This window comes from Haloarcula sp. Atlit-7R (assembly GCF_003666065.1).
Taxonomy (GTDB): domain Archaea; phylum Halobacteriota; class Halobacteria; order Halobacteriales; family Haloarculaceae; genus Haloarcula; species Haloarcula taiwanensis.
Genome location: NZ_QXIK01000005.1, coordinates 54,034 through 163,586, shown reverse-complemented (window position 1 = coordinate 163,586; position 109,553 = coordinate 54,034). Strand labels below are relative to the sequence as shown.

General features: G+C 63.2%; 117 protein-coding genes, 2 tRNA genes and 1 pseudogene (2 of these 120 only partly in view). 57 read left to right on the top strand and 63 right to left on the bottom strand.

Features of this window, described 5'->3' with window-relative positions; genetic code table 11:
• The 3 genes in view from D3D01_RS12645 to D3D01_RS12635 are tightly spaced (at most 9 nt apart) and all read right to left on the bottom strand, a layout consistent with a single transcriptional unit that may run on beyond the window.
• Positions 1-1,041 carry the 5' portion of a branched-chain amino acid ABC transporter permease gene (locus tag D3D01_RS12645; protein ID WP_121512422.1) on the bottom strand. Its footprint begins 108 nt before the window's first position, so only the first 1,041 of its 1,149 coding nucleotides appear in the window; its start codon is at positions 1,039-1,041; the stop codon falls past the left edge of the window.
• Positions 1,041-1,985 (bottom strand): branched-chain amino acid ABC transporter permease, encoded by a 945-nt coding sequence (locus D3D01_RS12640; RefSeq protein WP_121512421.1) that lies wholly within the window; start codon positions 1,983-1,985, stop codon positions 1,041-1,043. The genes D3D01_RS12645 and D3D01_RS12640 overlap by 1 nt, the downstream gene beginning before the upstream one ends.
• Positions 1,986-1,994: 9 nt before the next feature.
• Positions 1,995-3,344 carry an ABC transporter substrate-binding protein gene (locus D3D01_RS12635; protein ID WP_121512420.1) on the bottom strand — a complete coding sequence of 450 codons (1,350 nt, stop codon included), beginning with the start codon at positions 3,342-3,344 and terminating at the stop codon, positions 1,995-1,997.
• A 247-nt stretch (positions 3,345-3,591) separates the two neighbouring features.
• Between D3D01_RS12635 and D3D01_RS12630 the strand changes: the two genes are divergently transcribed.
• Together D3D01_RS12630 and D3D01_RS12625 are read left to right on the top strand one after the other, a co-directional pair.
• Positions 3,592-4,461: an SDR family oxidoreductase gene (locus D3D01_RS12630; RefSeq protein WP_121512419.1), complete on the top strand. Its 870-nt coding sequence runs from the start codon at positions 3,592-3,594 to the stop codon at positions 4,459-4,461.
• Between the two features lie 139 nt (positions 4,462-4,600).
• Positions 4,601-6,622 carry an AMP-binding protein gene (locus tag D3D01_RS12625; RefSeq protein ID WP_121512418.1) on the top strand — a complete coding sequence of 674 codons (2,022 nt, stop codon included), beginning with the start codon at positions 4,601-4,603 and terminating at the stop codon, positions 6,620-6,622.
• Here D3D01_RS12625 and D3D01_RS12620 read toward each other — a convergent pair whose 3' ends face one another.
• Positions 6,623-7,813, bottom strand: coding sequence for an MFS transporter (locus D3D01_RS12620; RefSeq protein WP_121512417.1), 1,191 nt, complete (start codon positions 7,811-7,813; stop codon positions 6,623-6,625).
• 708 nt (positions 7,814-8,521) lie between these two features.
• A complete protein-coding gene (locus D3D01_RS12615) occupies positions 8,522-9,499 on the bottom strand; it encodes a phosphoadenosine phosphosulfate reductase family protein (protein ID WP_121512416.1) in 978 nt (325 codons plus the stop codon).
• A 133-nt stretch (positions 9,500-9,632) separates the two neighbouring features.
• Between D3D01_RS12615 and D3D01_RS12610 the strand changes: the two genes are divergently transcribed.
• Positions 9,633-10,250 carry a stage II sporulation protein M gene (locus D3D01_RS12610; protein ID WP_101349903.1) on the top strand — a complete coding sequence of 206 codons (618 nt, stop codon included), beginning with the start codon at positions 9,633-9,635 and terminating at the stop codon, positions 10,248-10,250.
• 74 nt (positions 10,251-10,324) lie between these two features.
• Here the strand turns inward: D3D01_RS12610 and D3D01_RS12605 are convergent, their stop codons facing one another.
• Both D3D01_RS12605 and D3D01_RS12600 read right to left on the bottom strand, forming a co-directional pair.
• Complete coding sequence (locus D3D01_RS12605; protein WP_053968013.1) at positions 10,325-10,927, bottom strand: hypothetical protein; 603 nt, start codon at positions 10,925-10,927, stop codon at positions 10,325-10,327.
• Between the two features lie 195 nt (positions 10,928-11,122).
• Entirely contained in the window at positions 11,123-11,455 is a 333-nt protein-coding gene (locus D3D01_RS12600; protein ID WP_121512415.1) for a 2Fe-2S iron-sulfur cluster-binding protein, read from the bottom strand.
• Between the two features lie 183 nt (positions 11,456-11,638).
• Here D3D01_RS12600 and D3D01_RS12595 point away from each other — a divergent pair, with 183 nt between their 5' ends.
• Both D3D01_RS12595 and D3D01_RS12590 read left to right on the top strand, forming a co-directional pair.
• Positions 11,639-13,057: a geranylgeranyl reductase family protein gene (locus D3D01_RS12595; RefSeq protein WP_121512414.1), complete on the top strand. Its 1,419-nt coding sequence runs from the start codon at positions 11,639-11,641 to the stop codon at positions 13,055-13,057.
• A gap of 241 nt (positions 13,058-13,298) precedes the next feature.
• On the top strand, positions 13,299-13,751 hold the full coding sequence (locus tag D3D01_RS12590) for a type IV pilin (protein WP_121512492.1): 453 nt from the start codon (positions 13,299-13,301) through the stop codon (positions 13,749-13,751).
• Between the two features lie 5 nt (positions 13,752-13,756).
• Here the strand turns inward: D3D01_RS12590 and D3D01_RS12585 are convergent, their stop codons facing one another.
• Entirely contained in the window at positions 13,757-15,028 is a 1,272-nt protein-coding gene (locus tag D3D01_RS12585; RefSeq protein ID WP_121512413.1) for an amidohydrolase, read from the bottom strand.
• 54 nt (positions 15,029-15,082) lie between these two features.
• Positions 15,083-15,415, bottom strand: a complete 333-nt coding sequence (locus tag D3D01_RS12580) for an uS10/mL48 family ribosomal protein (RefSeq protein WP_101349907.1) — start codon at positions 15,413-15,415, stop codon at positions 15,083-15,085.
• Between the two features lie 95 nt (positions 15,416-15,510).
• On the opposite strand from D3D01_RS12580, the gene D3D01_RS12575 reads away from it, so the two are divergent.
• The gene (locus D3D01_RS12575; RefSeq protein WP_121512412.1) at positions 15,511-15,942 is read left to right on the top strand and encodes a bis(5'-nucleosyl)-tetraphosphatase; all 432 of its coding nucleotides are present in this window, start codon (positions 15,511-15,513) and stop codon (positions 15,940-15,942) included.
• Between the two features lie 22 nt (positions 15,943-15,964).
• Here the strand turns inward: D3D01_RS12575 and D3D01_RS12570 are convergent, their stop codons facing one another.
• Positions 15,965-16,333 carry a hypothetical protein gene (locus tag D3D01_RS12570; RefSeq protein WP_121512411.1) on the bottom strand — a complete coding sequence of 123 codons (369 nt, stop codon included), beginning with the start codon at positions 16,331-16,333 and terminating at the stop codon, positions 15,965-15,967.
• Between the two features lie 247 nt (positions 16,334-16,580).
• On the opposite strand from D3D01_RS12570, the gene D3D01_RS12565 reads away from it, so the two are divergent.
• The gene (locus tag D3D01_RS12565) at positions 16,581-17,609 is read left to right on the top strand and encodes a DUF5787 family protein (protein ID WP_121512410.1); all 1,029 of its coding nucleotides are present in this window, start codon (positions 16,581-16,583) and stop codon (positions 17,607-17,609) included.
• A 23-nt stretch (positions 17,610-17,632) separates the two neighbouring features.
• On the opposite strand, the gene D3D01_RS12560 is transcribed toward D3D01_RS12565, so the two are convergent.
• Genes D3D01_RS12560 through D3D01_RS12550 form a run of 3 tightly spaced genes read right to left on the bottom strand, consistent with a single transcriptional unit; the run spans position 17,633 to position 20,107 of the window.
• A complete protein-coding gene (locus tag D3D01_RS12560) occupies positions 17,633-18,112 on the bottom strand; it encodes a DUF5797 family protein (protein ID WP_101349911.1) in 480 nt (159 codons plus the stop codon).
• A gap of 52 nt (positions 18,113-18,164) precedes the next feature.
• Entirely contained in the window at positions 18,165-19,400 is a 1,236-nt protein-coding gene (locus D3D01_RS12555) for an ABC transporter permease (protein WP_121512409.1), read from the bottom strand.
• Positions 19,400-20,107, bottom strand: coding sequence for an ABC transporter ATP-binding protein (locus D3D01_RS12550; RefSeq protein ID WP_101349913.1), 708 nt, complete (start codon positions 20,105-20,107; stop codon positions 19,400-19,402). Before D3D01_RS12550 ends, D3D01_RS12555 begins: the two co-directional genes overlap by 1 nt.
• A 115-nt stretch (positions 20,108-20,222) precedes the next feature.
• Here D3D01_RS12550 and D3D01_RS12545 point away from each other — a divergent pair, with 115 nt between their 5' ends.
• On the top strand, positions 20,223-21,242 hold the full coding sequence (locus D3D01_RS12545; protein WP_121512408.1) for an outer membrane lipoprotein carrier protein LolA: 1,020 nt from the start codon (positions 20,223-20,225) through the stop codon (positions 21,240-21,242).
• A gap of 24 nt (positions 21,243-21,266) precedes the next feature.
• Here the strand turns inward: D3D01_RS12545 and D3D01_RS12540 are convergent, their stop codons facing one another.
• From D3D01_RS12540 to D3D01_RS12530, 3 genes are read right to left on the bottom strand one after another with little or no spacing between them, the layout of a single operon-like run.
• A complete protein-coding gene (locus D3D01_RS12540) occupies positions 21,267-21,731 on the bottom strand; it encodes a Mut7-C RNAse domain-containing protein (RefSeq protein ID WP_121512407.1) in 465 nt (154 codons plus the stop codon).
• Positions 21,724-23,460, bottom strand: a complete 1,737-nt coding sequence (gene polX, locus D3D01_RS12535) for a DNA polymerase/3'-5' exonuclease PolX (RefSeq protein ID WP_121512406.1) — start codon at positions 23,458-23,460, stop codon at positions 21,724-21,726. The genes D3D01_RS12540 and polX overlap by 8 nt, the downstream gene beginning before the upstream one ends.
• 1 nt (position 23,461) lies before the next feature.
• Complete coding sequence (locus D3D01_RS12530) at positions 23,462-23,914, bottom strand: DUF5788 family protein (RefSeq protein WP_101349917.1); 453 nt, start codon at positions 23,912-23,914, stop codon at positions 23,462-23,464.
• Between the two features lie 214 nt (positions 23,915-24,128).
• Between D3D01_RS12530 and D3D01_RS12525 the strand changes: the two genes are divergently transcribed.
• A complete protein-coding gene (locus tag D3D01_RS12525) occupies positions 24,129-26,213 on the top strand; it encodes a caspase family protein (protein ID WP_121512405.1) in 2,085 nt (694 codons plus the stop codon).
• An 80-nt stretch (positions 26,214-26,293) separates the two neighbouring features.
• Here the strand turns inward: D3D01_RS12525 and D3D01_RS24845 are convergent, their stop codons facing one another.
• Complete coding sequence (locus D3D01_RS24845; RefSeq protein WP_255410435.1) at positions 26,294-26,428, bottom strand: hypothetical protein; 135 nt, start codon at positions 26,426-26,428, stop codon at positions 26,294-26,296.
• A gap of 405 nt (positions 26,429-26,833) precedes the next feature.
• Between D3D01_RS24845 and D3D01_RS12520 the strand changes: the two genes are divergently transcribed.
• From D3D01_RS12520 to D3D01_RS12505, 4 genes are all read left to right on the top strand, one after another.
• On the top strand, positions 26,834-27,778 hold the full coding sequence (locus D3D01_RS12520) for a response regulator (protein WP_121512404.1): 945 nt from the start codon (positions 26,834-26,836) through the stop codon (positions 27,776-27,778).
• Between the two features lie 130 nt (positions 27,779-27,908).
• The gene (locus D3D01_RS12515) at positions 27,909-28,829 is read left to right on the top strand and encodes a rhomboid family intramembrane serine protease (RefSeq protein WP_121512403.1); all 921 of its coding nucleotides are present in this window, start codon (positions 27,909-27,911) and stop codon (positions 28,827-28,829) included.
• 2 nt (positions 28,830-28,831) lie between these two features.
• Positions 28,832-29,638 (top strand): endonuclease V, encoded by an 807-nt coding sequence (locus D3D01_RS12510; RefSeq protein ID WP_199725392.1) that lies wholly within the window; start codon positions 28,832-28,834, stop codon positions 29,636-29,638.
• A 66-nt stretch (positions 29,639-29,704) separates the two neighbouring features.
• Entirely contained in the window at positions 29,705-30,529 is an 825-nt protein-coding gene (locus D3D01_RS12505) for an SDR family NAD(P)-dependent oxidoreductase (RefSeq protein WP_121512401.1), read from the top strand.
• A gap of 19 nt (positions 30,530-30,548) precedes the next feature.
• Here the strand turns inward: D3D01_RS12505 and D3D01_RS12500 are convergent, their stop codons facing one another.
• The 6 genes from D3D01_RS12500 to mct form a co-directional block, all read right to left on the bottom strand.
• The gene (locus D3D01_RS12500; RefSeq protein ID WP_121512400.1) at positions 30,549-31,640 is read right to left on the bottom strand and encodes a TRC40/GET3/ArsA family transport-energizing ATPase; all 1,092 of its coding nucleotides are present in this window, start codon (positions 31,638-31,640) and stop codon (positions 30,549-30,551) included.
• A gap of 51 nt (positions 31,641-31,691) precedes the next feature.
• Complete coding sequence (locus D3D01_RS24095; protein WP_004516852.1) at positions 31,692-31,853, bottom strand: hypothetical protein; 162 nt, start codon at positions 31,851-31,853, stop codon at positions 31,692-31,694.
• A 75-nt stretch (positions 31,854-31,928) separates the two neighbouring features.
• Positions 31,929-34,376, bottom strand: a complete 2,448-nt coding sequence (locus D3D01_RS12495) for an ATP-dependent DNA helicase (RefSeq protein ID WP_121512399.1) — start codon at positions 34,374-34,376, stop codon at positions 31,929-31,931.
• Between the two features lie 140 nt (positions 34,377-34,516).
• Positions 34,517-35,077: a TATA-box-binding protein gene (locus D3D01_RS12490; RefSeq protein ID WP_004516850.1), complete on the bottom strand. Its 561-nt coding sequence runs from the start codon at positions 35,075-35,077 to the stop codon at positions 34,517-34,519.
• 202 nt (positions 35,078-35,279) lie between these two features.
• Entirely contained in the window at positions 35,280-35,720 is a 441-nt protein-coding gene (locus tag D3D01_RS12485; RefSeq protein WP_121512398.1) for a TRAM domain-containing protein, read from the bottom strand.
• A gap of 70 nt (positions 35,721-35,790) precedes the next feature.
• Positions 35,791-36,981, bottom strand: coding sequence for a succinyl-CoA:mesaconate CoA-transferase (mct, locus tag D3D01_RS12480; RefSeq protein WP_121512397.1), 1,191 nt, complete (start codon positions 36,979-36,981; stop codon positions 35,791-35,793).
• Positions 36,982-37,102: 121 nt separating this feature from the next.
• Between mct and glmS the strand changes: the two genes are divergently transcribed.
• The 5 genes from glmS to citE are packed head-to-tail and all read left to right on the top strand — an operon-like array spanning position 37,103 to position 42,373.
• Positions 37,103-37,543 (top strand): methylaspartate mutase subunit S, encoded by a 441-nt coding sequence (gene glmS / locus D3D01_RS12475; RefSeq protein ID WP_121512396.1) that lies wholly within the window; start codon positions 37,103-37,105, stop codon positions 37,541-37,543.
• 2 nt (positions 37,544-37,545) lie between these two features.
• Positions 37,546-39,009, top strand: coding sequence for a methylaspartate mutase subunit E (locus D3D01_RS12470; RefSeq protein ID WP_101349928.1), 1,464 nt, complete (start codon positions 37,546-37,548; stop codon positions 39,007-39,009).
• Positions 38,999-40,267: a methylaspartate ammonia-lyase gene (locus D3D01_RS12465; protein WP_121512395.1), complete on the top strand. Its 1,269-nt coding sequence runs from the start codon at positions 38,999-39,001 to the stop codon at positions 40,265-40,267. The genes D3D01_RS12470 and D3D01_RS12465 overlap by 11 nt, the downstream gene beginning before the upstream one ends.
• On the top strand, positions 40,260-41,336 hold the full coding sequence (gene mch / locus D3D01_RS12460; RefSeq protein ID WP_121512394.1) for a 2-methylfumaryl-CoA hydratase: 1,077 nt from the start codon (positions 40,260-40,262) through the stop codon (positions 41,334-41,336). The genes D3D01_RS12465 and mch overlap by 8 nt, the downstream gene beginning before the upstream one ends.
• Positions 41,333-42,373: an L-malyl-CoA/beta-methylmalyl-CoA lyase gene (gene citE / locus D3D01_RS12455; protein WP_121512393.1), complete on the top strand. Its 1,041-nt coding sequence runs from the start codon at positions 41,333-41,335 to the stop codon at positions 42,371-42,373. Before mch ends, citE begins: the two co-directional genes overlap by 4 nt.
• Before the next feature lie 15 nt (positions 42,374-42,388).
• On the opposite strand, the gene D3D01_RS12450 is transcribed toward citE, so the two are convergent.
• Together D3D01_RS12450 and D3D01_RS24090 are read right to left on the bottom strand one after the other, a co-directional pair.
• On the bottom strand, positions 42,389-43,507 hold the full coding sequence (locus D3D01_RS12450; protein ID WP_121512392.1) for a pyridoxal phosphate-dependent aminotransferase: 1,119 nt from the start codon (positions 43,505-43,507) through the stop codon (positions 42,389-42,391).
• A 38-nt stretch (positions 43,508-43,545) separates the two neighbouring features.
• On the bottom strand, positions 43,546-43,689 hold the full coding sequence (locus D3D01_RS24090) for a hypothetical protein (RefSeq protein ID WP_198560230.1): 144 nt from the start codon (positions 43,687-43,689) through the stop codon (positions 43,546-43,548).
• Between the two features lie 78 nt (positions 43,690-43,767).
• On the opposite strand from D3D01_RS24090, the gene D3D01_RS12445 reads away from it, so the two are divergent.
• Together D3D01_RS12445 and D3D01_RS12440 are read left to right on the top strand one after the other, a co-directional pair.
• The gene (locus D3D01_RS12445) at positions 43,768-44,277 is read left to right on the top strand and encodes a CinA family protein (RefSeq protein WP_101349933.1); all 510 of its coding nucleotides are present in this window, start codon (positions 43,768-43,770) and stop codon (positions 44,275-44,277) included.
• Positions 44,278-44,313: 36 nt separating this feature from the next.
• The gene (locus tag D3D01_RS12440) at positions 44,314-44,820 is read left to right on the top strand and encodes a metal-dependent hydrolase (RefSeq protein WP_101349934.1); all 507 of its coding nucleotides are present in this window, start codon (positions 44,314-44,316) and stop codon (positions 44,818-44,820) included.
• On the opposite strand, the gene D3D01_RS12435 is transcribed toward D3D01_RS12440, so the two are convergent.
• Positions 44,817-45,578: a PHP-associated domain-containing protein gene (locus tag D3D01_RS12435; RefSeq protein WP_121512391.1), complete on the bottom strand. Its 762-nt coding sequence runs from the start codon at positions 45,576-45,578 to the stop codon at positions 44,817-44,819. The genes D3D01_RS12440 and D3D01_RS12435 overlap by 4 nt on opposite strands.
• A 115-nt stretch (positions 45,579-45,693) precedes the next feature.
• Between D3D01_RS12435 and D3D01_RS12430 the strand changes: the two genes are divergently transcribed.
• Entirely contained in the window at positions 45,694-45,993 is a 300-nt protein-coding gene (locus D3D01_RS12430) for a hypothetical protein (RefSeq protein WP_121512390.1), read from the top strand.
• 120 nt (positions 45,994-46,113) lie between these two features.
• Here D3D01_RS12430 and D3D01_RS12425 read toward each other — a convergent pair whose 3' ends face one another.
• From D3D01_RS12425 to D3D01_RS12395, 7 genes are all read right to left on the bottom strand, one after another.
• Positions 46,114-46,551, bottom strand: coding sequence for a transcription elongation factor Spt5 (locus D3D01_RS12425; RefSeq protein ID WP_053968046.1), 438 nt, complete (start codon positions 46,549-46,551; stop codon positions 46,114-46,116).
• A gap of 4 nt (positions 46,552-46,555) precedes the next feature.
• Positions 46,556-46,735 (bottom strand): protein translocase SEC61 complex subunit gamma, encoded by a 180-nt coding sequence (locus D3D01_RS12420; RefSeq protein ID WP_004516835.1) that lies wholly within the window; start codon positions 46,733-46,735, stop codon positions 46,556-46,558.
• Positions 46,736-46,875: 140 nt separating this feature from the next.
• Positions 46,876-49,329 (bottom strand): methyl-accepting chemotaxis protein, encoded by a 2,454-nt coding sequence (locus D3D01_RS12415; RefSeq protein ID WP_121512389.1) that lies wholly within the window; start codon positions 49,327-49,329, stop codon positions 46,876-46,878.
• On the bottom strand, positions 49,326-50,564 hold the full coding sequence (locus D3D01_RS12410) for an ABC transporter substrate-binding protein (RefSeq protein WP_233563345.1): 1,239 nt from the start codon (positions 50,562-50,564) through the stop codon (positions 49,326-49,328). The genes D3D01_RS12415 and D3D01_RS12410 overlap by 4 nt, the downstream gene beginning before the upstream one ends.
• 126 nt (positions 50,565-50,690) lie before the next feature.
• Positions 50,691-51,851 (bottom strand): cell division protein FtsZ, encoded by a 1,161-nt coding sequence (ftsZ, locus tag D3D01_RS12405; RefSeq protein WP_121512387.1) that lies wholly within the window; start codon positions 51,849-51,851, stop codon positions 50,691-50,693.
• 103 nt (positions 51,852-51,954) lie between these two features.
• The gene (locus D3D01_RS12400) at positions 51,955-53,310 is read right to left on the bottom strand and encodes a D-aminoacyl-tRNA deacylase (RefSeq protein ID WP_121512386.1); all 1,356 of its coding nucleotides are present in this window, start codon (positions 53,308-53,310) and stop codon (positions 51,955-51,957) included.
• Complete coding sequence (locus tag D3D01_RS12395; RefSeq protein ID WP_121512491.1) at positions 53,310-54,671, bottom strand: sodium:calcium antiporter; 1,362 nt, start codon at positions 54,669-54,671, stop codon at positions 53,310-53,312. Before D3D01_RS12395 ends, D3D01_RS12400 begins: the two co-directional genes overlap by 1 nt.
• A 131-nt stretch (positions 54,672-54,802) precedes the next feature.
• On the opposite strand from D3D01_RS12395, the gene D3D01_RS12390 reads away from it, so the two are divergent.
• The 6 genes from D3D01_RS12390 to D3D01_RS12365 all read left to right on the top strand — a co-directional run bounded on the left by D3D01_RS12390 (position 54,803) and on the right by D3D01_RS12365 (position 59,901).
• Positions 54,803-55,600 carry a shikimate dehydrogenase gene (locus D3D01_RS12390; protein ID WP_101349939.1) on the top strand — a complete coding sequence of 266 codons (798 nt, stop codon included), beginning with the start codon at positions 54,803-54,805 and terminating at the stop codon, positions 55,598-55,600.
• 50 nt (positions 55,601-55,650) lie between these two features.
• The gene (locus D3D01_RS12385) at positions 55,651-56,250 is read left to right on the top strand and encodes a helix-hairpin-helix domain-containing protein (RefSeq protein ID WP_121512385.1); all 600 of its coding nucleotides are present in this window, start codon (positions 55,651-55,653) and stop codon (positions 56,248-56,250) included.
• 63 nt (positions 56,251-56,313) lie between these two features.
• Positions 56,314-57,783, top strand: a complete 1,470-nt coding sequence (gene pabB, locus D3D01_RS12380; RefSeq protein WP_121512384.1) for an aminodeoxychorismate synthase, component I — start codon at positions 56,314-56,316, stop codon at positions 57,781-57,783.
• Entirely contained in the window at positions 57,780-58,535 is a 756-nt protein-coding gene (locus D3D01_RS12375) for an aminodeoxychorismate/anthranilate synthase component II (RefSeq protein ID WP_121512383.1), read from the top strand. Before pabB ends, D3D01_RS12375 begins: the two co-directional genes overlap by 4 nt.
• Entirely contained in the window at positions 58,520-59,392 is an 873-nt protein-coding gene (locus D3D01_RS12370; RefSeq protein WP_121512382.1) for an aminotransferase class IV, read from the top strand. Before D3D01_RS12375 ends, D3D01_RS12370 begins: the two co-directional genes overlap by 16 nt.
• 92 nt (positions 59,393-59,484) lie before the next feature.
• Positions 59,485-59,901: a Rieske 2Fe-2S domain-containing protein gene (locus D3D01_RS12365; protein ID WP_101349944.1), complete on the top strand. Its 417-nt coding sequence runs from the start codon at positions 59,485-59,487 to the stop codon at positions 59,899-59,901.
• 36 nt (positions 59,902-59,937) lie between these two features.
• Here D3D01_RS12365 and D3D01_RS12360 read toward each other — a convergent pair whose 3' ends face one another.
• Entirely contained in the window at positions 59,938-60,228 is a 291-nt protein-coding gene (locus tag D3D01_RS12360; protein ID WP_004592932.1) for a transcriptional regulator, read from the bottom strand.
• 124 nt (positions 60,229-60,352) lie between these two features.
• Between D3D01_RS12360 and D3D01_RS12355 the strand changes: the two genes are divergently transcribed.
• Complete coding sequence (locus D3D01_RS12355; RefSeq protein WP_121512381.1) at positions 60,353-61,222, top strand: universal stress protein; 870 nt, start codon at positions 60,353-60,355, stop codon at positions 61,220-61,222.
• Positions 61,223-61,288: 66 nt separating this feature from the next.
• On the opposite strand, the gene D3D01_RS12350 is transcribed toward D3D01_RS12355, so the two are convergent.
• Positions 61,289-61,924, bottom strand: coding sequence for an FAD-dependent oxidoreductase (locus D3D01_RS12350; protein WP_121512380.1), 636 nt, complete (start codon positions 61,922-61,924; stop codon positions 61,289-61,291).
• Positions 61,925-62,129: 205 nt separating this feature from the next.
• Between D3D01_RS12350 and D3D01_RS12345 the strand changes: the two genes are divergently transcribed.
• The 4 genes from D3D01_RS12345 to D3D01_RS12330 all read left to right on the top strand — a co-directional run bounded on the left by D3D01_RS12345 (position 62,130) and on the right by D3D01_RS12330 (position 67,268).
• Positions 62,130-63,890, top strand: coding sequence for a 2-oxoacid:acceptor oxidoreductase subunit alpha (locus tag D3D01_RS12345; protein ID WP_101349947.1), 1,761 nt, complete (start codon positions 62,130-62,132; stop codon positions 63,888-63,890).
• Positions 63,887-64,750 (top strand): 2-oxoacid:ferredoxin oxidoreductase subunit beta, encoded by an 864-nt coding sequence (locus tag D3D01_RS12340; RefSeq protein ID WP_004517803.1) that lies wholly within the window; start codon positions 63,887-63,889, stop codon positions 64,748-64,750. The genes D3D01_RS12345 and D3D01_RS12340 overlap by 4 nt, the downstream gene beginning before the upstream one ends.
• 249 nt (positions 64,751-64,999) lie before the next feature.
• Entirely contained in the window at positions 65,000-65,794 is a 795-nt protein-coding gene (locus D3D01_RS12335) for a class I SAM-dependent methyltransferase (protein WP_121512379.1), read from the top strand.
• A gap of 103 nt (positions 65,795-65,897) precedes the next feature.
• Positions 65,898-67,268 carry a deoxyribodipyrimidine photo-lyase gene (locus tag D3D01_RS12330; protein WP_121512378.1) on the top strand — a complete coding sequence of 457 codons (1,371 nt, stop codon included), beginning with the start codon at positions 65,898-65,900 and terminating at the stop codon, positions 67,266-67,268.
• A gap of 21 nt (positions 67,269-67,289) precedes the next feature.
• On the opposite strand, the gene D3D01_RS12325 is transcribed toward D3D01_RS12330, so the two are convergent.
• From D3D01_RS12325 to D3D01_RS12315, 3 genes are all read right to left on the bottom strand, one after another.
• Positions 67,290-67,775, bottom strand: coding sequence for a metal-dependent hydrolase (locus tag D3D01_RS12325; RefSeq protein ID WP_101349949.1), 486 nt, complete (start codon positions 67,773-67,775; stop codon positions 67,290-67,292).
• Positions 67,775-68,323 carry a hypothetical protein gene (locus tag D3D01_RS12320; protein ID WP_121512377.1) on the bottom strand — a complete coding sequence of 183 codons (549 nt, stop codon included), beginning with the start codon at positions 68,321-68,323 and terminating at the stop codon, positions 67,775-67,777. Before D3D01_RS12320 ends, D3D01_RS12325 begins: the two co-directional genes overlap by 1 nt.
• 68 nt (positions 68,324-68,391) lie before the next feature.
• Positions 68,392-69,561: a hypothetical protein gene (locus tag D3D01_RS12315; protein ID WP_101349951.1), complete on the bottom strand. Its 1,170-nt coding sequence runs from the start codon at positions 69,559-69,561 to the stop codon at positions 68,392-68,394.
• A gap of 111 nt (positions 69,562-69,672) precedes the next feature.
• Between D3D01_RS12315 and D3D01_RS12310 the strand changes: the two genes are divergently transcribed.
• The 4 genes from D3D01_RS12310 (at position 69,673) to D3D01_RS12295 (ending at position 72,588) form a co-directional block, all read left to right on the top strand.
• The gene (locus D3D01_RS12310; RefSeq protein ID WP_121512376.1) at positions 69,673-70,908 is read left to right on the top strand and encodes a digeranylgeranylglycerophospholipid reductase; all 1,236 of its coding nucleotides are present in this window, start codon (positions 69,673-69,675) and stop codon (positions 70,906-70,908) included.
• A gap of 54 nt (positions 70,909-70,962) precedes the next feature.
• Positions 70,963-71,676, top strand: coding sequence for an NAD(+)/NADH kinase (locus D3D01_RS12305; RefSeq protein WP_101349953.1), 714 nt, complete (start codon positions 70,963-70,965; stop codon positions 71,674-71,676).
• A gap of 41 nt (positions 71,677-71,717) precedes the next feature.
• The gene (locus D3D01_RS12300; RefSeq protein WP_101349954.1) at positions 71,718-72,179 is read left to right on the top strand and encodes a hypothetical protein; all 462 of its coding nucleotides are present in this window, start codon (positions 71,718-71,720) and stop codon (positions 72,177-72,179) included.
• A 232-nt stretch (positions 72,180-72,411) separates the two neighbouring features.
• Complete coding sequence (locus D3D01_RS12295; protein ID WP_077067787.1) at positions 72,412-72,588, top strand: UPF0175 family protein; 177 nt, start codon at positions 72,412-72,414, stop codon at positions 72,586-72,588.
• 45 nt (positions 72,589-72,633) lie between these two features.
• Here D3D01_RS12295 and D3D01_RS12290 read toward each other — a convergent pair whose 3' ends face one another.
• The 8 genes from D3D01_RS12290 to D3D01_RS12255 all read right to left on the bottom strand — a co-directional run bounded on the left by D3D01_RS12290 (position 72,634) and on the right by D3D01_RS12255 (position 77,832).
• On the bottom strand, positions 72,634-72,903 hold the full coding sequence (locus tag D3D01_RS12290) for a hypothetical protein (protein WP_004517812.1): 270 nt from the start codon (positions 72,901-72,903) through the stop codon (positions 72,634-72,636).
• A gap of 10 nt (positions 72,904-72,913) precedes the next feature.
• The gene (locus D3D01_RS12285; RefSeq protein ID WP_101349955.1) at positions 72,914-73,213 is read right to left on the bottom strand and encodes a hypothetical protein; all 300 of its coding nucleotides are present in this window, start codon (positions 73,211-73,213) and stop codon (positions 72,914-72,916) included.
• Between the two features lie 111 nt (positions 73,214-73,324).
• Entirely contained in the window at positions 73,325-74,089 is a 765-nt protein-coding gene (locus D3D01_RS12280) for a cytochrome bc complex cytochrome b subunit (RefSeq protein ID WP_053968070.1), read from the bottom strand.
• 4 nt (positions 74,090-74,093) lie between these two features.
• Positions 74,094-74,897, bottom strand: coding sequence for a cytochrome bc complex cytochrome b subunit (locus D3D01_RS12275; RefSeq protein WP_058996093.1), 804 nt, complete (start codon positions 74,895-74,897; stop codon positions 74,094-74,096).
• A gap of 3 nt (positions 74,898-74,900) precedes the next feature.
• Positions 74,901-75,767 carry a ubiquinol-cytochrome c reductase iron-sulfur subunit gene (locus D3D01_RS12270; RefSeq protein WP_121512375.1) on the bottom strand — a complete coding sequence of 289 codons (867 nt, stop codon included), beginning with the start codon at positions 75,765-75,767 and terminating at the stop codon, positions 74,901-74,903.
• Between the two features lies 1 nt (position 75,768).
• Entirely contained in the window at positions 75,769-76,188 is a 420-nt protein-coding gene (locus D3D01_RS12265) for a hypothetical protein (RefSeq protein ID WP_101349957.1), read from the bottom strand.
• Positions 76,188-76,844 carry a halocyanin domain-containing protein gene (locus tag D3D01_RS12260; RefSeq protein WP_101349958.1) on the bottom strand — a complete coding sequence of 219 codons (657 nt, stop codon included), beginning with the start codon at positions 76,842-76,844 and terminating at the stop codon, positions 76,188-76,190. Before D3D01_RS12260 ends, D3D01_RS12265 begins: the two co-directional genes overlap by 1 nt.
• A 64-nt stretch (positions 76,845-76,908) precedes the next feature.
• Positions 76,909-77,832: a hypothetical protein gene (locus D3D01_RS12255; RefSeq protein WP_121512374.1), complete on the bottom strand. Its 924-nt coding sequence runs from the start codon at positions 77,830-77,832 to the stop codon at positions 76,909-76,911.
• Positions 77,833-77,919: 87 nt separating this feature from the next.
• Between D3D01_RS12255 and D3D01_RS12250 the strand changes: the two genes are divergently transcribed.
• The gene (locus tag D3D01_RS12250) at positions 77,920-78,402 is read left to right on the top strand and encodes a hypothetical protein (protein WP_121512373.1); all 483 of its coding nucleotides are present in this window, start codon (positions 77,920-77,922) and stop codon (positions 78,400-78,402) included.
• A 90-nt stretch (positions 78,403-78,492) separates the two neighbouring features.
• Positions 78,493-78,999: a universal stress protein gene (locus tag D3D01_RS12245; protein WP_121512372.1), complete on the top strand. Its 507-nt coding sequence runs from the start codon at positions 78,493-78,495 to the stop codon at positions 78,997-78,999.
• Positions 79,000-79,015: 16 nt separating this feature from the next.
• Here D3D01_RS12245 and nth read toward each other — a convergent pair whose 3' ends face one another.
• Entirely contained in the window at positions 79,016-79,699 is a 684-nt protein-coding gene (gene nth / locus D3D01_RS12240; RefSeq protein ID WP_121512371.1) for an endonuclease III, read from the bottom strand.
• 117 nt (positions 79,700-79,816) lie between these two features.
• Here nth and D3D01_RS12235 point away from each other — a divergent pair, with 117 nt between their 5' ends.
• Together D3D01_RS12235 and D3D01_RS12230 are read left to right on the top strand one after the other, a co-directional pair.
• Positions 79,817-80,335: a GNAT family N-acetyltransferase gene (locus D3D01_RS12235; RefSeq protein ID WP_101351429.1), complete on the top strand. Its 519-nt coding sequence runs from the start codon at positions 79,817-79,819 to the stop codon at positions 80,333-80,335.
• A gap of 55 nt (positions 80,336-80,390) precedes the next feature.
• Positions 80,391-80,930 carry a GNAT family N-acetyltransferase gene (locus D3D01_RS12230; protein ID WP_121512370.1) on the top strand — a complete coding sequence of 180 codons (540 nt, stop codon included), beginning with the start codon at positions 80,391-80,393 and terminating at the stop codon, positions 80,928-80,930.
• Here D3D01_RS12230 and D3D01_RS12225 read toward each other — a convergent pair whose 3' ends face one another.
• Positions 80,931-81,386: a redoxin domain-containing protein gene (locus tag D3D01_RS12225; RefSeq protein WP_121512369.1), complete on the bottom strand. Its 456-nt coding sequence runs from the start codon at positions 81,384-81,386 to the stop codon at positions 80,931-80,933. It lies immediately after the preceding gene.
• A 204-nt stretch (positions 81,387-81,590) separates the two neighbouring features.
• Here D3D01_RS12225 and D3D01_RS12220 point away from each other — a divergent pair, with 204 nt between their 5' ends.
• On the top strand, positions 81,591-81,890 hold the full coding sequence (locus D3D01_RS12220; protein WP_101351430.1) for a PRC-barrel domain-containing protein: 300 nt from the start codon (positions 81,591-81,593) through the stop codon (positions 81,888-81,890).
• Here the strand turns inward: D3D01_RS12220 and D3D01_RS12215 are convergent.
• A complete protein-coding gene (locus D3D01_RS12215; protein WP_101349965.1) occupies positions 81,887-83,353 on the bottom strand; it encodes a DHH family phosphoesterase in 1,467 nt (488 codons plus the stop codon). The two genes, D3D01_RS12220 and D3D01_RS12215, sit on opposite strands and share 4 nt — an antisense overlap.
• 251 nt (positions 83,354-83,604) lie before the next feature.
• Between D3D01_RS12215 and D3D01_RS12210 the strand changes: the two genes are divergently transcribed.
• A tRNA-Lys gene (locus tag D3D01_RS12210) sits at positions 83,605-83,678 on the top strand.
• Positions 83,679-83,800: 122 nt separating this feature from the next.
• Here D3D01_RS12210 and D3D01_RS12205 read toward each other — a convergent pair.
• The gene (locus D3D01_RS12205) at positions 83,801-84,241 is read right to left on the bottom strand and encodes a GNAT family N-acetyltransferase (RefSeq protein ID WP_121512368.1); all 441 of its coding nucleotides are present in this window, start codon (positions 84,239-84,241) and stop codon (positions 83,801-83,803) included.
• Between the two features lie 87 nt (positions 84,242-84,328).
• On the opposite strand from D3D01_RS12205, the gene D3D01_RS12200 reads away from it, so the two are divergent.
• The gene (locus D3D01_RS12200) at positions 84,329-84,553 is read left to right on the top strand and encodes a hypothetical protein (RefSeq protein WP_101349967.1); all 225 of its coding nucleotides are present in this window, start codon (positions 84,329-84,331) and stop codon (positions 84,551-84,553) included.
• A gap of 185 nt (positions 84,554-84,738) precedes the next feature.
• On the opposite strand, the gene guaB is transcribed toward D3D01_RS12200, so the two are convergent.
• Positions 84,739-86,223 carry an IMP dehydrogenase gene (gene guaB, locus D3D01_RS12195; RefSeq protein ID WP_101349968.1) on the bottom strand — a complete coding sequence of 495 codons (1,485 nt, stop codon included), beginning with the start codon at positions 86,221-86,223 and terminating at the stop codon, positions 84,739-84,741.
• Positions 86,224-86,635: 412 nt separating this feature from the next.
• Between guaB and D3D01_RS12190 the strand changes: the two genes are divergently transcribed.
• The 4 genes from D3D01_RS12190 (at position 86,636) to D3D01_RS12180 (ending at position 88,900) form a co-directional block, all read left to right on the top strand.
• A complete protein-coding gene (locus tag D3D01_RS12190) occupies positions 86,636-87,523 on the top strand; it encodes a DUF5794 domain-containing protein (RefSeq protein ID WP_121512367.1) in 888 nt (295 codons plus the stop codon).
• A 41-nt stretch (positions 87,524-87,564) separates the two neighbouring features.
• The gene (locus tag D3D01_RS12185; protein ID WP_121512366.1) at positions 87,565-87,792 is read left to right on the top strand and encodes a DUF5795 family protein; all 228 of its coding nucleotides are present in this window, start codon (positions 87,565-87,567) and stop codon (positions 87,790-87,792) included.
• A 54-nt stretch (positions 87,793-87,846) separates the two neighbouring features.
• Positions 87,847-88,027: transfer RNA gene (locus D3D01_RS23695), tRNA-Trp, on the top strand.
• Positions 88,028-88,219: 192 nt separating this feature from the next.
• Positions 88,220-88,900, top strand: coding sequence for a carbonic anhydrase (locus D3D01_RS12180; RefSeq protein ID WP_121512365.1), 681 nt, complete (start codon positions 88,220-88,222; stop codon positions 88,898-88,900).
• Positions 88,901-88,905: 5 nt separating this feature from the next.
• On the opposite strand, the gene D3D01_RS12175 is transcribed toward D3D01_RS12180, so the two are convergent.
• Together D3D01_RS12175 and D3D01_RS12170 are read right to left on the bottom strand one after the other, a co-directional pair.
• Positions 88,906-89,199, bottom strand: coding sequence for a chorismate mutase (locus D3D01_RS12175; RefSeq protein ID WP_004592890.1), 294 nt, complete (start codon positions 89,197-89,199; stop codon positions 88,906-88,908).
• Positions 89,196-90,074 (bottom strand): shikimate kinase, encoded by an 879-nt coding sequence (locus D3D01_RS12170; RefSeq protein ID WP_121512364.1) that lies wholly within the window; start codon positions 90,072-90,074, stop codon positions 89,196-89,198. The genes D3D01_RS12175 and D3D01_RS12170 overlap by 4 nt, the downstream gene beginning before the upstream one ends.
• 140 nt (positions 90,075-90,214) lie before the next feature.
• Here D3D01_RS12170 and D3D01_RS12165 point away from each other — a divergent pair, with 140 nt between their 5' ends.
• The gene (locus tag D3D01_RS12165; protein ID WP_121512363.1) at positions 90,215-90,652 is read left to right on the top strand and encodes a hypothetical protein; all 438 of its coding nucleotides are present in this window, start codon (positions 90,215-90,217) and stop codon (positions 90,650-90,652) included.
• A gap of 22 nt (positions 90,653-90,674) precedes the next feature.
• On the opposite strand, the gene D3D01_RS24840 is transcribed toward D3D01_RS12165, so the two are convergent.
• Positions 90,675-90,809: a hypothetical protein gene (locus D3D01_RS24840; protein ID WP_255410434.1), complete on the bottom strand. Its 135-nt coding sequence runs from the start codon at positions 90,807-90,809 to the stop codon at positions 90,675-90,677.
• A 124-nt stretch (positions 90,810-90,933) separates the two neighbouring features.
• On the opposite strand from D3D01_RS24840, the gene D3D01_RS12160 reads away from it, so the two are divergent.
• The gene (locus D3D01_RS12160; protein WP_121512362.1) at positions 90,934-91,617 is read left to right on the top strand and encodes a TrkA family potassium uptake protein; all 684 of its coding nucleotides are present in this window, start codon (positions 90,934-90,936) and stop codon (positions 91,615-91,617) included.
• Between the two features lies 1 nt (position 91,618).
• Positions 91,619-93,313: pseudogene (locus tag D3D01_RS12155) on the top strand (potassium transporter TrkG).
• A 27-nt stretch (positions 93,314-93,340) separates the two neighbouring features.
• On the opposite strand, the gene D3D01_RS24525 reads toward D3D01_RS12155, so the two are convergent.
• The 6 genes from D3D01_RS24525 to D3D01_RS12125 form a co-directional block, all read right to left on the bottom strand.
• Positions 93,341-93,484 (bottom strand): hypothetical protein, encoded by a 144-nt coding sequence (locus D3D01_RS24525; RefSeq protein WP_233563343.1) that lies wholly within the window; start codon positions 93,482-93,484, stop codon positions 93,341-93,343.
• Between the two features lie 198 nt (positions 93,485-93,682).
• Positions 93,683-95,218 carry a TrkH family potassium uptake protein gene (locus tag D3D01_RS12145; RefSeq protein ID WP_121512361.1) on the bottom strand — a complete coding sequence of 512 codons (1,536 nt, stop codon included), beginning with the start codon at positions 95,216-95,218 and terminating at the stop codon, positions 93,683-93,685.
• Between the two features lie 208 nt (positions 95,219-95,426).
• The gene (locus D3D01_RS12140) at positions 95,427-95,849 is read right to left on the bottom strand and encodes a hypothetical protein (protein ID WP_121512360.1); all 423 of its coding nucleotides are present in this window, start codon (positions 95,847-95,849) and stop codon (positions 95,427-95,429) included.
• Between the two features lie 18 nt (positions 95,850-95,867).
• Positions 95,868-96,608: a cell surface protein gene (locus D3D01_RS12135; protein WP_121512359.1), complete on the bottom strand. Its 741-nt coding sequence runs from the start codon at positions 96,606-96,608 to the stop codon at positions 95,868-95,870.
• A 43-nt stretch (positions 96,609-96,651) separates the two neighbouring features.
• The gene (locus D3D01_RS12130; RefSeq protein WP_121512358.1) at positions 96,652-99,318 is read right to left on the bottom strand and encodes an alkaline phosphatase PhoX; all 2,667 of its coding nucleotides are present in this window, start codon (positions 99,316-99,318) and stop codon (positions 96,652-96,654) included.
• Between the two features lie 291 nt (positions 99,319-99,609).
• On the bottom strand, positions 99,610-99,897 hold the full coding sequence (locus tag D3D01_RS12125) for a hypothetical protein (protein WP_101349980.1): 288 nt from the start codon (positions 99,895-99,897) through the stop codon (positions 99,610-99,612).
• 87 nt (positions 99,898-99,984) lie between these two features.
• Between D3D01_RS12125 and D3D01_RS12120 the strand changes: the two genes are divergently transcribed.
• Both D3D01_RS12120 and D3D01_RS12115 read left to right on the top strand, forming a co-directional pair.
• Positions 99,985-100,275 carry a PadR family transcriptional regulator gene (locus D3D01_RS12120; RefSeq protein ID WP_121512357.1) on the top strand — a complete coding sequence of 97 codons (291 nt, stop codon included), beginning with the start codon at positions 99,985-99,987 and terminating at the stop codon, positions 100,273-100,275.
• Between the two features lie 90 nt (positions 100,276-100,365).
• Positions 100,366-100,620, top strand: coding sequence for a hypothetical protein (locus D3D01_RS12115; RefSeq protein WP_121512356.1), 255 nt, complete (start codon positions 100,366-100,368; stop codon positions 100,618-100,620).
• Here the strand turns inward: D3D01_RS12115 and D3D01_RS12110 are convergent.
• Both D3D01_RS12110 and D3D01_RS12105 read right to left on the bottom strand, forming a co-directional pair.
• The gene (locus D3D01_RS12110) at positions 100,617-101,765 is read right to left on the bottom strand and encodes an acyl-CoA dehydrogenase (protein ID WP_101349983.1); all 1,149 of its coding nucleotides are present in this window, start codon (positions 101,763-101,765) and stop codon (positions 100,617-100,619) included. The genes D3D01_RS12115 and D3D01_RS12110 overlap by 4 nt on opposite strands.
• A 95-nt stretch (positions 101,766-101,860) precedes the next feature.
• Positions 101,861-102,718 (bottom strand): 3-hydroxyacyl-CoA dehydrogenase family protein, encoded by an 858-nt coding sequence (locus D3D01_RS12105; RefSeq protein WP_101349984.1) that lies wholly within the window; start codon positions 102,716-102,718, stop codon positions 101,861-101,863.
• A 269-nt stretch (positions 102,719-102,987) separates the two neighbouring features.
• On the opposite strand from D3D01_RS12105, the gene D3D01_RS12100 reads away from it, so the two are divergent.
• Positions 102,988-103,863, top strand: a complete 876-nt coding sequence (locus D3D01_RS12100; protein WP_121512355.1) for a class 1 fructose-bisphosphatase — start codon at positions 102,988-102,990, stop codon at positions 103,861-103,863.
• A gap of 11 nt (positions 103,864-103,874) precedes the next feature.
• Here D3D01_RS12100 and D3D01_RS12095 read toward each other — a convergent pair whose 3' ends face one another.
• Positions 103,875-105,893 (bottom strand): PKD domain-containing protein, encoded by a 2,019-nt coding sequence (locus tag D3D01_RS12095; RefSeq protein ID WP_121512354.1) that lies wholly within the window; start codon positions 105,891-105,893, stop codon positions 103,875-103,877.
• A 234-nt stretch (positions 105,894-106,127) separates the two neighbouring features.
• Here D3D01_RS12095 and D3D01_RS12090 point away from each other — a divergent pair, with 234 nt between their 5' ends.
• From D3D01_RS12090 to D3D01_RS12075, 4 genes are all read left to right on the top strand, one after another.
• Positions 106,128-106,511 (top strand): DUF5658 family protein, encoded by a 384-nt coding sequence (locus D3D01_RS12090; RefSeq protein ID WP_121512353.1) that lies wholly within the window; start codon positions 106,128-106,130, stop codon positions 106,509-106,511.
• A 190-nt stretch (positions 106,512-106,701) separates the two neighbouring features.
• A complete protein-coding gene (locus D3D01_RS12085) occupies positions 106,702-107,958 on the top strand; it encodes a Glu/Leu/Phe/Val dehydrogenase (RefSeq protein ID WP_121512352.1) in 1,257 nt (418 codons plus the stop codon).
• 63 nt (positions 107,959-108,021) lie between these two features.
• A complete protein-coding gene (locus D3D01_RS12080; RefSeq protein WP_121512351.1) occupies positions 108,022-108,507 on the top strand; it encodes an SRPBCC family protein in 486 nt (161 codons plus the stop codon).
• 144 nt (positions 108,508-108,651) lie between these two features.
• Positions 108,652-109,553: the 5' portion of a DMT family transporter gene (locus D3D01_RS12075; protein ID WP_101349990.1), read on the top strand. It continues 7 nt past the right edge of the window; the window shows 902 of its 909 coding nt (coding positions 1-902); the start codon lies at positions 108,652-108,654; the stop codon falls past the right edge of the window.

Below are 109,553 nucleotides of genomic sequence, written 5' to 3'. Positions count from 1 at the left end.
CCGGCGCAGTTCACTGAGCCGCGCGTTGACGACACCGCCGGACCGGAGGGACCCGACGATGCCCCGCGGGAACCCATACACCAGTATCAGGAGCACCACGCCGGTCAGGAACTCGTAGTACTGGGTGATGTCCTGCCCCACGTCCTGCAGGAATATGAGGACAACACCACCGATGAGCGGGCCGACGAGTGTCCGGAACCCGCCCAGTATCGCCATGAACAGGATGTCACCCGACCGGAGGAAAAACAGCGTCCCCTCCGGGCGAACGTACTGGCGGACGACGGCGTACAGCCCGCCCGCGACGCCGCCGTAGATACCCGAGATGACAAAGGCGGCCCAGACGTACCGCCGAACCGGGAGGCCGATGAACCGCGCCCGGGTCCGTTCCTGCCCGATGGCGTCGAGGGCGTTGCGGAACGGCGACTGGGTGATGCGGTACATCACGAACAGGCCGATGAGGATGACGACCACTGTCAGGTAGTACGTCAAGATCTGGTACACGTCGGGGCTAAACGCGGTCCCGAACAGAAGCGGCTGGTTCGCCGGCCCCGGCCGGATCGGGAGCCCGTCGCTCCCCCCGAGTGCGCTCTGGCCGAGCGCGATGGCGTACAGGAGCTGGCCGAAGGCCAGCGTCAGGAGGGCGAAGTACAGCCCGGTGTGTCGCAGGGATAGCACTCCGATGATGGCTGCCATCACCGTCGCGGCCGCGATGGCCCCGAGCAACAGCAGACCGACGCTCTGGACCCCGGCATAGCGTGCGAGGACTGCGGTCGCGTACGCGCCGGTGCCGAAGAAGGCCGCGTGGCCGAACGATGTAAGCTTCGTGTGGCGAAGCAGGAGATTCAGCCCGACTGCCGCGAAGCCGAACAACAGCCCCTGATGGATGACGCTGAGCTGGAGGCTATCTGAGAGGCTCGCGATGTCGGGGATAAGGAACAGGAACACGACCCCGAGGACGAGAAAGGCTCCTTCCCGACGGGTCAGCTCAACCCCGAGGAAGCGGTACGCTGGCGTTCCGTCGCGGTCGATGCGCTCAGGCATCACGCTGTCTCACCCCACGTTCCGAACAGGCCCTCTGGCTTGACCAGCAGGATGAGCGCCATGATTGCGAACGGGGCCGCGATTTCGCCGGGCGGGTACAGCGTAATCATCCAGCTCCGGATGACACCGACGAGGAGTGCGCCGACGAACGCGCCGCGGAGGCTTCCGAGGCCGCCGATGACGATGACGACGAAGGAAAGCACGAGCGGATTGGTGCCCATCTCAAGCGTCGCCGCCGTCGGCGGGACGGCCACCGCGCCAGCGAACCCCGCGAGGAAGGCGCCGAGAGCGAACACGAGCGTGAACACGCGGTCGGTGCTGACGCCGATGGCAGTCGCCATCTCGCGGTCGATGGCCGTTGCTCTGATGATGCGCCCGGTCTTCGTGCGTTCGAAGAACCAGAACAGTCCCGCAACGACGGCCGTGCCGACGAAGATGACGAACACGTTGTAGGTCGGGTAGTTCAGCCCGACGAGTTCGCTCGTCGAGATTGTGTTGATAGCGCTGTAGACGGCGTCGGTCCGTATCGAGCTGTCCCCCCAGATGAACTTCTTCACGTCGAGGAGGATGAGCAAGAGAGCGAAGGTCAGAACCAGCTGGTACACCTGGTCGCGGTCGTAGATCTGGCGCAGGAACACCGCTTCAAAGAGGGTGCCGACGGGGAGGAGGATGGCCGCCGTCACCAGCACGGCGGCGAGGACCACGAGTATGAACACGGCGGTGCCGACGACGCCACCGCCCGGCGGGCCGACGATACCGATAAGAAACCCGAACACGCCGATGGCGGTGTACGCGCCCAGCGAGAACAGTTCCCCGTGGGCGAGGTTCAGGACATCCAGAATCCCCAGGATGACGGTCAGTCCCGAGGCGATCATGAACAGGATGAACCCGAACTGGATGCCGTTGAGCGTCTGGACGAGCGCGGCTGTGGGTGTTACGGCCATGGCTCGGTATCAGGCGCTCCAGCCGTCCAGCCAGTCGCTCCCGGTAACGCCCGGCGGCGGCGCTGTCTCGGTAGCGGCGTAAGTGTTCACGTCTTCGAGCCTGGCCGCGCCGAGGTCGTCGTCGTACACCATCTGCCCGGCGAAGGAGTTCGACGCGCCCTGATGGTCCTCGGCGATGTTGTGGTAGCCGGCCGGTGTGAAGAAGCCGTGGCCCTCCAGAACCTGCGCGATCTGCTCCTGACTCGGGTAGGTGCCTAGCAGGTCGATGGCCTTCTCGACGGCCGTCGCCCAGGCGGTGACCGCCCCGTACCCGCTCATGTAGTGAGCCGTCGGGACCGTCACGCCATCCTGCTGTGTCGCGGCGTCGAACAGTTCGCGGCCGGGCTGCCAGTTCCCGAGCGCCGGCAGGCCCCAGTAGTAGTTGCGCGACCCGGAGTAGATGTCCGTCCCGGCCAGTGCATCGCCCGGCACGTCGCCGGCCGCGCTGTACAGCGTCGTGCCGAACACCGTCGTGTTCTCGAACATGTCGTTGGCGTTGGCCTGCCGGACGAACGTCGTCACGTCGCCGCCCCAGAGGCTAGAGAAGGTCACGTCCGGCTCTTCGTTGTTGATCGAGGTGATGTGATTCGACATGTCACTGGCCCCGAGTTCCGGGAATCCCTCGTAGACGATTTCGGCGTCAGTGAGTTTCTGAATGGCCTGTGTGAACACCCGCATCTCGTCCTCGCCGAAGGAGTAACCGGGGTTGACACCGGCGACGGTCGAGATGTTGTCAGCGCCGATGCGCTCGACGGCCTCGCGGGCCATCGTCACCACCTCCATGATGTCGTAGTTCTGGAAGCGGAAGGAGTAGGTCGGGTCGGTGACCGTCTCCTCGTAGAGCGTCGTCACCGTCCCGTCGGTCCCGACGTTGATGACTTCGTTTTTCTCGACTTCGGGGGCGATCTGACTGTGCGTGCCACTGGAGATGGGACCGAAGGTGACCTCTTTCCCTTCCTCGATGAACTGGTTGTAGCTGTCAAGGGGATTTGACCCCTCGTTGACCACGTCCAGTTCGATTTCTCGTTGCCCGCCGATGCCGCCCGCCTCGTTGATGCGCTGGACTGCGAGCTCGGCCCCGCGCTGGGCCTGAATCCCGAGGACGCCCGGTGCGCCACGGGTGAACGTCAACAGCCCGGCCTGTATCGGTTCCGCGGAGATGCCGCCGCCGGACTGCCCGCCCTGGTCCGCCGTGTCGCTGTCGCTCAGCAACGTCGAGCAGCCAGCGAGCGCTGCGGCGACGGCCGAGCCGCCAATCGCGGAGAGCAGTTGTCGCCTGCCGATACCTTCGTTGTCATGGTCCGTTGTCGTTCGTTTCATAGGTGTGTCCCAATACGCCCCGGACGAGTCCGGGGAAGCTGGTCACGCAGTGTGTGCCACGCTCACAGGGATAGCTGTTGATTCCGACGTAACCCCCGAATAACGAGAGGTTTACACGTAAACCACGGTAGCCGGCGAGACAGCGGCACGGCGTTCTCGCGCCGGACTGCGGGTCCCCCACAGCAGCCAGTCGGGTATACATGTCAACCCGCCCCTATTCGGACGTGTCTGGAGAACGTGTGACCGAATGGCATCCAGCACCTCTCACGAACGGCTCGAAGTCGAGCCGATCGACGAGTCCTCGATCCTGTTCGTCGACGACGACCACTACACGAGCGACACCGTCTGTCTGGTGACCGGCGGCGGGTCGGGCATCGGCCGGGCGACGGCGCTGGCGATGGCCGCCAACGGGGTGACCGCCGTCGCGACGGACATCGACGTGGACGGCCTCGGCGAAGTCGCGGACACAGCGGCGGCCCTCGACCTCGATGGGACCGTCGAGACAGTGACCGGCGACCTCGCGAATGATGCGGACATTGAGGCCATCGTCGAGACTGCGGCTTCTCACGGCACGGTTCGCTACCTCGCCAATATCGCCGGCCTCCAGCATATCGACGCCATCGAGGACTTCCCGATGGAGAAGTACGACCAGATGCACGACGTGATGTTGCGCGCCCCGCTCGCGCTGTCGAAACGCGTCATCCCTCACATCCGCCGGACCGACGACGGCGTCGGTGCCATCGGGAACATGGCGTCTGTTCACGGACACTACGTGACCTCGGATAAGGTGGCCTACAACGTCTCGAAGTTCGGCCTGCGGGGACTGACACAGTCAATCGCCGCCGAGGGCGGTGACGGGCTCCGCGGGTTCTCTATCAGCACCGGCTACGTCAAGACGCCGCTGGTCGTCGACCAGATCCCCGACACTGCCGAGCAACGAGGAATCAGCGTCGACGAGGTCATCGACGACGTGATGCTGGGACAGGCCCGGGTCAAGGAGATGATGGACCCCATCGACGTGGCGAACCTCTTCGTGTTTGGCTTCTCGGCCCACGCCGACCATCTCAACGGCGGGGACCTGCTGTTCGACGGCGGCATGACAAAGACGTACGAGTGAGACAATGACGTGAGTAGCTGACCGGCCCCTGTGTCACACGGGCGGTGCGGAACCGGACTACCCGACCGGCCCAGTAACGCGTGCCGGGCGGCGGTACCAGTTTATACCAGACGACCAAACACTACGGAATACTGACGCAATGAGCGAACAAAACCACGTCGACTCCATCGTCCACGAACCGAGCCACGCGTTCGTCGAATCGACGAACGTCTGGAAATTCATGCAGGCGTACGACATCGACAACTACGACGAACTCATCGAGCGAACGACCACAGACCTACCCGAGGAACCCGACTCGGGCGTCGAGTGGTTCTGGGACCTGCTCCCGGAGTACCTCGACATCGAGTTCTTCGAAGACTACGATCAGGTCCGGGACAATAGTGCGGGGCCACAGTTCACCGACTGGTACACCGGCGGGACAATCAACGCCGCCCACAACGTCTTGGACCGCCACGCAGCGCGGGACAGCCCGACCCGAAACACAGTCGCGCTCATCTGGGAGGGCGAACCCGGCGACGTGCGGGAAGTCACGTACCACGAACTGAATCGGCAGGCCAGTAAAGTAGCGAACTACCTGGAGTCCGTCGGCGTCGGCACCGGCGACACCGTCGGCCTGTATATGCCGATGATTCCCGAAGTCGCGTCGATACTGTACGGCTGTCTCAAGGTCGGCGCAATCGCCGTCCCCATATTCTCTGGGTTCGGCGTCGACGCGACGGCGACCCGTATCGCCGACGCCGAGTGTTCCGTCCTGTTCACCGGCGACGGCTTCTACCGCCGCGGTTCCGGTGTCCACCTCAAGGGCAGCGCGGGCGAGGCCATCAAGCAGGCCGGCGAAGAACTGGGGACGACGCCGGTCGAACACACTGTCGTCTACGACCGCCTCGGCGTCGCGGACGACCCCGACGAGACGATCCGCTGGACCCGCCGCGATGAGTGGTGGGACGAGGCTATCGAGACCGCCGACGACGAGTACGCGGCCACAGAGCTTCCGAGCAATCAGGAGTCGATGCTGCTGTACTCCTCTGGAACGACCGGCAAGCCGAAGGGTATCGTCCACACGCACGCCGGCGCGCTCATGCAGGCGGCCAAAGAGATATACTTCGGCTTCGACCACAAGCCCAGCGACCGCTTCTTCTGGGTGAGCGACATCGGCTGGATGATGGGGCCATGGACGCTGCTGGGGAACCACGCCTTCGGCGGGACTGTCTTCATGTACGAGGGCGCGCCGGACCACCCGGAACCGGACCGCTTCTGGGAGATGATCGACCGGCACGACATCACCACCTTCGGTGTCTCGCCGACCGCGATTCGGGCGCTCCGCAAGAAGGGCGACGAGTGGCTGGACGGGCACGACCTCTCAAGCTTGCGGCTGTTGGGGTCGACCGGCGAACCCTGGGACCCCGAGAGCTGGCAGTGGTTCTACGAGAACGTGGGCAACGAGGACTGTCCAATCATCAATATCTCCGGCGGGACCGAGATCATGGGGTGTTTCCTGATGCCGATGCCGATTCAGTCGCTCAAGCCCTGCACGCTGGGCGGTCCGGGGCTGGGGATGAACATCGACATCGTCGACTCCGCCGGCGAATCCATCGCTGACACGCACGAGCGCGGCTATCTGGTCGCTCGGGACTCCTGTCCGTCGATGACGAGGTCGCTGTGGAGCGGCGACGAACGCTACCTGAACGAGTACTGGTCGACGTGGGACGACGTCTGGGACCACGGTGACTGGGCACAGAAGGACGAGGACAGCCTCTGGTTCCTCCACGGCCGGGCCGACGACGTGCTCAACGTCGCTGGACGGAAGGTCGGCCCGGCGGAAGTCGAAGGCGCGGCGATGGAACACGACGCCGTTAATCAGGCTGCCGCCGTCGGTGCCCCGGACGACACCACCGGCACTGCCGTCGTTCTCTACACCGTGCTCGAGCCCGGCTACGAACCCTCGGCCGACCTCCGCGACGATATTCGCGCCGCCGTCGGCGAGGAACTCGGTAAGCCGTTCCGGCCCCGCGAGGTACTGTTTGTCGACGAGTTCCCCAAGACGCAGAGCGGGAAAATAATCCGCCGAGCAATTGCTGGCGTCTACCGCGGGGAGGACCTGGGTGATATGTCCAGCATCGAGAACCCAGAGGCGCTTGACGAGGTCCGCGACGCGTCGTAATCAGCCCCTGACGGCATCCTCGGTCGGCCGCTCCAGCCGTAGCAGTCCGGGCAGTGCGAGCACCGCGAGGACGACTTCCATCCCGCCGGCGACGAGGAACGCGGCGGGGTAGCCGAAAGCGCCAGCGACGGTGCCACCGACGAGGATGCCAGCGAGGAAGCCAACGCTGCCGAAAATGTTGAACCCGGCCATAGCGGTGCCGCGCTCCGTTTCGCTGGCGAGGTCCGACACGAGCGCCATCGTCGCCGGGGCCATCAGCGCGCCGATAACGCCGGTCAGTACCATCCCTGCGCCGGCGATGGTGACCGTCGGCGCTTGCCCGACGCCGACAACAGTGAGTCCGTACAGCACCGACCCGACAACAATCGGACCAGTTCGGCCGATGCGGTCAGAGAGGATGCCGAAGGGATACTGCAAGAGGGCGAACGGGGCGAAAAAAAGCGCCAGCATGACGCCGGTTTCGCCGGGTCCAAGCTCGAACGTCTCTCTGAAATACAGGGTGCCGACGAGCGCGAAAAAGCCCGCTGTGAGGCGGTCAATGAACCCGAAGGCGTACGGCACGCCGAGCGTCGGCCGCTGCTTGAGCCCGGACACGGTCGCAGAAAGGCCCGACCGCCCGTCCGACGGTGCGCGGTCGGTGACAAGCAAGGCAGCCACTGCGACGACGAGTGACAGCGTGCTCGCCACGTACAGCGGAAGCGTCGTCTGAATTTCGTACAGTTGGCCGCCGAGTGGCGCTCCGAGCGCTGTGCCACTGCCGATCGCAATGCCTGCCGCACCCATATTCTTGCCGTGGCCGCCGCCGAGGTCCATCAGCATCGTCATCGCCAGGGAGAACGCGGCGATCGTCGCTCCACCCTGCAGCACCCGCAAGACCAGCACGCCGACAAATGGAAGCGAGACTGCCTCGGGAAGCCACGCGATGAGGGCGTACAGCACTGCGCCCGCGCCTGCCCCGCCGGCGATGTATGGCGTTCGCCGTCCGGTGGCGTCGCTGAGCATGCCCCACACGCCGGCAAAAACGACGAACGCCCCGAACTCGGCCGCAAGGAACCACATACTTGCGTTCAGGTCTGTCGTCGCACCCAGCGACTGGACAAGTCTGTCGACGCCCGGATACAGCAGGACCTGCGCCAGCAACACAGCAAAGATAACGCCCGCGAGAACGCCCCGGTCTGTGCGGTCGGTCACAGACAACGGATACAGCGAGCCGAGAAAAATAGATGTCGGACCCGAGTATGGGACTCTCCTCGTGGAACTCGATAACCACCGACGACAGAACAGCACGTCCGGTTACTCGTCCCAATCCGCGTTACTCGGCACTGTGGGGCGGAACGAAACCGCAGTTCGAACAGCCGTTGTGCTTCGTCGTCTGGTAGCTCAATTCCGCCCCGCAGTTCGGACAGTTGTACTGGTCTGAACTCATTCGCTTACCTGTAGTGTTCGACAGTACCTAAACCTTTTCTCGACAATTGTACATAACTCATCTTACGCATGATTTCAGGGAGCAGACGCCCTCAAATCCGAGGCGGCCTGCTGGTATGGCGGATATTCACACTGTTCAATTACAGTGAACAAGTCACAACATAGAATCGCTGCTCGACATGTATGGCTGTTCCTCTGTAGAAACTGGAAGAAACGCACACTCTGTTGGAGTGAACTGCGCAGTTCCACATGTCCTGAGACCTGGACAGGCGCGGACGACATCGACTCGCGTCGAAGTACTATCACGCCACCATTCAGTGCCGGCTGTCGGCTCCGAGTTCAACAACCACCTTACCGATTGATACGTCACCCCGTGGGGGTGTGGGGACAGATGTGAACGACTCATCGAGGGCAGTGACATAGGTGTTCCTACCAAAAAAAGAACGACGCAGAAACGGCGAGGCTTGCGCCCGTTTACATGTAGCCGAGGTCGCGCAGGCGCTCCATCAGGTCTTCCTTGTCCTGGGCGCGGCCGGCGCGCTCGGTCGTGTTCGCCATGTCCTGCAGCCAGGCAGGCTCTTCCGCGGACTTGTCGGTGCTGACCTCGCTCCCGAGCGAACGGAATCCAGCGAAGTACTTCGGCGAGACCGGCACGTCTTCCTTCTCGATGCCCTCGGGCAGGTCGTCTTGGCCCTGCGGGACGTAGCCGTCGTCCGGGTACCCCTCGACTGTGTCTGGGACGACGAAGTTCCAGAAGGCTTCCCACACGTCAGCCTCCGCGAACTGGAGAATCGACTGGATGCGGTCGTGCGGCGGGTAGATGTCCGGGTCGTGACGCGGCGAGAAGAACGTCTCGTCGGCGCGAGACTCCTGCTCGTCCCAGCGGATGCCCGACAGGATGCCGTCGACGTCGTGTTCCTCGATAGTGTCGTTGAGCGCCACCGTCTTCAGGAGGTGGTTGCCGACGTAGGTGTCGAGCAGGAACGGGAACGTGTCCTCCTCGTATTCGAGGATGTTCCGGATGTGGTGCTGGTTGTGCTCAGAGAGTTCGTCGACAGGGATGTTGTCACCCGGTTCAAGACCGTTCTCGTCGACGTAGTTGCCCACGTCCTCGTTGCGCGCCCAGATGACGTCGAGGTCCCACTCGTCAGCCCAGTGCTCGACGAAGTCGATGAGCTCGTCGAAGTGCTGGTAGTGGTCGATGAAGACGACTGGTGGGACTTCGAGGTCGAACCGCTCGGCGACTTCCTTGACGAAGTACAGCGTCAGCGTCGAGTCCTTGCCGCCGGTCCACATCACGACAGGGTTCTTGTACTCTTCGAGGCCAGTCTTCGTAACCTCGATAGCCTTCTCGATCTTGTGGTTGACAGTCGGGTACTCTTCGGGGTCTTCGCCTTCCCCGTCAGTGTAATCAACGTCCAGATAGTCCGGGAACTCTGCTGATTCGGACATAGTGTAATGAGATATAATTACGAATGCCAAGTACTTTTTGGATGACCGACAGGTGTGTGAGACAGTGGCAAATGGCTGACGGTCGCGTGCACACGGTCACTCGGTTTTTTGCGGCCCGCGCAAAAGACGTGATATGGACGACCGCCCAAGCCTCCCGGCCCGTCTCTTCCACCGCTGGCTGTTACGCTACGTCCCCGCCGCCGCGCTGATACTGTTTGCCAGCGCGCTGGTCGGGTACGGACTCGGCAGCCAGGTCCCCACCGAATGGCTTCAGACCCCCGGAACGGCCGGCGAAAACCCCTTTATGCCGGCTGAGTTAACGACCCTCTCGCTGACGGTCAACAACCTCGGTGCGTTGCTCGTGATGTTGCTCGGCGCGATTTCGCTCGGTTCGATGACGGTCCTCTCACTCGTCTTGAACGGATTGCTCATCGGAGTCGTCGTCGGTATCGCACTCAAGCAGGTTTCGCCTGTCGTCGTCGCCGCACTCATCGTCCCACACGGCCTTATCGAGATTCCCGCACTGCTCATCGTCGCCGCCGTTGGACTCCGGTTCGGCTGGCGCACGATTCAGTACATTCGCGGCCGGACGAACGAACTGGCCACTCGACAGGATATCCGGGAGGCCGGATGGCTGCTTGCGACGGCCGCCGTGTTCATCGTGATTGCGGCCTACATCGAAGCGAATCTCACCATCGAAATCGCGTCACGATTTACCGACGCTGACCTCTCAGGCATTGCGCCGGCATAGCGGCATAGACCGCCCGGTAACGGTGTTGAGCTGCAGCTCGGCAAAACTGAATCCGTGACCGGGACGGGGCCGCGTTACGAGATAAACTCGTTGTCGCGCCAGTTGACGCCCTCTTCTTCCTCGCCGTCGCGGGGTTCCTCTGCAACGTTGATTGCAGCGGGCCGCTCTTCCCCATCGACGATGCGGACAGCTTCGAGTTCCTCGTCGACCGCCGCAATTGCCGTCAGCGTTCCCTTCTCTGCGACTTTCGCGACGTCACACAGGACTTCGAACATCGCGTACTGGAGTGCAGTGTTCTGGAGTACGGTCTCGCGGTCGCCTTTGAAACAGGCGTACTCGACGAGTTCAGACTCGATCTCTTCCTCCTCCTCTTCGAGTGCGCCCCACTGGGGGCCACCTCCGGAGCTTCCAGTACTCGCGGCTCCGGGCGGCCCCATTTCGTCGGGGTCCTCCTCGTACACCCGATTCTCCGTGACGCTCGCCTTGAGTTGGGCCGTCGGAGTGTACTTGCTCATAGAGTCGTCTTTGGCGACGGCGCTGACGATGAGCGTATTGTTTCGACGGGTGATATCGATGTCAGCGATTTCAGGTGGAAGATCCGGATCCTCGAAGAAATCGTATGCGTCTTCCAGTGGCAGTTCAAGTGTCGAGTGAAGTCTGTATACGCGGCTGGTCATGGTTGGGGAAGCGTGTATCAGTCGTCGAAGGCCGTCCGCTGACGCTGTAGTCACTACACTATAGGGGCCACTTGCTTATATGACCTGTCCTTCATTCGCGGTTGCACCGCTCTATATCAGGCAATCTATCAGGCGTATGTTAAAGGTATTTACAGACCTTCTAGTAGGCCATATGCTAGTAGTATCCAGTGCCTACTAGTCGTCCGCTGGTGTGGGGTCGCCGTCTTCCGGGGTCACATCCCCTTCAATACTGGGCGGGTACTTCCCGCGGTCGAGTTTCAGGTCCGACTGCGGTCGTGCCATGCAGGTCAGTGCGTAGTTCTCCCGTTCCCGGTCGGTCAGTCCACGGGCGGCAGGCTGGGTAACCGACCCCTCGACAATCTTCGCCGAACAGGCCAAGCACATCCCCACGCGGCAGGAATACTCCTGTGCGATACCCTCTTCGATACACCGCGAGAGAATCGTCTCCTTCTCGGAGACGGTGATCTCCTCACCCGTCCCCACAAATGTCACCGTATGCTCGGTCATGCTCAGCCATTTGATACCCCCCAGCAAAACTCTTTATCACCGTTGCCCCGGAGTGAAACGGACTGCTACCGTCGACGCCACACCAAACACCCGCAACGGACCGCTCATTGCGAAGAATGGTTCCAGTCGTCCGCTGAAACCCGTAGCGGAATAATTTTCTCTCTCCGGGCAGGACGGGAGTGCATGACCACACACCAGGACGGCAACGCCGGCGGAGCGTCGGCGACAGCACGGACCGTTTCCGTGGACGTTGTCGTCGTCGGGGCCGGGACATCCGGCTGTTACGCCGCCGCGACCGTCGCGGATGCGGGCTACGACGTCGTCGTCGTGGAGCGCAAAGACGAGACCGAGGCCGGCCATATCGCCTGCGGGGACGCGCTGAAAGGAGCCAGCGATTTCCCCGACGCGATTCCGAAGTCCCAGCTCGAACCGGCGTTTACCAATACGGATGTCGACCACGGCCGGTTCGAGATCCCACAGGAGGATACCGTTCTCGAGATCCCCGTGCCGGGTGAACTCGCTGTCATCGACCGCTGGGAGTACGGTCGCTGTCTCATCGAGGGTGCAAACGATAGCGGTGTGGAGTTCCACTACGACACTGTCGTTCAGGACGTGCTACAGGACGACAGCGGCCGTGTGACCGGCGTAAAAGCCATGCGGAAAGGCGACCCCGTCACGTACGAGGGTGACATGGTCATCGACGGGGCCGGCGCACTGTCTATTCTGCAGGACAAGACTGACCTCGAAGAGGCGACCTTCGATACGAACGTCCAGTACTCGCAGTTCTGTTCGGCATACCGGGAGATTATCGAGGTTGACGAGCCGGTCGAGTGGGACGACGCGCTCGTGTTCAAGCCGACCGAGCGCTCTGCCGGCTATCTCTGGTATTTCCCGCGCACGGACACGGAGATCAACGCCGGCCTTGGCTTCCAGATGAACGAGGAGCCGATGGAGCTAGTCGACGACCTCAAGCGCGACCTCCAGGGTCGAAGCGAGTTCGAGGGCGCGAAGGTACAGGATAAACTCGGCGCTGCGCTGCCGACACGCCGGCCGTACGATTCCGCCGTCGCGCCCGGATTCATGGCCGTCGGCGACGCCGCCGGACACGTCAATCCGACGACCGGCGGCGGTATCGCCGGTGCAGCCTACGCCGGGACCTACGCCGCTGAACAGGCTATCGAAGCCATCGAATCTGGCCGGACGGACGACGAAGCCGCGCTCTGGGAGTACAACGAGCGCGTGATGGACCACTTCGGCGCACGGTATGCGGCGCTTGACGTGTACAACATATTCACCACCGCCTACGACGTCGACGACCTGATGGCCCTGCTGGCCGCGTTGCCCGGCGAGAAGCTCGCAGAGGCACTGTACGGCGGTTCGACCAGCATCGGACTCGGACTCAAACTCAAGATGGCCGTCAAGAGCATCGGCCACCTTGGGACGATCAGGGACCTCTACCAGACAAAAAAGGCTGCCGACCGGCTACTGGACCATTACGAATCCTACCCGAGCGACCGGAGCGGCTTCGAAGCCTGGCAACGCGAGCGCGATTCGATTATGGACGATATCTACGACGTCACTGGCGCAGACCCCAAGTACTGATTCAGCGGTTCGTTGCGGCTTTCGGCTACATCTAACTCTCTGATAGACGTCTGTCAGTGTCAAGTGTCTGGTTTTGAATGTTATCTCGATAGTAATTAATTACTATATGAACTGAAATTCTGAACGACAAGTTTTATTATTCGACAACATGATAACAAAATGAAGTCGCACCGGCGTCGGTTGACCGGGGGGTCACCGAGATGGTGACAGCGTGTCGACCGTCGCCGAGTGGGGGTCAATCATGCTAGCACGTAGATTCAAATCTGACGACAGTGCAGTCTCGCCAGTTGTGGGTGTCATCCTAATGGTTGCAATAACAGTACTGTTAGCGGCGACAGCAGCGGCGTTCTTCCTCGACTTCGGCTCAGGGAACATCGGCCAGAGCGCGCCACAGGCGGCGTTCTCATTTGATTACGATGCCGGGAGTCCCGACACCCTGACAATCGAACACCGAAGCGGCGACTCGATTCGGGCCGGAAATCTGTACATCACTGTTAGCGGGGCTTCAGGAGCCAACGGACAGCACGATTTCTCGAGTCTCAGCGGCGCGCTGTCGGCTGGTTCGGAAATCACGGCCGGGTCACGGGTGACGTTTTCCGGGGCATCGGACCTTTCTGACGCGACAGTCACACTGAACTGGAAGTCGCCGGATAGCGGCAAATCGATCCGACTCGCCAGCTGGGAAGCGCCGTAGCGTAGTCACTCGCTCAGCCGGCGGACTGCCCCGGTGACGACATCGACGCCGATAGCCAGCGAGTCTTCGTCGACATCGAATGTGGGGGTGTGGTGGCCGCCCAGATGGTCGGTCCCGATACCGACAAACGTCGCCGTCCCGCCGTGATTCTGGACGCGGTCCATCAGATAGGTGGCGTCCTCGCTGCCGCCGAGATCGTCGGTTCGAAGGCGGCTGGTGACGCCGGGAACTGTGTCGGCCATTTTATACACCACGTCTGCAAGCGTGTCGTCGCTGACCGCGCTCGGTGCTTCCGCCGTCGTCTCGATGGCGACCTCGCAGTCGTGCATCTCTGCAGCCGACGACATGACGGTGTCTGCCCGCCCGCTCATGTACTCCTTGAGCGGGGTCGTTTCGCCGCGGACTTCCCCTTCCAGCGTCGCCTCCCCGGGGACGATGTTCGTCGCTGTGCCGCCCTCGACGACGCCAGCGTTGACCCGTGTCGCGCCGTCACCGTGGCGGCGAATCGCATGGAGGTTCTGTACGGCGGTCGCAAGGGCCTGTACAGCGTCCCGTCCCTGTGCTGGATGTCCTCCTGCGTGGGCTGTCCCACCGCTGAACGTCGCCTCGAACTGCCGAACGGCGAGGAAGCCGCCGACGCCGGCGACAATCTCTCCAGTCGGATGGTCGAGACCGACGTGTATCGCCAGCAGGTGGTCCACATCGTCCAGATGACCGCTTTCGGCGACGGCCTTCCCGCCGCCGATGACCTCCTCGGCGGGCTGGAAGACGACTTTGAACGTGCCGCGGAAATCACTCTCTTTCACCGCCTCCAGCACGCCGAGGCCGATTGTCGCGTGGGCGTCGTGGCCGCAGGCGTGCATGTACCCCTCGTTCCCCGAGCGGAACCCCGCGGCCGCCGGGGCGTGTGCGGCGCTGTCGGCCTCCCGTATCGGGAGCGCGTCGATGTCGACCCGGAGCGCGACGGTCGGTCCCTCGCCCTGTTCGACGACGGCCAGCGCACCGGTGAACCCTCCGTTGGCGGCCTCCAGCACGTCCTCCCGGGCACCGGCCTCGCGGGCCTTCGTCCGCCAGGCGTCGAGCTCGTCGTCGTCGGGGACCGCCATCCGCGCGTCGGCGTCGACGACATCCCGCCCGAGATGCAACTGGTCGACGCCGATGCGTTCCAGTTCGTCGACGATGCGACTGGTGGTGTAGAACTCCCGCCACGCGGGTTCGGGATAGCTGTGCAGGTCACGCCGGAGGGACCGGAGCCGCTCCTGCTGGGACTCGTTCATGCCGGCGAAACGGGGCACACTCACTTATAATAATCCACGGGAACGGCGGCGGGCCTACGACCCGCTGCCGACCTGCGTGCGCTGTTCGACGCCGGCCTCGACGTGGATGGCGTCCGGGAACGTCCGCTGAGTGACTGTCCGAGCGAACTCCTCGTAGCCGACTATCTCTATGGTCCGGGTGTAGACGGTGTGAGTCCAGGACTCGAAGCGGCCGCCGCCCGGCCCCAGCGACTTCGACTGCGGGATGCGTAGCTCCTGTGGCTGTTTCGGATGGGGGCCTTTCAGTTCGACCCCCTTCTGCTCGGCGTTTTCCTTGATCTCCGTGACGACGTCGTCGAGTCGGTGTCGGTCCCCACTGGTGAAAGTAAGCGTCGTGACAAAGGGCATCTGTAGACGAACACTCAGCCGCGAGTGACAAAAGACCATCTGTTTCCGTTGTGTCTCCGATATTCTCTTAAGTAGCGGTGTCATAAAATCCGATAATGATAGAGGCCACGAGCGCGGGAGCCATCCTCTTTCGCGATACGCGTGGCCGGCGGGAGTACCTCCTGCTCAAGAGCCGACCCGGCGATTGGGAGTTCCCCAAGGGCGGCGTCGAGGGCGAGGAAGAGCTCCAGCAGACCGCCATACGCGAAGTGAAAGAGGAGGCCGGTATCGGCGATTTCCGGCTTTTAGACGGGTTCCGCGAAGACTACGACTACGTGTTCGAGGCGAACGGCAACACCATCCACAAGACGGTCCACCTGTTCGTCGCGAAATCGTTCGAAGCGTCAGCTGAACTGTCCACAGAACATCGCGACCTGCAGTGGCGCGACTACGAACAAGCGATAAACACCGTCACGCAGGACGGCCCCCGCGAGATACTCGAAGAGGCACACGAGTTCCTCGACGAGCGCGAGGACGAAGAAGAGTAACCGGACGCCGGGAGCCCGGTTCTCAGACCGCGACACCGACGAGCAGCGCCACTGCCGTCGCGTTGCCCATGCCGACCACGAAGCTCCCGATGACGGCAGCAAAGAGGATGAGCAGGACCGGTATCCCGAGCAGCGCGACCGCGATGGCGATTTTCGCGCCCGTCTCGCCGCCGAGTTCGACCGCGACGATACCGAGGATGCCGACTAGGATGACCGCCCACGCCTCCCAGGCCCCCTGGTCCCGAGCGCTGCCGTTTGAGGTCTTGATGTAGAAGTAGGCCGGCACGGCGAGTCCGATTGGGAAGGTCAGCAACGCGACGATGCCTGCCGCAATCCACTGTATCGTCGTGTACTGGTCGAATATCCCGTCGCCGCGGGCGGCGGAACTCATACTGTCCCTCCACTGAGGGCGCTGAACGCGGCGTCGCCTGTCGGCTGGGGCGCTGTGTTGAGGGCTATCGCGGCTGGACTGTCTCCAGGCTTCTGGTGTGTCATTCGTAACCGACGGTTTGTTTCTGAAGCTATCACATAAATAATCGGGTTGTGTCACCGAACGAAACGATGCCGGGAACGCTGGCCCGTGCGAGGCTCCGGCATCGGAACGAAGGGTTTTGGTCCGAAGCCGACAACGACTGCCCGTGGCTCCTGACTCCGAGTTCGCCTTCGAGCTGTCTGTCTGCCAGTGGGCCGAGCGAGCATGGTCGCCGTCTGACGACGCGGCGGTGCTCGTCGCCAGACAGCTTGGGACGAAACACCGCCGCTGGGACACCATCGTACTGGAGTGTGACCCCGACGGGCTCCGGGAGCGGGCGACGTTCGGCCCGGACGCGTTCGACTCGGACCTCCTGCACGTCCTCCGGCACGCGCCGGCTGACTGGACCTACTACCGCGAGGCACTGCCGGACCCGGGCTATCCGTGGCGGTACGTCCGGGAGTCGATTCACGAGGCAGCCGACCGGGACGCCATCGAGACCCGCAAGCGGGGCAACCGCATCGAAATCCGTCGGGTGCGCCCGTATCCGGACTGGCTCCGGCGGGTCATCGCCATCGAGAACAAGCCCGACCTGACGGCAAGCGCCGCCAGGAACCTCGTCCCGCAACTACAGCGCGACATCGCGCTGTCGCTGGCCGATGAGGTGTGGGTCGCGACGGCGGCGACCGATGAGCGCGTGGAGCCGATTCTGCTAGCGGACCTGCCCGCTGCCGCCGGTGTGTTGACAGTCGACCCAGAAGCCGGTACGGCCGAGGCGGTCTGGCAACCGCGGTCGCTGTCGGTCGACGACCCCGGAACGCGCATTCTCGACCGCCCGACCGACGACACCAGCGCGGCCCGGTTCGAGTACGTAGACCCCGACTGGAAGCAGGAGCGGCGACTCACCATCGCGGAGCGAGCGTACGCTCGTGGGTGGCGCGCCTACGCCGACACGATGCGCCCCGACTGCCGGCACTTCCAGCTCACCGCTGGCGAGACTGGCGTGTATCCCTACTGTGCGGCGAAAGACTGTCTGCCGACAGCGGCGGAGTGTCGGGGCCAGTGCCCGTCCTACGAGCCGGAGCCGCCGGCGTGGCGGTCGATGGATTGGCCGCTCGACGGCGGGCCGGGCCAGGCAATAAGGCGGTTGTTAGCGCGGCGACGACGCCGCCAGCGGCCGGGGCTGTCGGAGTAACCGACCGATACCGCGGTCCGGTCTCATTCCTCGGACAGCTCGATATCTAGTTCGTCGCGCGGTACGGCCAACCTGAACGTCGGCACGGTCTTCTCGACGGTCTCCACGATACCCTTGTCCGCGAGGCTGCGAAGCGCAGAGCGAACCTCGTCGGTGTCGCGGTCCTCGCCGACCTCGCGGAGGGCGTGTAACACGGCGACGACACTCTGGCTCTCCTCGTCCGGTCCAGCGATTACGTCGACGATAGCCTGCTGGAGCGGGGTGACCGTCACTGTCTGAATCCGCTCGGAGTCTTCCCCGTCGATGAGCGTCGTCGCCTCCGGCGTCGCACAGATGAGGCTGTTGTCGTTGCGGTAGTAGTACTCCTTGAGTTCGGCTTCGAGGTACTGGTGGACCTCGCTTCCGCTGTCCATGTCCCAGCGCTCCTGCAACTCGCCGTTTTTCGTCGGCTGGAGCTCGACGATGTCGGCGAGTCGCTCGCGGGCCTCCTCCGAGAGGGTCATGGCCCGTCGGTACGACGACCACGTATTTCGGTGTTCTGAATCCGGGTAAGGCTCACTCGTGTCTGAGTGCGTCGATCGGGTCGACCCGTGCCGCCCGCCATGCCGGGTAGAGACCGGCGACGACGCCGACAAGGACGCCGACGCCAACAGCCAGCGCCATCCACAGCGGCGCGAGCGAGAACGTCACTTCAGCGTACCGAGTCGCGCCGTAGCCGACGAGGAGTCCCAGCGGGACGCCGAGCAGCGAGCCAATCGTCCCGAGCAGTGCGGCCTCGACGAGGAACACCTGCATCACGTCTCGGTTGCGCGCCCCGACGGCTTTCATGATGCCGATTTCACGGGTGCGCTCGGTGACGCTGACGAGCATCACGTTGGCGATGCCGATAGCGCCGACGACCAGCGCGATGACGGCGATACCTGTCACGAAGCGCGTGATGCGCTCGATAACGTCGCTAATCTCCTCAACGAAGTCGTTGCCCGACCGCGCGACCAGTTCCGTGTCGTCGGCCGACAGCGACCGCGCGTCCGCGTCGCCGGAGATGTAGCCCTGAATCGCCGACTGGGCCTCCGGAATCGCCCGCGGGTCGACGACGAGCGTCACCTGCGGGTACGCGCGCTGTCGCACGCCCGCCGCCGGGCTCTCGACGACGGAGTCGTAGAACGGGTCGATGGGGACGTACACCCGCGGCTGGCGGGCGAAGTCGCTAACCGGGACTTCCCCGCGAGTCCCGTTGACGACGCCGACGACAGTAACGTTCCGCTCGCTCCCGTCAGGCATCGTCATCGTGAGCCGCTCGCCGGCCGTGAGGTTCTCGGCGAACGACCCGGCCATGCGCTCGTTGACGACGACCGCCGACTCCTCGGCCCCGAAGGACCGGCCCTCGACGAGGACGCCGTCGCCGATGCTGGCCGGTCGCACTGCCGTGACCTGCTGTCTGGCCAACGTCCGGTTTCCGTGTCGTATCGACTGGGTCCGGACGATACCGCGCGGAAGCGCCGCCTGCACGCCCGGAATCCCCTCCAACTGCTGTACGTCGTACTCGGTAAACACCGGCTGGAGCGTCCGGTCGAAGTCGTCGTCGCCGGCGGGCGTCCCGAACACGTAGATGTTGCCCGCGTTCGAAGTCTCGATGTCGCCGACGATTTCGGCCTCGACGCTGGCCCCGAACGTGGCGAAGGTGATGACCGACGCGATGCCGATGATTACGCCGACGACCGTCAGCGCCGACCGGAGTTTGTGGGCCCTGATAGACCGGAGCGTGATGCGGACGCTCTCGCCGGCGTCCATCACTGTTTGCCCCCGGAGACGTCCTCGACGGACTGGATGTGGCCGTCCTCGACGTGGACGATGCGCTCGGCCCGCTCGGCGACGTGGCGCTCGTGAGTCACGAGCAGGAACGTGTTGCCCGCCGCGTGCAGGTCGTCGAACAGGTCCAAGATTTGCGCGCCGGTGTCCGTGTCGACGTTGCCGGTGGGCTCGTCGGCGAGAATCAACGCCGGGTCGGTCGACAGCGCACGGGCGATGGCGACCCGCTGGCGCTGGCCGCCGCTGAGTTCCGCGGGGACGTGGTCGGTGCGGTCGCCGAGTCCAACCTCAGAGAGGAGCGACCTCGCCCGCTCGCGGCGACGGGCGCGGTCCCAACCGTCGAAGACCAGTGGCAGAGCGACGTTTTCCACCGCGGAGAGTCGCGGCATGAGATTGAACGTCTGGAAGACGAACCCGACCTCTGTCCCGCGGATGTCGGCCCGCTCGGCCTCGCTGGCCGCCGAAACGTCCTGTCCGTTGACCACGACCTGCCCCGACGACGGCGTGTCCAGCCCGCCGATGAGGTTCAACAGCGTGCTCTTGCCGGAACCGCTCGGACCCATCACCGCCGTGTACGACCCGGCCGCCAGGTCCAGGCTCACGTCGTCAAGCGCCGTCACCGTCCCGCCGAGGTCGTACTGCTTGCTGACGCCCTCGACGCGGACGGTCGTGTTCGCTGGCTCGCTCACGGCCCCGCGTACGGACTGGACAGCAATGAGGGGTTCGACCGTGGTCAGCCCCGACGAAAGTTCCGGTGCTGTGATAGGAGCAACCCACTTACCACTCCAGTCCTAAGGCAGGCCAATGACAGCCAATACCGGACGGAGACTGGCTATCGTCGCTGTGTTTGTCACTATCGGACTGCTGGCCGCTGGAGCGGTCGCTGGTGTGTCTGGCCTCAGCGAGATGGGGCAACCGTCCGGCGACGAGGTGCTGGACCAGACCGAGCAGCGCTACGACGCAGCCGAGACGATTACCGGAACCGCGACTGTGACTGTCATGAACGACTCGGCGTCGAAGACTGCAATGGTCGAATATGCCGCCGCTGAGCCGAACAAAACGTGGGCCGCCGTCACGAGCGAGACCCGGTCGTACGAGATGGGGACGAACGGGACTGTCGTCTGGGCGGTCGGCGAGAACCGGTCGTATGCCCGCGAACTGACTGCGGAGTCCGTGGCGATGAACGACTCGACCGACCCGGTTCCCGAGGAGAACGTCACAGCGACGCTCCGCGGGACTTCAGAGGTCAACGGCGAATCGACGTACGTTCTCGACCTCGAACCGACCAACGAGAGCATCGACGCGCCGAACACGACGCTGTGGGTCGATACCGAGGACTACCGCGTTCACAAGATGACCACTGACGACGGAACGAACCGGACGGAGCTCACCGTCGAGGAGACGAATTTCAACGTCAGCATCGACGACAGTCAGTTCGCCCCGCCGGCTGACCGGGTCGCCGTCACGACCGTCGAAACGTACGACACCTACGACGCGGCTCAGTCCGCGACGGATATGGACCTGCCAGAGTACGAGAACGGGACTTTCGAGGAAGCGCGATATATCAGCCGGCCGGAGAGTACGGCCGTGGTCCAGCAGTACGACGCTGACAGCGAGAACGTGACCGTCCTGAGCGCCACTGGCGCGTTGAGGTACTTGGAGGACGTGGAGAACGGGACGGCAGTACAGGTGAACGGCCAGAACGCGACCGCAATCGAGCGCGACGACAGGGCTGTCGTCTACTGGACCGAAGACGCTGTCACGACTGGCGTGGTCGTCGAGGGGACGACCGACGAGGCCGTCGCCGCCGCTGAAGAACTGTAGCGACGCCCGCTAACTGTCTGTATTCTATAGCTCTTCCAGCGTTCTCTTGACTGCTTCCCAGTGGCTCCCTTTCCAGAAGTGTTGCCCGCAGTCCGTACAGCGCCAGACCCGTTCGTCGTCCGCGGTCGGTGCGTACTCCGGCGTGGGTTCGACCGGGTCGACCTGCTCGACCGGCCCGTTACAGACGCCACAGTGGGCCGGCTCGTCGGCGAGCGAGAGTCGGAAGCCGGCGTCGGCGAGTTCCCGCAACTGATCAGCAATCTCCCGCTCGGTGAGGAGCACGCTCTCGGATGCGCGGGCGGCGAGGTCGCTGTCCCGAGTTATCACCAGCCGGTCCTCACGTGCCGCTATAGCGAGGAGATCGTCGTCGGCCTCGGCGGCCCGGTCCAGCGCGTAGGCCGTGTCGTAGCCACACATCCGGAGATAGGTGGCGAGTTTGCCGAGCATCGCATCGAGGGCGAGCCGGCCGCGCGGGGTCTCCTCAGACATCGAGGAACTCGCGGACCCCCTCGGCGTCGCGGGTGTTCAGCACGTCCGCCGTCTCGGCCCATCCCCGCCGCGCCGTGTGGACGCCGTAGCGCAGGAGGTCGAGGTCGCCCGGGCTGTGGGCGTCCGTGTTGATGGCGATTGTCGCGCCGGCCTCGATAGCCTGCTTTACCGCGCCGCCGCCGAGGTCCAGCCGCGCCGGGTTGGCGTTTATTTCCAGGGCCGTGTCGTTGTCGGCGGCGACGGCCGCGAGCCGCTCCACATCCGCGTCCAGTCCCTCCCGGCGGTTGAGATAGCGGCCTGTCGGGTGGCCGATGACGTTCACGTCGGGATGTTCTGCGGCTGCGACGAGGCGGTCCGTGCCGTCGCCGTCGAGCGCGGCGTGGGGTGAAGCGACGACCACGTCCAGTTCCGCCAGCAAGTCGTCAGCGACCGAGACAGTGCCGTCTTCAGCGATATTAGCCTCGACGCCGGTGAACACGTCGATGTCGGCCTCGGCCGCGACCGATTCGACCTCGGCTATCTGCTCGCGGAGCTTCTCGTCGGAGACCCCGACGCCACCGACCATCCCCGGCCCGGTCGCGTGGTCGGTGACGGCGAGGTAGTCGTGACCGAAGTCGGCCGCGCCCGCGACCATCTCCGCGATAGTGTTTCTGCCGTCCGACCAGTTCGTATGGGTGTGGACGTCGCCACGGACCTCGCCTTCGGCCAGCAGGTTCGGCAGCGTCCCGTCGGCGGCGGCCTCGACCTCGCCGCGGTTCTCACGGAGTTCCGGCGGGACCCAGTCCATTCCCAGCGCGTCGTACACCGCGTCTTCGGTCTCGCTGGCAACCAGTTCGCCGGCCCGCTGGTCGTCGTCCTCGACGCCCTCGACATCGAAGACCCCGTACTCGTTTACCTTCAGGTCCCGCTCTATGGCGCGATTGCGGACCGCCACGTTGTGGTCCTTGCTCCCGGTGAAATACTGCAGCGCCGCGCCGAACTCGGCGGGGTCGACCACCCGCAGGTCGACCCGCACGTCGTCCGCGTAGGCGCTCGCCTTCGTCTCGCCGGACTCGATGACGCGGTCGAGCCCGTCCCAGTCGGCGAACCGCTCGACGACGGCGTCGGCGTCGGCGCTCCCGACGAGCACGTCCACGTCGCCGATGGTCGGCCGCCAGCGCCGAATCGAGCCCCCGAGCGCGCACTCCTCGACGGCGTCACCAGCGGCCATGTACTCCCGAATCCGGTCGCCCTGTGGTCTGGCCTCGCCCAGCAGCGACCGTTCGTGGGCCTCGCGGGCGAAGTCGATGTTGTCGAGGATGTTCTGCTCGGTCTTCGCGCCGAAGCCGGAGACCTCCTGTATCTCGCCGGCCTCGGCCGCGGCCTCCAGTTCGTCGAGGGTGGTGATGCCTAGCGCATCGTACAGCGAGCCGACGGATTTCGGCCCAACGCCCTCGACCGCCGTGAGGGCGTCCATCTCGACGGGGAGTTCCTCGCGCAGTTCGGTCAGCTCCTCGATTTCGCCGGTCTCGAAGTACTCGACCACCTTCGCGGAGATAGCGTCGCCGACGCCGTCAATCTCGCCGACGCTGTCCTCGCCTTCGGCGGCCAGCCCCTCGATGGCCCCGGGGTAGTCCCTGATGTTCTCGGCCGCCCGGCGGTAGGCCCGGGGCTTGTACTCGACGCCCTTCGCGTCCAGCAGGTCGGCGAACTCTTCGAGCAGTGTCGCGATTTCGTCGTTCCGGCTCATGTCAGTAGCTCCGCCCGGCACGGCCCGTGCCGGAGTCCGCGTCCTCGTGTCCCAGCGCTTTCTGCAGGAATTTCATCCAGCGTTTTCTGTCAGCCGCCTCCTGTGCCTGCGCTTCCTGCTCGATATCCGCCGCACCGAGCTGTTCGAGGGCGTTGAGCGCCCGGTCGATGCCGATGATGGCCGTGGCGAGCTCTTCGCCGCGCTCGTAGCTCACGTCGTTGTCCTCGATTCGTTGCTTTCGCTGGAGGCGCTCGCGCCGCAGGTTCTTTTTCGCTTGCTCGACGCGCTCGCGCTCGCCCCGCGGAACTGTCTCCCGACGTTTGATTTCGAAGACGAACGACCGAAGTTCGATCTTCTCACCCTGGATGGTGATTTCATCGGGAATGTCCGCACCGACAGTCGCGCTGTCGCGTTCGATGCGCTCCAGCAACTGTTTGCGCTCGAACTCTTTCACTACCGGCTGTTAGGCCGGGGTGCCCTTACCCGCTTCGCCCGTGTTCTATCGAGGGTAGCACAGCGTTGCCCATTTGCTACACTCGCGTGTGCCTAGTTAATAGCCTATCTCAAGCGAACTCTGTGAGCGGTCTCGACCGAGGTCGGCGATATCTTTTTTATCATCTCTATCGTTCGTATGATACGAGAATAACACCGTCCCTCTCGGTTATTATATGACTCTAACCTTCGAACCGCTTGACGACCGTCCGGGACTCGCGGTCATCGACCAGATAGAGCGCCAGCGCTACCGGATACACACGCCCGCTCCCATCGCGCTCAGGGACGCCGCGACCGACGTGTTCCAGTATCCCGTCGGGGACGCCGTCCGGATACGGACCCAGGCCATCGAACTCCCGACGGTCGTTATGGTGTACGTCCGTGACGACGACGGGGCGATAGCCGCTGAGGTCGCACAGTTCGAGTCGGAGACGCTGCCGTCGGACGATTACGTACTGGACCCGCTGACGCAGATAAAGACATATATGCGGGTCGAGGACGCCCAGATTGCCGTCACCGTCGACTCGGACCGGACCCGAATCGAGTTCGATTCCCCGACGGACGTGCTCATCGGCGCTCGGTCCCAGCACGACCGGCCCGCGGCCGCGGTCACGACGACCAAGGACCCGACCGACATGATGGCCGCTGTCGAGACCTTCGGGTCGGCGCTCAAGGCCTACGACCCCGAGCGCTCCTATCCAACGCTTCGCGGCCACCCCCCAGCGCTTGAGATCGGTGAAACGCTGGACATCCCGGCGGCTATCGACAGTCCGGACACCGGTGTCACGCTCGAACTTCCGCCCAATCTCGCGTCGGTTTTCGTCGCCGCACCGCTCTCGTACTACCTCGGAGCCTCGCTCGTCCCCGCATCCGAACCGCGGCTGACGACCGACACCGGATTTACCTACTCGCTCGACACAGCACGGGGCTTCGAATCCGAGGTCGGACGCACGCTCAAACGCCTGTTTTTCCTCGACTGTGTCACGCGCACGGAAGGATTCCATCAGATAGACCTGCACGAACGGGCGGCCATCGAACCGTACGTCGACCTCGACTTCCAATCGCTGTATCAGCAGCCGCTAGCGGAGCAGGTCGCCACCTATCTGCAGGTCCCGTACGACGTTATCGAGGACCACATTCCGAAGTGGCGACTGACGACCCACATCGACCCGGTGCCGGCGAACGCGGAACAGCTCCCGTATGTCGTCGATGACCTCGCCATCGTCCGGACACACCAGCAACAGCGGCTGAACCAGGCGAGCGTTCCGGCGGAGGTCGAGGCCGAGTTCACCCGTGATGATGTCATCACCCGCGCTGCGAGTTCCGACACTGCCACCGCCGCAACCGAGACGGACTACGTCGAACCGCAGGCCGAGGACTCACTGGAACAGGCCTGGATTGGGGACAGTATCCCAATCGGTGCGAGCAAGCTAACCAAAGCAGCGTTCGAACACCGGCTTGACCGCGACACGAACGCCGAGGACATCACGATTCGCGTCGTCCAGAACGATGCCCGGATGGATGAGGAACGACAGCTCGTCGACGACGTGTATGGCACCCGCGACGACCTGCCGTTCGATGTCACGGTCCACGACGACCTGACGACGGCGGAGCTCAGAACCGTTCTCACGACCGACGCGGAGTTCTTCCACTATATCGGCCACACCGAACATGACGGCTTCGTCTGTAGCGATGGCAAACTGGACGTGACAACGGTCGACTCGGTCGGCATCGACACGTTCCTGCTGAACGCCTGCAACTCCTACAATCAGGGATTGGCGCTCGTCGAAAAGGGTGCAATCGCTGGCATCGTCACGCTCAACGAAGTTCTGAACGACGGCGCAGTTCGCATGGGTGAGACGGTCGCACGGCTGCTGAACTGCGGCTTCCCCCTTCGCGCGGCGCTTACCATCGCACGCGGTGAGAGCGTCCTCGGTGGTCAGTATATTGTTGTGGGAGATGGTAGTGTAACGGTTGCACAAGCCGAAAGCGGAACACCAAATATGCTCAAAATAAAGCCAGAGGAGGATGGTTATACCGTAGAGATGATAACATACACCACAGATAACAGAGGACTGGGGAGCTTAATAATACCATACATCAAAAGTATTGATGAGCAATACCTCAACTCTGGCACTATTGGGGAATTTAGCGTTTCTGAGTCGGAGTTGTTGAGATTTCTCAATATGGAAGAAGTCCCAGTGCGAACAGAACAGGGGCTTCATTGGAGTACTTCATTATCTACTGATTTGATTATGTGACATGCTTAGTACAAGCGGATCCGAGCGAATTGTTATTGAGGGAAAACGAAACTACTGATAGACGCTAATTGGCGTGTATTCTACGGACCGACGTAGCTGGAACTGTTAGCAGCTGCTGCAGTCCCCGCCTGTGACAGTAGCAGCAGGAGGGTGAACAGCGCGCCGGTCATTTTTGGGTGCTCTGCGAGGTATTCGCGCATGGTAGTATCGGACATGATACGAATTGGATATTGGGTGGGAGATAATTAAATTTATTTGAAGAGTACCTACATATTATATGTTGTATTAAGCATAGAATTAATAGTTAAATCCAGAAACTAACATCCAAAAGACTGGAACCGCACGTTTAGAGGAGAGTAGCGCACGAACCGGTCGTGCGTACACATGAGAGGGAACCAGCGACACCCCCCATCAGTAGCGTTTAGTAGTCTGGTATGTAATTGATAATCAGGGTCTAGTATTGATGTATGAATGGAAAATGGATGATAACTATCTGAGAGATACATGTCCTGCTGGTTCGCTCCGGGGGCCGGACGCAGGGCGGATGTATGCGGTAATCGCTACCAGTTTGATGGAATGGCTGCTTGCTGGCGGCTTTGTCGACACCACCCGGAGGAAGGATGACTTCTGAGGAGCAGTGGCGGCTCGGAGACAAGACAGTTGAGCTGTCCAGTGCGGTCATCAGCGGCAGCCGCCGCGCGGCAACGCGCCATACACCGCTTCTCCGGACGGAATCAGTGGACCGACGCGACGAGCTGCGGACAGAGGTTCCGGTTCCACTTGCGAAAGTCGAGCAGTCTCAGGAGTGTACGGTGTTGCACGTCGATGATGATCCGCAGGTCGGTGAGCTGGTCGAGATGTATCTCGAACGCATCAACGACAAGTTCGACGTCGTTACCAAGACCAGCGCCGTCGCTGCGCTTGACGTCCTCCGGAGCGAGCAGGTCGACTGTATTGTCAGCGATTACGATATGCCAAACACCGATGGACTGGAGTTTCTGGAACTCGTCCGTGAGCAGTATCAAGACATCCCATTTATTCTGTTTACCGGCAAGGGTAGTGAGGAGATAGCCAGCGAGGCAATCGCGTCGGGCGTCACGGACTATATGCAAAAAGGAGGGAGGTCAGACACGTACGATGTCCTGGCCAACCGAATCGAGAATGCTGTCGAACAACATCGCACCGAACAGCGGTTCTGGAACGCCCTCTCGTGGTATCAGCGGCTCGTTGAACAGGAGCTTGCGGGCGTCTGTATCATTCAGGACGGGGCGTTTGTCTACGTGAACCAAAAGCTAGCTGATATTTTCGGCTATGACCAGAGTGAACTCATCGACGAGTCTCCGGCCCTCCTCACGGCGGAAGGCGACGGCGACAGACTACCTGAGTCACTCCGAACAGCAGAGTCAGACGAGCTCGATACGTTCCACTCGGAGTTTGAGGGGCGACAGGCCGACGGTGAAACGCGTCCCATCGAAGTATCCGGCGGGTCGATTGAGTACGACGGCGACCCGGCGTGGATAGGCGTGCTCCGAGACGCCAAAAGCAATCCCGGTACTGGCGAGTAAGTCGCTGTTTGGCTGCTGCGTACAGCCCTTTGCTTTTCGGACTCAGACATCGCAGTATCATCGTAGTCTGCCGGTGACTGGCCCAGTATAAGCACAATCCCTTTCCACGGCCCACTCCTACCGTAGTATAATGTCGGAGTGCGATGCCTGTGGGAAGCAGGAGAACATGCCGTATCAGTGCGGGCACTGTGGTGGGACCTACTGTGCGGAACACAGACTGCCAGAGGCCCACGATTGCCCCGGACTTGACAACTGGAGCGATCCGGGCGGCGTGTTCGACAGCGGGTTCGACGAGAGTGTAAACACCGGTCAGACCTCCGGTGGCGTCGCCGACCGGCTCGGTATCGACACCGGGCCCGGCGGGCCGCTGGCGTACTTCCGGGGGAACGTCACGTACCTGTTCCTGGCGATTATGGGTATCGTGTTCATCCTCGAACACGTTGTCATTCTCTCTCTGGGCAGCGACGCGTTTCAGACGCTGTTCGTCCTCCATCCGAACAATCCCGAGTACGTCTGGACCTGGGTCACGTCGGTGTTCTCACACGCTCCCTTCGGGTTCTATCACATCCTCGGGAACGGGATTATCATCTACTTCTTCGGCCGGATCGTTGAGCAGCAGATCGGGTCGAAGAAATTCGCGGTCTTCTTCCTCGCTTCCGGCGCGCTGGCCGGCCTCGGACAGATCGCAATTCAAATGGTGCAGGGCACTTCCGCCGGCGTGCTCGGAGCCAGCGGCGCGGCGCTGGCGATTATGGCGTTTCTGACCGTCTTGAAACCTGACCTCCGCGTATACCTGTACTTCTTGATTCCCGTTCCGATCTGGGCCATCACCGGCTTTTACTTCCTGTTGAGCATCTTCGGATCGCTCAATCCGATGGGGGCCGGCCTGCTCGGCGGTAACATCGCGCACCTCGCCCACCTCATCGGCCTCGTCATCGGACTCTGGTACGGCCAGAAAATAAAGGGACAGGCCCGGATCCCCGGCCAGATACAGTTCGGCGGTGGCGGCGGCCCCGGTGGACCGGGCGGTCCCGGCCGGCGTCGTCCGTGACGATGCAGCTGGTTCGCCCCGAGTTCGTCCCCGACCCGTCGCTCTCGCAGGCCGAGATGGAGGCGCTGCAACGCGACATCGCCGAGGATGCGCGGTTCGAAGACGACCTGGACTTCTCCCCCGAAACCATCGCGTCCGCTGGGGATGCACCGGTCGATGACCAGACGACGCTGCGGACTGGCGACGGGGCCGCTGACCCACCGCTCGTCGCCGGCGTTGACCAGGCCTTCGTCGACGACAAGGCCATCTCGGCCATCGTCGTCCTGCGTGGCGGCGAGGTCGTTGAGCGGGTCAGCGCCGTCGAGCAGACCGAGATTCCGTACATTCCCGGCCTGCTGTCGTTCCGTGAAGGCGGCGCAATCCTGGCCGCGTTTGCGGAGTTGGAGATTGACCCCGACGTAGTGCTGGTCGACGGCAGCGGCCGCATTCATTTCCGGGAAGCCGGACTGGCGACACATATCGGCGTCACACTGGACGTACCAGCTGTCGGCGTCGCCAAGAATCTCCTCTGTGGCACGCCGGAGCAGTCGCTCGAGGAGACATACCCGGAAGGGGCGCGGATTCCGATTACTGCCGACGACAGCGTTGAGACCTGCCCTGATGGAACGGTTATCGGTCACGCGCTCCAGACGCGTCAGTACGATTCACCGAACCGGTATATCAATCCGCTCATCGTCAGCCCCGGCCATCGCGTCAGTGCATCCACGGCGGCGGATATCGTCGACGCTACCACCGACGGCTACAAGCTCCCCGAGCCGACCCGACTGGCCGACAGCTACGCCGATGAGGCGAAGGCGTCCGTGGAGTGATGCTACGGTATCTGCGTCGGATAACCGACAGTATAACTTCCCGGGGTGTGTTCTCCCGGCCAACACATGGCGAAGACGGTGCTGATTACCGGAGCGTCCTCGGGTATCGGGCGGGCGAGTGCCGAGGCGTTCCTAGCCGACGACTGGACTGTCTGGGCGACCGCTCGCGAGGAATCGGACATCGACGATCTCGCCGAAAACGGCTGTCAGACCGCCGAAATCGACGTGACGAACCCCCGCGAGTGCGAGCGGGTCGTCGAGGCGCTCGTCGACGCCGAGGGACGGCTGGACTGCCTCGTGAACAATGCCGGATATCCGCAGTTCGGCGCAGTCGAGGACGTGTCGACGGCGGCGCTCCACGAGCAGTTTGACGTGAATCTTTACGGGCCGCATCGACTCATCCGCGAGGCCCTCCCGCACATGCGGGCCCGCGAGAACGGCACTATCGTCAACGTCTCAAGCGTTGCAGGCCGAATCGCGTTCCCGAACCAGGGGAGCTACGCCGCCTCGAAGTTCGCGCTGGAGGGCATCAGCGACGCCCTCCGGATGGAAGTCGAGGAGTTCGGCATCGACGTGGTGCTGGTCGAACCCGGGCCGGTCGAAACCAACTTCAGCGACCGCGCTGACGAGGAACTCGACAACCTGGAAACGTCCGGCGCGTACGACTGGCTGTATCAGGCCCATGCGGATTCGAGCCTCGTCGGCATTCAGGACGCGCTCTCGGTCACGCCCGGGACAGTCGCGCTGACCATCCGCGATGCCGCCAACGCCAGCGATCCCGAACCGCGGTATCCCGTTGGGCAGGGCGCGCAACTGCTGCTCATGCTCGATTACCTGCCGGCTCGGTGGCGTGACGCGGCGTTCGGCGTTATCCGGAAACTGACCAGCTAAGCCGCGGCTGTCGCCTCTCTCAGTCCAGACAGGCCGCGACAACCGACAACAGGCGCTCGCCGCGCACTTCTTCGGCGAACAGCGGGACTCGGCGCACGTCGTGGCCGCGGAACATGTCCTGTGATCGGGCCAGCGCGTCTTGCTGGACTTGCCAGCGCCGCGCGCAAAACTCGCAGTCGGCGTGGTTCGGACCGGCGATGTCCACGTCCTTGCCGAGCACCTCGCTCGGGTCCTGCATCACCCGATTGACGACGACGGTGCTGACCGGAATATTAAACTCGTCGAGTTGAGCGAGCAAGCGCTCGGATTCGACAACAGACAGTTCCTCGGGCACCATCACGATGCGGAAGTCCGTCTTCCGGGGGTCCTGCAGAATCGACCGCAGGTGCTCGATTCTGTCCGACAGCTCCTGAAGATCCTCGATGCCGGCTTCGGCGTCGACCTCGTCGTCATCGCCACCGAACATCCCAGTGAGGTTGTCCATCATCCCCGAGAATCGCTCGCGGAGTTGCAGAATCTTCCCGACCATCGAATCCATCGTCTCGGGGAGTTCCAGCAGTCGGAGCGTGTGGCCGGTCGGCGCGGTGTCGATGACGACGCGGTCAAAGCGGTCGTCGTCGACGTAGTCCAGCAGGAGTCGGAGCGCCGCGGCTTCGTCGGCTCCGGGCATCGAACCACCGAGCAGTCCGTCCTCGCCGCCGATAGGGTCCTCGGCCTGGCTTGGACCTGCCGCACCGCCCGCACCCCCACCGAACATCCCACCGCCGCCGAGGAGTTCGCCCACACCGCCCAGTGCGTCCTCCTCGACGCCCAGGGGCCCCTCGCCCACGGCGGCCTCCGGATCGATCTCTGCGGCGTAGAGGGGAATATCTTCCCGGATGCGCGTCGGTGTCGCCGGGATATCCGCATCTAGCGTGTCTGACAGGGAGTGGGCAGGGTCTGTGGAGACGACGAGCGTCGCCGTGTCATCTCGCGCGGAGGCCAGCGCCGTGGCTGCGGCACACGTCGTCTTGCCGACGCCGCCTTTCCCGCCGTAGAGAACGTACTCCGCCGCGTCGATTCCCGCGGGTGCGTCGATATCGTCGACCGCCTCGACGTCGAGTTCGCTCATGCCAGAAGCTACGCTCGTCCGGCCTTGAGTACTTCCCGAAAAGGAGTTGTCCTACTGTCTCGACGACCGCGCTTCACGGACATCGGCGCCGTCACGGAGTTTGTCCTCACAGTTCGGACAGACCCGAGGACCGTGACCCTCGACGGCTTCTGGTGTGAAAACCCGTACGTACTGCTCGGTTACGAACTCGCCGCAGTTCTGACACTCGGGCATCTATAGGTACACTCGTTCCACGATGTATATGCCTTCCGCTGCCAACGATTTCTTCCGGTTGATACGCAGGCGGCGTTACCGGTGGTCGGCCCAGAATGAGTCCAGTTGGCTCGCAAGGAAGTCCGGCGTCATTCGAGTGAACTCCTCGCGCTCGCCCGCCGGCAGGTACGGATACACTGAATGTCGTGCGTCCGGTGTGTACCGACGGCCGACCAGTGCCCGCACGCCGACTTCGTCGATGCCGCGGATGACGCGGCCGATAGCCTGGCGCGCGCGCCGCACAGCCGGCACTGTCAGGGCGTACTCGAAGGCGTTGTCCTCGCCGAAAGCGCCGCCGTATGCTCGCTGGACACCTCGGACGCGGGGCGAGCCGATGTTCACGAGCGGGATGCCGACGACCGCACAGGTCGAGAGCTTCTCCCCGTCGTAGTCGACACCCTCAGTCAGCGTCCCGCGCGTCGACGTGACCATCACCTTCCCGTCGCCGCTGAAGAACTCGCGTTTCAGCCGCTCGGTCTCCTCATTGCTCGATGACTCGTCAACGAGAACGGGCTTGTCGACGGCTTCTTGCAGGTATGCGCCGGCCCAGCGCGCCTCCCGATAGTTCGGCATCGCCACCATCACATTTCCGGGTGAGCGGGCCAGCGCGCGCAGCGCCTGTGCGTACTCGTCGCGCGTCGGGTTCCAGTGCTCCCCGAGCGGTCGCATCGTTTCGGGGTCGCCGCGGTTGCGGGCGGTAAACGGCGTCGCGTCGACGAGGTACGATGCCCGGTTTTCCGCCGGGAACGGCAAATCGTAGGTCGTCGACCGGACCGGCCGTCCGTCGCCGGATTGCTCGTCCGGAGCAGTTGACCCTGTCTCGGCCATCGAGTCCAGTCCCGACACGCGAGTAAACACGTCCAGCGGCTCCAGCGTCGCACTCATCAGAATACCGCCCCCGAGTTCGTCGAAGACGTTCCGCAGGGCCGTCGCTGGCATACAGTTGTAACACACTAGACCCGGCGTGTACACGGTCTGGTAGTCGACATCGAGACCCTGTCCGTGGTTCGGTGAGTGCTCCAGTTCAATCTCTCGGAGGAACGTCGCGTGGTCGCGCTCCCACCATTGCCCGGCCAGCACGCCGACGGCGGCACACACCGGCTGGCGGGTCAGGCCCAGTTGGTCGATTGCGTCCTCGACCGCGGCCCCAACTTTCGACAGCGAGCGCCAGAGCGACCCGTCGTAGCCCTTGCGCTCGGCCCACTCGGTCAGTTCGTCCTGCTCAACCGTGTCGGGGTCCCGGAGCGGAATCTCCCTATCGTGTTCCGGCAGGGTCGACGGGTCCGCGCGCCAGCCCTCGTGTTCGGTGTCAAGGAACGACTCGATGCGGTCGTCGAGCCACCGCACGAGGTCGTCGTAGAACTTCCGGGCTTGGTCGACCGCGTCCAGCGGGACCTCCCGAGCGGACAGCACCTCGCGCACCTGCGCCTTGTGGTCGGCGCTCTGCTGGGCGCGCTGAATCAGCATGTTACAGTCGTTGCGCGCCTGCACGATGGTCTGGCGGCCGATGCGGTCCGACAGGAGGTCCCGCACGCGCTCTTCGAGCCGATGGGCCTCGTCGACGATGACGAGCGTCTGGTCGTCGAGCACGTCTGACAGGAGCGGGCGAGAGCCCGGGTCGAACAGGTGATTGTAGTTCCCGACGATAACATCGGCCTCGTTCAGCAGCACGCTCATTACCCGGTGGGGACAGGTCCCTCGTTCCGTCGCCGCTGGGAGGTAGTCGTCCATCGTCACGACGTGCCCCTCCCCGGCGGAGAAATCGACGGGCGAACCCTTGTTGCGGGCGTACCAGTCCGCCTCGAACGGACAGTATAGCGGCGGGTCTGATCCCTCTGCCAGCGACTCCGGGGCCGTTGGCTGGGCCCGCCGGTACGGTGAGGCCGCGCCCGCGGTCGAGAGCGTGTCGTCACCGAGGGTCGACTGCTCGGCCGCGTCGGGGCGCGCGGCCGCGGCAAGGTCCTGTCCTTTCCGTGGGTCCCACCACTGGTCGTCGTCGGCCTCACCGTCGATTGCGGCGTCTGCGACAGCCGCGCCGTCCGAGCGCCCATCGTCTTCGACTAACCGCGCTGTCGTCTCCCTGAGGTCCTCACACCGGTCGTGCGTACCTACGTCGTCCGGGAACTGACCCTCACGACCGTACGGGCAGAGGTCGCGTTTGCCGACCAGCGAGATGCCGTCGAAAGGCTCCTCGATACCGGCGTTGAGCGCTCGCAGGTCGTCGACAAACTGCTGGAGTTGCTGTTTGACCGGCGTGACGACGACCATCCGCTCGTACAGGTCCGTATCGCGAACCAGCGTCGCGCCGGCGGTGAGCGCGGCCATCGTCTTGCCGGTCCCGCATGGCCCTTCCATTGCGAGAAAGCCGCGTGCCTTGCCCGCCTCGATGGCTCGCTCGACGGCGTCGGCCTGATTCTCGTACGGCTCGTCGAAGCCGAAATACGTGCGCCAGGACTCCGTGCCCGTCGAGGCAGGGTCTGCCATTGAACCGGGGTTAGTCGCCTTCGTATTTGAACCGCAGGGTTCCTCGCCGTCGCAGTTGCTCAGTGCGAATCGCGTCAGAACCGCAGTGAACGGAAAAACGGGCTGTGACTGACTGCCGTCCAGTCACCGGCACTGAGCCGTTAGTCCAGCAGACCGAGGTCGCTGAGCCGCTCGACGATAGTATCGACGGCTTCTTCGGCGTCTTCCTTTCGCTTGCCACCAGTGACGACGAGCTTCCCCGAACCGAACAGCAGCGCGACCACGTCGGGTTCGTCGAGCCGGTAGACGAGACCCGGGAACTGCTCCGGCTCGTACTCGATGTTCTCCAGCCCGAGGCCGATAGCGATGGCGTTGAGGTTGAGCGAACTCCCGAGGTCCGCGGAACTGACAATGTTCTGGACGACGATTTCCGGGTCATCGTCGACCTGGATGTTCAGGTCACGGAGCTTATCGAAGACGATGCGCAGGCTCTGGTGGACATCGTCCGTGGATTTCGCACCCGTGCAGACGATCTTGCCCGACCGGAAGATGAGCGCGGCGGATTTCGGGTCCTGTGTCCGATAGACGAGGCCCGGGAACTGCTCGGGGTCGTAGTCGGCGCCTTCCAGGTCCATCGCGACGCTCTCAAGGTCGAGTTCTTGTCCGATACCGGTCGAAGCAACGACATTTTCGATGTCAATGCTCTCTTTTGGGTCGACCATATAGTGTTTTAAATACCGGATTTAAATCATATAAACGTTTGTGATGCTGTGATTACTAGTCGTTCTTCGACCTCTACCACGTCCGACAGATTCCATTCAAGTAGGTGTCTGTCGGTTGAGCGCTTCTGCGTTGGCCGGGTATTCCTGCCCTTCAGGCTGCCGGCCCGGCCGTCACTGGGCCGCTAAAAACGAACCTGTAGCGCTATACGGTCCGACCGTCGTTGTCGACGACGCTCGCGAACGCGACGTTTTCCTGTACGGTCTCGATTTCGACGGTCGGTGAGTCGCCCGGTTCGCCGTCGGGGACGATGACGACGTATCCGCGTTCGACCTTGGCAATGCCGTCGCCCTGATCGCCGAGCGATTCGATGGTCACGTTTCGGATTTCGCCCTCGTCGACCGGCGGCTGCGGGACGCCAGTGTCGACCCGGCCCGGGTCGGTCTCCTGTTTGGCCGTCTGTGTCGGGGTTGCCGTCGATGAGCCGGCGTCGACCTGCGAAAGCAGGCCGACACGGTAGGTCTCGCCCGGTGAAACTGCGCCGTGGGAGACTTCACTTTTCGGAATTTCGACAATATATCGGTCCCCGTCAGTCTCTATTTGGGCACTGAACAATGTACTGAGCGCGTCTGGAACTTCGACCATAGCCTATTCTACGGCTCATGATAGATAATGGTCCTGCCCTGTTGTGGTGAAAATTGCCGGCAGTTGTCGATTAGTCGTCGCCTTCGACGCGATTCGTTTCTGTCCCGACCCCGGCTTCGTCGAGCAGTTCCGTCCTGTGCTCGTCTAGCAGCGGTGCGCGACCACTAGGTGAGGGCATCGTCTCGGTCATCTTTATCGGACTGCCAGCGATGGTCATCTGGCTCTCCGCGCCGGGTTGCTCCACCTCGGCGAGCATCTCCCGGTCGTGGATGTGGGGGTCTTCGAAGATGTCCGCGGTGTTCTGGACTGGCGCGGCCGGCACACGCCCTTCGAGCAGACCGAGGAGCGTCTCCGAGTCGATGGTGGCGGTCCAGTCAGCGATCTCGCGGCGCAAGGACTCCCGGTTTGCGAGCCGGCTGCCGGCGTCGGGGTAGTCCGCGGCGAGGTCCGGGCGCTCCATCGCCTCACACAGTGCCTCCCAGTGGCCGTCGGCGAACGCCGCGATGACGACGTGGCCATCGGCAGCCTCGAAGGAGTCGTACGGGAACAGCGTTGGGTGGGAGTTCCCCTGCCGGGTCGGTGACTCGCCGTCACAGGAGTACTGGTACACCGTCCGCTCACATAGTGACACCATCGAGTCGTACATCGCTGTATCGACGTATTGCCCTTCACCAGTACGCTCGCGGTGATGGACGGCCGCGAGGATGCCGACGGCGTTCAGCACGGCGGTGAAGAGGTCGCCGACGCCGGGGCCGACCTTCGTCGGAGGGCCATCCGACTGGCCGGTGATTTCCATGACGCCGCCCAGCGCCTGTGCAATGAGGTCGAACGAAGGCTGGCCCTGCCGGTGAGTTTCGCCCGTCCGCGGGTCGCCAAAGCCCCGGATCGAGGAGTAGATGAGGTCTGGGTTGTGTTCTCGCAGCGTCTCGTAGCCGCAGTCGAACTTCTCCATCGTGCTGGCCTTGAAGTTCTCGACCACCACGTCTGCGCGCTCGACGAGCGAAAGGAACGCCTCGCGGTCTTCATCGGCCTCCAGATCGAGTTCGAGCGAGCGTTTCCCACGGTTGACGCTCTGGAAATACCCGCCGTAAGCCTCTTCATCGCCGTCGTTCACGAACGGTGGGTTCGACCTGATGAGGTCGCCGCCGGGGCGTTCGACCTTTACCACGTCCGCGCCCATGTCCGCGAGCAACATCGTGCAGTACGGTCCGGCGAGGACCTGTGTCAGGTCGAGCACACGCAAGTCGTCAAGCGCACCCATGCAAAAACCACGACGGGGCGGCCGCATAAACCTTCTTGAACGTCCGTTATAAATTCTTTAAGGCCATATTATCATGAAAGACCATTAGGTTTATCACTGCCCGACGACGACGACGTAGTACATGCCCCGGACCGTTATCCTCGGCGTGATTGGCTCCGACGCGCACGTCGTCGGCATCACGATTCTAGAGCAGGCGCTCTCGGCCGCTGGCTTCGAGGTCATCAACCTCGGCGTCCAGACCGCACAGGACGAGTTCGTCTCCGCCGCGAAATCTCACGACGCCGAGGCGGTACTGGTATCCTCGCTATACGGGCACGCCCGCCAGGACTGCGAGGGGCTGCACGACAAGTTCGACGACGCTGGACTCGACGTGCTCACCTACGTCGGCGGGAACCTCGCCGTTGGACAGTCCGACTTCGAGGAGACGCAGGCGACCTTCCGACAGATGGGTTTCGACCGCGTCTTCGACGCGGAGACGGACCCGGAGGAGGCAATCGAAATGCTCCGCGAAGACCTGCAACTGACGACAACAGAGGCGGAGCATATCAGGGTTGACGGGTGACTATGCCAACTGACGAGCGACTCAGCGACGACCAGCTACAGCGCATCGCAAACGACCTCAGAGACAACTGGCACACGGGCCGCGAAGTCGACTTCGAGGAGGCTATTGCCTTCCACGAGTCACTGCCGGCCTCGAAACAGTTCGCCAAAGTGCTGGAATCCGCCGACCAGCCGCTCCTCCAGCCACGGGCGGGCGTTCCCTGCCTCGAAGAACAGATCGATCTGCTGCGGTACCTGCAGGACGAGGGTGGCGCGGACCTCCTGCCGACGACCATCGACTCGTACACGCGGGACAACGAGTACGAGAAGGCCGAGGAGGGACTGGCCGCCTCCCGCGGCAGCGACGAGAACGAACTGAACGGGTTCCCGGCGGTCAACCACGGTGTGGAGGACTGCCGCCGGCTCATCCGTGCGCTCGACGCACCAGTCGAGGTCCGGCACGGCACGCCGGACGCCCGACTGCTGGCGATGGTCACGCTCGCCGGCGGCTTCCAGAGTTTCGAGGGCGGGCCGATATCCTACAACATTCCGTACACGAAACGGCACGACCTCGCGACGACCATCGAGCACTGGCAGTTCGTCGACCGGCTCTGTGGGGCCTACACCGAGCGCGGCGTCACCATCAACCGCGAACCGTTCGGCCCGCTGACGGGCACGCTCGTCCCGCCGAGCATTGCCATTGCGGTGATGCTCGTCGAGGGCGAACTCGCTGCGACACAGGGCGTCCGGTCGCTCACGCTGGGCTACGGACAGGTCGGAAACCTCGTGCAGGACGTGGCGGCGCTGCGCGCCCTGCGGAAGCTCGGCAACGAGTACCTCCGTGACGAGGTGACAGTCACGACCGTCTTCCACGAGTGGATGGGCGGTTTCCCGCCGGACGAGGCCCGCGCTAACGGCGTCATCAGCCTCGGCGGCGCGACGGCGGCCGTCGCCCAGCCGGACAAAGTCATCACGAAGTCCGCCCAGGAATTCCAGGGCGTGCCGACGAAGGAGGCCAACGCGGCCGGACTGCGAACGACGAGACAGCTCATCGACATGATGATAGAACAGGACATCGACCTCGGGGGTATCGAAGAGGAACAGGCGCTCATCGAACGGGAGACGCGCCACCTGATGGACGCTATCTACGAAGCCGGCGACGGCGACGTGGCACAGGGAGTCATCAACGCCTTCGACAGCGGCGCGCTGGACGTGCCGTTCGCGCCGAGCGACGCCGCCAAGGGGGCGGTATTGCCGGCCAGAGACGACGACGGCCGGGTCCGCATTTTCGAGTTCGCGGACCTCGCGCTCCCTGACGAGATCAAGGAGATTCACGCCGCCCGGCTCGGCGAGCGGGCCGAGACCGAGGGCCGCGACCAGTCGTTCCGGATGGTCGCCGACGACGTGGACGCCATCAGCGACGGGAAGCTCATCGGGCGTCCAACGGGTGACAGCAAGCCCGCAGGGGGGGCCAGCGATGCGGATTGAGGACGTTCGAACAGTCCCGGGTCTGTCGGGCTTTTTCTTCGACGACCAGCGGGCCATCAAGGACGGCGCGACACAGTCCGGGTTCGCCTACGACGGCCAGCCCGTGACCGAGGGGTTCGACCGCATCCGCGAGGCCGGCGAGGCGCTCATCGTCGAACTCGAACTCGCGGACGGCACGGTCGCGACCGGCGACTGCGCCGCGGTCCAGTACTCCGGTGCAGGCGGCCGCGACCCGCTGTTCCGGGCCGAGAAGTACCGCCCGGTCGTCGAGGGGCCCGTCGCCGACGCCCTCCGCGGGCAGGATTCGACGGAGTTCGGGGCCAACGCGACGATGCTGGAGGAGATGAGCGCCCAGCGCTCGGGCGGCGACCAGCTGCACACGGCGGTCCGCTACGGTGTGTCGCAGGCGCTGCTGAACGCCGCCGCGCAAGCGCGGGGCGTGACGCCGACGGACGTACTTGCAGACACCTACGAGACCGAGCCGGCGACCTCTCCGGTCCCGGTGTTCGGCCAGTCGGGCGACGAGCGGCGTATCAACGCCGAAAAGATGCTCATCAAGGGCGTTCCGGTGCTGCCACACGGCCTGTTCAACAGCGTCGAGAAGGTCGGAGAGGACGGCGAAGGGCTGCGAGACTATCTCGCGTGGCTCTCTGACCGGGCGACGACGCTCGGGCCGGAGCCGTACTCGCCGCGCTTCCACGTCGACGTGTACGGCATCCTCGGCAAGGTGCTGGGCCCGCCGTACGACCGGACCGAGGTGATAGACTACTTCGAGACGCTTCGGGAGGCAGCCGCGCCGTATCCCCTACAAGTGGAGGGCCCGATGGACGCCGGCGGGCGGGCGGAGCAGATATCCCGAATGGCCGAACTCCGCGAGGGACTGGCCGATGCTGGCGTCGACGTGGACATCGTCGCCGACGAGTGGTGTAACACCTTCGAGGACGTGCAGGCGTTCGTCGACGCGGAGGCGGCCGACTTGGTCCAGGTGAAGACGCCGGATCTGGGCGGCATCCAGCGCTCGGCCGAAGCGGTGCTGTACTGCGACGGGACGGACACCCGCGCCTACGTCGGCGGGACCTGCAACGAGACGGTCACCTCGGCGCGGGCCTGCGCCCACGTCGCGCTGGCGACCGACGCCGCGCAAGTGCTCGCAAAGCCCGGGATGGGCTTCGACGAGGGCTTCATGGTGGTCACCAACGAGATGCGCCGGGCGCTTGCCAGACGAGACGCCGCCCGGGAGGTGCCGGCCGATGACTGAGTGGTCCGACCCCGACGCCATGGACCTCTCGGACGGCGAGACGTTCGACGCGCTGCTTGACCGCGCCGACACCCGGGAGAAGGGCCACTTCTTCGAGTTCTTTTCGGAGGGCGACGAACTCGCTCACGACCCCGGCCTGCGTCTCTCCCACCACGGCAGCGAGCAGTGGATGGGCCAGACGCTCAACCACGACCCGGCGTACTGGCGGGCCGACACCGCAGCGGAGCGCGGCTTCGAGAAGCGCCCGGTCCACCCGGACTACCTGCTGGCGTGCGTGATGGGCGTCACCGTCGAGGACCTCTCGGAGAAGGGCGGCTACTTCCTGGGGCGCGACGACGTGGAATTTCACAGACCGGCAACGGCAGGCACGCCGCTGTCGGTCACCTCGACCGTCGTCGACACACGTACGTCCTCGTCCCGGCCGAAGTACGGCATCGTGACGTGGGAGACAGCGGGCCGGAACCGCGAGACGGGCGAAACGCTGGTGTCCTACCGGCGAACGAACATGATTCCGCGCCGCGAGCCGGCGGCGACCGACGGCGGCGCGGTCGGCGAGCAAGACGAGGGCGGTCCGACGCTCCCCGACACGCTCCTCACGCCTGACGGCGAACGTTTCGAGGACTTTCAGGCAGCCCTCGACCGCGCCGACGCAGAGAACGCCGCCGTCGCCTACCGCCACGAGCGCGGGCGGACGATGGACGACCAGTTGGTCGCCGGCCTGCCGCTGGCGACGCTCAACACCGCGCGCCAGCACCACAACCGCGACGAGATGGCGGACTCGCCGTCGGGTGACATCGTCGCGTACGGCGACGTGACTCGCTCGATTGCGCTGGCCCACGCCCGCTCCGACGAAGCGACATACCGCGAGCAGCGGTTCGCTGACGAGCGGTTCCACGACTTCGTCACGCTCGGCGACACCGTCTACGGCTTCACGCGCGTCCTCGACTGTGACCCCGAGGCCGGGCCGGAGCGGGCCGGCGCGGTCACCTTCGAACACGTCGCGTTCAACCAGGACCAGACCCCGGTCTACTCGGGCCGGCGAACCGCACTCATCCAGCGAGACACATGACACGACTCTGCCGCACCTTCCAGACCGCACCGGCCGCGATACCGAACGACAACAGCGCGAAGTTCCTCGTTTCGGGGCTCACCAGCGAGGGGTTCCAGGCCCCCGACTGGCTCGTCCCCGACATCGAGGACGGCACCGCCCCGTCAATGAAAGGGGAAGCCGTCGACAACATCGTCGAGCATGTCCCCGACCACGCCGACGAGTTCGCTGGGGACATCCTCCCGCGCGTGGAGTGGGCCTACGACGACGCCGACGCCCGCGAACGCGGCATCGAGCAGGTGACTCGTCTGGCCGAGGCGGTCGGCGAGGAACTCGACGGCTTTGTCTTCCCGAAAACCGGTCGGCTCGACGACGTGCGTGACGCCGCGGGGGTCGTCGCCGACGCCGAGCGCGACGCCGGGCTTGCTGAAGGGACGCTGGAAATGGCAATCATTCTCGAAACGGCCCCCGGCCGCTCGGACCTCCGGGAAATCTGCCAGTACGCCGCCGAATCCCGGCTCTCCGGGCTCGTGTTCGGGCCGGTCGACTACACGGCGGAACTCGGCGGCCGCGCGCTCGACGGCGAGCGGCCCCGCTGGGACGGCCTGCTGGAGGCGCTCTCGAACGAGACGAGCGCGGCCGACATCGTCGCCATCGGCGGCCCCTTCGACCAGCTGTTTCACGAACGGGCCGGCGTCACCTACTACAACGCCGAGGGCTACGCCGACCAGGTCGAACACGAGGCGACCATCGGCATCGACGGCTCGTGGTCGCTCCATCCCAAGCAGACCGAGCAGGCCAACCGCATCCACATGCCCACGACCAAGGAACTGGAGCGGGACCTCCACAAGATAGAGTCGTTCAACGAGGCCAAACGGGAGGGGACTGGCGCGGTCGTCGTCGACGGCCAGATGGTCGACGAAGCGACCTACAAGAACTTCGCAAACACCGTCAAAACTGTCAGAGCTATCGACGAGACCCATCCCCTCCAGACCGAGGAGTACTACAATGACGACCTGCTGGCACGAGCGAGAGACGTGGAGCTTATTTTCGGCTAAGTCAGCAACAGCTTTTTATTCGAAATAGTTCGCCAGCCGTTGGGCTGCCTCGTCGACCCGTGGTGTCACCAGCGCAAATCTGACCCAGTCGCTTCTGGACTCGCCGAACGCTTCGCCGGGCATCCCGGCGACGCCGGCCTCATCGATGAGTTCGTACACGTTCTCGAACGACCCAGGGAAGTCGGGGAACCGCGCCATCACGTAGAAGCCGCCTTCCGGGCGGTTGTACTCGGCCCCGGCCTCTGCCAGTGCGGTACAGAACTTGTCGACGCGCTTTTCGAGCCGCCGTCGGCAGGCGGCGTAGTAGTCCGGACTCGTCGTCTTCAGTGCCCGCAAAACGGCGTACTGGGCCGGCCGGCTTCCGGTGACGTTCGTGAGCATGTGCTGGGTGCGAGCACGCTCCAGAAGCGAGCCCGTGGGACCGTCTTCCGGTGGGAAGACCGCGTAGCCGACCCTGAATCCCGTTATTGCCATCGTCTTCGAGAGGGAGTTGGTGGCGACGACGTGGTCGGAGTCGGCGTGCAGCGCCGAACTGAACTGGCCCGCGTAGTCGAAGTGGTCGTACACCTCGTCGCTGAGCAGCAGGGCGTCGTACTCCTCGGCGATGGCCGCGAACTCGGCTATCGCGTCGGCGTCGTACACCGCGCCGGTGGGGTTGTTCGGCGAATTGACGACGATGACGGCCGTCTCCTCGCTCGCGGCCGCCCGCACGTCCGAGGGAGCGAGTCGGTTGTGGTCGTCGACCGGGACGAACGAGATGTCCGCGCCGATGAAGTTCGCCCGGCCGGCGTAGTAGGGGTAAACGGGGTCAGTCAGGAGAATCTCGTTGCCATCGAAGTAGTGGAGCCCGCCGGTCATCGTGAGGTGGTTCGCCTCGCCCGCGCCGTTGGTGACGAGGACGCGGTTTCGGTCCACGCCCCGCCGAGCGGCGATTTCGTCGCGGAGCGGCGTCAGCCCGACGCTGGGCGGATACTGGTAGTCGTCGGCTGGGGCCTCGGCGTAGTCCCTGAGCCCGTCCCGAAGGCCCTCCGGCGGGTCCCAGTCGGGATTGCCCGACACCATGTCCACCACGTCCCGGTCGGCCCGGGCCGCGTACTGCATGACCCGGAAGAACTGGGGTTCCGTGTAGTCCATACGGGTTCTGTGGCCGCCGGCCCCGTCTGTTTTTCTGTCTATTGGCGGACGTACAGCGTCAGCCCGCCAGCCGCCAGCAACAGCAGTCCCCACAGGAGGTCCGACCCCGGCAGGACCCAGAGGAACAGCGTCACGAGGCCCGACGTAACGAGTGACCAGCCAAGCGTCGTCTGATAGCTCATACCCGCAGTTGTGTCTCCGAACTGAAATACCCCGGCCTGCCATGAACGCTTATTCGCCCGTCACGACAACTACCGCCAATGGCAGACGACACAGCGAACCCAGTCGAGAAGCGCGTCGGCAAGCGTCTCCGAGAAGCTGATGCCACAGTCGCTACCGCGGAGTCCTGTACCGGTGGCCTTGTTGGCTCAAAAATAACGGACATCCCCGGCTCAAGCGACTACTTCGACCGCTCGCTGGTCACCTACTCCTACGAGGCCAAGCGGGAACTGCTGGCCGTCTCGCGGGAATCACTGGATGCTCACGGTGCAGTGTCAGAACCGGTCGCAGCGGAGATGGCTCAGGGCGTTCGCGACACTGCCCGAACCGACTGGGGCGTCGCCACGACCGGCGTCGCCGGCCCCGACGGTGGCACACCGGAGACGCCCGTCGGGACGGTCTACATCGCCGTCGCCGAAGCCGCGCCGTGGGGGACAAACGAGTCCGGCGTGACGGTGTCCCGCTACGAGTTCGACGGCACCCGTCGCGAGGTCAAGGCGGCCATCGCGACACAGGCGCTCCGGGACCTGGAAACCGCCCTACAGGAGTAGTAAGCCCTTTCAGTCGGGACACAGACGGTCAGGTAGATGAACAAACGTGGGCACGTCCTGAACGCCGTCCTCCTGAGCATCGGACTGGGGTACGTTCTCGACCCTTCGGGCGACGTGACAACTTTCGCGACAATCGCGGAAGTGTTTCTTCCCATCGTCCTGGGCGCACTGTTCCCCGATGTCGATACGGCCTTCGGCAAGCACCGCAAGACGCTGCACAACATTCCCGTCCTCATCATATTCCTGGCCCACCCACTGTATCACGGCGGCAATCTCCAGTGGGTGTGGCTCGGTGTCCTCACGCATTACGTGCTGGACTACTTCGGCTCCCGTCGGGGCATCGCGCTGTTTTACCCCATCTCGGACACGGAGTACGGCTCACCGACGGGCGTGACAACGTCCAGCGACCGCGCCGAAGCTGTTACCGTCGTGATTACCGCCTTCGAACTGCTCGCGGTCGCCCTCCTCGTCCACGTCCTCCCGCAGTACCTGCCGCCGGTGGTCAGAACCTTCGTCGTCGACAACAGCGCATTTCTGGTTTAGTACACCTTCACGTCGTTGAACCGACCGTCGTACGCGACATGGTCGGGGTGCGTCGGCTCGGTCCCCTGCAGCATCAGCCGGTCGAACTTGCCCCACGTGTTTTCTAGCCCCAGATGTGCCCACTCGACCGCCCGCCGGAGATCGTGTGAGAGCCCGTCGCGATGGAACAGTGACCGCTCAACGTCGTTTTTCAGCGCCGTACTGAGCGCCGCCACGTCGTCGAACGCCTCGGCAAAGGTCACGTACGCCTCACCGACAGTCCCACGGACGTGGGCATACGACGAGACGAACGGCTCGTGACCGGTTTCCGACGTGAACGACTGCGCGCGGTCCCGGTGGTGGGCCAGTTGTTTGGGGTTGTACACTTCCAGCGCGTCGATACTGTCCTCATACGCTTCAATATCATCCAGTCCAAGACTGACGTTGAGAAAGCCGGGATGGGGGACGAGGACGGCGGCGTCTTGGCGGTCCAGCTCTCGCATCGCGCCGTCGAAGGTAATGAAATCTGGAATCGGCTCTCCGAGACCGATGGCCAGTACGTGCCGGCGCTGTTGCCAGGTGCCAGTAAAGATCTCTCTGGCTGGAAACACTGTCAGCTCTTCGTCGGAAAACGCCTCTGCTTGCCGCCGTATCTCCGGGAGCCGCGTGAAATGCGGCGCGTACACCAGCCCGTCGAGGCCACGTGCCTTCGCGCGCTCGACGACCCGGTCGTCGAGTACTTTCACGTGGAGATCAACGGCGTACCCCTCGGGTTGCACGGTCGACGCTAACTCCGTACTGCCATTAGGGGTTTCCGTTTCGGCAGTCTGCGAGACAGACGGCTGACAGGTGGCAGCCAACGTTTTTAACCCCGCGTCGCCTGCCACTGAGCAAATGCCACGCTGGGAGTGCGACATCGAAGGGGACGACAGACAGTTCGACCGCGTCGAGGAGCTCATCATCCACCAGTCGGTCGAACACGACCGCATCGAGTGCAAGGTCTGTGGTACCGTTGTCCCCGACGGCTACTTCGCTATCAAGCACGCGTTCGACGAACACTCCCGCGCGGAGTACGTTCGCGCCTACGACGCCTCCGCCGCCGAGGTCCGCCGCCGCGAACAGATCAAGGAGTCCGTCGAGGCCGCCGCCAACATGAGCGAAGTCATCGACCGACTGGAAGGCGGCGAAGCGTAGCGACTGCCGTTGTTTTACCGCGTCGCCTGACCTGCACAGTGGTGACTGGAAACAATTTAAAACCGTTATGTAATCGCTTTCTCGCGGCTTACTCCGCGCCGATTCGAGGTGAACGGAGAGCTACCGCTCTTCGGAGTCAAGAACCCGAATCTGGTCACCACGCACGGTAACCGGAATCGGGACCGTCGCCTCGTACAGTTCGACGGTGACCTGGTCCTTGCCCTCGTCGATGCGCTGGACCTGTGCCTTCTCGCCCTTGAACGGGCCAGCGATGAGTTCGACGATGTCGCCCTCTGCGATCCCTTCTACGTCCGGTTTCGGGGAGAGGAAGTGCTCGACTTCCGCCATCGAGGACTCGCCCTGCACGACGCCGTTGGCGTGGGGAATCTCGTCGAGGATACGGTCGAACACCGCAGCGTCGTCGGCTTCCACCATCACGTAACTCGTCAGCGAGTCCGGCGCGAGCGCGGCGTGAATCTCGTCTTCTTCCCGGGAGATGATCATGTCCGCGACGGTGCGTTCCTGGCTGGCCGTGGTTTTGACTGCGTAGATACCCATCGGTTTACACCGGCTTGCTGCCTGGTACGAAGGTCATCACGGCGAAGATGATGAACCCGAGCAGTCCGACCAGCGCGATGCCCGCGCCGGCGATTTTCGCGATCTGGGAGAACTCCTCCCACGACGGCGTACTCGCCAGTTTGAGTACGCGGATGTAGGAGGTGAGATCGTATGGAACGTCCATAGCGGGTCGTACCCACTGGTGGCTTTTCTATATTGTGGTGCGCGGCGACGACTCGAACCGCTCACAGCGTATCGCGTCGCTGAAAAGCGTAGTCGACAGAAGGGCCGACACCCCGGAACGGGCGTACAGAACCCGTTCGGTCAGTCGTCAGTCAGCGCAGTTCCGCCCGCTCCGTGGGTCCCCAGGTCGCTCCCGTCACCGGCATCGTCGGTTTCGAACTGGTCGATAAGCTCCTTGAGGTCAGTCGCCTGACTGGAGAGCGACTGTATCTTCTCGGTGACCTCCGTGATCGACGCCGTCTGTTCCTCGGCAGACGCGGCGACGTTTTCTGCCTCGGCGGATGTCTCCTCGCTGATCGAGCCGACTTCCTCGGCCATCGAGACGACTTCTTCCATCGAGGCGGCCTGTTCGTCAGTCGCGTCGCTGATAGCCTGCACACCGTCGTTGGCCTCGTTGACCTGCTGGACGATACTGGTCAGCGCGTCGGTCGCGTTCTCGACCGTCTCTTTCCCGGTGTCGACGCTCTCACCCATCTCCTGCATGTCCTCGACGGTGGTGTCCGTCCGGGACCGGATGTCGTCGATCATCGACTCGATATCAGTCGTCGCTTCCTGCGTTTCCTCGGCGAGCGTCTTGATCTCGCGGGCCACGACGGCGAACCCTTCGCCCGCCTCACCGGCCCGCGCAGCTTCGATGTTCGCGTTGAGCGCGAGCATATTCGTCTGTTCAGCGATTTCGTCGATAAGCGTCGTAACCTCGCCGATGCGCTCCATCTCCTCTGCGAGGGACTCCACCTGTTCGATAGCTTCGGTGGACTTCCGTTCGAGCGCCTCGATTTCGGCGGCGGCCTGCTCGGCGTATTCGCGGCCGGACTCGCCGTCGTTGACGGCCTGCTGGGACTTCGACGCGACTTCGTCGGTCGACGAGGTGATTTCCTCGACGGTCGCCGACAGGTCGGTCATCTCGTCGCTCACCTGCTGGATGTTCCGGTTTTGCTCGTCAGCGCCTTCGGCGATCTGTTGCACCGACTCACTCACCGACTCGCTGGCCGACCGCACTTCCTGTGCGCTCGCGGAGATCGTCTCCGTCGAGCTGTCGACAGTGCCGGCGAACCCTTCGATGCGGTTGACTGTCCGTTCGAGTTCCGCAATCATCTCGTTGAAACTTTCCGCGATGTCGACCATCGCGTCGTAGTCGCTATCGGTGGCCATCCGCTGGGTGAGGTCCCCGTCTGCCGACTTGTCCATCACTTTGCTGAACTCGGCCGCCTTGGCTTCGAGGGCGGCTGCCATCGACTCGGCGTCTTCTTTTGCCGCCTCCGCCTCATCTCTGGCAGCCTCGACGTCGGTAATCAACGCCTGGATGTCCTCGCCCATCTCCTCTAGCGCCGCACCGAACTCGCCGGGGATGCTCTCGTCCAGCGCCGGGTCGTCGAACCGCTTTGCAGCGAGCGCGTCGGCCTGGTCTGCGGCGGTCGTCAGATACGCCTGCATCGATGCGAAGGAGTCGTACAGCTGTCCCATCTCGTCGACGCGAGTAGTCTCCGGGAGGGTGCTGTTGATCTCACCTGCGGCGATATCCTCTGCGCTTTCAGCGACACGGGCGAGTGCGTTCGCGGTTCCGCGTCCGATTGTCACGCCGACGACGAACAGCGCCCCGACGGCAAGCGCAAGCAGAAGCGCAATGTTCTGGGAGACAGCCGACTGCAGTGCGAACGCGCGGTCCTGGGGCACGTGATACAGCAACGCCCATTCAGTGCCGGTCACCGGCGTGTACGCCATCACGTACTTTCCGTCTTCCATGCCCGTTCTGGCAGAGACGGATTTGTAACCGGTTTCGCCGTTCAGCGCCGCCTCAACGCTCGTATCGGTCGCGTCTCCGGTTGCCGCGTACTCTTCGAGAATCGAGCTTTTCCGGTTGTCGAGTATGATCTGGCCACCTGACCCGACGACTTTCACGTCGCCCGTCGCAAACGGTGACGTGAACTCATGAGAGCGCGCCTCAAGCGACGCCGTCAGTACGACGTATTCGTCGCTGCCAGAGACATGCTGAACGAACGCGATGACTGATTCATTACCGCTCTGGTATGCTTCGGACGTGTCCGTCGGTCCTGACGAGACGACTGCACCACTCGCGTCCGTCCACGGGTCGTCAACGTCGCTCAGTGCGACGCCGTTCAGGTCGTCGTCAGTGCTGGCGGTGACTGTGCCGTCAGCAGCGTCGACGTAATGCAGCGCCCGGACGTCTCCGGGAAGCCCGATGAGCTTCTGTTCGAGCCACCGCTGGTGTTCTGTATCCGAGGTTGACTCGGACCGGTCGCCGATAGACGCCGCGAGGAACGATGCCGTGGATTGCTTGTTCGAGACCCAGCTTGACACGGAACTGGACTGAGACTCCGCAACGCCGAGGATCTGCTCCTCGGTCTGTGACTCGACCAGCGAGCCCGTGTCGAGGTGGATCGCCGCGCCGCCGAGGGCGAGGATGACGACCACACCGAGCAACAGGACACCGAACTTCGCGGCGTAGCGCCGCCGAATAGCGTCAGGGAGCGCACGTTCCGTCGCCTGTACCAGCCGGCTGGGGAGTGAACTCATTGATTGCCTCCTGATTTGAAGAATCGTGACTGCAGTAGCTCCAGCGACTCGACCGACCCGTTCGTGACCCGTTCGATCAGGTACGAACTCAGCGGTTCGAGGTTCGCCGTCAGGTCAACGCTTCCGGACGCGCCCTGATAATTCACCGCTCGACCTGCCTCGGTGAGTGACCGAACACGACCGAAGTCGCCGACCGAAACAGTGTGTCCAGACCCGCCGGAAACCGACTGAATGGTCTCGGCGATTGCCGGGCCGCTGGCTTCACCGGCCTGTTCGGCGGCACACGCCATCAAAAACAGCGCGTCATACGCGTTGACCGAGTACGCTCTGGGCTGGTCGATATCTGAGAGCCGACGGACGAGTTCGAAGTACGCTTGCGTCCGTGCAGAGGACAGCGACGCGCTGTAGAACCCGTCGTAGTACGACGGGAGGTCGCCACCGAACATCCCTGCAGACAACACCCACGGGACATCGTACTCCGACTGGCTGTATGAATCGAGGATGCCCCGCTCCTGCCCGGAGACACTGGTGAAGCTGACGGCATCAGGGTCGTTCTGGAATACGTCCGCAAGCGTGTCGTCGAACGACTCCGACGACGGGTCGTACCGCACATCGGCGACAACCTCGGCGTCCAGCACCTCACGCTGTGCGTCCGCCAGTCCGGCACCGAACGAGTTATCGATGCTCAGTAGCGCGACGGAGTCCGCACCGACATACAGCGGGTCGTCGACGACCTTCGCCATCACCACCGCTTGCGTCCCGTCGCTTGGCACCGTTCGGCCGAAGTATTTCCGCCCGTTGGCTCGACCGGCAGTCGATAGCTGCGGGGCAGTACTGGCGGGGCTGACCTCCATAATCTCGTCGCTGGCCGCCTCCGGCGCGAGAGCGAGCGACGCGTCACTGACGAGGCCACCGACGAAACCAATGACACCTCGGTCGACGAGTGTCCCGTACTGCTCGACAGCGGTTTCGGCGTTCGCTTCAGTGTCAAGGATGGTCACTTCGACATCATTCCCGCGGATACCACCGGCCGCGTTGACATCGCTTGCTGCCTGCTCAACCATGCGCTTGCCGTGTTGCCCGAGTGGGGCGAGCGCACCACTGAGCGGGAGGAGCGCGCCGAACTGCACAGTGCCACCGCTCCCGCTCAGGGACCCAAGGCAGCCAGATGAGATGCCCAAACCCCCGGCTGCCAGACATTTTTTGAGTACACCACGCCTCGAATCCGAGTACATGAACAGAGAGTCTGAATTTCCGGATAAACGCTTTTCGGCGGGAGTATCATTTATGATAGCAAAAATGTAGATAGAGCGGCACGTAACGGCGATTAGAGGAAAATAAAACCGAGGCGGCGAGGCAGATTAGTCGACGTAGTCGATGTCTTCGCCGAGTTGCTGGGCGGCCTTCTCCTGTTCGGCCTCGCTCTGACCGTAGATCTGTGGACTCTCGACGCCGGTGACGACGATCATCGTCTCCATCTTGCCCTCGAACTCGTTGTTGACCGACGCGCCCCAGATGATGCGAGCGTCGGGGTCGATGCGGTCGTAAATCTCCTCGACGACGCCCTCGGCTTCCTCGATGCTCATGTCGGGGCCGCCAACGACGTTGACGAGCGCGGAGTTCGCACCGTCGAATTCCACGTCGAGTAATGGCGAGCGAAGCGCCGAGCGGATGGAGTCCTGAGCCTTGTTCTCAGAGTCGGATTCGCCGAGGCCGATCATGGCGACGCCGCCGTTCTCCATGATGGTGCGAACGTCGGCGAAGTCCACGTTGACGAGGCCGGGCTTGGTGATCAGTTCGGTCATCCCCTTGACCGAGCGCATCAGCACACGGTCGCAAATCTTGAACGCGTCCTGCAGCGGCATGCTGGGCGCGTAGTCGAGCAGGCGGTCGTTCGGGACGACGATGACCGTGTCAGAGACGGAGCGGAGCCGTTCGAGTCCGGCGTCGGCGTTTGCACGGCGGCGCTCACCCTCCGCGGTGAACGGAATCGTGACGATGGAGATGGTGAGTGCGCCGGCTTCCTGTGCGGCCTGTGCGACCACCGGGGCCGCGCCAGTCCCGGTGCCGCCACCGAGACCGGCGGTGACAAACACCATATCCGAGCCGTCGATAGACTGCTGGATATCCTCGATATCCTCCTGTGCGGCCTCCTCACCGATCTTCGGGACTGAACCGGCCCCGCGGCCGCCGGTTCGCTTGCGGCCGATGAGAATCTTGGTGTCGGCGGCCACCTCGTCGGCGAGGTGCTGTGCGTCAGTGTTCGCGGCGACGAGCTTGGCCCCGTGGATGCCTTCCTCCATCATCCGGGTGACCGTGTTCCCGCCGGCACCGCCACAGCCGACAACCGTGATCTTCGTCTCCAGGTCTTTGACGACGCTTGCCAGTTCCTCGTCGGACATCGTCCCCGACGTCGACATGTCCTGTGACGGCGATGATGTAGTTTCGTTGACAGTTCCTCTGTCCGCGTCCTCCCCGTCTTGTTCTGCCTCGTCGATAGCGTCGTCAATTATCGAATCCATAATTTAAAGCGTCCTTGCAGACGAATAGTTATTAGTTTTCCCCCTCTGTCTGACGCTCGTCTGACGTGTTGATCCCCAGTTTCGGCGGCTAACGCGCCAGTGTTCACAGCGTATATCGACGTATACGCTCGCGCTGGAAGCGCTCCGGTCCAATCTCTTCCCCATCGATTTCGACTGACTCGCCCGAGGCGAGCTTCCCGAATTTCGGTCCTTCAGGGATGCCAGCCGTTCGCGCGAGGTCAGGATCGAACGCTGTCTCGCGGGCGATGAGTTCGTCCGCGGCCCACTCGACACTGTCGAAGCGTCGTTCGAGGATTTCGACGAGCGGGTCGACGACCGCTCGCAGGCCCGTCCCCGCCGGACAGATGATCGGCCCGGTGAACACCGTCCCGTTTTGCTCGGTCACGTACGCGATGGACTGCCGTTCGATGGTCTCGCGCAGCGCTTCGTTATCGACCCCGCGTACGTCTGAAATAAGTTCATCGGGGAGGTCGAGCACGGTCCACTCGCCGTCGTGTCCGGGCGCAAGCCCTCCGAACCTGAGACCGTCGTCTACCGACCCGACAGTGTCTTCGAGTGCCTCGACGAGGCGCAGGTCGACACCGGTCGTCTCCTGAACGAACGTCTCGCTGACGACGCGGTAGCCCAGCGATTCGATAGCCGCCTGTAGCTCCGGCCGGTCGCCCTCCATGAGGGCGTAGTCGGCCGCACTGGCCCGGAAGGCGCGTTCGAGAACGGTGTCGCGCTCTTCGTCGCTGTCGGCCCACTCCGCCAGCGCATCCAGCGACCAGTCAGCGGCGATGTGACCGACCGCCCAGTCCGTCTCGCGGACAACGCGCTCGAATCGCGGGGCGTAGTGGCCGCCGCCGACACCGAGGAGATGGCGGCGCGTCCCGTTCTCCCGCGGCTTGTCGGCCGGTTTGTCGGCGAGGTCCAGTATGGCTCTGGCGGCGGCCACAGCGGCGTCCGGGTCCTCCCACTGTGGTTCCGCGCTGCCGACCTCGACGAACATCGACGGGACGCCCACCGCTGTCGGGCCGTGGTGCGTACACTCCATGCCGACCTCGTAGTCAGGCGGGGCGTGGCGCTGGAGCGCCGAAACCACTGCCGTGTGTGCACCAGGACAGGCCCGGGCGAACCGGCCGTCTTCGCCGCCGTACTCCGCGATGCCAAAGTTCCCGGTGTGGTGGGCTGTCAGGAGTTCATCCGTCTCGCCGGCGTGTTTCGAGGCAAACACCAGCAGGTCCGGGCTGTCGAACGCCGCCCCGACGCGTTCGATGTCCAGATGCAACGCCTCGAACTCGCGGAGTTCGACGCCGTCAGTTCGGTACACCGTGCCGCCGCCCTCGGCGACGGGCCGCGTCTCGTCGACGCTTGTCTCCCAGTCTCGGAGCGAGCGCAGGTGTTCCCCAATGTGAGTCGACGCCGCGTCGGCGTGTGAAATAACGATACCGAGCATCAGTCCGCGTTCTCCAGAGTAGCCGGGTCACGGCCTATCGCGGTCCGGACGGCGTCTCCGGCCAGCCCGAACAGGTGTTTCAGCGCCTCGCGGCGCTGGACGAACAGTCCGGCCCCGATGACGACGTACAGCGCCGTGTACGCCAACAGGAGGTCGTGACTCGATATCGGTACAGCGACGAGGTCCCTGATTATGGCGAACTCCAGAGCCACCTGCGAGATGAACAGCGCGAACAGCCCGACTGCTTCGCGGATACTGATCTCGAAGTTGACTAGAATGGCAAGCGCAAAGAAGGACTGGGCCGCTGTAATCCAGATCTCTGCGCCCTGTCTGGCGTCGAACGGCAGGACGCCGTACCCGCCGAGCGCGATGGAGTACACTACTGCGATGGTCCCGATGAGCAGCGTCCACTGATTGAGTTTCGAGGAGATGAGGGCATTGAAACCAGCGGTCGAGCGGGCCTTGTTGACCAGCACGGCGACGACGATGAGTTCGGGCGACTCGCTGGCCAGCGGGGCAACCCACTGGATCATGAAGAACTCGGGGATGCCGTTCGCGACACCGATCTCTTCGAGGCCGTGGGCGAACGGCTCGACCGCAGTGAAAATCATCGCACCCGAGTAGCCAAACAGCGCCAGGACGACGAGCGGCCGCCACGGCAGCGACCACTCCTGGAAGTACTTCGGCACGCCAACGGTGTGCTCGCTGTGTTCGATGTCGGACTTGAGCACGAGACCGATGTACCCGACGTAGAGGCCGACCAGAAACAGCGTATCGAGGATACCGATGCCGCCGCCGAGGGGGACGAGAAACGCCCACATCGTCGCCAGAAAGAGGAAGGAGATCTCGGTCGCGATGTCGGTGTCCAGCTGGACGGCGTCGGTCAGGAAGCCGTCGCGTTTCGTGACTGCGGGGTCTCGCGTTTTCGCGGCCCGCCAGACGGTGAACACGGCGATGCCGGCCCAGCCGATGCCGATGAGAATACGGTTCGCGCCGGTCATGTTCGCGATGGCGAGATTCGCGTCGTGACAGGCGCGAGCGAGCCCCCCGGTCGCGGACTCGATTTCTGCCGCCGTGAACTGCCGGCAGGCTTCTGTCGTCGCGCCGCCTGCCCCGGCGTTCCAGGCGTACAGCGCGTCGACTGCGTACTCGGGAGCCACTGCGAGAATTGCGAGGACGGCGATAGCGAAGGCCCTCGGCACGTCTTTTTCCGCGGTTTCAGCGCCCCAGGCCAGCAGGAACGACGCCCCGAGAACGGCGAACCCACTGACCGCGACGGTGGTCAGGGTCCCGACGTCAATGCCGGAAATAAAGAGGTAAATCCAGCCGACAGTCAGGGCCAGCGCGACGGCAACCTGCAGCAGTGGGTGACGTAGACGACTCACTGTCGGACATGTGGCTAGGTCCGGGTGAAAAGCTTGCGAAAGTGTCGGCAGGAAGCTGTGTCTCGCAGAGCGTGGCGTTGATACGACCGGGGCGCGCTGACGTTGATATGGACGTTTACGGACTCATCGGAAACCCGGTCGGGCACTCGCTGTCGCCGCCGATGCACGAGGCGGGCTATGAAGCACTGGGGCTAGATGCACGCTACGTCACGTTCGAACCAGCGGCCGACTCTGGTGCCGACGCCATCGACGCGGCGAAGACGCTCGGAATAGACGGCCTCAACGTCACGATTCCGTTCAAGCAGGACGTGCTAGACGCTGTCGACCCCGCGCCGCTCGCCGAGCGCATCGGCGCGGTCAACACCGTCGATTTCACCGGTGAAACGCCCACGGGCTACAACACCGACGCGGTCGGTGCGGTCAGAGCGTTGCGCCATCACGACGTGGCGCTGTCGGGCACAGCTGTCGTCGTCGGGGCCGGCGGTGCGGGCCGAGCGGTCGCGTTCGGGCTCGCCGATGCGGGACTGTCGGTTCGGATTGCGAATCGCACCGAGTCCAAAGCTGACGGACTCGCCGATGAGGTCCCGGACGCCTCCGGCCATGGACTCGACTCGCTTCCCGACCTGCTTGCGGACGCCGACATCCTCGTCAACTGCACCAGCGTCGGCATGGATGAAGATGCGACGCCAGTCCCCGCCGACGCGTTGCACGGCGACCTCGCGGTGCTCGATGCGGTGTACACGCCGATTGAGACCCGTCTGCTACAGGACGCGGCGGCCGCGGGCGCAACGACAGTTGACGGCGCGTGGATGCTCCTGTATCAGGGGGTCGAAGCGTTCGAACGCTGGACTGGCGAGGACGCGCCCGTGGATAGGATGAACAGCCAGTTGCGCGAGCGCCTGTAGCGGATCGGTCACCAGCAAGAGATTTGTGTGGGGGATAAATACGTTCATGTATGGGTCTGCTTCAGAAATTGAAATCCGCCCTCGGGCTTGACGGGACTGGGTCAGCCACGTCGGGAACGAACCGCGACGTGGACGTGACCGTCGAGCGAGAGCCCTCTACTGAAGACGAAGACGCTGTGAAGGGGACGAACACCGCTGCGACTACCGAGACCCACACATCCGATACTGCGGACGGGGCCGGGACCGAATCAGGGGATGGGAGTGGAACAGCCACGCAGACGGACGGGTCAGAGCCTGCTGTGTCACCAACTCCCACTGACGACGAAACAGAATCTGTGACCGATGCGTCTTCCGCGGCGTCCGAGCAAGAAACAGCGCTCGACGACGAAGCCGGCGACTCGGAGACCACCGCTGACGGGGAGTCGGCCGAGGCTGCTGCTGGGGACGCGGGTGAGACCGATGACGGGGAAAACACTGCCCTAGTGACGGAGATCAAAGGTATCGGTCCCGCGTACGCCGACCGACTCGCCGGTATCGGCATCGAGACCGTAGGCGAGCTTGCCACTGCGGACGCAGCGGCCATCGCCGCGGACACCGACCTCTCGGAGAGCCGCGTTTCGGGCTGGATCGAGCGGGCGGAAGAGTTCTGAGACAGCTGGCAGTCCATTTCTGAACCGCAAGGGAATTAGTCGCCGCACTGTTTTCGTTCGGTAATGCAATCGGTCGAAACCGACCGGACGACGTTCACCGACCGTGCGGCCGACGCACCCTCAGTGGCGCGCGTCCCTGTCGAGGTTCGGGTGGACGTTGCTGACCCGTTTCTCGCCTATCGCCGGGCGCGCGACGAAACTGGCGGCGTGTATCTGGCGACTACCGGCGGCCAGTCGGGGTGGGGCTACTTCGGGACCGCTCCGGCGGACTTCCGCGAGGTCGACCCCGGAGCGGGCCGGACTCTCGCTGCACTGACCGAGTTCCTCGACGGCGAGCGCCTGGTCCGCGCTGACTGTGACGTGCCGTATCCCTGCGGAGCCGTTGGATGGCTCTCCTACGATGTGGCGCGGGAACTGGAGTCACTGCCCGACAGCGCCGACGCCGACCGCGCGCTCCCGAACCTACAGATAGCTCGCTATGACCGCTTCGCCGCCTGGGAGGAACCCCGCGGTGAGTCGGTGACCTTGCGCGTGACGGCCTGTCCGCGGGTCGGTGACTTCGAGACGCCAGAATTGGCCTACGAGTTCGGCAAACAGCACGCGCTGGACCTGGCTCGGGCGGCCGTACAGGGAGACCCCGCTGTCAAGCAGCCGCCAGTCGAGACCGACGAAGCGACCTTCGAGAGCGACTGCACGCGCGAGTCATTTGCTGACCGGGTCCGAACGGTCAAGCAGTACATCCGCGACGGCGACACGTTCCAGGCGAACGTCTCCCAGCGGCTCCGTGCCCCCGCGGCGGTCCACCCGGTCGAAGCCTTCGACGCGCTGCGAAGCGTGAATCCGGCACCGTACTCCGCCCTGCTTGAGTTCCCCGGCGTCGACCTCGTCAGCGCCAGCCCGGAACTGCTCTTGCACCGCGACGGCGACCGAATTGAGACCGAACCTATTGCCGGAACCCGGCCACGGGGCGAGACGCGCGAGGCCGACGACCGTCTAGAGGCGGACCTGCTCGACGACGGGAAGGAACGGGCCGAACACGCGATGCTCGTCGACCTAGAGCGCAACGACCTCGGGAAAGTAAGCAAATTTGGCAGCGTCGAGGTACCGGACTACCGGCGCGTCGACCGCTACTCGGAGGTGATGCATCTGGTCTCGGTCGTTGAGGGGCGACTCCGTGACGGCGCGTCCCTGCAGGACGCCATCGCCGCGGTGTTCCCCGGCGGCACCATCACCGGCGCGCCCAAACCCCGGACGATGGAAATTATCGATGAGGTCGAAGCCACGCGACGGGGACCGTACACCGGTTCCATCGGCCTGTTCGGCTTCGACGACCGAGCGACCCTGAATATTGTCATCAGAACGCTGGTCCGGTACGCCGAGGAGTACCACCTCCGTGTCGGTGCCGGCGTGGTTCACGATTCAGACCCGGACAGCGAGTATCAGGAGACGCTGGACAAGGGCCGCGCCCTCGTCAACGCCGTCGACGAGGCGCTCGGGAAGCGCGTCGACTTGGCGATGGAGGACAAGGGATGAGCGACCACCGTGGCAGCGGGGGGAGCGGCGACGGCGGGGCCACCAGCGGCAACAACGCCGGAGGTAGTCCAGCGACAGACTCGCTGGCCCCGACCGTGTTGGTCGTCGACAACTACGATTCCTTCGCGTACAACCTCGTTCAGTACGTCGGCGAAGTGGTCCTCCGCCTCGGCGGGAGTGAGGACGATGTCATCGTCCGGCGCAACGACGCCATCGACATCGAAGACATCCGAGCGATGGGCCCCGACGGTATCGTCGTCTCACCGGGGCCGGGGACGCCCGAGGAGGCGGGCGTCTCGATGCCGATATTCGAGGCGTTGGAATACCCCACGCTGGGGGTCTGTCTCGGACATCAGGCGCTATGTGCGGCCAACGGCGCGCCCGTCGGCCACGCCGAAGCGGTCGTCCACGGTAAATCCTCGTCGGTTACCCACGACAGCACAGGGGTGTTCGAAGACATCCCGGACCCGTTCGATGTCGGCCGGTACCACTCGCTTGCGGTCGACCGCGAGACCCTCCCCGACGTGCTAACTGAGACGGCCTACACCGTCACCGACGGTGACGCAACGGGCGACGACAGCTCCGAACCGACCGACGTCGGCCAAGGCGGTACCGACGAGTCACGAGTCGTCATGGGCGTGCGCCACGACGACCGCCCGCACATCGGCGTCCAGTTCCATCCCGAGAGCATCCTGACCGACCACGGCAAGACCATGATCGAGAACTTCTGCCTGCTATGCAATACCACGTAAACGGGGCGCTCGTCCCCGAAGGCGAGGCGACGGTGTCAGTGCGCGACCGCGGGTTCATGTACGGCGATGCGGCGTTCGAGACGCTCCGGGCCTACGGCGGCGAGCCGTTCCAGTGGCACGCCCACCGCGAGCGCCTCCAGCGGACGGCCGAGACGCTGGGCTTCGCCGACGCCGTGCCAGATGACCTCCGTGAGCGCGTCGACGAGACGCTCGCGGCCAACGACCTCGACGAGGCGTACGTCCGGCTGTCTGTCACACGGGGTGTCCAGCCCGGGAAGCTCACTCCGGGACAGGATGTCGACCCCACTGTCGTCGTCATCTGCAAGGGGCTCCCGAGGGGCGGGCTGGACGGCGAGCGCGTCTGGGACGAGCCGGCGTCGGTCCAGACGGTCCGGACCCGGCGGATTCCGAGCGAGGCCGTCCCGGCGGACGCGAAGACGCACAACTACCTCAACGGGATTCTCGGCCGGCTCGAACTTCGAAAGGCCGCCGCTGGCGGCGAGCCCGCCGACGAATGTCTCATCCGAGACATGGACGGTAATCTGGCCGAGGGAGCGACGAGCAACCTCTTTTTCGTCACGGACAACGGCCTCCGGACGCCGAGTACGGATCTGGACCTACTGCCGGGGGTCACCCGCGACGTGGTAATGGACATCGCCCGCGGCGAGGACTTCCCCGTCGAGACCGGTCACTATTCGCTCGACGCGCTGCGTGATGCTGACGAGGCGTTTCTCACGAACTCGACGTGGGAGATCCGCCCGATTGCGACCGTCGACGGCATCTCCGTCGGGAGCGGGCCGATGACGAAGCTCCTTCAGCGGTTGTTCGACGAGCGAATCGAGGAGCGACACTACTGAGATGGGCTTCGTTTTGTGGGTCATCGCTTCAGCACGTGAATAGGGCTGGAACCGGCGGTTTGAAACGGCTTACGTACTTACGGATGCATAGTATGGATGAGGACAGCCGTATCGTCGCGCTGGACGAGGTGCCCGATGACGGAACGTTTCTGTTCACTGTTCGCGACGGCTTCGACACGAAGGAGGCGATTATCGTCGAGTTGTCCGACGCGGTCGTCGCGTTCGAGAACTACTGTCCACACTGGACAGATGTCCGACTCGACAAGGGCAGTGGGGCGACAGTTCGCAACGGGCAACTGGTGTGTGAGAAACACGGGGCGACGTTCGAATCCGATTCGGGGCTGTGTAACTACGGCCCTTGCGAGGGAGCGGTTCTGGAGGAAGTCTCTATCACCACCGAGGACGGTGACGTCTACCTGACCGACGAGCGCTACGAGTTCGAAAATCAGGGGCCGTCGGGCGACCACGACCTCTCTTCGCGCGGTCGCATCGGCTTCTCGGGGAACTGAGCGGCTGGTATCGGCTTTCTCGGGACTCCGTATCGGTCAGCTGATCCGGTACGCCGGCTCCGAGACCGCTTCGCATTTGCACTCCGGACACCGACTCGGTCGGTTTGTCAGGTCGTCGAAGTCCGTGAAGCCGCACTCCTCGCACTCCGGCGGCGCGACGAGGAGCTGTTCGTCGGTCGATTCCAGGGACTTGGAGATATGCTCTACGTGCGTGAGCGCGTCGCTGGTCTGTATCTCGAACTCGTTCGCGATTGTCCCTGCAGCCATCGCTTCGTCGCGTAGTTGGTCAGCGATGCGCTGGCGCGTCGTCCGACTTGCCTCGCGCATGGGAGAAGTTCGCATCCGACTGTTATAGGCTTTGTTCTGTTCTCCGAACCCAGCAGTGACTCTCTCGGTAGTCCTGTCTCAGCCACGATACTTTATCACCGACGGCGGTGAATAGCGACACCCAATGTTCGATAGAATCCTCGTTCCGACCGACGGCAGCCCCGGTTCCGAGCGCGCGTTCGAGGTCGCTGCGACGCTTGCCGGCACTCACGATGCAGCGGTCCATGTGCTCTCGGTCGTCGACGAGCACGGGCCCACGGACGACGACTGGGACTACGACAGCGGCTCCCCGGCGGATGCCTTCGTCGAATCCCAGACCGACCACGTCGACACCGAGGGTCTGTCCGTCACCCCCGCCGTCCGCGAGGGAGTCGTCCACGACGCGGTTCTCGACTACGCCGACGAGAACGATATCGACCTCATCGTCATGGGAACCCATGGTCGGACCGGTGTCCGACGGTTCCTTCTGGGCAGTGTCACCGAAAAGGTTGTTCGCCTCGCCGATGTGCCGGTCCTCTCGGTCAAAGCCGACGCTGAGCCGGGGACCGTCTCGTTCGACGACATTCTACTCCCGACCGATGGCAGCAGCGGCGCAGAGGCGGCTATTGAACCGGCAGGCGCGCTCGCAAGCGCAACCGATGCCACTACCCATCTCGTTTCGGTCGTGGACACGCGGTCGCTCGGTATCGACGTCGGATCGACTGTCATCGTCGACGAACTGGAGTCGGTCGCGACGGATGCTGTCGGGGGGGCGTCCGACCGGCTCTCCGAGCTGGGAGTCGAGACTGTCGAGACAGCTATCACTCACGGCGTCCCGTATCGGGCCATCCTCGACGCTATCGAGGATACTGACGCCGACCTCGTCGTCATCGGCACTCACGGCCGCACCGGCGTCGACCGCTACCTCCTGGGTAGCGTCGCGGAAAAGCTGGTCCGAACGTCGCCGGTACCGGTGCTGACCGTTCGGGCACCAAGCGCCAGTGACGAGAGCTAACACCGCTACCACCGGTCAAACGGTGAGTTAGCAGGCGGGACGACGCTCGAATGACGGTGGGACGAGCTATCCGAAGTTCTCGACTTTGGCATCATCAGTGCTAATGCCAGCGGCCTCCAGCGCCTCCGTGGCGGCATCGAGGAAGTCCGCGAAGCCGTAAATGAACACTTGCCCACCGCCCTCGACGGCATCGGCGACTGGCTCTGTCAGGGACGCCTCGCCATCGATGACCGAGACGAGCGCCCCGGCCTCGGCGAGCGCGTCTAGTCGGTCCCCGTGGACCGGCGCGTCGTCCTGATACACGACTGCGGCCTCGTTACCATCGTCCAGTGCACGCTCGGCGATACCGACCGCCGGACCGACGCCGGGGCCGCCGGCCAACACGACGACGCGGCTCTCGCCCTCGTAGTAATCCGACCCGAACGGCCCGGCGATACGGACGCCGTCGCCCGCTTCGAGCGCACCGAGTTTCGGTGCCAGTTCGCCGTCGGGGTCGATACCGACGGTGATCTCGAACGCCTCGTCGACCGTCGGCGAAGAGATAGTGTAGAACCGCGAGATATTCTCCCCGTCGACGGTCAATGTCAGTTTGACGAACTGACCCGGCTGTGCGTCGAAGGCATCCGGTGTCTCAAAGTCAATCGCCACGGTATCTGGTCCGACATCTCGGACGGCAACCACGTCGAGGACTCGTTCATCCATATCCCAGAGTTACCGTGACTGGGCAAGGGGGTTACGGTCGCGGAGTTTCAGCCTAGTCGGACCGTATTGCCGGTTTTTTCCTACATACGAGTGATTATGCCGGTTTTTGCTCGAGACCATACCAAAATTCACTCAAAAGCGAGTAGTACGCGCGCGGGCGCTTACGGAAGGCTTTTCCTACCACGCTGGCTACCCGAGGGATATAATGCCAGAGGACCTGAACTGGGCCATCGGCGGCGAAGCCGGCGATGGAATCGACTCCACCGGGAAGATTTTCGCGCAGGCACTCTCCCGGGCTGGTCGACACGTCTTCACCTCAAAGGACTTCGCCTCCCGCATCCGCGGCGGGTACACCGCCTACAAGGTACGGACGTCAGTCGACCGCGTTGAGAGTGTCGTCGACCGCCTCGACATCCTGATCGCACTCACCGAGCGCACGATCCACGAGAACGAGGACGAACTCCACGAGGACTCCGTCATCATCTATGACGGCGAGCGTTCGACCATGCAGGACGTGGAAGTGCCCGGCGACGCGACGGCACTCGAAGTACCGCTGAAACGGCTCGCCGAGGACGCGGGTGGGGCCATCATGCTCAACGTCGTCGCCCTCGGTGCGGCGTGTGAGGTCACCGGCTTCCCCATCGAGAACCTCGACGAAAGCCTCGAAAAGCGCTTCGGCGACAAGGGCGAGGCCATCGTCGAGAACAACAAGGAAGCCGCCCGGAAGGGACAGGACTACGTGCAGGAGGAGTACGGCGAGTTCGACTACGACATGGAGACCACCGACGAGGACTACGTGCTCCTCAACGGGGACGAGGCCATCGGCATGGGCGCTATCGCCGCCGGCTGTCGCTTCTACGCCGGCTATCCAATCACACCGGCGACGGACGTGATGGAGTACATGACCGGCCGCGTCGACCAGTTCGGCGGGAAGGTCGTCCAGGCCGAGGACGAACTCTCCGCAATCAACATGGCCCTCGGTGCGGCCCGCGCCGGTGCCCGAGCCATGACCGCCACGTCCGGACCGGGTATCGACCTGATGACCGAGACGTTCGGGCTTGTCGCCACCAGCGAGACGCCGCTGGTCATCTGTGACGTGATGCGCTCCGGTCCCTCGACCGGGATGCCGACCAAGCAGGAGCAGGGCGACCTCAACATGACGCTGTACGGCGGCCACGGCGAGATTCCGCGGTTCGTCGTCGCGCCGACCACGGTTTCGGAGTGCTTCTGGAAGACCGTCGAGGCGTTCAACCTCGCCGAGAAGTACCAGACCCCGGTCTTCCTCGTCTCGGACCTCGCGATGGCTGTGACGGAACAGACCTTCTCCCCCGAGACGTTCGACATGGACGAGGTCGAAATCGACCGCGGCAAGGTCGTCGACGAGAACGACATCGACGCCTGGCTCGACGAGAAGGGCCGCTTCCAGGCCCACTTCGCCGCCGCCGACGGCATCTCGCCGCGTGCGTTCCCCGGGACGACCGACGGCGCGCACATGACGACCGGCCTCGAACACGACGAACTCGGTCGGCGGACCGAAGACACGGACATCCGCATCGAGCAGGTCGACAAGCGCCAGCGGAAAGTCGAGACCGCCCGCGAGCAGGAGGACTTCGACTACCGCGAGTTCGGCGACCCCGACGCGGACACGCTAGTCATCTCCTGGGGCTCCAACGAGGGCGCGCTCCGCGAGGGGCTGACACTGCTGGAGGAGGACGGCTACGACATCCGGTTCCTCTCGGTCCCGTACATTTTCCCGCGACCGGACCTCACCGAGGAGATCGAGGCGGCCGAGGACGTCATCGTCGTCGAGTGCAACGCTACCGGCCAGTTCGCGGATGTCATCGAACACGATGTCCTCGAACGGGTCCAGCGCATCAACAAGTACAACGGCGTTCGGTTCAAGGCAGACGAACTGGCGACAGAAATAAAGCAGACGCTTGACACACCCGCGGAGGCAACACAATGAGTTCCGACGTTCGCTTCACAGACTTCAAATCCGACAAGCAACCGACCTGGTGTCCCGGCTGCGGTGACTTCGGGACGATGAACGGCATGATGAAGGCGCTGGCCGAGACGGGCAACGACCCGGACAACACCTTCATCGTCGCCGGTATCGGCTGTTCCGGCAAGATCGGGACGTACATGCACAGCTACGCGCTCCACGGCGTCCACGGCCGCGCCCTGCCCGTGGGAATCGGCGTGAAGATGGCCAACCCGGACCTCGAAGTGATGGTCTCGGGTGGTGACGGCGACGGCTACTCCATCGGGGCTGGCCACTTCATCCACGCTGTCCGCCGCAACGTCGACATGAGCTACGTCGTAATGGACAATCGGATTTACGGGCTGACCAAGGGTCAGGCCTCGCCAACCTCGCGCGAGGACTTCGAGACCTCGACCTCGCCGGACGGCCCGAACCAGCCGCCGGTCAACCCCAAGGCGCTCGCCTTGGCCTCCGGCGCGACGTTCATCGCGCAGTCGTTCTCCTCGAACGCACAGCGCCACGCCGAGATCGTCCAGAAAGCCGTCGAGCACGACGGGTTCGGCTTCGTCAACGTCTACTCGCCGTGTGTGACGTTCAACGACGTGGACACTTACGACTACTTCCGCGACGCCATCGTGGACCTCGACGAAACCGACCACGACCCGTCGGACCGCGACCAGGCCAAGGACAAGATTCTCGAAAGCGAGAAGGAGTACATGGGCGTCCTCTACCAGGACGAGGATTCGGTCCCGTTCGAGGAACGCGAGGGCGTCGAGGGTTCGATGGCCGAGATTCCCGACGGCGCGCCCGAGGGCGCGATGGACCTCGTTCGCGAGTTCTACTAAGTACCTTTTTGCGCCTCGGGTGCGCTTCGCGCACCACTCGGCGCAAAAATCTACGCTAAAAAGGCCGGAATCGAGGCCACAGCCTTGATTCCGGTGAAACGGCGGCCTGCGGCCGCCGTATGCTACCTGCTGTTTCTATTGGCTTACCGAGGGGGCCGTTTTTACTAACGGACCCTGGCAGCGAATTGTGGCGAGTGTAACGCTGCCGAATGGTTTCATTTATGACAACCGGCTGAGGACTGTACGGAGATGGGCGGCACGCTCGACTACGACGAAGCGGAAGCCCGGCAGGAGGAAGCGGTATACAGAACACCGGCCGCAGGGGCGCGTCGGGAGCGAGTCCGGGGCTTGCTCGCACCCGAACTAGGCGACACCGTTCTTTCTATTGGCTGTGGGCCGGGCTTCGAGCCGGTGGAGATCGGCTGGGCGGTCGGCAACGAGGGACACGTTCACGGTATCGACCGGAGCCAGGCGATGCTTGAACCCGCCCGAGAACGCTGTGCCTCGCTCCCGCAGGTGGCCGTGTCACAGGGAGACGCCGGTGACCTTCCAGTGGCCGACGAATCGGTCGACGCGGCCGTTGCGGTGCAGGTGTTCGAGTACCTCGAAACAGTTTCTTCGGCGGTTGCAGAACTGGCCCGAGTCCTGCGGCCCGGCGGGTCCGCTGTCGTCTGTGACGCTGATTTCCCGTCGCTTGTCTGGCGCAGTCCCAATCCAGAGCGAATGGCCCGCGTCCTCAGGGCGTTCGACGACCACTGCCCGCAGCCACGGCTCGGCTCCCATCTGGCCCCTGTTCTCCGTGAGGCTGGGCTGACGGTCGACCGGGTCGAACCGAACACTATTGTCAACACCCGACTCGAAGAAGAGACGTTCGCGTATCATCTCATGCAGTTCATTGAGGACTATGCGGCCGACCATGGAGCTATCGAGCGGATGGCGGCACAGGCCTGGGCGAACGACCTCCGGGAGCAGGAGGTCGCCGGGGAGACGTTTTTCAGTTTCACACAGTACTGCTATCTCGTTCGCAAACCTGCGTCGCGGTAGGTCGGCGATATGGTGGAGGCGAAGCGCCAGACATCATGTCCTCCGGGCCCACACACAATAGAATCGGGTTCAGACCCATATGCTGGTATCCCTAACAAGATGCATGCACGTTTTCTGGCATCAGCGGGACCTCCGAATACCGGACAATCGAGGGTTGACTGCCGCCGCCGCGGACGACGAGGTACTGCCGGTGTACGTTCTCGATACGGACCTGCTGTCGAAGGTTGGGAAGCGGCAGCGAGCATTCCTGCTGGCCGGTGTCAGAGCGCTGAAAGCGGCGTATCGGGACCGCGACGGTGACCTGCTCGTCAGGAAGGGGGCCGCTGCCGATGTGCTCTCAACCGTCGTCGAGGAGTACGACGCAGACCGGGTGTACTACAACGACCACTACCGGCCGGCGCGCCGGAACCGACAGCGCCGTGTCGATGAGGCCGTGCCGACGAAGTCCCTGACCGACCTCGTCCTCGTCGATCCGGCCGGGCTCGACAGCCGGTACGAGAACCACAGCCGCTTCTACGACGACTGGCAGGCCTACCACAAGCTCCCGCCGGTCGACCCGCCCGAAGCGGACTCGCTTGCCGACGTATCGGACCCGACGACGGCTCCGAGCATCGAGTCGGATATGGACCTGCCAACCCCCGGCTACGAGGGGGCACGGCAGCGGTACGACGACTTCCTCACCGGTGGCATCGAGACGTACAACGAGACCCGTGATGACATGCAGGCAGCCGTCGAGCGGCCGACCAGCGCCGTCTCGCGTATGTCGCCGTACCTCGCGGCAGGAATGATTGGTATCCGCGAGATATGGCGGGATGCGTCCGACCGCCACACCGAAGCCACCGGTGACGCCCAGCGGAACATCCAGAAGTACCGCTACGAACTCTCTTGGCGCGAGCAGAGCTATCACCTGCTGTACCACAACCCCACGCTGCTGTCAGAGAACTACAAGTCGTTCCCGAACCGTATCGAGTGGAAAGACGACGAGGACGACTTCGAGGCCTGGAAGCGCGGCGAGACGGGGTATCCGTTCGTTGACGCCGGGATGCGCCAGCTCGAACGGGAAGGATACATCCACAACCGGCCGCGCCAGAACGTCGCGTCCTTCCTCACGAAACATCTACTGGTCGACTGGCGCGAAGGCGCACGGCACTTCAGGAAGCGACTGGTCGACCACGACCCCGCTAACAACGCCGCAAGCTGGCAGTGGACGGCGTCTACCGGGACCGACTCCGTGGACGTGCGTATCTTCGACCCGGTCGCACAGATGAGCAAGTACGACAGCGGGGCGGACTACGTCACGGAATACGTGCCGGAGCTTCGTGATGTTCCGGCGAACAAGATCGTCGACTGGCCGACGCTCTCTGACGGCGAACGCGAGGAACTGGCTCCGGATTACTATCATCCAATCGTCGACCGAAACGCCGCCTACGAGCGAGCACAGCGCGTGTTTGAGACGGCGTTAGGGAAACGCTGAAGGAGGGGAAAGACAGTGGCGCTATGCCCTGTACTGCACGAGGAAATAAACCGCCACTGCAACAGAACCGGTGACGCCCGTGAGCCAGATGTCCGTGCTCAGATACAGCCCCGGCGTGGGCGGGTGGTACTGTGTCAGTGGCCACAGCACTTCGTACGACCGCCCAGAGGCCTTCAACAAAAGCGAATCGGCGAGCAGGTGACTTACAGCCCCGAGCGACAGCAGCATGAACACGCGCCGTCGGTCGGCGCGGTTCACGACGACCGTCCCTACGAGGACTGCAACGAACGCGCCGCCGAGTGTGTGGATACCCAGCCAGTTGAACGGGATCCCCAGCGCCGCCTCGACCGCTGCAGCGTCCACGAGAAGCTTGATCTTCGCCATGTCCGGGATGAACGCGCCGGCCATCCCCACGGTGACGTACTCGCCAGTGAGCCAGTTGTACCGTAGTGACAGGAGGGTACAGATGGTGAACGCGATGAAGGCGTGCGAGAGCAGGTCCGGCATCAGGCACGCACCTCTTGTACTCTCTTGTGAAGCGCCTGTATCGGCCGAAGTGGCTCCTCACGCCGGCACAGTCCCCCTGTCTGCCAGTTCAGCCGCCACTCACAGACCAGTCGCCACAGCGTCCACAGGCCGGCGAGGGCAGAAGCGATATACATCGCCATGTAGTTCACTGCCGGCACGCGCACGCTGTTCTCCGCGGTGATGGTCCGGTCTGGACCGAACGTGCCGTACACCTGCAGCGACTCGCCTTCGTCGACGGCTATGTCGACATTCCGGACTGTAACCGTGAGCGTGCCGCTGTGGTACTCGCCGCTGGCAGTGTACTCGTATTCGACGGCGATTTCGACTGGCTCGGTTCCGATGACACTGCCGGTCACCTGAACGGCCTCACCGACGTGGCTGTCAGGATGCTGGGCCAGCGCGTTTCCATCGGGATAGTCGCCCAGTTCGGGGGCCGGCGTGGCCATACCGAATCCGATCATGAGTGCGAATAAGATGGCCAGCAGTCCACAGACAGCTGCGACCCTGCCCACCCGCGAATGAAGCATTCAAATCTCGGTGCGGGCGGCGAGATATAAACTCTGGTGCTTGGGCCGGGCCGGTGTCGCTCGTGGGCCTACTCAGGCTTGCCGGGCAGGACATCCGGATTTCCGGAGCGGTAGATGTACTCGACAGCGACGCCGGTCAGCGGCGAGTCGGCGGCCGTTGCGTACGACTTCGCGAGGTCGAGATACTGTTCGGTCACGTCGACGACTCGTCGATAGGCGGCTTCGTCGTCGGGCGCGAGCAGGTACTCGGCGGTGACGGGCGTCAGTTGGCCCTCCGCTCGATCATCCTCGTAGTCGTCCACGTCGTCGAGCCACACCTGTGCGCCGATAATGGCGAGAACGATGGCCTTGGCGAACTCGTCGTCGATGTCGAGGCCAGCGAGTCGGTAGAGGTCGAGCATCCCGTCGTAGAGGACACCGACGCGGGCGTACTGGGTTTTGCTGTAGGGAAGTTTCTTCTCCGTCTCGGTGAGCGTCGCTGGCGCCTCGTCGTACTCGGCGAACTTGTACGCTTCCCGGATATCGGTCAGCGCATCGGCGTCACCGTCCTCAGCCGCGGTCATCAGTTCCCGGAAGTAGTCGTCGCGGTCCTGATGGGCCTCGCTGTAGTCGACAGCCCACTGGTAGGCGTTCTCGACGACGGGAGGCATATCCTCCAACAGGCCGTCGAGGTGGGACTGCAGCGCGGATTGGGCGACCTCGGCGACGCGGCGGCGGTCCGCTTCACTCGCGTCAAAGTCAACCTCGAAATCTTCGAACTCGTCATCATTGATAGCGTCGCGCATGTCCCCGTCGATGAGCGCCTCGATGGAGAGGCGAGTCATCTGCTCGGCGCGCACGACCATTTCACGGGGTGCAAGGTCCTGTGCTGGCCCCTGTTCCAGCGCCGTCTCATCGACGGTCGGAACGCCGTCGGCGATTGTATCGATGACAGGGTCGCCGGGGGCCTGCTGACGGGCGTTACGGTAGACGTAGCCCAGCGTCAGCTGTGCGGGGAGAATGAGCTTCGTATCGTATGAGAACTCGACCGGACAGCCGAACTCGTCTTCGAGGGCAGCCTCAATGCGGTCGGTCACGTCGTCAACCATCGCTTCGGTCCGGTCGTCAATCTCGGATTTCAGTGAGAGGCTGCCGGCATCGAACACGCCGGTGTCCGCGTAGTATCCCAGCACCGCCCGTAGCGCCGTGGGCAGCCGCCGCCTGTCCGCGAGCACGCCCGCGCCTGTCTTGAGAACCATTGTATGTCGCCCCGGGTGTTCCCGTCATGGTAGTGGGGCCGTCTTTACCCTTTCGAGACCGCCCTCGGTGTATTCGGAAAGACTGATTACCGACAGGCAACACCCACAACCATGCGCGAGCGCTTTGACGTGGTGATAGCCGGAGCCGGGCCCGCCGGGGCGCAGTGTGCCCGTGATCTAGCGGAGCGAAACTACGAGGTGCTCGTTCTCGAAACCGAGTCCGAAGACGAGTTCCCGCGTCAGAGCAACAAGTCCACCGCCGGAACGTTCATGTCGGCGATGACGGGCTTTGCGATTCCCGATGACGTGGTGATGAACTACACGGACAACGTCGTGCTTGAGTCCCCCAACGACCACTACGTCCGTAATCAGACTGGGGCCGTCCTAGAGTTCGCGGAGTTCAAACAGTGGCTTGTCTCTGAGGGACGGAATAAGGGTGCGACCTACCGCTTTGACGCCCGCGTCTCGGCCCCCATCATGGAGAACGGGGAGATCGTCGGCGTCCGCTACGACGGCGACGAGGAGGTGTACGCGGACATCGTCATCGACGCCACCGGCCCCGCCGCGCCGCTGGCGAAGGAACTTGACGTGTGTGACCTCAAGCGGGACCATCAGGCAATCGGCGTTGAGTACGAGTTCGAGGGCGTTGAAATGGATCACGACGACTACGCCGACCTCCGGGATGCGATGATGCTCCGCCTAGATCACGACCTCGCCCCGGGTGGCTACTCCTGGATTTTCCACACTGGCGAAGACACGGCGAAAGTCGGCCTCTGTTACATCCAGAACGGCTCTCACCAGAAGTACGCGAAAGACGGAATGGGCATCGACGACTATCTGGAGTACTGGCTCGATTCGGACCCCCGGTTCGATGACGCCGAGCGAATCGAGGGGACGCAAGCCCACCGAGGGTCAGCCCACATCCAGCCTCCTGACTCGATGAGCACGGACAGCTTCATGGCTATCGGTGATACTGTCCCGACTGTTGACCCGCTGTGGGGCGAAGGGATCCACAAAGGGATGAAGTCGGCCCGCGCCGCAGCCGCGACGGCAGATTCGGCGCTCAAGCCGGACGAACCGGACACCTCGGCGGAGAACCTCTCTGTCTACGACCAGCTCTGGCACAGCGAGGTGGCCCCGAAACACAACGCCCGCCTGATGATGACGGAACTGCTGTATCTCGCTCCGAACGAGCGGTACGATCAGTTGATGGACGACCTCCGGAGTACCGGACAGGACACACTCAGGCAAATCAACGGCGGCGACCGTCGGGCGATTGCGAAGCTCACCCATCTCTCGGACATGCCGATTCTCGTCGAATACGCCCGCCGTCGCCTCGATATTTGACGTGACCGCGAGAAGTGCGGCAGGTTTTTTTCCGCCGGCCCGGAGATTCAGGTGATGGGAACCCCCATTGGTGTGGTCGGTGACAACGCCCTAGCAGACGTGCTTCGAGACGCCGGCATGGCTGTTGAACGGGGTCGTGACGGCGCTGTTCCGAAGACCAACCGGGTCGTCGCTGTCGGCGAGGACGCCGTTGCTGCCGTGGCACGGGCTGTGGGTGACCCGCTGGTGTTACCGGTCGCGGCGGGTCGCGGCGTCCGGTCAGTACCCCGGGACGACGCTGTCGCTGCCGTGTCGGGACTTGCTGAAGCACGGGTCGAAAGACATCCAGTTCTCCGCGTGACGATGCCTGACGGGACGGTCGAACAGGCGTTCTGGGACGTGACCCTCGTTACCGCAGACGCCGCCCGTATCTCCGAGTTTACTGTCACGTCGACAGCCGACCGCATCGGACAGTTCCGGGCCGACGGCGTCGTGATCGCAACGGCCGCTGGCTCGCCGGGCTACGCCCATCGCGTCGGCGGCCCAATTCTGGCACCGTCGGAGCAGGCGGTGGTGGCACCGATCGCACCGTTTGCGACTGATCCGGATCACTGGGTCTTGCCGGCCGATGGCCTCAATGCCTTGGTTGAACGCGACGAGGCGACCGTCAAGCTACTCGTCGATGACCACATATCGCGGCCCGTCAGCTATCAGGAGCGTATCACGATCTCGCTCGGGTCCCCCGTTCGAACCGCCGTCGTTGACGAGAGTCGGTCCAGATTCGAGTGAGATTGGAAAGACACTAATGGACGGTGGACAGAGCTTTGCATATGCAGCCATCCGTAACGTTCTTTGGGCCACTGGATACCATTCTGGGGAGTCCCACAGTCGGCGGTGCGCTCCTCATCGAATACATCATCTTCGGAGTGGTAATTGTCAACTTCCTCACGCGGCAGCTCGCCCATAGAAGCCACGTCAAGCAATATAAAAACGATGGCGCAGAGGCGATCAGCCGTCACCCGGCACACACGTTCAGCAACATCGCACTGGTCGTGTTGTCGTTTTTCTACATGACGCTCCACCATCACGGTGGGATGGTCCTGTCCGTACTCGTTCTCGGCGCAGTCATCACTGACTTCTTCGAGTTCGAGTCCCGCAAGGTCGAAGCCCGCCGTGACATCCCGCTGGAACGGCCAAAAGGGGCCATCGTCGCCGCTCTTGTGGTGTTCATGTATGCGGGCTACCAGAGCCTGTTCTGGCTCATCAAGGGCCCGTGGAGCGCCATCGTCTGAAGACAGATTCTCGTTTTACCGACTCCGTCTACCTGTCGCTTCCCAGCCGCGTCTATCGATAGCGCTGCGCGTGCGGCCGGCAATCACCACACAACTACACAACCCCGTATGTGTGGTTTTAGTTTGAAATGCTATTTGAGTGTGTAATTGTACTCGCGAACACTGTATGAACAGACCAAAATCTAGCGAAATAGTTTAATACCACCACAACGTTGTGTCGGTGTAGAGGAAGATGTCACACAGGTCCCTCACAACGGCGCTGACGCTGTACCGCGGGGAAACATTCACACTCGAAGAAGCAGCGACGTACAGCGGGGTGTCACCGAGCAAGTTCGCCACGGCGCTTCGGTCCCGCGGGATTCAGGTACGCGACGAAGACCACACGCCGGTGGATCGGACTGCAAACTGAGGGCGGCGTCGGCCCCGGTTAGAAAGACATAACGACTGCGTCCTGTTATGCCGACCGCTCGTTGAGGTACGCCTGGAATTCGCTGATCAGCGGGAGCACGACCCAGAAGGTCAGTGCGCCCAGCACTGCGAACCAGAAGAACGCGTCGCCCATGAACAGGGCGATCTGGTCGAACGTGGTCGGTTCCTCGATAGTAAGTTCGCCAGTGAGCTGTGCCCCTTCGAAACTCGGCGTGTTGTACCATCCCTTGATGGTCATCCAACCCAGTCCGCCGACCATGAGGCACGCGAACCCCTTCATGAACTCGTCAGCCATTATCCGAACGTTAGGTAGCGTCGTCTTTAGACTTTCCCATTTCCTCGGTACGGAACCGCGTCGAGAACGCGTACACGACTGTGCCAGCGAGAATGCACGCGATTCCGGCGATGCCGACCGGCACGTCAATCTCCGAGGCCGGCGCTGAGGCCCGCTGTGTCGCCACGTCGACGAGGATGAATCCGGCGACGACGCTTATCACCGCAAACAGCGTCGAGAACACCGTCACAGCCTTGTACACGCGCAGCGGGACCACGACATCCCGCCGGTCCGAACCGTCTTCAGTCCCCGCTGGCTGGTCCTCTGTCATCGCTACTACTACGGACGGGAGCCACTTTACTGCGGCGAGACGAAGTCACTACGCTTGCGGTGGAACTGAGCGGCGGATGCAAAGAAACGACGGAGAAACTGGCCGAGTCGGTTACTTCGGCGGTCGCAGCCGGTAGTACCGACGGTTGAGGTCGAACATGTAGCCCTCGCGCATCGTCTTGAGCACCGCGTAGGTGATCGTCGCGCTGACGATGGGGACGAGGAACGTCAGGTCAAACAGCAGGTGCGAGTCCATCGGAACGAGGTTCTTGATGGACAGTGCGGCGATGGTCAGGCTGAAGATGACGCCGGACATCCCGACCGCGGCCCAGAAGGGCTGCTCGACGGGGCGGCGCGCGGACCCCTTGTTCAGGAAGGGGACGATGGCGACGAAGCCGACGACGACGACGTTTGCCAACACACCGTAGGTTCGGTCGGCCATGAGCTTCGAGCCGCCGAGGATGCTCAGGTCGGGGTTCAGCGGACCGAGCTTGAGCAGGCCAAAGGACCAGTAGAGATACCAGTCCGGCAGGATAATCGCCGGCGTCACACTGGAGTTCGCCGGGTTCGGCATCTCCGGGGGCAGTGTCGCCGAGACGAACAGGATCATGCCCACGAAGAAGGACGTCAGCGCGATGTTGCGCATCATCTCGTGGGGCCAGGCCGGGAACGCGAGCACGTCACGCTCGACGTAGTCCGACTGCTGGCGGAGGTCCTGGTCCTCGCGGCGTGCCCGTTCGAAGTACTCATACGTCAGCCGGGAGAGCCCCTGTGTCCGTTCCTTTCGCTCGGACCATGCGGGAGTCTCGTCGTCCGGCGAAACGATACCGGTGCCGGAACCGTCCGTGCGAACGTCGTCTGTGTCGTTGTCGCTCATAGTATTAGTGTGGTTCAGCGATCCCCTGCATCCAGACGATGCCGATGTGGACCGCGATGATGGCAGTCGTGATGAACGGCAGGAAGAACACGTGCAGGATGTACATCCGCTGTAGCGTGGCCTGCGAAAGCGTGAACCCGCCGAACATCAGCTGTGCGACCCACTCACCGATGAGCGGGATGGAAAGGGACATCTCGACGCCGATCTGGCCGGCCCAGAACGAGAGCTGGCTCCACGGCAGCAGGTAGCCGGTGTATCCGAACACCAGCGTCAACGAGATGAGGACGATGCCGATGAGCCAGTTCAGCTCGCGCGGTTCCTTGTATGCCCCGGTGAAGTACACACGAAGCATGTGGAGGAACACGGCAGCGACCATAATCTGGGCGGCCCAGCGGTGGACCGAGCGCAGGAAGTAGCCGAGGTTGAGCTGGCCCATGATGAGCATCACCGAGTCGTACGCGACCGTCGGTGACCCGTCGGCAGCCGCGGCGGCCGGGGCGTAGTAGAAGCCAAGTAGCGCGCCGGATATCGCGGCAACGATGTACGCAACTGTCGAGAACGACCCGAGTGCGTACAGCGGGTACCAGTACCAGAACTTGTTGTCGAGGTTGTACTGCTCCGTGTGGCTCTTCGGCATCTGCATGTTGACCTTGTAGTAGAGATCTTCGAGAATCTCAAGGTAGTCAACGACGCGCAGCCGTCGGTCGAGCCAGATAAGCACGGTCAGGTACACCGATTCGATCGGCGTCAGCTCGCGCGATTCCATCCAGCCTTTGTGATCGTGTTCGTCTTTGCGTTCGAGACTCATTGATTATTCCGTCTGTGGTGGGCGTGGCAGCGCCACGAACGTCGATTGCACGGGACTGAACGGGTCGTACACTGATTGGTGGCACTGACAGTAAATAGAGTTTGCGCCGCCGAAGTTTGCACTCCCTTCCTGCGTCTTGAATCCCGGCACACAGCAGAAGTGTGTACATTTGTTCAGCCAGGCGATGAAGCCTTGATCAGTCGCCTCTGAAATGAATGACTGGACGTTTCCGGGAAGGTCTCCGTACTCGCCCTCGCCGTTGGCCATCTTCTCGACTTCGACTGATCGGATTATCTGCACCGGAGCGCCGTTCTTTCCGTCGCTGTTGGTCCGCCAGACGACGCTCGCAGGCTTTCCGACACCGGGGTCACCGATGCCGTTGCCCCATTCCTTGTAGTCGTCGAACATGTCGACCGTGAGTGGTTTGCCGGATTCGTACTCCCCTTGCCAAGAGAAGGTCCCAGTGTCGTTGAGGAACGTACTGTTCCGGTCGGATTGCGGATAGATGGCTGCGGTGCTCTGAATACCACAGTACTGGAACCACTGCGAGGAGTAGTCGATGCCGCTCCCGCCGAAGTCCGGTGCGACGGCTGCGCCGGCGTTCTCGTCGTACTCCGGCCAGAGGCCACTGATCTCGCCACCGTTGATCTCGATAGGGATGATCGGCATCCCTCGCGGGGCCGGTCCGGCGGTGTTCTCGACGGCGACGAACGGGGTCGTCCCGCCACCTTCGCCGGCGGCGTCTGTCGTCGCGTCGACGGCTGCGGCGCCACCGACACCGACGCTGGAGAGTGCTGCACTCCCGACGACGCCCTTTACGAAGCGACGACGGCCTGTTTCAGCCGGATATTTGTCTTCATCAAGTGGCATATTATTTCTTGTAGTATGGGTACACTGCGCGTTTGAATGTCTCTGCAAGCTTGTCGCCGTCCGCCATCGTCGTGCCGTCGACGTCTTCCTGACGGATATAGAGGTCTTCCCACTTGCGACGGCGCTTCTTGACGATCATCACGTCTGGGAGGAACTCCTTGCGGTACAGCAACATGATGAACGCCAGATCGATGAATATCGCTGTCAACACGCCGCCCATGAACATATTGGCCTCAATGAGGCGGACGGTCAGCGTTGTCCCGATACCGGACGCCCATCCGGCAATCATGCCGTACGTGAACAGCCCGACAAGGGCGACCTGAATGATCGTCAGGAGGACGATACCAACGGCCGCCGCTGTGCTCTCACGCGGCGGCTCGTAGCGGTGAATGTCGCCGTAGGTGGAACCTTCGGATGCCATTAGTTGTTCCCTCCGCTAGTGTGGGGCGATTCGCCGTACTTCAACTGGAAGAAGGTGAATATCAGCGGGATGATAACTGCGAGTCCAGCGCCAAATCCGACGAAGTGGGGCTGGATCGGGACGCCGGCGTAGTGCGGGTCGACTTCGACCGGACCACCGCCACCGATTGTCTGTGTCGGGTACTCTTCGCCGACGACGATTGCGCCCTTCATGTTGAGTCCCTCGTGGGGGACACAGAGGTACGGGTAAATGCCGTCCTCTTCGAAGGTATGCTCGTAGTTGACGCCGGCGCTGGACGTCGTACTTCCGGAGTCCAGTGGTCCGTCGCCGTCCGAGACGACGTTGTGGCCGCCGCCGTTGCCCGTCCATTCGAACTGGACGGTTGCGCCGTTGTCCACGTGGACAGCTGGCGGACCAAACCCGTACGCGCCGCCGTTGGCCTGCACGCCGACCTCGACAGTTACTGTGTCCTGCCCGGTCGCATCGACGGTCGACCCGTCGAAGTTCCCGACCGAATCTAGGAAACCGCCGTAGTCCGGGACGGTTTTCGCACCGTCACCGCCTTCCTCCTGTGCGGCGGCAGCGCCGGTGGCGCTGAGGGTCGCCGCAGCACCGGCGGCCCCCCCTGCTGTCCGGACGAACTCCCGTCTGTTCATATACACTGTAGAATCAGGACTGAGTTTGTATAAACCCACCGAATACCACCCGCAGGAACCGTCATTACCCGGCTTCGTCAGTTTCGTCAGCCCCCGCTTCAGACCCCGAATTCTGCGGGTCAAGCTCCGGGACGAACTCCGGTCGTTCGCCGTCCTCAAGCCCGATGGCACGCAGTCTGTCTCTGTACTCCTCGGAGCGGAAGGTATCGGAGAGTCGTGCGTTTGCGACGGTGAAAAAGAGGACGAGCGAAACGCCGATGAAAGCGACGCCAGCCACGACCAACAGCGCGATACTGGTTCCTCTGTTGCCGATGACGCCAGCGGTCGCGAGTACTGCGCCCCCCAGGAGTGCAATCCCGGCCAAAAACTGTGCCCCAGCAATCGCCTGCAGCATCCAGTTCCCGAGTTCGCCGCCACCCTCGGGGACCTCGTCCGGCTGGGGAAGGGGCCGGTCGGGGACGTTCTCAGGTACGTTGTAGGAATCCATGGAACACAGGGCGACTGTGGGCTTTACGTCACGCATGACGGTCCCCTCGCCTTCGAGACTTCCATCGGGATAGACGACCGCGTAGCCCTCATCAGAGTACGCAAGCACTCGCGGTGGGTCCCGGTGGCGTTCGATACGGGCGAACACGTCGCGGTTTGCGACGCGGTTTCGCAGGTCCCGAGCGACCCGGTCGAGGAGTTCGTCGCCGGTGATCCAGGAGTCCTCGTCGAAGGCAACGTCCCACTCCTCGGCGGTCATCTCGGCCATATCCGCCGGGCCGAAGTTGTCGAAGTCGTACTTTTCTTCGACCTGCTTTCGGAGCGCCTCCGTGTCGAGCTCTTCGTCCGGCTCACTGTCGTCACCCGACTCGCCGTCTTCGGCCGTCTCACCGCCGTCGCCCTCGGCCCCGGGCTCGCCGGGTTCTGGCTCGGCAGTTACTGCGTCCGCAGGGGTGTTCCCGCGCTCGTCCTCCGTGGGAGACGTCGAGTCCGGGTCGGCCATTGCTCGGGTGTACGGACCGCGACGGCTTACAAGTTCTGACCTTCTGCATCCGGCAGTCTTTAGCGAGCACTGTCCCTAGGTCGACCCATGGTGTCGGACGGCCTCGTGGCCACAGTCGTGTTACTGTCGGTAAGCCTCAGCCTCCCCTGTTTCCTGTACGGCGCGTACTACATCATCGAGACAGAGCCAGTCACCTGGGACGTGCTCGTGCATCATCTGAAGTTCGTCACGACGGGGCTGGTGTTGACCACTGTCCCGATGGTGGTCTGGATGATCCCGCGCCTGCCGGATCAGCTCGGTGGGCTGTCCGCTGTTCACGCGATGCTCGGGCTCCAAGCCTACGCGTTGCTTGCCTTCGGTGGAACGGGCATCGTCCGCATTTTCCGTGCAAAGCGGGAACATGACCTCTACAACGAGTACGACGAAGACCTGTTACTGGACGAAATCGGCGACGAGACGTTCAGCCACTGGCGCTCACGGCTCCGTATCGGCGTGTTCGGCTACGTGATCTTCTGGCTGCTGGCGTATCTGGTCGGCATCGTCCGGTACGCTCTCCGGTACGTCGCGTAAGTGTCGCTGACAGCGGGCCTCATTCTCGGCCTCTGCGAACAGGCTAGATGTTTCATTAGCATTGCATGTCCATCGCTAGCTGTGGTTCCAATGTACGAACACATTCTCTTTCCGACAGACGGGAGTGACGGAGCAGCAGCCGCGCTGGCACACGCACGGAATCTCGCCGAGGCGCACGACGCGACGTTACACATCATGACCGTGCTCGATACGTCGTCGCCACACATCGGGATGACCTCCGCCGGGCCGGAGGGAGCGACGACCGGCATGATTGCGGAGGAACACGACGCGTCGGAGCCGGGGATGGTCGGCGAAGAGCACAACATCGAATCGTCACTGCAGGAGCGAGCGCAGGCAATCGTCGAGGCTGCGGCGGACGAGGTCGACGGCGTCGATACCGTCACCGCTGTAGAACGCGGCCCACCGCACAGCGCGATCCTCGACTACGCCTCCGAGAACGACATCGATCTCATCGTGATGGGAACCCACGGCCGGACGGGAATCGAGCGGTATCTACTCGGCAGCGTCGCTGAAAAGGTTGTTCGAACGTCCGACGTGCCTGTGCTCATTGCACGTCTCGGTGACGGCGAAAACTGAGCCGTTCGGCACGCGGCTACCACGCCTCGCCGGTGGCAAGGTCGACCTCGCTGTCGCCCTTTTCAGAGGGACAGACATCCGCGAGTACGCACGCATCGCAGTCCGCCGAACGCGCCCCGCACACCGCTCGTCCGTGGTCGATGAGCAAGTGTGTGAACTGCTGCCACTCGTCTTCGGGTACCACGTTGAGCAGATCCTGCTCAATAGTTTCCGGGCGCTCCTGGTCCGTAAGGCCCAGCCGTCGTGACAGGCGTTGGACGTGCGTGTCGACGACGATTCCCTCGACGATGTCGTGGCCGTGCTGGAGGACGACATTCGCCGTCTTGCGGCCCACGCCCGGGAGGTCAGTGAGGGCGGACATCGTGTCCGGGACCTCGCCGCCGTGTTCGTCTGTCAGAAGTTCTCCGATTCCCTGAAGATAGCCGCCCTTGTTGTTGTGGAACGTGATGCCGTAGATGTCCTCGGCGAGTTGCTCCTCGGAGGCCGCGGCGTAGTCTTCGGCGCTCTGGTACTTCTCGAACAGGTCCGCTGTGACTTCGTTGACTCGTTCGTCAGTGCACTGTGCCGAGAGGACGACGGCAATCAGCAGTTCCAGCCGGTTGCTGTAGTTCAGCGAGATAGCTGAATCGGGGTATTCCTCGTGGAGACGGTCGACGACCTCCGTTGCCTGTTCCTCGCGTGACTCCAGCGGCGTTCCCATACCGCAGGGCAGTGCTGGGCCCCCTTCTCCGTGTCGCTTTCCGCCGGGTCGTATTTGTATGGTGTCGCCTCACAGACTACGGTAACACCCTTGTATCAGTTGCGAGTGGAGTCACACATGCCAGGTCCAGTGTTTCTCCACGGCGACCGGGTGACGCTTCATCCACAGCAAGCAACCGACAGCGACCTGCTCCAGCGCCTATTCAACGAGCCGCAGGTTCGGCAGAACATCGGGTTCTACGAGCCACTTTCCGAGTCTGCCGCCGAAGATTTCGATAGTCGCGATGCCGATACGCACTTTGTTGTCTGTGTAGACGATGAGCCGGTCGGGTCGTGTCTGCTTCACGAAGACCGCCATCAGTGGGGGGTTGGTATACTCGGGTACTCGATCCGTCCGGATCACTGGGGCAACGGCTACGCCACCGATGCTGTCGACTGTCTCGCACAGTATGCGTTTCAAGAACTGCGGTTGAACAAACTCGGTGCGGACTGCTACGCCACCAACCCGGCTTCTGCGCGTGTGCTCGAAAAGGTGGGGTTCCAGCAGGAGGGACGACGGCGCGACCACGCCTTCGTTGACGGCGAGTACGTCGACTTGCTGGAGTATGGCCTGCTCGCTGACGAGTGGACGGCCTGAAATACACTCACACACCTACCGAAGCTTCTTTCAGTACCCCCTCGTCGGTTCGTGTATGCCCGGACCAACATTCCTCCGGGGCGAAACAGTAGCGCTCCGAACGGTCGAAGACGAAGATGTCGAGTTCCTGCAAGAGACGGTCAACGACCCGGATGTCAGACACGGCCTCTCGGCCACAGAGCCGATCTCCGAACAGGCAGAACGCGAGTGGGTCGAATCCGTCGCCAGCGGCGAGACTGATGACGTGCATCTGCTCGTCTGTGTCGGCGGCGAGGCGGTCGGCATCATCGGGCTGAACGACGTCACAGACCGGATCGGAATGGCCGAACTCGGCTACTGGCTCACGCCGGACGCGTGGGGCAACGGCTACGCGACCGACGCCGCCCGGACGATCACCGAGTACGCCTTTCAGGAGCGGCGGTTTCATCGGGTGTACGCGAAGGTCTTCGCCGGCAACGAAGGCTCCCAGCGCGTGCTCGAAAAGACCGGGTTCCAGCGAGAGGGGACGATGCGGGACCACTGGTTCCGCGACGGCCGCTACGAAGACGTGTACATCTACGGTCTGTTAGAGGGCGAACTGAACCGCGGTGCGTAGCTACAGCTCGGCAAGGCCACGCAGGACCGTGTCGAGAGCCGACCCGGCCCCGTCGGTGTCGTCGACCACAGTCGCCGCCTGAACACGACATCGCTGGTCGACAACGAACACCGCTCGCTGCCCGTGGCCGTCCTGCATTCGGACACCGAACTGAGCAGCGACGCCGTGGGTGTCGGCCAGTAACGGATAGGGAAGCGATAGCGATGCCGCGAGCGACCGGCAGTCGTCGATATCTGCCGCGAGAACGCCGAAGACAGCCACGGCATCCGCTACGCTCGCCCAGTCTGTCTGGGCTAACTCGGTGAGGAGAGTCTGTGAATCGGGGTCGTCACTGGGAACGAACGCCACAACCGCCGGCGCGCGGTTCGTCGCAGCCGACAGTCGATAGGCACCAACACCCCTGTCAGCGGTCCCTTGCAGATCGAAATCGGGGGCAGGGTCACCGGGCGAGAGCATACTGAGCGAACGGGAGTGCGGGACAAAAGTTCCGTGGCCTGACCAAGCGACCGCTCCCCGTGTGGAGGCAGCGCTATCGGCGCGATGGGAGCAGCCCGACGGTCGGGTTTCGAACGGACTGCGTGTGAGTGACGCCCCGCATGACGGATGTTTCAGTCGCAAAGAAGCTTTATAACCCGTCCGACCAACCACCGTCGTATGGGAATGGAGAATCTGCCACAGGAGATTACAGCCCTCGTGGGTCGCGAGGTGTATTCGAAAAACGGCGTGTTTGTCGGCGAAGTCGAAGACCTCCGGCTGGAACTCGACCGCAAGGAAGTGACAGGGCTGGCACTCCACCAGCTTAACACGGAGCTATTTGACGAAGAAGTGAACGCGGCACGCGGCGTCATTATTCCGTACCGGTGGGTCCAGGCCGTCGGCGATGTCATCATCGTCAGCGATATCGTCGAACGGCTCCGTCAGCCCGAGGCCGGCGACGAAGAAGAAGAAGTTCCCGCCTAGTTGCCGTTCGAACTCTCGCTACTGGAACTATCGACACCCATCGCTTCGAACAGTTTCCGCTTGACTGCTTCTTCAGTGAGTTCTAGCAGGGTGTCTCTGTTGTCGTCGCTCGTATCCAGGCCGGTGAAGATGCCCAGTGGTATCTCGACGCTGGCGTCGGTGGAGTGGCCCGCAGTCTCGCCCATCCCGCCGAACGCGTCCGACAGCACCTTCCCGATGTTCATCCGGATGTCCTTCGAGCGCGCGGCGAGGTAGATGGTGTCGTCGGCGATGGCGAACACCGCTGTGGTCGTGATGCCTTCCAGATTCAGGAGGTGCTGGGCTGCCTGCGCTAGCGCGTCGCGGTCCCGGATGAACCCGGCGTTGGAAACGAGGTGGCTCCCCTGGACCTCGCGGTTCCGGATCGCTTCGGCGAGCACGTCGAGGGTTTCCGGACTCATCGACGGCGACTCGACCTGTTCGAGGGTGTCGTGGTCGGCGAACGGGTACAGGTACGCCGCGGCGGTCAGGTCCGCCGGCGTCGTGTCCCGCTTGAAATCCAGCGTTTCGGCGCGGATTCCGTACAGCAGCGCCGTGGCGACACTCTGGTCGAGATTGAGGTCCAGCTCCTGGATATACTTCGTCAGAATCGTCGACGTGGCCGAGATGTTCGGCCGGATGTCGGAGAAGGTGGCGTCGTGTTCCAGTTCGTGTTCGTGCTCGTAGTGGTCGACGACGATGTCGACCGAGTCGATAGCCGGTTCGCCGCCCTTGGCAACGTCCACCAGCGCGAACGTATCGTACTCGTCGAGGTCGACATCCTCGTTCGATGTCAGTTCGATACCGAGGAGATTGACGAACGCGCGGTTCTCCTGGTGACCGATTTCCCCCTCGTAGATGATGTCAGCCTCGACATCGCGGCTCGCGGCGATGGCCCGCAACGCGGCGGCCGAGGCGATGGAGTCCGGGTCCGGCGACCGGTGAATCAGAATCGCCATACGCTCTTCGGTCCCGTCGATGACATCGCCCAGCTGTGAGGCCTTGTACTCAAGTTCGCCCGTTTCGAGCGCCCGGAGCGCAGAGTCCGCGATGACCGCGGAAGGGTTGATGACTATATCGGCACCAAGTTCAGTAAGGTCGTCGGCCGACACCGGGTCGTCGGCGCGAGCGACGATGAACTGTTCGCCGCCGGACTCGCGGATGTTTTGGACTGCTTCGGCGTTGGCGTTCACGTCCGGGGACATGATGAGAACCACGTCGCGGTCGGCAACTGTCTGAGCGACGTCAGTCTCGCAGATGTCGGCTTGCTGTGCGTTGAGATCCTGATCACGGAGCGCCTCGACTCGCCCCTCGTCCGCGTCGAGGATGAGTACGTCTTTCCCCTCCTCGACGAGTTCCTCCGCCACGGCGTGGCCAACACTCCCACACCCGAGGATGGCGTAGGTCGACATAGAGGCCATCGTGATGCCGCTGGCTGTGCTCATTAGTGTCTGTATCGCTTGGCGTCAAGCCTCTTTAATGCCAGCTATTTCCCCAATAACTGGGAACGTCCACCAGACAGGCTGGCCTGAGAGGCCGTCACCCGTCGTTCAGAACCGTCAGAGGCGTGCCCCGGTTCTTACCACAGTCAATCGCCGCTAGCCGAGTGTTGTGTGCAAGAAGCGTGAGACCGACCGACACGAGGCGTTCGAATGAAAACCTATTTTACCAGGCCGTCCAGAGCAATGAGTGCACTGGGCCGGTAGCTCAGTCTGGCAGAGCGACGGCCTCTTAAGCCGTCGGTCGAGGGTTCAAATCCCTTCCGGCCCGTTTTCCCGCGAACGACGGTAAGCAGTGAAAACTCCAGAAGGAATTTGAATGACGGCACGAGCGAGTGTCAATGAGCGATGTGCAGGTGGTTCAAATCCCTTCCGGCCTGTCAGACGGGCACGTCAGCCATTCAGCCGCTTTCGCATCTTGACGTGTGGGATGCCTGCTTCCTCGAATTCGTCACTAACTGTCTCGTAGCCGAGTTGTGCATAAAACGGCTCGACGCGAGTCTGTGCGTGAAGTTTGAGCACTGTTGCGCCGTCGTTCCGCGCGGCGTCTTCGACGGCTCGCATCAGTGCTGTCCCGACGCCATCGTCCCGATAGGGCTCGCGGACCGCGACCCGCTCGACCTTGCCGACCGTGGGTTCAGGAAACCGGAGCCGGGCAGTGCCGACTGGATACTCGCCGTCACAGGCCAGAAACTGAACGGCGTCCGAGTCGTTCCCGTCGAGTTCTTCCGCCTCAGAAACACCCTGTTCCTCGACGAACACCGCCTTTCGAACGGCAGTTGCTGCATCTGCGAACGTCTCCCAGGTGCCGACCTCGACTTCTAAGTCACTCATGGCCGCAGGTTCGAGCGGGTCCCCTGTATGTGCTGTTACTGAGAACCGCCGAAACCATCAACACAGACCCGGGTGTAGCGGGCATGCATGACGTACGACTACGCTCGTGACCACGAGCACGAACTGTCGGCGGAGTATCTGTACGCCTCTGACGCGGAGGTCCTGGGAATCTACGACGCCGATGACGCTCTACAGGTCGACGTGGCGGTCATCTGCCCCGAGTGCAGCGAGACACTCCGTCTGGAGACGACCGTCGACAAAGTCACGTCGTCCGGGACGGAGCTGCCGCTGGACGAAGACTACTACGACTGACCGCCAATCCCGAAATAATTTTTTCCGCGGCGCGAGTACAGCGGGTCGCTATGTCCGACTTCGATACGTTCGAGTGTTCGAGTTGTGGTGAGTCGTTCAAAGCGTACCCCGACGCGAATGCGGCACAGAAAGAAGCGTGTAGTCCGGTCTGCGAAACCGCGTCGTAGTCGACTGCGGGCTTTTCCTTAGCTGTCGGGGCTGTAGTTGGGTGCTTCGTCCGTAATCATCACGTCGTGTGGGTGACTCTCCTGCTGTCCCGCGGCAGAGACCCGCACGAACTCGGCACGTTGCTTGAACTCGGGAATCGTCTCGGCCCCGACATAGCCCATCCCGGACTGCATCCCGCCGACGAGCTGGTGGAGTTCGGAGGCCAGCGAGCCCTTGTACGGCGTCGCGGCCTCGACACCCTCGGGGACGAACTCTTCGCCCTCCTCGTCGTCCTTGAGATAGCGGTCGCCGCCGCCTTCGTTCATCGCGCCGACGCTGCCCATCCCGCGGTACTGCTTGTACTTCTTGCCGTTCATCGTGATGACGCGGCCCGGGGCCTCGTCGGTGCCGGCGAAGTACGAGCCGAGCATGACCGCGTCCGCGCCGGCGGCGATGGCCTTGATGGCGTCCCCGGAGTAGCGGATGCCGCCGTCGGCGATGACCGGCACGTCGTGCTGGCTCGCCACGTCGGCGACCTGCGCGACGGCAGTGATCTGAGGCATTCCCGAACCCGTGACCACGCGAGTCGTACAGATAGAACCGGGACCGATTCCCACCTTGACGCCGTCGGCGAAGTCGACGACGGCCTCGGCGGCCTCCCGGGTCCCGATATTGCCGACGACCACGTCGGCGTCGACTTCGGCCTTAATCTCGCGGGCGCTCTCGATGACGTTCGCGTTGTGGGCGTGCGCACAGTCGATGAACAGGATATCGGCGCCAGCCTCGTCCGCGACCTGCGCGCGGTCCATCTCGAAGGGGCCGACAGCCGCGCCACAGCGGAGCGAGCCGTCGTGATCGCGGGCGGCCTGGTCGTACTCGCGACGCTGGAGGATGCCCTGCATCGTGACCAGCCCGACGAGTCGGTTCTCGCCGTCGACGATGGGGACGCGCTCGATCTTGTGGTCGTACATCAGCTCCAGCGCTTCGCGGGGCGTCACGTCTTCGGGGGCGGTGACGACTTCGTCGGTCATCGCGTCCGTGACGGCGTCGTCCTCCCCGACTTCGAGGTACGGGCGGATGTCAGTCCCGGAGATTATGCCAAGCACTTCGCCGCTGTCGTCGTCGACGACCGGCGCGCCAGAAACGCCCTCCCGTTCCATCATCTCGTCGACCTCGCGCACGGTCTGGTTCGGGCTGGCTGTCACGACGTCGCGGATAATGAGTTCGTCGGCGCGTTTGACCCGCTCGATTTCGGTCGCCATCTGGTCGGCGTTCATGTTGCGGTGGAGGACACCGATACCGCCCTGCCGCGCCATCGCGATCGCCATGTCACTCTCGGTGACGGTGTCCATCGCCGCGGAGAGGACAGGGACGGTCAGTTCGACCGACTTCGAGACCCGCGTCGTCGTGTCTGCCTCGTCTGGTTCGACGCGAGACTCCTTGGGTCTGAGGAGTACGTCGTCGAACGTCAGCGCCTCCGGTACTCGCAGCTTCTCTGAGAAAGGCTCGGAATCGTTCGCCATGTAAATCGTCCACGACGGCCCGGCAAAAGCGTTGCGAGACTCGGCGCTACGTGGGGTTCGATGCCACACCTGTCCTCGGCAGCACTTCCAGAAATCCGCTCCTGATCACTCATTTGTCACACCCTGCTGTTGAAGGTGAGACATCCGTCCACAAACGACGGGGTATTCCGGAAAAACGGTGGCGTATGTGCGCAGTTCTCACGCAACGATTATGTGCGAATGAAGGATAATTATAAACATGCGACTCACCGAACCCGCACGGAACGGTACTGCCCGTCAGATGACGTCCACAGCGTCGGGCAACACAACGTTCACGTGGTTCGGTAACAAGTTCTGGCAAGCCTGTCGTGTTCGTCAGGACCGAGTGAGAACTTCCCGACGAGAGTTGGGTTACGCTCGACCGTAACACGACATGAGTATCTCCAGACACCCGATTGCTCTCGACATCGAGCAGCAGGTCGGCCGCGGTGGTCGGCTACTGGCGACTGTCATGGGTCTCCCCCTCGTCGACGGCATTTTCCCGGTACTCGTCCTTGCAGGGGCACTTTCGACCTGGATGGGCGTCCTTGAAGTGGGCTTGCTCGTCTTCGGCGGATCGGCCACTGTTGCCGTCGTGTTAGCCGAACTCGAAGGCGGCCCCCGACAGCAGGCGCGCTCGGTCCTCATCATCGGCGCTGTGTTGATGCCGATTGCGCTCGTTGAAGCAGCCCTTGCGCCGACGATCGCCGGGATCGTCAAACTGGCGACCCTCGAACGCTTCGCCGGCCTCGTCATCCTCGCAATCGCCGCACAGACCGCAAGCGCCCGCATCGGCGAGTACCTCCCGCGGCCGGCCGTTATCGTCATGCTCGGCCTGCTAGCCAGCCTCGACCCCGCGGGCGCAAAGCTGGTCACCGCCATCGAACCCGGCGTCTTGCTCCGCGCCGCCGCTACCACCGGCGTCGGTATCGGCTTCGCCTTGGCTGTCGCGCTGGCGAGTCCGTGGCTCCGCAACGCCGTCGACATCGACCGGTTCCGCTTCGGTAGCGCTGTCGCGCTCGGCGTCCTCGCCCTTTCTGTTCTCGGCGTGATGCCGACCGACGCGCCAGTGGCACTGGCTGTGCTCGCCGTCACGGCGCTGCTGTCGTTCGACCCGGAAAACGCCCGCACGCGCCACACGGAATACCGACCTGACGCCGTGGACCTCACCGCTGCCTTCGCCGACGGCGGCGCGTCACAGGGCGTCGCCGCCGACGAACAGACCGACGAAGGAGCTGCGGTCGAGTACGAATCCGAGCAGGAACGCGCCCCGTGGCTGTGACGAGGGAGAACTTTTAGGCCCATCAGGCCCGGCTGTCCGGTATGAGCGACAATCGCGTGGTCCAGGGCCGGATGCAGACTCCCGAGAGCCTGGCCGAACTCATCGAAGGTGAGAGCGTCATGGACGCAGAGCCGATCGAAGACGCCGCCGACGACTGTCCAGAGTGCGGTGAGAACGTCATTTCCGTGGGATACATGCCCTCTGCGCTGGAATTCGTTACCGGTTATAAGTGCCAGGAGTGCGACTGGGCCGACACCGACCGCGACTGATCGCCGTCTGCCAATCGAAATCCCTTTAATGCGAGTCGGCTTACGCCGGAGTGCGGGGTCGTGGCCTAGTCCGGGAAGGCGGCTGACTCCAGAGGCCACGCGCCTGGGACGACACTTCGAGGGCTGATATACTGAGCGGCCGGCTGATCACCGGTTCGCGACGATGACCCTCTGGAGTTCCGAGGCGCAGGACGGAGATATCAGCCGATCGGGGGTTCAAATCCCTCCGACCCCATACTGTTACTCTTCCAGACCGGTCTGTTCGTTTGCTTTCGCCGTAATCGTACGTCTAAACCCCTCCAGACCTGTTTCACCCTCTCGACGTAGCCAGAGCGCTCCGAACACGGCTCCGGGTCGGCGTCGGGTTTGGGAAGGCACCACTGCCCAAGTCCAATGAGTTTACTTGGTGGCGGCTATCTGCCCACGCATGAGCCAGTTATTACGCGATTTACTTGCCGGAAACGCCGACCACGCGGCGGAGTTCCGGGACCGGTTCGATCAGGTCCAGAACTCCCAGACGCCCGATGCTGTCACGGTCTGTTGCTCCGATTCGCGGGTGCTTCAGGACCATATGTGGGGCAACAGCGAGCCGGGATATCTCTTTACCTGTAGCAACATCGGAAACCGAGTCATCCAGCGGACCGAGTCCGGCGAGGCGGTGTCCGGCGACGTGCTGTATCCGATCGAACACACGATGACCGAAACGGCTGTCGTCGTCGGCCATACCGGCTGCGGAGCGGTGACGGCGACGTACGATGATCTGACGGACGGCCTCGATGAGCCGGCCGGTATCGAGCACTGTCTCGGCGTACTCAAACCGCATCTCGAGCCCGCGCTGGAACACCTCCCCGAGGACATCGAGCGGGCAGCGGCTATCAACCGCCTCGTCGAGTACAACGTCGACAGGCAAGTCGAGTTCCTCCGCAGCAGCGACGACGTTCCCGACGCCGTCGACGTGTTCGGCGTCGTCTACGACTTTCAGGACGTGTACGGCGGCCGACGGGGAGAAGTCCACGTCATCAACATCGACGGTGAAACCGATGTCGACGCACTCCGGGCGGCCAATCCCGATATCGACTCACGGATCAACCGTCTCTGGGAGTACTAGTCCGGCTACCGGCTTTCGCGCTGTTCGACTTTGTTCAGTTCGATCAGGAGCCTGAAAATCGCTTTCACGAGGTTCTCGTCGACGTCGAACTGTTCTGCGTTGTCGCCGGCTCGGTCCATCACGGCCTGCTCCTGTTGCTCGTCAGTCGTCGGCAGCCCCTTCTCGTCTTTGACCTGTGCGATGGTGTCGGCCACGTAGGTTCGCTGTGCGATCTTCTCGACGATTTCGCGGTCGATCGTCCGGATTTCGTCGCGCAGTTCGTCTAGCGACATGTCCTCTGGGTTCGGATTCGTGCTCATACTGTGTGTGTCCCTTCTGTTTGTGTCGTCGTCAGCCAGGTCTGTCCGGGTCGGTTATCCCAGGCGTCCTGTACGGCTTCGAGTGCCGCCCGCTCGCCGACGGCGGTGAATGACGGCCCCGTCCCCGACAGTGAGACGCCTTCGACGTGCTGGAGCGCGTCGAGTACCGGGTCCGTCTCGAAATCCAGTGCAGCCGAGAACGCGAGACCGTTGACCGTCATCGCTCGTTGGTAGTCGCCGTCGAGCGCGAGGTCCTCGACGAGACGGGCCATCGGCGCGACCTGTCGGCATCGCTCGACATCCGCGTCAGCACTGAAGGACTGTTCTGGCGGCGTCCAGACGAGCACGTCCCAGTCGATTTCCTCGCGGGCCAGGAGCGCGTCGTCCTCGTTGTCGGTGACGGTGACGCCGCCAAGCATCGACGCCGACGCGTCGTCGAAGGCCCCGGTGATGGTGACGCCCACGTCGCGGGCGGCCATGACCCCGAGGCGGGCCATGTCCTCGCGGCTCATCCGCTCAGTCGCGTCGAGTGCGTCGAGCGTCGCCATGACAGTCGCGTTTGCGGCTGCACTGGAGCTTTTGAGCCCCGACGCCATCGGGACCTCGCTCTCTGTGCGGACAGTCCCGCCGGAGACTGCCGGGACGCCCACGTTCTGTGGGCCGCCGTGGGCGTCGATGACGTACTCGACACAGCGTTCGATAAGCCGCGTGTCGGCGTCCGGCGCACCGTCGACCTCGCCGGTGACGCCGTCGGTCTCGGTCGTGAGCGTGACGGTCGCTGTCGTGTACTCGTCGATAGCAAACGCCGCGCCGCGGCCGGTCGCGAGCGCGTTAAGCACCGTCCCCGCTGCGGGCGCTGCTGCCTTCCCTTCCATCGACCTGTACTCCCGCGCGGACCTATTTACTAACTGCGATACCCCTGCATCGGGCACGGTGGCCCCAGCACCCGAAGCGACCGTTCGCGGTAAGACGAGTAACACTATATCGACCAGTTCAAAGGAAACAGCAACGAGGAATGAGTATCGGGAATGCGCTCCGCGGCCTCACAGCAGGTATCGCGGTCCTTGGCTATGTTACCCTATTTGTGCTGTTGCAGGTCCGTGTGGTCCCAGTGTCGGCGCTGGCGGGGATTGCAGTACTCGCTACTGTTGCACTCGCCGTCGCAGGCGGACGACCCGCAGTTCGCCGCCTTCTGGTTCGCGGGTCGTCAGCTCAGGCGGACACGCCCGAATGGTGGCTCGCTCGTCTCGAACCCGCTGTCGAAGACGCCTGGAACGCGTATGCGGACCTAGTGCTGACAGTCGGACTGTTGGTCATCAGTGTCGGGTCCTTCGGCGGACTCATAACGTATCCGGGTGACGACCCGCCGTTTGGCCTCGCTATTGCCGGGTTCCTGTCGATGGTCTGTGGCCTCATCTCGCTCGGGTTTCTCATCGATTCGAGATACGAGTAAACGTGAGCGGTACGGGTTTGGCTCAGGCCGGGAACAGGAGGTACGGCAGGATAAACAGCAACAGGAACATGAACAAGAGAATGATGCCATAGCCGGCGAGCGTCCCGGCGGCTGTCAGCCACGCCGGATGGTCGAACTGCTCGGGGAGATGTGCCATACTGTGGAATTCAGTCGGGGACAGTATAGTGGTTTGGGAACGGGACGTAACCGAGGGACGGCACTGTCCGCCCTGTGCCTGCGAACGGTAAGCTTTCAACTGTCGGTTCAGTACACTGGCAAAAATGTATCTCGTCATCGTCGGTGCCGGCGATATCGGGTCGCCGTTGCTTGAAATTGCGACAGCAGGCGGCAACGAGGTCGTCGTCATCGAACGCAACGAGGAGCGAGCGGAACGCGCGTCGAGACAGTACGACTGTCTCGTTATCAACGACGACGCGACGGTGAAGGATACGCTCGAGGACGCCGGTGCTGACCGTGCTGACGCACTCATCTCGACAACCGATCAGGACGCGACCAACATCATGGTCTGTCTGCTGGCACAGGAACTTGAGGTGCCGGACATCGTCTCAGTCGTCCACAACCCCGAGCATATGAACGTGTTCCGCCAGATCGGCGTCAACACGATGCAGAACCCACAGCGGCTTATCGCCGAATATCTCTATCGAGCGGTTAAGCGACCGTCTATCGTCGATTTCATGCGCATCGGCGATCAGGCGGAAGTGTTCGAAATAACGGTCCAGCCCGGGGCTCCGATTGCGGGCAAAACACTGCAGGAAGCCAACACAGCGGGTCTCATCGGCGGGCAGACGCTCATCGTGGCAATCGAGCGCAACGGCGACAGCGACCCGATAACACCCCGCGGTGATACGCGCATCGAAGCGGATGACCTCCTCACGGTCTACTCGGGGGACGGTGCGACGCCGGAGGTGACCGACATCTTCGGTCATTCCGAGGACCACAGCTGATATGTCGCGACGGAACGGCGGGCTGTTCCCGGCGGACCTGAAGACAATTGCCCGCGATATCGGCTCGCTTCTGCTGATGGAAGCTGGACTGATGACGATCACGGCCGCGATTGCGCTGGGCTTTCAGGAGGCCTACGCCGCTTTCGGGTTCGTCACTGCGGCCGGGATGACTGCCGCTGTCGGCGGCCTTGCGACTCGCGGGTTCGCCGATGCCCCGGCCCCAGAGATGAAACATGGTATGGTTATCGCTGCCGGCGGGTGGCTGCTGGTCGCTGCGTTCGGGTCACTCCCGCTCCTGTTGACCGCGTGGTTCACGCCCCCTGCCGTCATGGACACGTTCGTTCCGGCCGAGATGGCCACGAGTACGTGGGAGCCGATCAGGGTCGGCGGAACGACAACGCTCTCCAGCCTGGCGTACTTCCGAAACCCACTCCACGCCTTCTTCGAGAGCATGAGCGGGTGGACAGGGAGCGGCCTGACGATGGCGATTCACGAGCCCTCGTTGCCCCGCGCAGTCCAGTGGTGGCGGTCGTTCATCCAGTACGTCGGCGGCGTCGGCGTCATCGTCCTGACCGTGTCTATCCTTTCACGGCCCGGCAGCGGCAGTTACGCGCTCTATCAGAGCGAGGCCCGCGAGGAAAAGATCCATCCAAGCGTCGTTTCCACCGTCCGAACGGTCTAGAAACTCGTCGCCGGCTACACGGTGCTTTCCTTCGCATTGCTGTTCGGTGCGATCCTCGCCAGTGACAGCGAGTACGCGGAGTCGCTGCCGCTGTGGAAGGTCGCGTGGCAGGCGCTTAATCATGCTATGACCGGCCTCACGACTGGTGGATTCTCGGTCACTGACAATTCGATTGCGACGTACAACTCGCCGCTCGTCGAAGCCGTCCTGTTGCCGATTATGATTCTCGGCGCGATTGCGTTCCCGGTCCACTACGTCGTCCTGCATGACAGGCAGATTCGCAAACTGGTGTCGGACCTGCAGACCCGCTGGCTGTTCATCCTGCTTGCAGTCGGTGTCGTCGCTCTCTCGGCACAAAACGCGTGGTCAGTCTCCGAGACCACCGGCGCGTTCGCCACACAGTCGTTCCTGCCGTTTTCGATCCCGATGCTTGACGCCCCACAGCTCGATGCAGTTCGGGACTCAGCGTTCCAGTGGGTCAGCGCCCTCAGCTGTACCGGCTTCCAGTCGGTACCGATCGGTCGCTGGCGCGCCGGCGGCAAGGTGCTCGTGGCCGGCGCGATGGTGCTTGGTGGTGCTGCGGGGTCCACTGTCGGCGGCATCAAACTCATCCGAGGGTACACCATCGTTCGCGGCATCGTCTGGCAGTTCTCGCGGGTGTTTCTCCCGACAAACGCAGTGGTTACGGTCCGCATCGGCGACCGAACGCTCGACCGCGAGTCGATGGAGCGGGAGTTCAGTGAAGCGGCCATCGTGACGCTGCTGTGGCTCATCATTCTCGTCACCAGCAGTGTTGTCCTCACCAACGTCGCAGGACCCGCGTTTGGCTACGCCGATGCCCTGTTCGAAGTGGCCAGCGCGCAGGGGAACGTCGGCCTTTCGACAGGTATCACCGGCCCGTCGATGTCTCCGGTCGCAGAGCCGATGTTCGTGCTGAACATGTGGGTCGGCCGTCTGGAGATAATACCGATACTCGTGTTCATCCGCGCTGGACTGTACGGGCTGGACCCGTGACTCGCCGGTCATCCCTCCGGCCGTCCTTTACTCTCGGTCAGGGTACACCTCGCCGAGAAACAGCCAGCGGGCTTTTGTGCCGCCTTCGGGTCTGGTCTCCTCCTCGACGTGGTAAAGCGCGAAGGATTGCTTCGCTGGGACCCCGCTCCACCGGCGATTGCGTCTCGTCATGGAATCGCAGGAGTTCCTGCGCGTAGATGATTGTATTGCGGAGTTCGTCAGGCGTCAACTGTGGCAGTTCCGTCGGAACCCGATCCGGAACTCCCTCAGGCGGTGTCGGTTCGTTTTCAGGACTGAACATACTGCCATCTCTGTCTGGGAGGCATATACCGAACTGGCAGCTACAGATAGGGAGAAAGCTTCCCGGACTCACTCGTTCCAGAACGCACCAGTAAAGAGCACGAACACTGGAATTATCTCTAACCGACCGATCCACATCAGGAAGATCATCAGCAGTTTGCTGGTCCCCGGGAAGCGTTCGTAGGTCCCGAACGGCCCCAGAAACCCGAACCCGGGACCGATGTTTCCGATAGTCGCTAAGCTTGCGCTGAAGGCTTCAAGCACAGTTAGTTCGAGCCCGACACGGCCCGCATCGAGGAGGAGGAACACCGTCGCGATACCGAGCGTGAGCAAGTACAATAGGGTGAACCCGTATATCGCGTTGATAACGCTCTCGTCGATGACCTGCCCGCCGAGCCGGACTGGTTTGACGGCGCTGGGATGGGCTGTCGTGAACAGTTGGCGTCGGATACTCTTGAACACGACGAGCCATCGGACGATCTTGATACCGCCACCGGTCGACCCTGCCGAGCCGCCGATAAACATCGCGAACAACAGGACACCCTGTGCGGTGCTGCCCCACTCGGCAAAGTTGCTCGTCGCATACCCGGTCGAGTTCAGCAGCGAAGCGACCTGAAACGTGGCCTGCCGGAGCGAGTTTTCAAGCGCTCCCTGCGTGATACCACCGAGTTCAAGTGGCGGCGCGGACCCGGTGAACAGCAGCCCCCAGAGGATGACGGCCACGCCGGCGTTCGCACCGAGGTACGCCTGCAGCTCGCGGTCCTTGAGGAAGGCGGCGTAGTCGTCCTGCAACAGGAGGTAAAACAGCGCGAAGTTCATCCCGGCGATGAGCATGAACGGAACGACGGCCCACTGGACGGCCGGCGAAAAGTAGGCGATGCTCTCAGCCTGTGGCGAGAAGCCGCCGGTCGGCAGCGTCGTGAACCCGTGGGCAACGGCATTGTAGGCGTCCATGTTCGGGGCCATCGATGTCTGGCCGAGGCCAAACAGGATGAGGACGAGCAGGACAGTAAAGCCCAGATAGAACAGCCAGAGGAGTCGGGCGGTCTCGGCTATCTTCGGCGTCAGCTTCTGGAGTTCGGGGCCGGGCGCTTCCGATTCGATCAACTGTGCCCCGTTGACGGCTGCCTCCGGAAGAATGGCAACCATCAGGACGATGATACCCATCCCGCCAAGCCACTGGGTGAGCTGTCGCCACATCAACAGCGCGTGTGAGTGGCGAGTGAACGATATTTCGTCGGTGGCGGTCGCGCCAGTGGTCGTAAACCCGGACATCGACTCGAACAGCGCGTTCACGGGCTCACCAAGCGCTGATTCAGTGCCATACCCCGCGATAACGTAGGGGATCGCGCCGATAACCGCGACGGCACCCCAGGAGAGACTGACGAACAGTAGCGCCTCGCGTGGTCCGAGTTCGTGAGTGTCGCTGACTTGCTCCAGCACCACACCGACCGTGATAGCGACCGCGATAGAAATCAGGAAGGCAGCGGTATCGTCTCCATACAGCAACGCAATCCCGAGCGGGACCAGCATTGCGACGGCGAGATATTTAATCACAGTGCCGGTCAAGGCAATACTCTGTCGCCAGTCGACACGAATCGACATCACTGATCACCGACCATTATCTGACGCTCACACACCCGCTATCAAAAAGCCCCGCGTTCTAACAGCGCTGCTTCCGGCGACACTCCTCGTTCTCAGCGTCGCTTCGGTGGGTTTCTGTTCCGTCCTGACAGCGTACCGAGCGCGTATGCAGTAGCCTCGTCCGCTGTCAATTCGCCGTTGAAACTGCTGGCGACGCTGAACTGACGACTCAGACGTGGCCGTGTTCTTTTGCCCCCTCCCGGATCTTCTTTGACCGCTTTCGGACGCGTGAGACGTACCGTTCGATTTTTTCCGGTTTCTCGCCGTAAAAGGACGCGGCCCAGTGGACGTCGACACCCTCTTGGGTGAGGAAGTAGGCGACAAGCGTGTCCCGGCCGGCCTGGATAACCGTCGGCGGCACGCCGCGCTCGCCGGTTCCAGCTTCCTGAAAGCCGTTCGTGTCGAAGTACACGTCGGCGTACAGCGTCGCCATCTCGGGGTCATCGAACGCAATCCCCTCGTGGTCCGGGGCCTCGAATCGGTACCGTGTGTCACCCTCGCCTGTCGTTCGTTCGACGATACGCACATCGAGGATGTACTCGCGGTAGGTGGAACTGTCCGTCGCTGCAGCAGCGGTGTCTGATTTTGGCATGGATAGGTCGGTTTGGTGTTACGGTTGCCGGCTTGTTCTGGCCGCAAGCGCTGCCACCGCGGCGAGTGAAGCGAGAACAAGCGCTATCGGGAGTGACCCGTTCGCGCCGGTCGTCGACTGCTCGCCGCCTGGCGCTGTGGTCCCTGCGGTACTCGGGGTACTGGCTGACCCGGCTGTGGACTCGCTGTCGGGTGACGACGCGTCGGTCATGCCGGCCACTGTCTCCGTCGTCGCGCCCGGTGACACTGCGAGCGCTGTCGGCGCAGTCGTTGGCTCGACCGCGCCGCCCCCGTCGGCATCGATTTGGCTCGACGTGACGGTCAGCTGCGTCTCGCCGCCGTCGACGCCAGCGAGCTGGACCGTCGCGAGCGTCACGTCGCTGGCACCGGGCTCGATCTGCCCGTCGAGATCAGCCGCCTCAAGCGTGATTGTCCCGCCGTCTGAACTAATGACGGGTTCAGTCGTGAGACCGAGGCTGGCCGGGTAACTCGCGTTTTCGAACTGGGCGACCGCGGGGTCGTCAACTGTGAGTTCGAGCTGGTAGCCGGCCAGTCCGTTCGGCGCGCTGGTGAGGACGACCGGTGCGGCCATCGTTTCACCGGCAGGGACGGAGTCGGTCTCGATGCTGATTGTCGGCGTACTCTGCCCTGCAGCGAGCGCGGGGACCGTCCCTGCGAGGCAGACGAGCGCGACGAGTGCGAGCGGGATGCCAGCGGCTCGGACGCAACCGCGTATGGAATAAGTGGTGTCGTCGGTCATTGTGTTGCTGTATCGAAAGATGGGGGAATCTCGGTTGCGGCCGTTAGTTGACCTCTTCGTAGAGCGCCGTCACGTCCGCGAAGTCGAGTTTGCCGTTCTCGTTGAAGTCGTACGCGCCGGTGTTCAGCTGGACGCTGTCGGAGTCCATGTTCGAGAACAGCACCTGCACGTCCTCGTAGTCGAGGCGGCCGTTGCCGTTGAGGTCCTCGAAATGCCCGTCGCCGTCCGGATCAGTCGGCGCGGCGTCGCCGACGACCGTCTGCGGGCCGCCCACGACGATACCGTTCCGAGCTTCTGCCTCGATGGCGTTGCCGCTCTCGTCGTCCATCTGCTCGATAGAGACAGTCAGGTCTGTCGTGCCGCCGCCGTTGGCGCGGACGTCGAGCGTCGCGAGTTCCACGTCCATCGCGCCCGACTGGACGTTCGTGTTGACGTCGGCAACCCGGATTGTCGCCGATGAGCCGTCGTCGCTGATGGAACTCTCGGTGAGTCCGAGTGCGTCGGGGAATGAGACGCCGGTGATAGACGCGATTTCGGGGTTCGAGACGCTGACGGTAAGCCGAGCGCCGGAGAAGCCAGCAGGGAGCGACGAGGCAGTCAGCGAGACGGTGCCTGTCGACCCGCTGCCGACCGCGGCGGAGTTGGCGCTGACGACGACGTTGGGCTGGTAGACGTAGAGGCCGTCGTTCGGGTACGAGCGAGCGGGGCCGCCAAAGCCGTCCTCACAGCAGAGCACGCGACCGTCCCGCATTGTGTAGACGTTGTCGATATTCCGGAGCGCGTCGTTCGCGTCTTCCGGAGAGTCGGTGAAGTCGGGACCGGTGATGACCGGTTCGAGCGTCGAGACGTTGTAGTCCGATTCCAGCACACCGCGGTAGACGACGCCGCCGTCGACGCGGTCAAGCTGGATATCGCCCTTGTCGTCCGCGAGCGCGTCGTTAAACTCCGAGATGCCGAAGTAGATGAAATCGCCGGGCTGGGAGTCGTCGACGCTGTCGACGCCCTCGGCCTTGTTGAACTCGATTGACGCGCCGATTTCCTTGGCGGCCGCGCGGGTCTCCAGGAACGGGACGCGCCGGAGTTCTTCGTCGACGCCGTCAGGCCCATTTGCCTCGTACTGCTCGGCCCACTCGATGATTTCCTCGTTCGAAATGTAGTTCTGGTTCCCGTTCTCGATGACTGCGAGGTCGGCCTGCTTGATCGTCTCCGCGGTGACCTCGTCGCCGTCCTCCCAGTCAGCGTGGGCGCTGAGGTAGTCGGCCTGGGTCACGTTGTCGTACTCGCTGACCCAGGACTCGACCTCGGCGTTGGTGGCGTGGCCGAGTTCGATCCATTCGATTTCCAGCGGGGTCTGTGCGGGGGAGTTCCGCTGGCCGGCCTCTGCGGCGTTGGCCGCGTCGTTGGTAATCTTGGGGGCGTACAGCGTTCCGGCGACATCCATCGGGTCGTCGTACTCCGGAATCGGCTCGTCGGCGACGAACTTGTAGATGCCCTTGCTGTCGCCGTCGGAACAGCCGTAGACGGTCCGCTGGTCGCCTTCGATGTCGGGTGCCTCCCACGAAGCCCGCCCCATCACGTAGTACTTGACCGCCTCGGGTTCGTCGGCGGTCGGCTCGCGGAAGTCGACGAAGTACCCGTACCGGTACGGGTTCGGGTACACGTCGTCAAGCAGCGTCGTCGCGAGGTTCTCGCCGTCGCCCTGGTCGTCGCGCTCCGCCCCGAGGTAGTACGCGAGGAACTCGACGCCGGTGAGCGCCCATGAGCCCTGTGCATAGAAGTTCTCGTCGAGGTCGCCGCTCTCGGCGTAGGACTCGATTGCGCCGGAAATCTCACTTGGGTTCGGCCGGTTCCAGAACTGACACCCGCCAATGAGTCCTTCGCCTGTCCCAGCCTCGACGATGTCGCTCACCGTCGCCGTCAGACTGACGCGGGGATGTGCGTAGTTCTCCTCGGCGGAAATCATCGTCCCCCACGGACTGAGGTCACCGTAACAGTTGATCCGCGTCCCGCCGTGTTCGCGGAGTGATTCAGTGTTCGTGAGGTTCATCGCGTTCTCGGTGTCCGCGCTCCACTCGCCGTTCTCGTCTTGGCTGAGCGGGACCCGCGAGACGCATCCGGGGCTGTTCTCCCAGTTGGTGAACAGGTACCCCTCGGTCCCCTCGTCGTTGCTCGGGACGAACTGATTGCAGTCGGGGTTCGTCGCCGCGCCGCCGTACTGTGTGCCCGCGAAGTTCTCCTGTGTGATGTCTGTCCCGTCGGGCGTCTGGACCACGCCGAGGCGCGCCTCGCCGCCGTTGATAGGTTCGCGGCCCTGGACGAGGATTTCGTAGTCGCCGGCCGCGGACCGGACCTGTCGCTGTTTCTCCTCGGTGTCCGGAATCCCCACTTCCGGGAAGTCGTCGTTGCTCCCGTCGAACTCGAACTGGAAGCCGCTGAAATAGCCCACTGCGGCCCGTCCGAACGGTTCGGGATTCTCCCCTTCCGGGTGCTGGAGGCTGTAGAGGAGCGAGCCGTCCTCGAAGACGAACGGCCCGGTCACCTCCGCGCCAAACGCTGTCGTCGAGAATCGCTTGAGACTCCCGGCGACGCTCGGAGCGCCCGGTGTGTCTGTTTCTTCGACCTCTTCCCCGCTTGCCACGCCGATGACGCTGGCCCCAAGTGCAGCAGCCACCGATTGTGAAAGTACCTGCCGTCGAGTGAAATCGACCATGCGAGTGAGGAGTGGCAGTGGTTATTAAAGCAAGTTTATAATATTTGTATGACGTATTCAGAGAGGTCTTGGTACATCGGATACACATGTACTGCTAATTTTCCAGATGTATAAGAAATAGTACTATTTTTGCGGAATACGTACTGAATAGCTCTGACAACATCCGCTCACGGACCTGTTGGAGCCCACCTACTTACCAGTAAGCGTACGGGGAGCTGACACTGCCCCGATACCACGATATGTCAGGTTGAAAATTAAACAGGTCGTCGCCGTGGAGCGCGGGACGAACGGCTACATTCCCATGTCGGCGGCCGGGTCGGGAATCGGCAGCGCGTTCGGCGACACGCCGAGCAGTTCCGCCGCGTGGTCGAGCGCCATGTCGAAGCCGTAGTACCGCTCCAGTTCGTCGCCGTCGGCGGTCGGCCGGACCTTCAGCATCGCGTACCCCTCGATATTCTGTGCGACCGCGGCGCTCCCGGAGTCGCTTTCGAAGGTCAACAGCCGTTCCTCGTCTGTCTCTCGATATGTGGCCGTGATGCCGTCGGCCGACGCCTCGACGGGGAGTTCGGAGTCGGTCATCGGCGACTCTAGGGACCGGGGGTATGCGAACTTGGCGGTCCGCTCGGAACCGCAAACGCGAAACCGGGCGGCTGTGACCGGACACCTATGGCGAAGTGGCTCCAGAGCGGCCGCCGGCGCGACATGTGCGTCCTGCTGGCCGCCGCAGAGGACGGGGAACTCTCCGGCCAACGGCTGAAGACGCGGCTCGAACGCCGCTACGACACGCGAATCGAACCCAAGAGCTTCTACGGCGCGCTCGAAGCGCTGGAGTCTGCCGGGTTCGTCGACCACCGCGAGGACGGCATCGCCGACAAGTACTCGCTGACCGACGCCGGCGAGCGGCGGCTTCGGGACCAGTTCGAATGGATGCAGGCGGCGCTCGGCGAGGACAGTTGATGCCGCTGCTCGTCGGCTCCCGACGACTTTCGCTACGCCGGCACTGATCGATGGGGTATCCTTTTGTGAGCGGTCCCATAGAACACGGATATGCCCCTGTCCCGCTCGCTCCTCTTGGCAGGTCTGGACGCCCTCCCGTTTGCGGCACTCGCCAGCATCGCAACGTACGTCTTCGCACGCACAGCTATCCAGCCGTCAGCAGTCGTCGGGATGCTCGCCGCAACGGTCGGCGTGGCGGTACTCCTCGCGCTGGGAACCATCAGCGCGAATCGGTATCGTGCGAACGGAAAATCGTTCTACTTCACGCGCGCGGTCGTCGTCGAAGGACTCCTCTCGATTCCCTAATCGAGAAGTTCGCTGGCAATGGTATTGCGGAGGACCTCGCTGGTCCCCTCGTAGATCTCGTTGAGTTTGGCGTCGCGGTAGAACCGCTCGGCCGGGAAGTCCTTCGTGTAGCCGTAGCCGCCGTGGACCTGAATGCCCTCGTTGGCCACTTCCCGGGACACCTCTGAGGCGTACAGTTTGGCCTGGGCGGCCTCCTTGACGAACGACTCGCCGGCCATCTTCTTGTCAGCCGCCTGGTGCATCAACAGGCGGGCCGCTTGCGTCTTCGTGTCCATGTCTGCGAGCTTGTGCTGGATAGCCTGGAAGTCGCTGATCGGCTGGTCGAACTGTTCACGGTCCTGGGCGTATTTCAACGCCTCGTCCAGCGCAGCCTGTGCGATGCCGACGCCGCGGGCCGCGATGGTGATGCGCCCGCCGTTGAGCGTCTTGAGCGCGTGGACGAACCCACGGCCCTCCTCGCCGAGTCGGCGGTCGGCGGGGATTCGCATGTCGTCGAACCGCAGTTCGGCGGTCGGACAGCCCTTGTCGCCGAGTTTGTGCTCGGTCCCTTCGACGATGAAGCCGTCGTCCTCCTCGGGGCGAACGATGAACGAGGAGATGCCCTTGTTGCCGGCCTCGGGGTCGGTCTTGGCGAACAGGACCACGGTGTCGGCAACGGAGCCGTTGGAAATCCAGAGTTTGCCGCCGTTGACCAGATAGGCGTCACCGCCGTCGACCGGTTCGGCGGTGGTGTCCATCGCCGGCACGTCACTGCCCGCACCCGCTTCGGACAGGGCGAACGCGCCGATTTCCTCGCCCGCTGCCAGCGGCGTGAGGTAGGTCTCTTTCTGGGCCTCGTTCCCGAACTCGTAGATCATATTGCAGGCCAGCGAGATGTGTGCGGCGACGATTGTGCCCAGTCCGCCGCTCCCCCGCGAGATCTCTTCGAGGGCCATGGCGTAGCTGTGGTAGTCCAGTTCGGCCCCGCCGTATGCCTCCGGAATCGGCATCCCCATCAGGCCGAGGTCGGCCATTTCGTCGACGAGGTCCCACGGGAACTCATCGGTTTCGTCAATCTCCGCTGCCCGCGGCTTGACTTCCTCGTCGACGAAGTCCGCGACCATGTCCTGTATCTGGCGTTGTTCCTGTGTGGGGCTAAAGTCCATGATAGATTCTAACGCTGGTTGGGTCTTTACTGTTGGCCAACGCGCGGCCCGTTGCCGGGTATTGTACTCTGTCGGTATTTGTCACCGCGGGTCTGTCAGTCGTAGTCGTAGAAGCCCCTGCCGGACTTTTTCCCGAGGTCGCCGGCCGCGACTTTGCGTTTGAGCAGGTAGGCTGGCTTGTAGCGGTCACCCAGCTCCTCGTACAGCGTTTCAGAGGCGTCGAGGACCACGTCGAGGCCGATGTGGTCGGCCAGTTCGAGCGGCCCCATCGGAACATTCGTCCCCAGCGTCAGCCCGCGGTCGATGTCTGCCTTATCGGCGACCCCCTCGTCGTAGGCCCGGATGCCCTCGTTTATCCAGGGCATCAACACGCGGTTGACGACGAAGCCGGGCTTGTCGTCGGCTTCCCAGGTCTCCTTGCCGATGTCGTGAGCGAACTCCCGACCGAGCGTCACCGTCTCGTCGCTGGTGTGCTCGCCGACGACGAGTTCGACGCCTTTCATCACCGGGACGGGGTTCATGAAGTGTAGTCCAAGGACCTGTTCGGGCCGGTCGGTGGCGCTGGCGATGGTCGTAATCGAGAGCGTACTCGTGTTGCTGGCAAGCACTGTGTCCGGTCCGCAGATCTCGTCGAGGTCCTCGAACACAGACTGCTTGATGTCCATATCTTCCGTGACAGCCTCGACGACGAGGTCGGCGTCCGCGAGGACGTCCATCTCAGTGGTGCCGGTGATGCGGGCTGTCGCCGCCTCCGCCTCCTGTTCTGTCACTGTGTCGCGCGCAACGAGTGTCTCGAAGCTCGACTGAATCTCCTCGAACCCGGCGGCGACTAGTTCTTCTGTCACATCGCGCATGACGACATCGTAGCCGGCCGTCGCGGCGACCTGAGCGATGCCGTTACCCATCGTTCCAGCGCCGACGACGCCGACGGTGTCGACTGTTTCGAGATGCATACCCGCGCCTTCGGCCGGCGGTCGTGTAAGTCTGCCGACGGTATCACCTCATCACGAGACCGGAAATCTACCGAGGGAATCAGTCACAGACTTAGCGGCAAGCACTGCCTCGCGGCGGAATATTCACTCGAAATGTAGTAAATGTCAGCAAAAAGATACTTATGATGTGCCAGAGAACGAACTTATGATGAGGGACCCTGCGGGCAGCAGGCTCGGAGAAAAATTCGACTGGTCACCGGATGGCCAGTCTCTGCCCCTACATCTGACAAATGAGTAAGTCACTCGACATCTCGACCACCGAAGCCGAGCAGACTGTCACGGAAGTCATCGACACCATCGCCGCGACGACACCGGACGTCCGCCGCGCTGTTGCCGACTACCGTGGCCAGAGCAACTCCGTCAACCCCACCGGCGACGACCAGCTCGCGGCTGACCTGCGCGCCGACGAACTGTTCGAGCAGCGGGTGCTGGGCATCGACGGCGTCACCTCTTACGCCAGCGAAGAACGCGCGGACGTGAAAACGACAGACGGTCGCCTCCACGTCGCGATGGACCCCCTCGACGGGTCGAGCAACCTCGAACCCAACAGCGGGATGGGGACGATCTTCGGCGTCTACAGCGAGCAGCCGCCGACGGTCGGCACCAATCTGCTCGCCGCCGGGTTCGTCATCTACGGCCCCATCACATCGATGGTCGTCGCTCGGGACGGCAGCGTCCGCGAGTACATCCTCGAAGACGGCGACAAGCGGGTCGTCGACGACGACGTGACGGTTCCGGAGGACCCCACGGTCTTCGGGTTCGGCGGCGGCGTCGACGCCTGGACCGACGAATTTGAATCCTACGCCGAGGACGTCCGCCACGAACTGAAACTCCGCTACGGCGGGGCGATGGTCGCGGATATCAATCAGGTGCTCACCTACGGCGGCATCTTCTCGTACCCCGCACTGGAGTCACGCCCCGAGGGGAAACTTCGAGTCCAGTTCGAGGGCCACCCGATGGCCTACATCCTTGAGTCGGCCGGCGGACGGTCTTCCGACGGCGACCAGTCACTGCTCGAAATCGAACCCGACGAGCTACACGAGCGGACGCCGCTGTATCTCGGAAACGACGACCTGATCGACCGGCTCGAAGCGAATATCGACTGACGCCCTGTCAGTCAGTAGCCGAGGTATATCGCCAGCGCTTTCAGAACGCTGTACAGTCCGATAGCAACGCCCAGTAGCCCGCCGAGAACGGTTCCGACGATGCCGTCGGGCCACAGCGAGAGCGGGTTCGGAATCCCGACCGACGGGAGCGCTGGAATCGGGAGGCCACCGCTGTCAGCCGTTACGTTCCCGACACGTTGCCCGTCGACAGTCAAGTTTCCAGTGGTGTTGTCCGGCATCGAGCGGGCAAACTCCGTCGTTCGCGTCTCGCCGGCAGGGACCGTGACTGTCCGCGTTGTCAGTATCGAGGTGTTGAGCGCGACGATCACGTTGTGGTCGCCGCTCGCGGTCCCCCGGTTTTCCAGCTCGACGGTGATGACGGTCCGCTCGCCGGGGCCGAGTTCTGATGGAACAGCCGTGGCGTTCGTGACCACGATATCTGGCTGTCCGGGTTCTTCTGTCTGTGTCTCGGGTTCAGGCGTCGATGTCTCGTTCGTCTCGGATTCAGACGTTGCCGTCTCATTTGTCGTCGCTGTCTCCGAATCCGCGTCTGCTGCTGTCGCCCGTTCGACTCCGACAACAAACGTTGAGAGGCTCGGTGATGTAGCCCGGTACACGATGTGCGATTCGGTCCGGTCGGCGACTTCAGTCGGTAACGGCGTCCATCCGTTGCTGTTCCGGAACAGTGTCACGGCTCCGGGCTCCGCGTCGACCGCCGCAAGTGTGTCACGGTTCACAGTAAACCTAACCAGCACATCCGCAGTTGGAACTGCGCCATTCTCGAGAGCAAACCGACTGATACCAGTGTGGCCAGTCGCAGTCGCGAACGACGGCGGAGGCTGGCGAGAGCGGATGGTGAGCGTCGCAGATTCGTTGGACGGGAACGACGCCGTGAGTCGTTCCAGTGTTCCGTTCGGGCCGCTGGTGAGTGCACCCACACGGGGCTGGATCACCTGTGACTGCCCAGTCCCGTTCACCGAGACACTTGCGACAGTCGCATTCGGTTGCTGCACGGTCACGTTCCCAACGGTTCCATTCCCCGTCACAGACACGACTCTGGTCACTGTTTCCGTGTTCCCAAATGGATCGGTAGCCGTCACTGCAACCTCGTGACTGCCAGGCGAGGCGAATGCCACGGTGATGTTCTCGCCGCTCAGAAGCGTGTCATCTCCTACCTGCCACTGGATAGACTCAACACCCTGGCCGTCTGTCGTTTCCGCTGCAGAGAACGCCACCGGTTCGCCAACTGTCGCGTTTCTCGGACCAGTAACCGTGACGTTCGGTCCAGTCCCATCATAGAGGAACGTCTGCTGTCGGGAAAAAGAGTTGTTGTTCCCGTGCCTGTCGGTCACCGACATCAGCAACAGTGAGTACTCGCCTTCTTCGGGGAACGTGTATTCCCGGGTGTAGATAGCTGAGTTGCCGGTACGTTCAGTGAATGCTGAGATATTGAGCGTGTCAAGCGACGCCCCGCCGATGGAGATGCGTAGTTGATCTAATCGTTCATGTGTCTCAACGGTGATTTCGGCGGTCGAACTGTTGACCCGCGTGACATTGAACTCCCTGTACTTCGGTACGACGGCATCCATTCCGGTTGCGGTGACTGTCTCATCCGGGAGTTCGTTGCCTGCCGTATCGGTGATGTTCGCAGTATCGCGAAGGCTGACTGAGACATTGTTTTTGTCTACCTTGCTTTCGAGGGCGAGCGACACACGCGCCCCACTTTTATTCGCTGCACTGATCGACGTGACAGAGACGTTCTCTACACGACCCGCAGTCAGTATAAAATCGTCTGCCTGAATCGTGTTCGTGGCTATCGACTCGTCGTCATACAGAGTGACCTCGATAGTCGTGTCGTCACTCCGCGTCGCGTTGCCCCATTCTGGTGGTTCAGTGTCTTCGGCTACAACGGTGTCTGTCGCAATAGGCATGAGAAGCGGGACAGCGAGAAGCAAAACCAGAAGTGGGAGCCATCGGCGCGGACTCCCGGGTATCAAAGGCGTGACTCGGGAATGGCCGATGGCACTCATATTACGTAGCTACTCAGGCACCCGATATCAATGGTGCGCCACCATTATGAGAGGTGATAATCGCGTGTGGGGACTATCTGCAATCTATATCGGGGTACCGAACCCGTCGTTGACAGTCGCCCCGCTGGCATCGCGTTTCCAGGGAGTATACAGCCCCTACCAGTTCGGTTTCAATAGTAAACAGTGTGTATTTAATATACCGGATGACAACAGGATAACAGACCACGTGGGGGCGTGGTTGCGGAGGGTGACGTGTTCACAACGGACCGAACGGTCCCGATAGGGACCATCGACGGGTGGTGTAGCGCCCTGCTCGACGAGCTTGCAGCCGTCGAGCGAGAACTATGGCTTGTTGTCGCCGTGACGCTTATCATCGACGTGTGGCTGACACACGTTGGCCTTCAGCACGGCCTACACGAAGGCAACCCCGTGATGCGGGCTGCGATAGAGACGTTCGGGATCGCCGTCCTCGGCGTGACGAAAGTCGGCGTTCTCGGGCTGGCGGGGGTGACCCGCCGTCTGCTGAGCGATCAGCGCGGCGTCGTCGTGCCGCTCGGGCTGGCGCTCCCGTGGGTGGCGGCGGTCGTGATTAACGCGGCCCTCCTGATTAGTCTGTAGCTACCTCGGGGGTATACTGTCCTCAGCTTTCGTTCGCTCACCGACCCAACAGCCCGCACGCATTGGGTCGCTGTAGGCGACTCAGGCGCGGACATTCCGTTTGGCTATTAGTTCCGTTGTGCGTAATTTCTGTCTGGAAAATCCCATGGACGGCGGTACCCTTTTCCCCACAGTCTGAGACATAACCCGTATGTCGCCTGAGGTGAACCCGTTTGAGAGTTTACAGGAGCAGATCGACGACGCGTCGGACTATCTCGAATATTCGACTGACGTGCTTGAACGGCTGAAACACCCCGAGCGAGTGCTGGAGGCAAACCTTTCCGTGGAGATGGATGACGGCTCTGTCGAGGTGTTTCGTGCCTACCGATCACAGTTCAACGGTGACAGAGGGCCGTACAAGGGTGGCATCCGCTATCACCCGCAGGTCACACGCGACGAGGTCAAGGCACTGTCTGGCTGGATGGTGTACAAGTGTGCTGCGGTAAACATCCCCTACGGCGGCGGGAAAGGCGGCATCGAGATCGACCCGCGCCAGTACTCGGCCAGCGAAATCGAGCGGATAACACGGTCATTCGCGAAAGAACTCCGCCCGATTATCGGCGAGGACCAGGACATCCCCGCACCCGATGTCAACACCGGCCAGCGCGAGATGAACTGGATCAAAGACACGTACGAGACGCTGGAAAACACCACCGAACCCGGCGTCATCACCGGCAAGGCTCCGGAATCGGGCGGCAGTGCGGGCCGTGTCGAGGCGACCGGTCGCTCGGTGATGCTCACCGCGCGGGAGGCCTTTGACTACCTCGGCAAAGACATCGAGGACGCGACGGTGGCCGTGCAGGGCTACGGAAACGCTGGCTCCGTGGCTGCAAAACTCATCGAGGACCTTGGCGCGAACATCGTCGCAGTATCAGACTCCTCCGGAGCCGTCTACAACCCTGACGGGCTCGACGCCCGCGACGCGAAGGCGTTCAAGAGCGAGACCGGGTCGCTGGCCAGCTACGAGGGCGCGAGGGAGGAGCTGACGAACGAGGAGTTGCTGACGATGGATGTGGACCTGCTCGTTCCGGCGGCGCTCGAAAACGCCATCGACGGCGGCCTCGCGCAGGATGTACAGGCTGACATCGTCGTGGAGGCGGCAAATGGCCCGCTGACGCCGAACGCGGACGACGTCCTCACCGAGCGTGACGTGGCCGTGTTCCCAGACATCCTCGCCAACGCCGGTGGCGTCACGGTGTCGTACTTCGAGTGGGTTCAGAATCGCCAGCGGTTCTACTGGTCCGAAGAGCGTGTGAACAACGAACTGGAGACCATCATTACGAACGCGTTTGACGACCTCGTCGAGACATACGAGCAGACCGGCGCGCCGAACTTCCGGACGGCGATGTACGTCGTCGCAATCCAGCGTGTCGTCGCTGCGGCCGAGGAAGGCGGCATCTGGCCCTGACCGCGTCCCGGACTCAGTCGCGGCTATCGCGGGTGTTTTGCCGGCGCTTCCCCTACTGTGTGTATGGACATTTACGAGCGCCAGGTTCGCGTCGAAGCCCCGCTGTCAGAAGTCTGGAAATTCCACGCGACAGGCGATGGACTGGTCGCGCTGACCCCCGACTGGATGAACATCCGCATCGAGGCGGAGCGGGGGCCAGATGGCCAGCCAGACCCCGACGAACTGACCGCCGGGTCGGTCGTCGAGTCCTCGATCAAGCCCTTTGGTGTGCCGCCCCGCCAGCAGTGGGTCTCAAACATCGTTGCCCGCGAAGAAGGTGATGACGAGGCGATGTTCCGCGACGTGATGGAGGAAGGGCCGTTTCCTCACTGGGAACATACGCACACCTTCCGGGCGCTGAGCGACAGAGAAACGCTCGTCCACGACCACGTCGAGTTTGAACTGCCCGGCGGACCGCTCGGCCGGGCGCTTGGCCCCTTTGGCTGTCTCGGGATGGAGCCGATGTTCCGGTATCGCCATCAGCAGACGAAGGAACTGCTCGAAGGGTAGCGTGGCCTGCCCGCGGGCGACACGGCCCCGACTATGGTATCCGGTGTTTCTTTAGTCCCGTGCCGGATACTATCGCGGGATGAGTAGACGTGTCGTCGCAATACCAGATGTGGCTGTGCTGTCTCCGTGCCACAACGGAGCAGGATGGGCGTGACCGAGCCGCGAATCGACCCGCGAATCGGGCTGGTCGTCGCCGTTCTCGCGGTCAGTACGAGCGCGATTCTCGTCCGGTGGAGCGATGCCGCGGCGTCGGTGGCGGCGTTCTACCGTGTTCTGTTGACGACCGCACTGCTAGCCCCGCTGGCGCTGGGGCGGCACCGGTCGGCGTTCGGGCGGCTCGCTCGACGGGACGTACTGGCGGCGGCGGCGACCGGCGTCGCGCTCGCAGTGCACTTCGCCGCGTGGTTCGAGAGTCTGGCGTGGACCAGCGTCGCGGCGTCGGTCACACTGGTCCAGTGTCAGCCGCTGTTCGTCGCCGTCGGCGCGTGGGCGCTGCTGGACGAGCGCGTCACGCGTGGCACGACGGCAGGCATTCTGGTCGCTATCGGTGGCATCGTCGTGATGTCAATCGGCGAACTGCTCGGCGGCGGAGCGGTCGGCACGCGGCCACTGTACGGCAACGCCTTGGCTCTCGTCGGTGGCGTTATGGCCGCCGGCTATGTCCTCGCCGGGCGCTCGCTCCGCCAGCGGTTCCCCCTTGTCCCGTACGTGACCGTCGTCTACAGCGTCGCGGCTGTATCGCTCCTCGTTTTCGTCGTCGCGTCGGGCCACCCCGTGACCGGCTACCCACCACGGGAGTGGGCGCTGTTTCTCGCGATGGCTGTCGGCCCCGGCGTGTTCGGCCACACCGTCCTCAACTGGGCGCTAGCACACGTCGAATCAAGCATGGTCAGTGTCTCGCTGCTCGGCGAGCCGGTCGCGAGCGCGCTGCTGGCACTGCTGTTGCTCGCAGAGACTCCCGGGCCGTCGACCGTCGTCGGTGGGGCCGTCGTGCTCGTCGGTATCGGCGTTGTTGCCAGAAGTCGAGCCGTCGGGGCACCCCCCGC

Excerpts from the sequence above, each read along its gene's own strand:
- D3D01_RS12640 (WP_121512421.1), bottom strand. The coding sequence starts at position 1,985 with ATGGCCGTAACACCCACAGCCGCGCTCGTCCAGACGCTCAACGGCATC.
- D3D01_RS12635 (WP_121512420.1), bottom strand. The coding sequence starts at position 3,344 with ATGAAACGAACGACAACGGACCATGACAACGAAGGTATCGGCAGGCGA.
- D3D01_RS12630 (WP_121512419.1), top strand. The coding sequence starts at position 3,592 with ATGGCATCCAGCACCTCTCACGAACGGCTCGAAGTCGAGCCGATCGAC.
- D3D01_RS12625 (WP_121512418.1), top strand. The coding sequence starts at position 4,601 with ATGAGCGAACAAAACCACGTCGACTCCATCGTCCACGAACCGAGCCAC.
- D3D01_RS12615 (WP_121512416.1), bottom strand. The coding sequence starts at position 9,499 with ATGTCCGAATCAGCAGAGTTCCCGGACTATCTGGACGTTGATTACACT.
- D3D01_RS12610 (WP_101349903.1), top strand. The coding sequence starts at position 9,633 with ATGGACGACCGCCCAAGCCTCCCGGCCCGTCTCTTCCACCGCTGGCTG.
- D3D01_RS12605 (WP_053968013.1), bottom strand. The coding sequence starts at position 10,927 with ATGACCAGCCGCGTATACAGACTTCACTCGACACTTGAACTGCCACTG.
- D3D01_RS12600 (WP_121512415.1), bottom strand. The coding sequence starts at position 11,455 with ATGACCGAGCATACGGTGACATTTGTGGGGACGGGTGAGGAGATCACC.
- D3D01_RS12595 (WP_121512414.1), top strand. The coding sequence starts at position 11,639 with ATGACCACACACCAGGACGGCAACGCCGGCGGAGCGTCGGCGACAGCA.
- D3D01_RS12590 (WP_121512492.1), top strand. The coding sequence starts at position 13,299 with ATGCTAGCACGTAGATTCAAATCTGACGACAGTGCAGTCTCGCCAGTT.
- D3D01_RS12585 (WP_121512413.1), bottom strand. The coding sequence starts at position 15,028 with ATGAACGAGTCCCAGCAGGAGCGGCTCCGGTCCCTCCGGCGTGACCTG.
- D3D01_RS12580 (WP_101349907.1), bottom strand. The coding sequence starts at position 15,415 with ATGCCCTTTGTCACGACGCTTACTTTCACCAGTGGGGACCGACACCGA.
- D3D01_RS12575 (WP_121512412.1), top strand. The coding sequence starts at position 15,511 with ATGATAGAGGCCACGAGCGCGGGAGCCATCCTCTTTCGCGATACGCGT.
- D3D01_RS12570 (WP_121512411.1), bottom strand. The coding sequence starts at position 16,333 with ATGAGTTCCGCCGCCCGCGGCGACGGGATATTCGACCAGTACACGACG.
- D3D01_RS12560 (WP_101349911.1), bottom strand. The coding sequence starts at position 18,112 with ATGACCCTCTCGGAGGAGGCCCGCGAGCGACTCGCCGACATCGTCGAG.
- D3D01_RS12555 (WP_121512409.1), bottom strand. The coding sequence starts at position 19,400 with ATGGACGCCGGCGAGAGCGTCCGCATCACGCTCCGGTCTATCAGGGCC.
- D3D01_RS12545 (WP_121512408.1), top strand. The coding sequence starts at position 20,223 with ATGACAGCCAATACCGGACGGAGACTGGCTATCGTCGCTGTGTTTGTC.
- D3D01_RS12540 (WP_121512407.1), bottom strand. The coding sequence starts at position 21,731 with ATGTCTGAGGAGACCCCGCGCGGCCGGCTCGCCCTCGATGCGATGCTC.
- polX (WP_121512406.1), bottom strand. The coding sequence starts at position 23,460 with ATGAGCCGGAACGACGAAATCGCGACACTGCTCGAAGAGTTCGCCGAC.
- D3D01_RS12525 (WP_121512405.1), top strand. The coding sequence starts at position 24,129 with ATGACTCTAACCTTCGAACCGCTTGACGACCGTCCGGGACTCGCGGTC.
- D3D01_RS24845 (WP_255410435.1), bottom strand. The coding sequence starts at position 26,428 with ATGTCCGATACTACCATGCGCGAATACCTCGCAGAGCACCCAAAAATG.
- D3D01_RS12520 (WP_121512404.1), top strand. The coding sequence starts at position 26,834 with ATGACTTCTGAGGAGCAGTGGCGGCTCGGAGACAAGACAGTTGAGCTG.
- D3D01_RS12515 (WP_121512403.1), top strand. The coding sequence starts at position 27,909 with ATGTCGGAGTGCGATGCCTGTGGGAAGCAGGAGAACATGCCGTATCAG.
- D3D01_RS12510 (WP_199725392.1), top strand. The coding sequence starts at position 28,832 with ATGCAGCTGGTTCGCCCCGAGTTCGTCCCCGACCCGTCGCTCTCGCAG.
- D3D01_RS12505 (WP_121512401.1), top strand. The coding sequence starts at position 29,705 with ATGGCGAAGACGGTGCTGATTACCGGAGCGTCCTCGGGTATCGGGCGG.
- D3D01_RS12500 (WP_121512400.1), bottom strand. The coding sequence starts at position 31,640 with ATGAGCGAACTCGACGTCGAGGCGGTCGACGATATCGACGCACCCGCG.
- D3D01_RS24095 (WP_004516852.1), bottom strand. The coding sequence starts at position 31,853 with ATGCCCGAGTGTCAGAACTGCGGCGAGTTCGTAACCGAGCAGTACGTA.
- D3D01_RS12495 (WP_121512399.1), bottom strand. The coding sequence starts at position 34,376 with ATGGCAGACCCTGCCTCGACGGGCACGGAGTCCTGGCGCACGTATTTC.
- D3D01_RS12490 (WP_004516850.1), bottom strand. The coding sequence starts at position 35,077 with ATGGTCGACCCAAAAGAGAGCATTGACATCGAAAATGTCGTTGCTTCG.
- D3D01_RS12485 (WP_121512398.1), bottom strand. The coding sequence starts at position 35,720 with ATGGTCGAAGTTCCAGACGCGCTCAGTACATTGTTCAGTGCCCAAATA.
- mct (WP_121512397.1), bottom strand. The coding sequence starts at position 36,981 with ATGGGTGCGCTTGACGACTTGCGTGTGCTCGACCTGACACAGGTCCTC.
- glmS (WP_121512396.1), top strand. The coding sequence starts at position 37,103 with ATGCCCCGGACCGTTATCCTCGGCGTGATTGGCTCCGACGCGCACGTC.
- D3D01_RS12470 (WP_101349928.1), top strand. The coding sequence starts at position 37,546 with ATGCCAACTGACGAGCGACTCAGCGACGACCAGCTACAGCGCATCGCA.
- D3D01_RS12465 (WP_121512395.1), top strand. The coding sequence starts at position 38,999 with ATGCGGATTGAGGACGTTCGAACAGTCCCGGGTCTGTCGGGCTTTTTC.
- mch (WP_121512394.1), top strand. The coding sequence starts at position 40,260 with ATGACTGAGTGGTCCGACCCCGACGCCATGGACCTCTCGGACGGCGAG.
- citE (WP_121512393.1), top strand. The coding sequence starts at position 41,333 with ATGACACGACTCTGCCGCACCTTCCAGACCGCACCGGCCGCGATACCG.
- D3D01_RS12450 (WP_121512392.1), bottom strand. The coding sequence starts at position 43,507 with ATGGACTACACGGAACCCCAGTTCTTCCGGGTCATGCAGTACGCGGCC.
- D3D01_RS24090 (WP_198560230.1), bottom strand. The coding sequence starts at position 43,689 with ATGAGCTATCAGACGACGCTTGGCTGGTCACTCGTTACGTCGGGCCTC.
- D3D01_RS12445 (WP_101349933.1), top strand. The coding sequence starts at position 43,768 with ATGGCAGACGACACAGCGAACCCAGTCGAGAAGCGCGTCGGCAAGCGT.
- D3D01_RS12440 (WP_101349934.1), top strand. The coding sequence starts at position 44,314 with ATGAACAAACGTGGGCACGTCCTGAACGCCGTCCTCCTGAGCATCGGA.
- D3D01_RS12430 (WP_121512390.1), top strand. The coding sequence starts at position 45,694 with ATGCCACGCTGGGAGTGCGACATCGAAGGGGACGACAGACAGTTCGAC.
- D3D01_RS12425 (WP_053968046.1), bottom strand. The coding sequence starts at position 46,551 with ATGGGTATCTACGCAGTCAAAACCACGGCCAGCCAGGAACGCACCGTC.
- D3D01_RS12420 (WP_004516835.1), bottom strand. The coding sequence starts at position 46,735 with ATGGACGTTCCATACGATCTCACCTCCTACATCCGCGTACTCAAACTG.
- D3D01_RS12415 (WP_121512389.1), bottom strand. The coding sequence starts at position 49,329 with ATGAGTTCACTCCCCAGCCGGCTGGTACAGGCGACGGAACGTGCGCTC.
- D3D01_RS12410 (WP_233563345.1), bottom strand. The coding sequence starts at position 50,564 with ATGTACTCGGATTCGAGGCGTGGTGTACTCAAAAAATGTCTGGCAGCC.
- ftsZ (WP_121512387.1), bottom strand. The coding sequence starts at position 51,851 with ATGGATTCGATAATTGACGACGCTATCGACGAGGCAGAACAAGACGGG.
- D3D01_RS12400 (WP_121512386.1), bottom strand. The coding sequence starts at position 53,310 with ATGCTCGGTATCGTTATTTCACACGCCGACGCGGCGTCGACTCACATT.
- D3D01_RS12390 (WP_101349939.1), top strand. The coding sequence starts at position 54,803 with ATGGACGTTTACGGACTCATCGGAAACCCGGTCGGGCACTCGCTGTCG.
- D3D01_RS12385 (WP_121512385.1), top strand. The coding sequence starts at position 55,651 with ATGGGTCTGCTTCAGAAATTGAAATCCGCCCTCGGGCTTGACGGGACT.
- pabB (WP_121512384.1), top strand. The coding sequence starts at position 56,314 with ATGCAATCGGTCGAAACCGACCGGACGACGTTCACCGACCGTGCGGCC.
- D3D01_RS12375 (WP_121512383.1), top strand. The coding sequence starts at position 57,780 with ATGAGCGACCACCGTGGCAGCGGGGGGAGCGGCGACGGCGGGGCCACC.
- D3D01_RS12370 (WP_121512382.1), top strand. The coding sequence starts at position 58,520 with ATGCAATACCACGTAAACGGGGCGCTCGTCCCCGAAGGCGAGGCGACG.
- D3D01_RS12365 (WP_101349944.1), top strand. The coding sequence starts at position 59,485 with ATGGATGAGGACAGCCGTATCGTCGCGCTGGACGAGGTGCCCGATGAC.
- D3D01_RS12360 (WP_004592932.1), bottom strand. The coding sequence starts at position 60,228 with ATGCGCGAGGCAAGTCGGACGACGCGCCAGCGCATCGCTGACCAACTA.
- D3D01_RS12355 (WP_121512381.1), top strand. The coding sequence starts at position 60,353 with ATGTTCGATAGAATCCTCGTTCCGACCGACGGCAGCCCCGGTTCCGAG.
- D3D01_RS12350 (WP_121512380.1), bottom strand. The coding sequence starts at position 61,924 with ATGGATGAACGAGTCCTCGACGTGGTTGCCGTCCGAGATGTCGGACCA.
- D3D01_RS12345 (WP_101349947.1), top strand. The coding sequence starts at position 62,130 with ATGCCAGAGGACCTGAACTGGGCCATCGGCGGCGAAGCCGGCGATGGA.
- D3D01_RS12340 (WP_004517803.1), top strand. The coding sequence starts at position 63,887 with ATGAGTTCCGACGTTCGCTTCACAGACTTCAAATCCGACAAGCAACCG.
- D3D01_RS12335 (WP_121512379.1), top strand. The coding sequence starts at position 65,000 with ATGGGCGGCACGCTCGACTACGACGAAGCGGAAGCCCGGCAGGAGGAA.
- D3D01_RS12330 (WP_121512378.1), top strand. The coding sequence starts at position 65,898 with ATGCACGTTTTCTGGCATCAGCGGGACCTCCGAATACCGGACAATCGA.
- D3D01_RS12325 (WP_101349949.1), bottom strand. The coding sequence starts at position 67,775 with ATGCCGGACCTGCTCTCGCACGCCTTCATCGCGTTCACCATCTGTACC.
- D3D01_RS12320 (WP_121512377.1), bottom strand. The coding sequence starts at position 68,323 with ATGCTTCATTCGCGGGTGGGCAGGGTCGCAGCTGTCTGTGGACTGCTG.
- D3D01_RS12315 (WP_101349951.1), bottom strand. The coding sequence starts at position 69,561 with ATGGTTCTCAAGACAGGCGCGGGCGTGCTCGCGGACAGGCGGCGGCTG.
- D3D01_RS12310 (WP_121512376.1), top strand. The coding sequence starts at position 69,673 with ATGCGCGAGCGCTTTGACGTGGTGATAGCCGGAGCCGGGCCCGCCGGG.
- D3D01_RS12305 (WP_101349953.1), top strand. The coding sequence starts at position 70,963 with ATGGGAACCCCCATTGGTGTGGTCGGTGACAACGCCCTAGCAGACGTG.
- D3D01_RS12300 (WP_101349954.1), top strand. The coding sequence starts at position 71,718 with ATGCAGCCATCCGTAACGTTCTTTGGGCCACTGGATACCATTCTGGGG.
- D3D01_RS12295 (WP_077067787.1), top strand. The coding sequence starts at position 72,412 with ATGTCACACAGGTCCCTCACAACGGCGCTGACGCTGTACCGCGGGGAA.
- D3D01_RS12290 (WP_004517812.1), bottom strand. The coding sequence starts at position 72,903 with ATGGCTGACGAGTTCATGAAGGGGTTCGCGTGCCTCATGGTCGGCGGA.
- D3D01_RS12285 (WP_101349955.1), bottom strand. The coding sequence starts at position 73,213 with ATGACAGAGGACCAGCCAGCGGGGACTGAAGACGGTTCGGACCGGCGG.
- D3D01_RS12280 (WP_053968070.1), bottom strand. The coding sequence starts at position 74,089 with ATGAGCGACAACGACACAGACGACGTTCGCACGGACGGTTCCGGCACC.
- D3D01_RS12275 (WP_058996093.1), bottom strand. The coding sequence starts at position 74,897 with ATGAGTCTCGAACGCAAAGACGAACACGATCACAAAGGCTGGATGGAA.
- D3D01_RS12270 (WP_121512375.1), bottom strand. The coding sequence starts at position 75,767 with ATGCCACTTGATGAAGACAAATATCCGGCTGAAACAGGCCGTCGTCGC.
- D3D01_RS12265 (WP_101349957.1), bottom strand. The coding sequence starts at position 76,188 with ATGGCATCCGAAGGTTCCACCTACGGCGACATTCACCGCTACGAGCCG.
- D3D01_RS12260 (WP_101349958.1), bottom strand. The coding sequence starts at position 76,844 with ATGAACAGACGGGAGTTCGTCCGGACAGCAGGGGGGGCCGCCGGTGCT.
- D3D01_RS12255 (WP_121512374.1), bottom strand. The coding sequence starts at position 77,832 with ATGGCCGACCCGGACTCGACGTCTCCCACGGAGGACGAGCGCGGGAAC.
- D3D01_RS12250 (WP_121512373.1), top strand. The coding sequence starts at position 77,920 with ATGGTGTCGGACGGCCTCGTGGCCACAGTCGTGTTACTGTCGGTAAGC.
- D3D01_RS12245 (WP_121512372.1), top strand. The coding sequence starts at position 78,493 with ATGTACGAACACATTCTCTTTCCGACAGACGGGAGTGACGGAGCAGCA.
- nth (WP_121512371.1), bottom strand. The coding sequence starts at position 79,699 with ATGGGAACGCCGCTGGAGTCACGCGAGGAACAGGCAACGGAGGTCGTC.
- D3D01_RS12235 (WP_101351429.1), top strand. The coding sequence starts at position 79,817 with ATGCCAGGTCCAGTGTTTCTCCACGGCGACCGGGTGACGCTTCATCCA.
- D3D01_RS12230 (WP_121512370.1), top strand. The coding sequence starts at position 80,391 with ATGCCCGGACCAACATTCCTCCGGGGCGAAACAGTAGCGCTCCGAACG.
- D3D01_RS12225 (WP_121512369.1), bottom strand. The coding sequence starts at position 81,386 with ATGCTCTCGCCCGGTGACCCTGCCCCCGATTTCGATCTGCAAGGGACC.
- D3D01_RS12220 (WP_101351430.1), top strand. The coding sequence starts at position 81,591 with ATGGAGAATCTGCCACAGGAGATTACAGCCCTCGTGGGTCGCGAGGTG.
- D3D01_RS12215 (WP_101349965.1), bottom strand. The coding sequence starts at position 83,353 with ATGAGCACAGCCAGCGGCATCACGATGGCCTCTATGTCGACCTACGCC.
- D3D01_RS12205 (WP_121512368.1), bottom strand. The coding sequence starts at position 84,241 with ATGAGTGACTTAGAAGTCGAGGTCGGCACCTGGGAGACGTTCGCAGAT.
- D3D01_RS12200 (WP_101349967.1), top strand. The coding sequence starts at position 84,329 with ATGACGTACGACTACGCTCGTGACCACGAGCACGAACTGTCGGCGGAG.
- guaB (WP_101349968.1), bottom strand. The coding sequence starts at position 86,223 with ATGGCGAACGATTCCGAGCCTTTCTCAGAGAAGCTGCGAGTACCGGAG.
- D3D01_RS12190 (WP_121512367.1), top strand. The coding sequence starts at position 86,636 with ATGAGTATCTCCAGACACCCGATTGCTCTCGACATCGAGCAGCAGGTC.
- D3D01_RS12185 (WP_121512366.1), top strand. The coding sequence starts at position 87,565 with ATGAGCGACAATCGCGTGGTCCAGGGCCGGATGCAGACTCCCGAGAGC.
- D3D01_RS12180 (WP_121512365.1), top strand. The coding sequence starts at position 88,220 with ATGAGCCAGTTATTACGCGATTTACTTGCCGGAAACGCCGACCACGCG.
- D3D01_RS12175 (WP_004592890.1), bottom strand. The coding sequence starts at position 89,199 with ATGAGCACGAATCCGAACCCAGAGGACATGTCGCTAGACGAACTGCGC.
- D3D01_RS12170 (WP_121512364.1), bottom strand. The coding sequence starts at position 90,074 with ATGGAAGGGAAGGCAGCAGCGCCCGCAGCGGGGACGGTGCTTAACGCG.
- D3D01_RS12165 (WP_121512363.1), top strand. The coding sequence starts at position 90,215 with ATGAGTATCGGGAATGCGCTCCGCGGCCTCACAGCAGGTATCGCGGTC.
- D3D01_RS24840 (WP_255410434.1), bottom strand. The coding sequence starts at position 90,809 with ATGGCACATCTCCCCGAGCAGTTCGACCATCCGGCGTGGCTGACAGCC.
- D3D01_RS12160 (WP_121512362.1), top strand. The coding sequence starts at position 90,934 with ATGTATCTCGTCATCGTCGGTGCCGGCGATATCGGGTCGCCGTTGCTT.
- D3D01_RS24525 (WP_233563343.1), bottom strand. The coding sequence starts at position 93,484 with ATGACGAGACGCAATCGCCGGTGGAGCGGGGTCCCAGCGAAGCAATCC.
- D3D01_RS12145 (WP_121512361.1), bottom strand. The coding sequence starts at position 95,218 with ATGTCGATTCGTGTCGACTGGCGACAGAGTATTGCCTTGACCGGCACT.
- D3D01_RS12140 (WP_121512360.1), bottom strand. The coding sequence starts at position 95,849 with ATGCCAAAATCAGACACCGCTGCTGCAGCGACGGACAGTTCCACCTAC.
- D3D01_RS12135 (WP_121512359.1), bottom strand. The coding sequence starts at position 96,608 with ATGACCGACGACACCACTTATTCCATACGCGGTTGCGTCCGAGCCGCT.
- D3D01_RS12130 (WP_121512358.1), bottom strand. The coding sequence starts at position 99,318 with ATGGTCGATTTCACTCGACGGCAGGTACTTTCACAATCGGTGGCTGCT.
- D3D01_RS12125 (WP_101349980.1), bottom strand. The coding sequence starts at position 99,897 with ATGACCGACTCCGAACTCCCCGTCGAGGCGTCGGCCGACGGCATCACG.
- D3D01_RS12120 (WP_121512357.1), top strand. The coding sequence starts at position 99,985 with ATGGCGAAGTGGCTCCAGAGCGGCCGCCGGCGCGACATGTGCGTCCTG.
- D3D01_RS12115 (WP_121512356.1), top strand. The coding sequence starts at position 100,366 with ATGCCCCTGTCCCGCTCGCTCCTCTTGGCAGGTCTGGACGCCCTCCCG.
- D3D01_RS12110 (WP_101349983.1), bottom strand. The coding sequence starts at position 101,765 with ATGGACTTTAGCCCCACACAGGAACAACGCCAGATACAGGACATGGTC.
- D3D01_RS12105 (WP_101349984.1), bottom strand. The coding sequence starts at position 102,718 with ATGCATCTCGAAACAGTCGACACCGTCGGCGTCGTCGGCGCTGGAACG.
- D3D01_RS12100 (WP_121512355.1), top strand. The coding sequence starts at position 102,988 with ATGAGTAAGTCACTCGACATCTCGACCACCGAAGCCGAGCAGACTGTC.
- D3D01_RS12095 (WP_121512354.1), bottom strand. The coding sequence starts at position 105,893 with ATGAGTGCCATCGGCCATTCCCGAGTCACGCCTTTGATACCCGGGAGT.
- D3D01_RS12085 (WP_121512352.1), top strand. The coding sequence starts at position 106,702 with ATGTCGCCTGAGGTGAACCCGTTTGAGAGTTTACAGGAGCAGATCGAC.
- D3D01_RS12080 (WP_121512351.1), top strand. The coding sequence starts at position 108,022 with ATGGACATTTACGAGCGCCAGGTTCGCGTCGAAGCCCCGCTGTCAGAA.